This is a genomic window from Prauserella halophila (genome assembly GCF_024171895.1).
GTDB classification, from domain to species: Bacteria; Actinomycetota; Actinomycetes; order Mycobacteriales; family Pseudonocardiaceae; genus Prauserella; species Prauserella halophila.
This window is the reverse complement of sequence record NZ_JAMTCQ010000010.1, coordinates 287,319-401,683: the sequence shown is the minus strand read 5'-3', so window position 1 is coordinate 401,683 and position 114,365 is coordinate 287,319. Positions and strand designations below refer to the sequence as shown.

Annotated in this window: 112 protein-coding genes, 1 tRNA gene and 4 pseudogenes (2 of these 117 cut by a window edge); 50 read left to right on the top strand and 67 right to left on the bottom strand. The window is 69.7% G+C overall.

The genetic code is table 11. The features are described 5' to 3' along the window. From pstS to dusB, 6 genes are all read right to left on the bottom strand, one after another. A protein-coding gene (pstS, locus tag LY41_RS14260; protein WP_253864473.1) for a phosphate ABC transporter substrate-binding protein PstS crosses the window boundary here: on the bottom strand, positions 1-483 show its 5' end (the start). 606 nt of this gene lie to the left of the window's left edge; 483 of the gene's 1,089 nt are visible here — the first part of the coding sequence; the start codon lies at positions 481-483; its stop codon lies off the left edge, out of view. A gap of 249 nt (positions 484-732) precedes the next feature. Then, positions 733-1,395, bottom strand: coding sequence for a phosphate signaling complex protein PhoU (gene phoU, locus LY41_RS14255; protein ID WP_253864472.1), 663 nt, complete (start codon positions 1,393-1,395; stop codon positions 733-735). 246 nt (positions 1,396-1,641) lie between these two features. Continuing rightward, on the bottom strand, positions 1,642-3,570 hold the full coding sequence (locus LY41_RS14250; protein ID WP_308292247.1) for an LCP family protein: 1,929 nt from the start codon (positions 3,568-3,570) through the stop codon (positions 1,642-1,644). 2,187 nt (positions 3,571-5,757) lie between these two features. Further along, on the bottom strand, positions 5,758-6,474 hold the full coding sequence (locus LY41_RS14240) for a GGDEF domain-containing protein (RefSeq protein WP_253864471.1): 717 nt from the start codon (positions 6,472-6,474) through the stop codon (positions 5,758-5,760). Between the two features lie 272 nt (positions 6,475-6,746). Continuing rightward, positions 6,747-7,391, bottom strand: a complete 645-nt coding sequence (locus LY41_RS14235) for a winged helix-turn-helix transcriptional regulator (RefSeq protein ID WP_253864470.1) — start codon at positions 7,389-7,391, stop codon at positions 6,747-6,749. Between the two features lie 115 nt (positions 7,392-7,506). Next, complete coding sequence (gene dusB, locus LY41_RS14230) at positions 7,507-8,646, bottom strand: tRNA dihydrouridine synthase DusB (protein ID WP_253864469.1); 1,140 nt, start codon at positions 8,644-8,646, stop codon at positions 7,507-7,509. A 142-nt stretch (positions 8,647-8,788) separates the two neighbouring features. Between dusB and LY41_RS14225 the strand changes: the two genes are divergently transcribed. Next, entirely contained in the window at positions 8,789-9,733 is a 945-nt protein-coding gene (locus tag LY41_RS14225) for an erythromycin esterase family protein (RefSeq protein WP_253864468.1), read from the top strand. A gap of 297 nt (positions 9,734-10,030) precedes the next feature. Here LY41_RS14225 and LY41_RS14220 read toward each other — a convergent pair whose 3' ends face one another. Next, positions 10,031-10,726, bottom strand: a complete 696-nt coding sequence (locus LY41_RS14220) for a superoxide dismutase family protein (RefSeq protein WP_253864467.1) — start codon at positions 10,724-10,726, stop codon at positions 10,031-10,033. A 189-nt stretch (positions 10,727-10,915) separates the two neighbouring features. Here LY41_RS14220 and LY41_RS14215 point away from each other — a divergent pair, with 189 nt between their 5' ends. Next, positions 10,916-11,812, top strand: coding sequence for a DMT family transporter (locus LY41_RS14215; protein WP_253864603.1), 897 nt, complete (start codon positions 10,916-10,918; stop codon positions 11,810-11,812). A gap of 213 nt (positions 11,813-12,025) precedes the next feature. After that, positions 12,026-12,457, top strand: a pseudogene (locus LY41_RS14210) (DUF6328 family protein); the annotation flags it as partial. 164 nt (positions 12,458-12,621) lie between these two features. Here the strand turns inward: LY41_RS14210 and LY41_RS14205 are convergent. The 3 genes from LY41_RS14205 to LY41_RS14195 form a co-directional block, all read right to left on the bottom strand. After that, positions 12,622-13,641: a hypothetical protein gene (locus tag LY41_RS14205; RefSeq protein ID WP_253864466.1), complete on the bottom strand. Its 1,020-nt coding sequence runs from the start codon at positions 13,639-13,641 to the stop codon at positions 12,622-12,624. Positions 13,642-13,671: 30 nt separating this feature from the next. Continuing rightward, positions 13,672-16,398, bottom strand: a complete 2,727-nt coding sequence (locus LY41_RS14200; protein ID WP_253864465.1) for a helix-turn-helix transcriptional regulator — start codon at positions 16,396-16,398, stop codon at positions 13,672-13,674. 249 nt (positions 16,399-16,647) lie between these two features. Next, on the bottom strand, positions 16,648-17,283 hold the full coding sequence (locus LY41_RS14195; RefSeq protein ID WP_253864464.1) for an NADPH-dependent FMN reductase: 636 nt from the start codon (positions 17,281-17,283) through the stop codon (positions 16,648-16,650). Positions 17,284-17,633: 350 nt separating this feature from the next. On the opposite strand from LY41_RS14195, the gene LY41_RS14190 reads away from it, so the two are divergent. Further along, positions 17,634-17,969 carry a YnfA family protein gene (locus LY41_RS14190; protein ID WP_253864463.1) on the top strand — a complete coding sequence of 112 codons (336 nt, stop codon included), beginning with the start codon at positions 17,634-17,636 and terminating at the stop codon, positions 17,967-17,969. Here the strand turns inward: LY41_RS14190 and LY41_RS14185 are convergent. After that, positions 17,944-18,366 carry a YkvA family protein gene (locus LY41_RS14185; protein WP_253864462.1) on the bottom strand — a complete coding sequence of 141 codons (423 nt, stop codon included), beginning with the start codon at positions 18,364-18,366 and terminating at the stop codon, positions 17,944-17,946. The two genes, LY41_RS14190 and LY41_RS14185, sit on opposite strands and share 26 nt — an antisense overlap. A 71-nt stretch (positions 18,367-18,437) precedes the next feature. On the opposite strand from LY41_RS14185, the gene LY41_RS14180 reads away from it, so the two are divergent. Further along, positions 18,438-18,512, top strand: a tRNA-Lys gene (locus tag LY41_RS14180). A gap of 203 nt (positions 18,513-18,715) precedes the next feature. Here LY41_RS14180 and LY41_RS14175 read toward each other — a convergent pair. The 3 genes from LY41_RS14175 to LY41_RS14165 form a co-directional block, all read right to left on the bottom strand. Beyond that, positions 18,716-19,012: a hypothetical protein gene (locus LY41_RS14175; RefSeq protein ID WP_253864461.1), complete on the bottom strand. Its 297-nt coding sequence runs from the start codon at positions 19,010-19,012 to the stop codon at positions 18,716-18,718. Positions 19,013-19,358: 346 nt separating this feature from the next. After that, entirely contained in the window at positions 19,359-19,649 is a 291-nt protein-coding gene (locus LY41_RS14170) for a hypothetical protein (protein WP_253864460.1), read from the bottom strand. Positions 19,650-19,856: 207 nt separating this feature from the next. Next, positions 19,857-21,482 carry a hypothetical protein gene (locus LY41_RS14165; RefSeq protein ID WP_253864459.1) on the bottom strand — a complete coding sequence of 542 codons (1,626 nt, stop codon included), beginning with the start codon at positions 21,480-21,482 and terminating at the stop codon, positions 19,857-19,859. Positions 21,483-22,856: 1,374 nt separating this feature from the next. On the opposite strand from LY41_RS14165, the gene LY41_RS14160 reads away from it, so the two are divergent. After that, positions 22,857-23,348, top strand: coding sequence for a DinB family protein (locus tag LY41_RS14160; protein ID WP_253864601.1), 492 nt, complete (start codon positions 22,857-22,859; stop codon positions 23,346-23,348). Between the two features lie 233 nt (positions 23,349-23,581). Next, positions 23,582-23,992, top strand: coding sequence for a hypothetical protein (locus LY41_RS14155; RefSeq protein ID WP_253864458.1), 411 nt, complete (start codon positions 23,582-23,584; stop codon positions 23,990-23,992). Positions 23,993-24,000: 8 nt separating this feature from the next. On the opposite strand, the gene LY41_RS14150 is transcribed toward LY41_RS14155, so the two are convergent. Beyond that, a complete protein-coding gene (locus LY41_RS14150; protein ID WP_253864457.1) occupies positions 24,001-24,393 on the bottom strand; it encodes an ArsR/SmtB family transcription factor in 393 nt (130 codons plus the stop codon). Between the two features lie 80 nt (positions 24,394-24,473). Between LY41_RS14150 and LY41_RS14145 the strand changes: the two genes are divergently transcribed. The 6 genes from LY41_RS14145 (at position 24,474) to LY41_RS14120 (ending at position 28,553) form a co-directional block, all read left to right on the top strand. Then, on the top strand, positions 24,474-25,676 hold the full coding sequence (locus LY41_RS14145) for an MFS transporter (protein WP_253864456.1): 1,203 nt from the start codon (positions 24,474-24,476) through the stop codon (positions 25,674-25,676). A 55-nt stretch (positions 25,677-25,731) separates the two neighbouring features. Beyond that, complete coding sequence (locus LY41_RS14140) at positions 25,732-26,367, top strand: DUF998 domain-containing protein (RefSeq protein ID WP_253864455.1); 636 nt, start codon at positions 25,732-25,734, stop codon at positions 26,365-26,367. A 183-nt stretch (positions 26,368-26,550) separates the two neighbouring features. Then, positions 26,551-26,703, top strand: coding sequence for a hypothetical protein (locus LY41_RS14135; protein ID WP_253864454.1), 153 nt, complete (start codon positions 26,551-26,553; stop codon positions 26,701-26,703). A gap of 28 nt (positions 26,704-26,731) precedes the next feature. Continuing rightward, positions 26,732-26,908 (top strand): hypothetical protein, encoded by a 177-nt coding sequence (locus tag LY41_RS14130; protein WP_253864453.1) that lies wholly within the window; start codon positions 26,732-26,734, stop codon positions 26,906-26,908. Continuing rightward, entirely contained in the window at positions 26,902-27,891 is a 990-nt protein-coding gene (locus tag LY41_RS23890; RefSeq protein WP_253864452.1) for a sensor histidine kinase, read from the top strand. Before LY41_RS14130 ends, LY41_RS23890 begins: the two co-directional genes overlap by 7 nt. Next, positions 27,888-28,553: a response regulator transcription factor gene (locus tag LY41_RS14120; protein WP_253864451.1), complete on the top strand. Its 666-nt coding sequence runs from the start codon at positions 27,888-27,890 to the stop codon at positions 28,551-28,553. The genes LY41_RS23890 and LY41_RS14120 overlap by 4 nt, the downstream gene beginning before the upstream one ends. 59 nt (positions 28,554-28,612) lie before the next feature. Here LY41_RS14120 and brnA read toward each other — a convergent pair whose 3' ends face one another. From brnA to LY41_RS14105, 3 genes are all read right to left on the bottom strand, one after another. Further along, on the bottom strand, positions 28,613-28,849 hold the full coding sequence (gene brnA / locus LY41_RS14115; protein ID WP_253864450.1) for a type II toxin-antitoxin system BrnA family antitoxin: 237 nt from the start codon (positions 28,847-28,849) through the stop codon (positions 28,613-28,615). Between the two features lie 171 nt (positions 28,850-29,020). Next, a complete protein-coding gene (locus LY41_RS14110; RefSeq protein ID WP_253864449.1) occupies positions 29,021-29,494 on the bottom strand; it encodes an SRPBCC domain-containing protein in 474 nt (157 codons plus the stop codon). After that, entirely contained in the window at positions 29,491-29,889 is a 399-nt protein-coding gene (locus LY41_RS14105) for an ArsR/SmtB family transcription factor (protein WP_253864448.1), read from the bottom strand. Before LY41_RS14105 ends, LY41_RS14110 begins: the two co-directional genes overlap by 4 nt. 377 nt (positions 29,890-30,266) lie before the next feature. Here LY41_RS14105 and LY41_RS14100 point away from each other — a divergent pair, with 377 nt between their 5' ends. Continuing rightward, entirely contained in the window at positions 30,267-30,887 is a 621-nt protein-coding gene (locus LY41_RS14100) for a heme-binding beta-barrel domain-containing protein (protein WP_253864447.1), read from the top strand. Between the two features lie 277 nt (positions 30,888-31,164). On the opposite strand, the gene LY41_RS14095 is transcribed toward LY41_RS14100, so the two are convergent. After that, a complete protein-coding gene (locus LY41_RS14095) occupies positions 31,165-32,019 on the bottom strand; it encodes an aminodeoxychorismate lyase (RefSeq protein WP_253864446.1) in 855 nt (284 codons plus the stop codon). A gap of 72 nt (positions 32,020-32,091) precedes the next feature. Between LY41_RS14095 and ygfZ the strand changes: the two genes are divergently transcribed. From ygfZ to LY41_RS14080, 3 genes are all read left to right on the top strand, one after another. Beyond that, complete coding sequence (ygfZ, locus tag LY41_RS14090; RefSeq protein ID WP_253864445.1) at positions 32,092-33,234, top strand: CAF17-like 4Fe-4S cluster assembly/insertion protein YgfZ; 1,143 nt, start codon at positions 32,092-32,094, stop codon at positions 33,232-33,234. Between the two features lie 67 nt (positions 33,235-33,301). After that, on the top strand, positions 33,302-33,895 hold the full coding sequence (locus tag LY41_RS14085; protein ID WP_253864444.1) for an RsiG family protein: 594 nt from the start codon (positions 33,302-33,304) through the stop codon (positions 33,893-33,895). After that, complete coding sequence (locus LY41_RS14080) at positions 33,892-34,833, top strand: asparaginase (protein WP_253864443.1); 942 nt, start codon at positions 33,892-33,894, stop codon at positions 34,831-34,833. The genes LY41_RS14085 and LY41_RS14080 overlap by 4 nt, the downstream gene beginning before the upstream one ends. Positions 34,834-34,927: 94 nt before the next feature. Here LY41_RS14080 and LY41_RS14075 read toward each other — a convergent pair whose 3' ends face one another. Further along, positions 34,928-35,815: a DUF8083 family protein gene (locus tag LY41_RS14075; RefSeq protein WP_253864442.1), complete on the bottom strand. Its 888-nt coding sequence runs from the start codon at positions 35,813-35,815 to the stop codon at positions 34,928-34,930. A gap of 209 nt (positions 35,816-36,024) precedes the next feature. Here LY41_RS14075 and LY41_RS14070 point away from each other — a divergent pair, with 209 nt between their 5' ends. Then, positions 36,025-36,210: a DUF3073 domain-containing protein gene (locus LY41_RS14070; RefSeq protein WP_253864441.1), complete on the top strand. Its 186-nt coding sequence runs from the start codon at positions 36,025-36,027 to the stop codon at positions 36,208-36,210. Between the two features lie 85 nt (positions 36,211-36,295). Further along, positions 36,296-37,156, top strand: a complete 861-nt coding sequence (locus tag LY41_RS14065; protein WP_308292246.1) for a 3-hydroxybutyryl-CoA dehydrogenase — start codon at positions 36,296-36,298, stop codon at positions 37,154-37,156. Between the two features lie 107 nt (positions 37,157-37,263). Here LY41_RS14065 and arfB read toward each other — a convergent pair whose 3' ends face one another. From arfB to LY41_RS14035, 6 genes and pseudogenes are all read right to left on the bottom strand, one after another. Further along, positions 37,264-37,689, bottom strand: coding sequence for an alternative ribosome rescue aminoacyl-tRNA hydrolase ArfB (gene arfB, locus LY41_RS14060; protein ID WP_253864599.1), 426 nt, complete (start codon positions 37,687-37,689; stop codon positions 37,264-37,266). 126 nt (positions 37,690-37,815) lie between these two features. Beyond that, a complete protein-coding gene (gene purM, locus LY41_RS14055; protein WP_253864440.1) occupies positions 37,816-38,991 on the bottom strand; it encodes a phosphoribosylformylglycinamidine cyclo-ligase in 1,176 nt (391 codons plus the stop codon). Positions 38,992-39,063: 72 nt separating this feature from the next. Next, entirely contained in the window at positions 39,064-40,602 is a 1,539-nt protein-coding gene (gene purF / locus LY41_RS14050) for an amidophosphoribosyltransferase (protein WP_253864598.1), read from the bottom strand. A 276-nt stretch (positions 40,603-40,878) separates the two neighbouring features. After that, a complete protein-coding gene (locus LY41_RS14045) occupies positions 40,879-41,271 on the bottom strand; it encodes a hypothetical protein (protein WP_253864439.1) in 393 nt (130 codons plus the stop codon). Then, entirely contained in the window at positions 41,255-41,491 is a 237-nt protein-coding gene (locus tag LY41_RS14040) for a DUF397 domain-containing protein (RefSeq protein WP_301297057.1), read from the bottom strand. The genes LY41_RS14045 and LY41_RS14040 overlap by 17 nt, the downstream gene beginning before the upstream one ends. A gap of 362 nt (positions 41,492-41,853) precedes the next feature. Next, positions 41,854-42,674: pseudogene (locus LY41_RS14035) on the bottom strand (helix-turn-helix domain-containing protein). A gap of 366 nt (positions 42,675-43,040) precedes the next feature. Between LY41_RS14035 and LY41_RS14030 the strand changes: the two are divergent. Next, positions 43,041-43,877, top strand: coding sequence for an SAM-dependent methyltransferase (locus LY41_RS14030; protein WP_253864438.1), 837 nt, complete (start codon positions 43,041-43,043; stop codon positions 43,875-43,877). Positions 43,878-43,888: 11 nt separating this feature from the next. Here LY41_RS14030 and LY41_RS14025 read toward each other — a convergent pair whose 3' ends face one another. After that, the gene (locus tag LY41_RS14025; RefSeq protein ID WP_253864437.1) at positions 43,889-44,272 is read right to left on the bottom strand and encodes a sterol carrier family protein; all 384 of its coding nucleotides are present in this window, start codon (positions 44,270-44,272) and stop codon (positions 43,889-43,891) included. Between the two features lie 149 nt (positions 44,273-44,421). Here LY41_RS14025 and LY41_RS14020 point away from each other — a divergent pair, with 149 nt between their 5' ends. The 9 genes from LY41_RS14020 to LY41_RS13980 all read left to right on the top strand — a co-directional run bounded on the left by LY41_RS14020 (position 44,422) and on the right by LY41_RS13980 (position 54,053). Beyond that, on the top strand, positions 44,422-45,039 hold the full coding sequence (locus tag LY41_RS14020) for a type VII secretion system-associated protein (protein ID WP_253864596.1): 618 nt from the start codon (positions 44,422-44,424) through the stop codon (positions 45,037-45,039). Positions 45,040-45,331: 292 nt separating this feature from the next. Continuing rightward, the gene (locus tag LY41_RS14015; protein WP_253864436.1) at positions 45,332-46,204 is read left to right on the top strand and encodes a lysozyme; all 873 of its coding nucleotides are present in this window, start codon (positions 45,332-45,334) and stop codon (positions 46,202-46,204) included. A gap of 118 nt (positions 46,205-46,322) precedes the next feature. Further along, complete coding sequence (locus LY41_RS14010; RefSeq protein ID WP_253864435.1) at positions 46,323-47,345, top strand: hypothetical protein; 1,023 nt, start codon at positions 46,323-46,325, stop codon at positions 47,343-47,345. Between the two features lie 195 nt (positions 47,346-47,540). Then, entirely contained in the window at positions 47,541-48,650 is a 1,110-nt protein-coding gene (locus tag LY41_RS14005; RefSeq protein WP_253864614.1) for a hypothetical protein, read from the top strand. Between the two features lie 826 nt (positions 48,651-49,476). Further along, positions 49,477-49,764, top strand: a complete 288-nt coding sequence (locus LY41_RS14000) for a hypothetical protein (protein WP_253864434.1) — start codon at positions 49,477-49,479, stop codon at positions 49,762-49,764. Positions 49,765-50,000: 236 nt separating this feature from the next. Beyond that, positions 50,001-51,077: a pentapeptide repeat-containing protein gene (locus tag LY41_RS13995; RefSeq protein WP_253864433.1), complete on the top strand. Its 1,077-nt coding sequence runs from the start codon at positions 50,001-50,003 to the stop codon at positions 51,075-51,077. A 159-nt stretch (positions 51,078-51,236) separates the two neighbouring features. Continuing rightward, on the top strand, positions 51,237-52,151 hold the full coding sequence (locus LY41_RS13990) for a hypothetical protein (RefSeq protein ID WP_253864432.1): 915 nt from the start codon (positions 51,237-51,239) through the stop codon (positions 52,149-52,151). A 222-nt stretch (positions 52,152-52,373) separates the two neighbouring features. Continuing rightward, positions 52,374-53,159, top strand: a complete 786-nt coding sequence (locus LY41_RS13985; RefSeq protein ID WP_253864431.1) for a hypothetical protein — start codon at positions 52,374-52,376, stop codon at positions 53,157-53,159. Positions 53,160-53,270: 111 nt separating this feature from the next. Continuing rightward, entirely contained in the window at positions 53,271-54,053 is a 783-nt protein-coding gene (locus LY41_RS13980) for a hypothetical protein (protein ID WP_253864430.1), read from the top strand. Positions 54,054-54,334: 281 nt separating this feature from the next. Here the strand turns inward: LY41_RS13980 and purL are convergent, their stop codons facing one another. Then, positions 54,335-56,626: a phosphoribosylformylglycinamidine synthase subunit PurL gene (gene purL / locus LY41_RS13975; protein ID WP_253864429.1), complete on the bottom strand. Its 2,292-nt coding sequence runs from the start codon at positions 56,624-56,626 to the stop codon at positions 54,335-54,337. A 241-nt stretch (positions 56,627-56,867) separates the two neighbouring features. On the opposite strand from purL, the gene LY41_RS13970 reads away from it, so the two are divergent. Beyond that, a complete protein-coding gene (locus LY41_RS13970; protein WP_253864595.1) occupies positions 56,868-58,535 on the top strand; it encodes an ABC transporter ATP-binding protein in 1,668 nt (555 codons plus the stop codon). Continuing rightward, complete coding sequence (locus tag LY41_RS13965) at positions 58,532-60,286, top strand: ABC transporter ATP-binding protein (RefSeq protein WP_253864428.1); 1,755 nt, start codon at positions 58,532-58,534, stop codon at positions 60,284-60,286. Before LY41_RS13970 ends, LY41_RS13965 begins: the two co-directional genes overlap by 4 nt. 40 nt (positions 60,287-60,326) lie before the next feature. Here the strand turns inward: LY41_RS13965 and purQ are convergent, their stop codons facing one another. The 11 genes from purQ to LY41_RS13915 form a co-directional block, all read right to left on the bottom strand. Continuing rightward, positions 60,327-61,007 (bottom strand): phosphoribosylformylglycinamidine synthase subunit PurQ, encoded by a 681-nt coding sequence (gene purQ / locus LY41_RS13960; RefSeq protein WP_253864427.1) that lies wholly within the window; start codon positions 61,005-61,007, stop codon positions 60,327-60,329. Beyond that, positions 61,004-61,243, bottom strand: coding sequence for a phosphoribosylformylglycinamidine synthase subunit PurS (gene purS, locus LY41_RS13955; protein ID WP_253859577.1), 240 nt, complete (start codon positions 61,241-61,243; stop codon positions 61,004-61,006). The genes purQ and purS overlap by 4 nt, the downstream gene beginning before the upstream one ends. A gap of 286 nt (positions 61,244-61,529) precedes the next feature. Beyond that, complete coding sequence (locus tag LY41_RS13950; protein WP_253864426.1) at positions 61,530-62,249, bottom strand: hypothetical protein; 720 nt, start codon at positions 62,247-62,249, stop codon at positions 61,530-61,532. Between the two features lie 336 nt (positions 62,250-62,585). Then, positions 62,586-64,055, bottom strand: a complete 1,470-nt coding sequence (locus tag LY41_RS13945) for an aldehyde dehydrogenase family protein (RefSeq protein WP_253864425.1) — start codon at positions 64,053-64,055, stop codon at positions 62,586-62,588. A gap of 49 nt (positions 64,056-64,104) precedes the next feature. After that, positions 64,105-64,920: a DUF2334 domain-containing protein gene (locus LY41_RS13940; protein WP_253864424.1), complete on the bottom strand. Its 816-nt coding sequence runs from the start codon at positions 64,918-64,920 to the stop codon at positions 64,105-64,107. A 258-nt stretch (positions 64,921-65,178) separates the two neighbouring features. Then, positions 65,179-66,132, bottom strand: coding sequence for a sulfite exporter TauE/SafE family protein (locus LY41_RS13935; RefSeq protein WP_253864423.1), 954 nt, complete (start codon positions 66,130-66,132; stop codon positions 65,179-65,181). Between the two features lie 63 nt (positions 66,133-66,195). Then, positions 66,196-66,294: a putative leader peptide gene (locus LY41_RS24095; RefSeq protein ID WP_372493271.1), complete on the bottom strand. Its 99-nt coding sequence runs from the start codon at positions 66,292-66,294 to the stop codon at positions 66,196-66,198. 60 nt (positions 66,295-66,354) lie between these two features. Beyond that, positions 66,355-67,782: an adenylosuccinate lyase gene (gene purB / locus LY41_RS13930; protein WP_253864422.1), complete on the bottom strand. Its 1,428-nt coding sequence runs from the start codon at positions 67,780-67,782 to the stop codon at positions 66,355-66,357. A gap of 90 nt (positions 67,783-67,872) precedes the next feature. Next, positions 67,873-68,460: a TetR/AcrR family transcriptional regulator gene (locus LY41_RS13925; RefSeq protein WP_253864421.1), complete on the bottom strand. Its 588-nt coding sequence runs from the start codon at positions 68,458-68,460 to the stop codon at positions 67,873-67,875. 145 nt (positions 68,461-68,605) lie between these two features. Next, positions 68,606-69,319, bottom strand: a complete 714-nt coding sequence (locus tag LY41_RS13920; RefSeq protein ID WP_253864420.1) for a hypothetical protein — start codon at positions 69,317-69,319, stop codon at positions 68,606-68,608. After that, positions 69,312-69,845, bottom strand: a complete 534-nt coding sequence (locus LY41_RS13915; RefSeq protein WP_253864419.1) for a SigE family RNA polymerase sigma factor — start codon at positions 69,843-69,845, stop codon at positions 69,312-69,314. Before LY41_RS13915 ends, LY41_RS13920 begins: the two co-directional genes overlap by 8 nt. Positions 69,846-70,060: 215 nt before the next feature. Here LY41_RS13915 and LY41_RS13910 point away from each other — a divergent pair, with 215 nt between their 5' ends. Continuing rightward, a complete protein-coding gene (locus LY41_RS13910; protein WP_253864594.1) occupies positions 70,061-71,026 on the top strand; it encodes a threonine aldolase family protein in 966 nt (321 codons plus the stop codon). Continuing rightward, positions 71,023-71,604 carry an HAD family hydrolase gene (locus LY41_RS13905; RefSeq protein ID WP_253864418.1) on the top strand — a complete coding sequence of 194 codons (582 nt, stop codon included), beginning with the start codon at positions 71,023-71,025 and terminating at the stop codon, positions 71,602-71,604. Before LY41_RS13910 ends, LY41_RS13905 begins: the two co-directional genes overlap by 4 nt. 41 nt (positions 71,605-71,645) lie before the next feature. Here LY41_RS13905 and LY41_RS13900 read toward each other — a convergent pair whose 3' ends face one another. From LY41_RS13900 to purD, 19 genes and pseudogenes are all read right to left on the bottom strand, one after another. After that, positions 71,646-72,344 (bottom strand): 4a-hydroxytetrahydrobiopterin dehydratase, encoded by a 699-nt coding sequence (locus LY41_RS13900; protein WP_253864417.1) that lies wholly within the window; start codon positions 72,342-72,344, stop codon positions 71,646-71,648. A gap of 55 nt (positions 72,345-72,399) precedes the next feature. Then, positions 72,400-73,110 (bottom strand): ESX secretion-associated protein EspG, encoded by a 711-nt coding sequence (locus tag LY41_RS13895; protein ID WP_253864416.1) that lies wholly within the window; start codon positions 73,108-73,110, stop codon positions 72,400-72,402. A gap of 32 nt (positions 73,111-73,142) precedes the next feature. Further along, positions 73,143-74,585 (bottom strand): hypothetical protein, encoded by a 1,443-nt coding sequence (locus LY41_RS13890; protein WP_253864415.1) that lies wholly within the window; start codon positions 74,583-74,585, stop codon positions 73,143-73,145. A gap of 10 nt (positions 74,586-74,595) precedes the next feature. Beyond that, positions 74,596-75,249 carry a DUF3558 domain-containing protein gene (locus tag LY41_RS13885; RefSeq protein WP_253864593.1) on the bottom strand — a complete coding sequence of 218 codons (654 nt, stop codon included), beginning with the start codon at positions 75,247-75,249 and terminating at the stop codon, positions 74,596-74,598. After that, positions 75,249-75,722: a hypothetical protein gene (locus tag LY41_RS13880; RefSeq protein WP_253864414.1), complete on the bottom strand. Its 474-nt coding sequence runs from the start codon at positions 75,720-75,722 to the stop codon at positions 75,249-75,251. The genes LY41_RS13885 and LY41_RS13880 overlap by 1 nt, the downstream gene beginning before the upstream one ends. A 328-nt stretch (positions 75,723-76,050) precedes the next feature. Continuing rightward, the gene (locus tag LY41_RS13875; RefSeq protein WP_253864413.1) at positions 76,051-76,233 is read right to left on the bottom strand and encodes a hypothetical protein; all 183 of its coding nucleotides are present in this window, start codon (positions 76,231-76,233) and stop codon (positions 76,051-76,053) included. Positions 76,234-76,400: 167 nt separating this feature from the next. Beyond that, a complete protein-coding gene (locus tag LY41_RS13870) occupies positions 76,401-77,579 on the bottom strand; it encodes a pyridoxal phosphate-dependent aminotransferase (protein ID WP_253864412.1) in 1,179 nt (392 codons plus the stop codon). Beyond that, a complete protein-coding gene (locus LY41_RS24090) occupies positions 77,576-77,851 on the bottom strand; it encodes an SAM-dependent methyltransferase (protein ID WP_372493269.1) in 276 nt (91 codons plus the stop codon). Before LY41_RS24090 ends, LY41_RS13870 begins: the two co-directional genes overlap by 4 nt. A 1-nt stretch (position 77,852) precedes the next feature. Next, positions 77,853-78,020: pseudogene (locus tag LY41_RS24085) on the bottom strand (SAM-dependent methyltransferase); the annotation flags it as partial. 165 nt (positions 78,021-78,185) lie between these two features. Beyond that, positions 78,186-78,647 (bottom strand): VOC family protein, encoded by a 462-nt coding sequence (locus tag LY41_RS13865; RefSeq protein ID WP_253864411.1) that lies wholly within the window; start codon positions 78,645-78,647, stop codon positions 78,186-78,188. Between the two features lie 64 nt (positions 78,648-78,711). Continuing rightward, positions 78,712-79,098 carry a helix-turn-helix domain-containing protein gene (locus LY41_RS13860; protein ID WP_253864592.1) on the bottom strand — a complete coding sequence of 129 codons (387 nt, stop codon included), beginning with the start codon at positions 79,096-79,098 and terminating at the stop codon, positions 78,712-78,714. A gap of 420 nt (positions 79,099-79,518) precedes the next feature. Further along, positions 79,519-79,941 carry a hypothetical protein gene (locus tag LY41_RS13855; RefSeq protein ID WP_253864410.1) on the bottom strand — a complete coding sequence of 141 codons (423 nt, stop codon included), beginning with the start codon at positions 79,939-79,941 and terminating at the stop codon, positions 79,519-79,521. A gap of 151 nt (positions 79,942-80,092) precedes the next feature. Next, the gene (locus LY41_RS13850) at positions 80,093-81,274 is read right to left on the bottom strand and encodes a phosphotransferase family protein (RefSeq protein WP_253864409.1); all 1,182 of its coding nucleotides are present in this window, start codon (positions 81,272-81,274) and stop codon (positions 80,093-80,095) included. Between the two features lie 89 nt (positions 81,275-81,363). Next, positions 81,364-82,488: a transglycosylase SLT domain-containing protein gene (locus tag LY41_RS13845; RefSeq protein WP_253864408.1), complete on the bottom strand. Its 1,125-nt coding sequence runs from the start codon at positions 82,486-82,488 to the stop codon at positions 81,364-81,366. Between the two features lies 1 nt (position 82,489). After that, positions 82,490-82,786, bottom strand: coding sequence for a hypothetical protein (locus tag LY41_RS13840; RefSeq protein WP_253864407.1), 297 nt, complete (start codon positions 82,784-82,786; stop codon positions 82,490-82,492). Positions 82,787-82,982: 196 nt separating this feature from the next. Next, a complete protein-coding gene (locus LY41_RS13835; RefSeq protein ID WP_253864406.1) occupies positions 82,983-83,753 on the bottom strand; it encodes an ESX secretion-associated protein EspG in 771 nt (256 codons plus the stop codon). A gap of 7 nt (positions 83,754-83,760) precedes the next feature. Continuing rightward, on the bottom strand, positions 83,761-85,599 hold the full coding sequence (locus tag LY41_RS13830) for a PPE domain-containing protein (RefSeq protein WP_253864405.1): 1,839 nt from the start codon (positions 85,597-85,599) through the stop codon (positions 83,761-83,763). 97 nt (positions 85,600-85,696) lie between these two features. Next, on the bottom strand, positions 85,697-86,230 hold the full coding sequence (locus LY41_RS13825; protein WP_253864404.1) for a PE domain-containing protein: 534 nt from the start codon (positions 86,228-86,230) through the stop codon (positions 85,697-85,699). A gap of 248 nt (positions 86,231-86,478) precedes the next feature. Further along, positions 86,479-87,741 (bottom strand): phosphoribosylamine--glycine ligase, encoded by a 1,263-nt coding sequence (gene purD, locus LY41_RS13820; protein WP_253864403.1) that lies wholly within the window; start codon positions 87,739-87,741, stop codon positions 86,479-86,481. A gap of 143 nt (positions 87,742-87,884) precedes the next feature. On the opposite strand from purD, the gene LY41_RS13815 reads away from it, so the two are divergent. Then, positions 87,885-89,057 carry a glycerophosphodiester phosphodiesterase gene (locus LY41_RS13815; RefSeq protein ID WP_253864402.1) on the top strand — a complete coding sequence of 391 codons (1,173 nt, stop codon included), beginning with the start codon at positions 87,885-87,887 and terminating at the stop codon, positions 89,055-89,057. Positions 89,058-89,144: 87 nt separating this feature from the next. On the opposite strand, the gene LY41_RS13810 is transcribed toward LY41_RS13815, so the two are convergent. Continuing rightward, positions 89,145-90,431 (bottom strand): adenylosuccinate synthase, encoded by a 1,287-nt coding sequence (locus tag LY41_RS13810; RefSeq protein WP_253864401.1) that lies wholly within the window; start codon positions 90,429-90,431, stop codon positions 89,145-89,147. 104 nt (positions 90,432-90,535) lie between these two features. Here LY41_RS13810 and LY41_RS13805 point away from each other — a divergent pair, with 104 nt between their 5' ends. From LY41_RS13805 to LY41_RS13795, 3 genes are all read left to right on the top strand, one after another. Then, complete coding sequence (locus tag LY41_RS13805) at positions 90,536-91,219, top strand: hypothetical protein (protein WP_372493253.1); 684 nt, start codon at positions 90,536-90,538, stop codon at positions 91,217-91,219. Between the two features lie 103 nt (positions 91,220-91,322). Next, positions 91,323-91,982 carry an HNH endonuclease family protein gene (locus LY41_RS13800; protein ID WP_253864400.1) on the top strand — a complete coding sequence of 220 codons (660 nt, stop codon included), beginning with the start codon at positions 91,323-91,325 and terminating at the stop codon, positions 91,980-91,982. Between the two features lie 158 nt (positions 91,983-92,140). After that, positions 92,141-93,436: a lipase family protein gene (locus tag LY41_RS13795; protein ID WP_253864399.1), complete on the top strand. Its 1,296-nt coding sequence runs from the start codon at positions 92,141-92,143 to the stop codon at positions 93,434-93,436. A gap of 104 nt (positions 93,437-93,540) precedes the next feature. Here the strand turns inward: LY41_RS13795 and LY41_RS13790 are convergent, their stop codons facing one another. The 3 genes from LY41_RS13790 to fbaA form a co-directional block, all read right to left on the bottom strand. Further along, a complete protein-coding gene (locus LY41_RS13790; protein ID WP_253864398.1) occupies positions 93,541-93,951 on the bottom strand; it encodes a DUF3151 domain-containing protein in 411 nt (136 codons plus the stop codon). Between the two features lie 126 nt (positions 93,952-94,077). Further along, on the bottom strand, positions 94,078-94,248 hold the full coding sequence (locus tag LY41_RS13785; RefSeq protein ID WP_253864397.1) for a hypothetical protein: 171 nt from the start codon (positions 94,246-94,248) through the stop codon (positions 94,078-94,080). Positions 94,249-94,325: 77 nt separating this feature from the next. Beyond that, a complete protein-coding gene (fbaA, locus tag LY41_RS13780) occupies positions 94,326-95,354 on the bottom strand; it encodes a class II fructose-bisphosphate aldolase (protein WP_253864396.1) in 1,029 nt (342 codons plus the stop codon). A 360-nt stretch (positions 95,355-95,714) separates the two neighbouring features. On the opposite strand from fbaA, the gene LY41_RS13775 reads away from it, so the two are divergent. Next, on the top strand, positions 95,715-97,163 hold the full coding sequence (locus LY41_RS13775) for an MFS transporter (RefSeq protein WP_253864395.1): 1,449 nt from the start codon (positions 95,715-95,717) through the stop codon (positions 97,161-97,163). 111 nt (positions 97,164-97,274) lie between these two features. Here the strand turns inward: LY41_RS13775 and LY41_RS13770 are convergent, their stop codons facing one another. Further along, positions 97,275-98,105, bottom strand: a complete 831-nt coding sequence (locus tag LY41_RS13770) for an LLM class F420-dependent oxidoreductase (protein WP_253864590.1) — start codon at positions 98,103-98,105, stop codon at positions 97,275-97,277. 238 nt (positions 98,106-98,343) lie between these two features. Here LY41_RS13770 and LY41_RS13765 point away from each other — a divergent pair, with 238 nt between their 5' ends. The 4 genes from LY41_RS13765 to LY41_RS13750 all read left to right on the top strand — a co-directional run bounded on the left by LY41_RS13765 (position 98,344) and on the right by LY41_RS13750 (position 102,952). Then, a complete protein-coding gene (locus LY41_RS13765) occupies positions 98,344-99,225 on the top strand; it encodes a short-chain dehydrogenase/reductase (RefSeq protein ID WP_253864589.1) in 882 nt (293 codons plus the stop codon). A 117-nt stretch (positions 99,226-99,342) separates the two neighbouring features. Beyond that, the gene (locus LY41_RS13760; protein ID WP_253864394.1) at positions 99,343-99,909 is read left to right on the top strand and encodes a pyridoxamine 5'-phosphate oxidase family protein; all 567 of its coding nucleotides are present in this window, start codon (positions 99,343-99,345) and stop codon (positions 99,907-99,909) included. 80 nt (positions 99,910-99,989) lie between these two features. Continuing rightward, positions 99,990-101,684 carry a sigma-54-dependent Fis family transcriptional regulator gene (locus LY41_RS13755; protein ID WP_253864393.1) on the top strand — a complete coding sequence of 565 codons (1,695 nt, stop codon included), beginning with the start codon at positions 99,990-99,992 and terminating at the stop codon, positions 101,682-101,684. 155 nt (positions 101,685-101,839) lie between these two features. After that, a complete protein-coding gene (locus tag LY41_RS13750) occupies positions 101,840-102,952 on the top strand; it encodes an NDMA-dependent alcohol dehydrogenase (protein WP_253864392.1) in 1,113 nt (370 codons plus the stop codon). Positions 102,953-103,200: 248 nt separating this feature from the next. Here LY41_RS13750 and LY41_RS13745 read toward each other — a convergent pair whose 3' ends face one another. Next, positions 103,201-103,485, bottom strand: coding sequence for a YciI family protein (locus LY41_RS13745; RefSeq protein ID WP_253864391.1), 285 nt, complete (start codon positions 103,483-103,485; stop codon positions 103,201-103,203). Between the two features lie 490 nt (positions 103,486-103,975). Between LY41_RS13745 and LY41_RS13740 the strand changes: the two genes are divergently transcribed. The 4 genes and pseudogenes from LY41_RS13740 (at position 103,976) to LY41_RS13725 (ending at position 106,699) form a co-directional block, all read left to right on the top strand. Then, positions 103,976-104,515, top strand: a complete 540-nt coding sequence (locus LY41_RS13740) for an RNA polymerase sigma factor (RefSeq protein ID WP_253864588.1) — start codon at positions 103,976-103,978, stop codon at positions 104,513-104,515. A gap of 93 nt (positions 104,516-104,608) precedes the next feature. Continuing rightward, positions 104,609-104,845: pseudogene (locus tag LY41_RS13735) on the top strand (ESX secretion-associated protein EspG); the annotation flags it as partial. 148 nt (positions 104,846-104,993) lie between these two features. Next, positions 104,994-106,163: an N-acetylglucosamine-6-phosphate deacetylase gene (nagA, locus tag LY41_RS13730; protein WP_253864389.1), complete on the top strand. Its 1,170-nt coding sequence runs from the start codon at positions 104,994-104,996 to the stop codon at positions 106,161-106,163. 65 nt (positions 106,164-106,228) lie between these two features. After that, on the top strand, positions 106,229-106,699 hold the full coding sequence (locus LY41_RS13725; protein ID WP_253864388.1) for a hypothetical protein: 471 nt from the start codon (positions 106,229-106,231) through the stop codon (positions 106,697-106,699). Positions 106,700-106,748: 49 nt separating this feature from the next. Here LY41_RS13725 and LY41_RS13720 read toward each other — a convergent pair whose 3' ends face one another. Then, positions 106,749-108,152: an FAD-binding oxidoreductase gene (locus LY41_RS13720; protein WP_253864387.1), complete on the bottom strand. Its 1,404-nt coding sequence runs from the start codon at positions 108,150-108,152 to the stop codon at positions 106,749-106,751. Between the two features lie 218 nt (positions 108,153-108,370). Here LY41_RS13720 and LY41_RS13715 point away from each other — a divergent pair, with 218 nt between their 5' ends. The 3 genes from LY41_RS13715 to LY41_RS13705 all read left to right on the top strand — a co-directional run bounded on the left by LY41_RS13715 (position 108,371) and on the right by LY41_RS13705 (position 110,806). Then, positions 108,371-108,901: a MarR family winged helix-turn-helix transcriptional regulator gene (locus LY41_RS13715; RefSeq protein ID WP_253864386.1), complete on the top strand. Its 531-nt coding sequence runs from the start codon at positions 108,371-108,373 to the stop codon at positions 108,899-108,901. Positions 108,902-109,199: 298 nt separating this feature from the next. Beyond that, positions 109,200-110,021, top strand: coding sequence for a YceI family protein (locus tag LY41_RS13710; protein ID WP_253864385.1), 822 nt, complete (start codon positions 109,200-109,202; stop codon positions 110,019-110,021). Between the two features lie 122 nt (positions 110,022-110,143). Continuing rightward, on the top strand, positions 110,144-110,806 hold the full coding sequence (locus LY41_RS13705) for a DedA family protein (RefSeq protein ID WP_372493250.1): 663 nt from the start codon (positions 110,144-110,146) through the stop codon (positions 110,804-110,806). 93 nt (positions 110,807-110,899) lie between these two features. Here the strand turns inward: LY41_RS13705 and LY41_RS13700 are convergent, their stop codons facing one another. Together LY41_RS13700 and LY41_RS13695 are read right to left on the bottom strand one after the other, a co-directional pair. Beyond that, entirely contained in the window at positions 110,900-112,822 is a 1,923-nt protein-coding gene (locus LY41_RS13700) for an ABC-F family ATP-binding cassette domain-containing protein (protein WP_253864586.1), read from the bottom strand. A gap of 502 nt (positions 112,823-113,324) precedes the next feature. Continuing rightward, positions 113,325-113,960, bottom strand: a complete 636-nt coding sequence (locus tag LY41_RS13695) for a nucleoside/nucleotide kinase family protein (protein WP_253864384.1) — start codon at positions 113,958-113,960, stop codon at positions 113,325-113,327. Between the two features lie 169 nt (positions 113,961-114,129). On the opposite strand from LY41_RS13695, the gene LY41_RS13690 reads away from it, so the two are divergent. Continuing rightward, positions 114,130-114,365, top strand: partial view of a LacI family DNA-binding transcriptional regulator gene (locus LY41_RS13690; RefSeq protein ID WP_253864383.1) — the 5' end (the start) only. The gene runs 799 nt beyond the window's last position; the window shows 236 of its 1,035 coding nt (coding positions 1-236); its start codon is at positions 114,130-114,132; its stop codon lies beyond the right edge, outside the window.

The following is a 114,365-nucleotide window of genomic DNA, read 5'->3' as shown; positions in this document are numbered from 1 at the left end:
CTCGTTGGTGGCCGCGATCTCCGGGTCGTTCCACGTGGTGATCTTCTGGTTGAAGATCTTGGCGATCGTCGCCGGCTTGAGCTTGATGCTGTCGACGCCCTCGACGTTGGTGATCAGCGCGACCGGCGACACGTAGGCGGGCACCTCGACGAAGCCGCCCTCACCGCAACGCTCCTGCGCAGCCGCGACCTCGCCGTCGTCGAGGTAGGCGTCCGAGCCGGCGAAGTCGACGCCGCCGTTGGTGAACTGCTCCCGGCCGCCGCTCGAGCCGACCGGGTCGTAGTTGATGGTGCCCTCGTTGTTGTCGAGGAAGCCGGTACGCCACGCGCTCTGCGCCGCCTCCTGCGAGCTGGCGCCGGCACCGTTGATGGTGGGACCGCCGGACGAGCCTTCCTCGTTGGCGGAGCCGCAGGCGACCAGGCCGAACGCGAGTGCGGCCGTCGTCGGCAGGACGAAGGCGCGGCCCAGGGTGGAACGCTTCACAGTTGACCTCTTCCGGGGTTCTGGTGCGGCAGAACTCCTGCCGCCGCTCGGGGTTTGTGCCGCGTCGAACGCTATGGGCGCGACATGAAGCCGCTTCATGAAGCGAATGAACGGAAGGTGAACGGGACGTGCCACCCCGGCGACGTCACGGCGACATCACCACGGGGTGACCGACTGTTGTCGGCCGCGCATTCCCAGTTCATACGGCATGTGTCCAACGCGTAACCCGAGCGGATGAAGGTCGGTCGATCAGACGTCGCTGGAACTGTGATTTGGCATACGCCCTGTGACAACGAACAGCATCCGGCGCGCCACGGAGACCGCGTGGTCGGCGTAGCGCTCGTAGAACCGGCTCAGCAGTGTGAGGTCCACGGCAGGCGACACACCGTGCTCCCAGTCGCGATCCATGATCACGGCGAACAGGTTGCGGTGGATCTCGTCCACCTCGTCGTCATCGTCCTCAAGGCTCTTGGCGGCTTCCGCGTCGTCACCGCGCACGACCCGCTCGAGCTTGCGAGCCAGGCGCACGTCCACGTCGCCGAGCCGCTCGAACGCGGGCCGCACCTCCGCAGGCAGCACCGGCTGCGGATGCCTGCGGCGGGCAGCCTTCGCGACGTGCAGCGCCAGGTCGCCCATCCGCTCGATGCTCTCCGCCGCGTGCAGTGATGCGACGACGATGCGCAGATCCGTGGCCACCGGCGCCTGGAGCGCGAGCAGGCCGTACGACTTCTCCTCGGCGGTCGACCGTGCGTCGTCCACCTTCACGTCGTCGCTGATGACCTGCTCGGCGAGTTCGAGGTCCTGGTGCAGCAGCGATCGCGTCGCGCGCTCCATCGCTTCACTCACCAGCTGGACCATGTCACCCAGTTGAGAACGGAGATTGTCGAGTTCGAGGTTGTAGGCATCCCGCATACGGCTGACTCTACGGCCCGCAATGGCCCAACGCCGAATCCCGATCTGAACCGTCGGTGAACGCGGACCGACGACTCGGTGAGGTCTGCCGGGCGAGTCGATGCGCCCGTGTTGCGGCTTCCGGAGGTCGTGTTGCGGGTTCCGGAGGTCGTGTTGCGGATTCCGGAGGCCGTGTTGCGGATTCCCGGCCCGGCCGCCACTCCTCGCGGGTGCGCCAACGGGCGACTGCGCGCGAGGGTGATCCGGTCAGGGCGCCGCGACGCCGGCCGGCTGTTCCGCAGTCTGCTGTTCGTCGGACTGGGCCTGCTCACTCGACGACGCGTCACCGTCCGGATCCTCGTCGGACGGTGACTTCTCTCCCGGCAGCGGCGTGTTGTCGATGATCGCGTCGAACAACGCCTGCGAGTCCTGTTCGAGCAGCACCTCGTTACCGCGCTCGTTGGCCTCGCCGACCGTCGGGACGGTCAGGAACTCGACCTTGCCGGAATCGAATCCGCGCATCGACTGCGCCAGCGTCAGCATCTGGTCGACGCCGATGCCCTCGCCGAACGTCGACCGGGTGAACGCCTCGACGAACCGGCTCAGCTTGGCGGTGTCGAACAGGACGTCCCTCGACAGTGTCGCGTCGAGCAGCGACGAGAGGAAGTTCTGTTGCCGCTGCATCCGGCCGTAGTCGGAGAACGTCGGATCGCTGTACACCTTGCGCGCGCGTACGTAGTTCAGCGCCTGCTGGCCCTTGAGCGTCACGTTGCCGGTCTGCGTGACGACCTCGCCGAGCGTCTGGTCCACGATCGGCTCGTCGATCTGCACGTCGACACCGTCGACCGCATCGACCATGCCCTTGAAGCCGTTGAAATCGATGCCGACGAAGTGGTTGATCTTCATCCCGGTGAGCTGCTGGACCACCTTGGTCACGCATTTCGGCCCGCCGACCGCGAACGCCGTGTTGATCTTGACCTGGTCGGCAGCCGGTGTCACCTCGCCGTACTGCCCGGACTTCGAATCCCAGCGCTCGCATTCCGGCCGGGTGATCTCCAGGTCGCGCGGGAACGACACGACGACGGCGCGACGGCGGTTCTCCGGCACGTGCGCCACCATCAGCGTGTCCGACCGCGCGCCACCCACGTCGGCGGTCGTGCCGACGTCATCCTCCTCCTCTGCCCCCTCGCGAGTGTCCGAGCCGAGGATGATGAAGTTCTCGTCGCCGATCTGACCGGGCATGATGTGGGACGAGTTCTCGTCGAGCGCCGCGATCTGGTTGAACTTCGAGTCGAACCAGGTCTTCGCACCCCACGCGGCCCCCGTGGCGAGGAAGACCAGCGCCGCGGCGACGATCGCCAGCGTCTTGCTCGCGAGCCGGGCACGGTCGTTCTTCCGCTTCTTCTTCTCCTGCAGCCGGGTGCGCGCGGCCGCGTCGTCGTCGGGACGGTCGGCATCCGCGGCAGGATCACCAGCGGCGAGGCCGGTTTCTTCCTCGGCGTGGGCGGTGTCTTCCTCGCCGTGGGCGTCGTCGTGCGGGGGCTCCCCTGCTCCCCTGACGGCCGAACCACGCCCGCCGATCGTCGACGTGACGGCCGCCTGCAGTTTCGTGCGCGTGTGCTCGAACCGCGCCGCGAGCCGCTCCTTGCGCGCACGCCGCTCGCCCTCCTCGGCTTCGAGCTCGTCGTGCGCGGCGGAGAACCGGGCCAGCGTGTTGTCGATCTTGCGCTTGTACTGGGTCTGTTCGTCGACCGGCTCCATCTGGTCGGTCATCGACAGCCGGTCTTCGCCCTCCTTGCCGGGAGCGAGCGGTCTGCGCGGCCGCGGCGGCGCCGGAGCGGAACGGCCCGGTTCGGCGGGATCGGGAGACGCGGGCTCGTCGGGTGGAGGTTCGGCGGGTGGGAGTTCGTCGGGTGCGGGCCCGGCGGGCGATGACGTGCCGCGCCCGCCCGGACGGGGCGGCTCCGGCCGGTCACCTGCACGAGCTCCGGCGTCCGGACCCGTGCGGGGACCGGTGTGGGGGCCTTCCGCGACACGGCGGGTTCCGGGGTTCCGGCGTTCGTCGAGGTCACGGCGATCGCCGCGGGCGTCACGGGCGTCACGGGCGTCACGGGGGTCGATGTCGGCTGCGGCGCCACGAGCATCGCGGGCGTCCCGGACACCGGTGGTATCGGCGTCGGGCCCGGTCTCCGGCACGGACGCGACTGCTCCGAACGCGGTCGACGACTCGGGATCGGGCTCAGGCTCAGGGCGCTGTTGGTCAGGGCGCTGTTGAGGACGTGGCGGGGCCGGACGCTGCTCGACGCGGCGTGCTCCGTCGGGGCCGTCGGCCTGCGGGTCCACGGGACGGCCGTTCGGGCGCGGACCGCCCTCGGGGCCGGGTTCGGTGTGGTGACGCGGCCGCGCGGGAGGCGGCGGAGTCGGAGTCGGCCTGCGGGGCGGCTGATCCGACGGCCCGCGCCCGGGGCCTGCGGCACCGGGCGGAGCTGGTGCAGCGCCCGGACCTGGAGCAGCGCCCGGTCCTGCGACACCGGGCGGTTCCGGGGCGACGGACGGACGCGGACCGGTCGACGGACGCGGCGCAGCGGGCGAACCCGGAGCCCCGGACCGGCCGGGAGCAGCGGGTGGGCCAGGCGCAGCCGACCGAGGCGGGGCAGTTGACGGACGCGCGGCAGCGGGCTGACTCTGCGCAGCGGGTTCGCCCGGCGCAACGGGCTGACTCTGCGCAGCGGGTTCGCCCGGCGCAACGGGCCGGCCCGAGACAGCGGGCAGCGCCGAGTCGTCCGGCGCCGACCCGTCCTGCCGTCGACGCACCTCCGGCCGGCCCGCGACATCGGACCGATCCGGGACATCCGGCGACGGAGCGTCGGTGAACGCCGCGCGAGGCCGCCCGGGAGGTGCGGGCGGTCGAGCGTCGCTGACCGGTCGCGGATTCGGACCGGAGTGCTGCGGGGTGCGCTGGCCCGGTGGGATCGGCGCGCGGGGGGCAGCCTGCGAGCCACCTTGCTGCGGACCGTCCGGACGCCCCGGTCCAGGGGAAATTCCCGGATCCCGATTCGGATCACGGGGCTCTCGTTGTTCACGGGGCTGCTGTTGTTCACGGGACTGCTGTTGGGCCCGACCACGAGGCGGAAGCGGCTCCGCGGCATCACCCCACGGTTGCCATACCTCGGGCTCCGGCCCCGGGGTGTGCGGAGGCACGTCACCCGGTCCGGACCGTCGCGGAGGAGTCGGCACCGGTGGTGGCTGCTCCGATGGTGGTGACGACGGCAGCTGCTGCGACGGCCGCTGCTGCGCCCGCGGTGGCGGCGACGGCGGGCGTGGCGGTGGCTCGGGCGGCCGTTCGGGCCGTTCGGGCGGCAGTTCCGCCGGTGCCGGACGTGCCGGCATGGCGCGCGGCGGTCCGGGCGGCGGTTCGGGCGGCGGTTCGGGCGGCGCCGGACGTGCCGACATGTCGTGCGGCGGTTCGGGCGCTCCGTGCGGCGGTTCCGGAGGACCGGACCGGCCGGGAGGCGGGGGCGGCTCGGCGCCACGACGAGGAGGCGCGGACGGCGAAGAAGGACCGGGGCGGGGCTCGGGGTGAGGTTCGGGGTGTGCCTGGGGTGCGCCGCGACGACCCGGTGGCGGCGGCAGCTGCGCCGGTCCGGCCGGTGCATCCGATTCGGTCGGATGGCCGGGACCCGCAGCGGCATTCGGAGCAGGCTGTGGAACCGGCGGCACGGGCGGACCCGGCTTGCGACCGTTTCCGCCGACTCCGCCGTTTCCAGCGGCGCCGTTTCCACCAGCGCCGTTGCCTCCACCGACTCCGCCGTTTCCAGCGATGTCGTTACCTCCACCGACTGCGCCGTTTCGGCCGGTCCTGCCGTTTCCGCCGATCCTGCCGTTTTCGCCAGTTAGGCCGTTTTCGTCGCTTTCACCTACTCGGCCACTTCTGTCATTTCTGCCGGCCGTGCCGGGCTCGACCGCCGGGGCCGCGTCGTGCGGCGACCCGGTTGCCTGTGGGTTGTGCCCGGTCTTGGCCAGCAGTTCGGAAACGCTCGTTCCACCGTCGCCGTCGAGGGAGCGGCGTCGCTTGCGTTCGGAGTCGGCGCGATTACGTTCGGCGCGACGGCGCCATTCCGCGACCTGGTCCGCAGCGGCCTGGGCGTGGCGCGAAGCAGGCGAGCCGTGCTCGTCGGACACGCGCCCACTCCTTCCCAGAACGCCTGGTCACATACCGCATTCGCAGCACGGAAACGACCGTGGCGTGATCGGCTTTCGGACAGTGTGCGCTATCGTACGGACGTCCCTCTTTCGTGACGACACCAAGGCCCGAACTTTTTACGCAGAGTTGCAAATTTGGGTATCGCCGATCACACGGTAGAGAGCAGGGGGAGCACGACCTCACGAATGCCGCCGGGGAGTGCCTCCACTGAGAGTACGCATCACACCACTTTCCGGGCCGTGATCGCAGGCCACCGAGTTGCGACCCCGTCGTTTTGCCTGGTAGAGCAACTCGTCCGCAATACGGAGGCGGATATCGGCATCGCCGTCGGCGGGTGAAACACCAACACTGATCGTGACGGCGAGCCCCTGCCTCACCGTCCGCCACGGGAACTGCTCGACCCGCATCCGCGCGCGCTCGACGATCGCGGCGACCGTCCTCGGCGACGTCTCGGGCACCACCAGCACGAACTCCTCACCGCCGTAGCGCGCGCAGAACCCTCCCTGCGGCAACGACCGCCGGAGGATTCGGGCCACCTGGCGCAGCACCCGATCGCCCACCTCGTGCCCGAAGCGGTCGTTGACGCCCTTGAACTCGTCGAGATCGACCAGCGCCACGGCGACGGGTTCGAGCCACGGCAAGGTGCGGTCGAGGTAGCGGCGGTTGTACACGCCGGTGAGCTCGTCGGTCAGGCTCTCGTATCGCAGCTGTTCGACCTCGCGGCGGTACTGCTCGGGGATGCGCGCCGCGACGGGCAGGCTCTGGGCATGGCCGAGTGCTGAGCGCAGGTGTTCGTAGGCACTGCGCCAGTCGCCCTGCTCCGCGAACGCGTCGGCCAGCGATTCGTGCGCGGCCACCAGCGCTGCGGTGTCGAAGACGGGTTCGGCCGGTGTCACCACGTCACCTCCAACAGCCTCGAACCCCATAAGGGATGTCGACAGGAGAGAGGCGCCGCTTGAGCCATCGGGACTCGGCGAACGTGAAAATCGCTCGACAGGACGAGCCGCGCTGCGAAATCACGCCCCGCCGCCTTCGACCGTGAACCCGACCGGCGTGAACCCGGCCGGCGTGCGCAGAGCAGGCGTCCGCAGAACAGGCGTGGGCACCGCAGCGTGGGTAGGGCCGGAGTGGGTAGGGCCGGAGTGGGCAGGGCAACCTGGGCAGCAGGTCAGATGCGGAACGACCGGGTGAACGCGGTCAGCAGTTCCTTCGGGCCGGTGATCGCGACGATGCCGTCGGCCAGCGCGTCGTCCGGGGTGAGTTCACCGGCGAGCAGTGCGCGGAGCGCCGGTCCGCTGTCGATGACCAGGTCGGCATCGGCCGCCTCGCCGCGTGCCGCGGCCAGTTCACCGCCTGCGACGCGGGCGTGCGCGACGACGTCACCGAGACGAATTTCGTAGGTCGCGTCGCCCTGTGCCTGCGCAACCTCGGGCAGGAACGTCGTCCGCAGCGCCATGACCAGGGAATCCGTCGTGACGATCTCGTCGGGGCCGGGTTCGCCGAGTGCGCGGGCTCCCCAACGGCCCAGGGCGAGTACGACGTCTTCGAGGTCGGCGCCGTACTCGGTGAGGGCGTATACGACGGAACCGTCCGGACGCGGCCGAACCCGGCGTTCGACGATGCCCGCGACCTCGAGTTCTTTCAGTCGCGCCGAGAGCACGTTCGTCGGGATGCGCGGCAGGCCCCGTTTCAGGTCCGTGTAGCGCTTCGGCGAGACGAGCAGGTCGCGGACGATCAGCAGCGTCCAGCGTTCGCCGACCAGTTCGACGGCCCGGACCAGCCCACAGAACTGCCCGTACTGCCGCTTTCCCATGCTGCGAAGTCTACCGCTTCATGCACCCGCCGAACCCCGCTTGCTTTTCCGCAGCGATGCAGCACCCGATTTGCGCCCGAATCTTCCCCTCGCGGCGCGGTCGACTCGGCCTCGCTCAGCCGCCGGAGTGCATCATGTCGGCGCCTTCGGGCACGCACGGGTCGTCGGGATCGTCGAGCCAGCCGTGCGGCAGCGTGACCTTGCCGGGCGAGCCCTGCCGTCCGCGCGGGCCGAGTGCGTCCGCAGGGAACGGTGCGTCGTGTTCCAGTTTGCCGATGAGGTCGTCGAGCTGGTCCAGCGAGGACACCGTCGCGAACGATCGCCGCAGCTCCGAGCCGACAGGGAACCCCATGAAGTACCAGGCCATGTGCTTGCGGATGTCGCGCATGGCCTTGTCGTGACCGTCGTGTTCGATCAGCAGCTCGGTATGCCTGCGGAGTACCCGTGCGACCTCACCGAGGTTCGGCGGCTCCGGTGCGGGCCTGCCTTGGAACGCCGCCTCCAACTCGCCGAACAGCCACGGCCTGCCGAGACACCCGCGTCCGACGACCACACCGTCGCAGCCGGTCTCCTCGACCATCCGCGTGGCGTCGGCGGCGGTGAAGATGTCGCCGTTGCCGAGCACCGGGATACCGGTGACCGCTTCCTTGAGCCGTGCGATGTGCGACCAGTCCGCCTGGCCCGAGTACCGCTGCGCGGCGGTGCGCGCGTGCAGGGACACCGCGACGGCACCCTCGGCCTCGGCGATGCGGCCCGCGTCGAGGTAGGTGTGGTGGTCGTCGTCGATGCCGACGCGGAACTTCACCGTCACCGGCACACCCGCGGGCTCGGCCGCCTCCACCGACGCGCGCACGATGTTGCCGAACAGGTTGCGCTTGTACGGCAGCGCCGACCCGCCGCCCTTGCGCGTCACCTTGGCCACGGGGCAGCCGTAGTTCTGGTCGATGTGATCGGCCAGCCCCTCGCCGACGATGATCTTGACGGCCTCGCGCATCGTCGCCGGGTCGACGCCGTAGAGCTGCATCGAACGCGGGTACTCGCCGGCGGCGAAGGTCATCATGTGCATCGTGCCGGGATGGCGCTCGACGACGGCGCGAGCGGTGATCATCTCGCACACGTACAGCCCGGCGCCGTACTCCTGGCACAGCTTCCGGAACGCGACGTTGGTGATGCCCGCCATCGGAGCGAGCACGACGGGAGGGTCGACCCGGTACTGGCCGACCTGCAGCGCAGGCGTCGTCAGGGTGGCGGTCATGGCTCCATTGTCGCCGGTGACGCACGTCGCAGGTCAACGGGTTGGCGACAAGGCCTGGTGGGAGCGCGCGCACCCCAGCGCACCGCACAACTTCCGCCGACGTCTTGCCCTCTACTTAACTCCAGGTTCTAACGTCGTGATCATGGACGACTCACAGCTGATCCGGGAATGGATCGCCGCCACCGCCAGAACGCTGGACACCGTCGAGCCGTCCGCGTCGCTGACCGACCTGCGACCGTTGAGCACGATCACCGCGGACGCCACCGTGGTCGGGATCGGCACGTCCACCCGGTCGGCGCACGAACCGTCCACCGTCATGCACCGGATCCTGCGGTTTCTGGTGGAGGAGAACGGGTTTCGCTCGGTCCTGCTGGAAGGAGACGAGACGAAGAGCAGCGAGCTCGCCGAGTTCGTCAGCACCGGCCGTGGCGACGCACGCGAGATTCTGGCCGAAGCGCGGTCGTTCTGGCGCACCGAAGAGATCCTCGGCGTGCTCGAGTGGCTGCGGTCGTACAACGAGGCGCACCCGGCCGATCCCGTCCGGCTGGTGGAAGCAACCGAACCGGCGGACACCTCGTGGCAGGACAGTCTCTCCACGATCGAACGCCACCTCGCCGAGAGTGTCATCGAATGGCACGAGCGCACCGGCGACAGAATCGTCTATTGGGGCGGCCTGGCGCACACGGTCGTCGGGCCGCGGCGGCTCGTCACACAGAGCACCAGCGTGGAGCGCCAGCGCAACGCGGGCAGTTACCTCCGAGAGCACTTCGGCGCCGACTACCGGTCGATCGGCGTCACCTTCGGCAACGGCACGATGCCCCACGAAGTGCCCGATCCCCCTGAGGACTACGCCGAGCACACCCTGTCCGCGGCCGGACTCGCGCCGTACGTGCTCGATCTGCACGCGGTGGCACCTGCGCCGGTGCGGGCGTGGCTGTCCACTCCGACGAAAACCCGGCTGATCGGCCCGAGCTACGACCCGGCGAACGACGCCGCATACCACTTGTCCGGACAGTCGCTGGACGAGTGGTTCGACGCCGTCGCGCACATCCCGACCGTGACCCCTCAGCGAACGCTTCTGCACTGAACGCCGGGGTTGGGTTGCCGAGTTGCGACCACACGGAGCGCCGCTCCATTTCCCGCAGGGAAGATCACCGTTTCACGAATTTTCGAGAGAACCGCGCTACGCAATTCTTGTCGTATTCGTTGGGTGACATCAGCAGCCACCGGTCGGCCTCGTCCCCGAGGAACCAAGGGAGGACGTTCCATACCTGAAGACGCAACACGGGGCCCGGAAGGCACAACACGGCCCCCGGAAAAGGCAACACGGGCTCCGGAAAGCGCAACACGCGGTGCCGAACGCAGGACACGCGCCGGGGCCGGGTCAGAAGTCGACGTTGATGCAGGCCAGGCGCGGGCCCGCGGCGCCGGACTCGCCGGGATCGGTCGACGTGTGGTGCTCGTGGATCACCACCGAGGCGGGCCTACGATCGCCGTACGACCAGTCCACATGCGACACGGCAACTCCCGTGCCGTGGGACGTGGTGGTGAAATCGAGCCAGACCTCGTTGTCCGGGTTGGCGTAGTCCGGGTCGGTCGACGGTGGGTTCGGGTCCTGCACGTGCTGGAAGTGCGAGCCCGCGTCGTCCCCGCTCGGGCCGCACGGGTTCTCGTGGACGTGCGCGCCGTAGCGGCGGTCCGGCTGCAGTCCGGAGACGGCCAGTTTCGTGGTGGTGCCGACACCGCCGCTGGACAGCGAGAACACCGATGCGCGCGCACCCGGCGGCACACGGTCGAGGTCGTACGTCGAGGCCGTGGCGCCGTCGACGTACGGGGCGAACGTGCCGTGCGCGAACGCGACCGAGCCGCGCGGCGACGCAGCTCCGGTAGCGGCGGGCCCGGTAGCGGCGGGCCCGGTGGCGGCGGCCCCGGCAGGAGCGGCCCCGGCAGGAGCAGGCCCGGCAGGAGCAGGCCCGGCAGGAGCAGGCCCGATTGCGGTCGGCCCTGCGGCGGCTGCCGTACCGGCGCTCGCGAGGGCGACGGCGGACGTCAGGGCTGCGGCAGCAGAGAATCGTCTCATGGGTCGTCCCTAACCGCTCGCGCGATCAGCCACAAGGCCGTTAACACGGTCGAGCGATCTCACTGCGTGACACGAACGCACCGGTCCGCTGCGGCCGGTCGTAATCTGGCATGCGTGACTACCGCGGACACATCGGCCCCTGGCACGGCGGCCCCCTCGGAACCCCGGGATCGAACGTGGCTCGTCGCGGTGGCGGCGGCACTGTGGGGAACCGACGGGCTGCTCCGGCTGCCGCTCGCGGAGGATCTGCCCTCGGGCACGGTCGTGTTCTGGGAACACCTGATCATCGTCGCGTTGCTGACTCCGTTCGTGCCGCGCGCGGTGCGGGCGCTGGCACGCTGCGGTCCGCGGGTGTGGCTGGCTGTGCTGATCATCGGCGGCGGTTCGTCGGCGCTGGCCACAGCGCTGTTCACGGCGGCGTTCCAGACGGGAGACGCGATCACACCGCTGGTGCTGCAGAAGCTGCAACCGGTGTTCGCGGTGCTGGCCGCGTGGGTCGTACTGGGCGAACGCCTGCGCGGCGGCTACGTGCTGTTCGCCGTACCCGCGGTGGCGGGCGCGTGGCTGCTGGCGTTCGCCGACCCGCTGGACATCGAGTTCAGCGCGTTGCGCGCGGCGCTGCTCGCACTCGGCGCTGCGGCACTGTGGGCGGCAGGCACCGTGCTGGGCCGCCTGGTGTCGACCAGCCTGTCCTCACGCGACGTGACGACCCTGCGCTTCACCGTGGGACTTCCCGTCGCCGCGATTATCGTGGCCGCCCAGGGGAACCCGTACACGGTGGGCTGGGACAACGCCGTGGGACTCGGGCTGCTCGCGCTGATTCCGGGACTGTTCGCGCTGAGCCTGTACTACCTGGGCCTGCGCGCGACTCCCGCCGCACGCGCGACCCTGGCCGAACTCGCCTATCCGGCGACGGCCGTCGTCATCGGCGTATCCTTTTTGGACGAAACAATGACGGCGACGCAGTGGGCCGGTCTCGTCGTCGTGGTCGTCGCCGTGACGGCGCTGGGCTGGCACGAACGCACGGCGAAGCGGCGGCCCGTGGTGGTGCCGCCCGAACCCGCGATGACAGGCGGCCGGGAGTAGGGACCCGCGGTGAGTGACTCGGGAGCGGAAGCGCGCGGCGGCGAATCCGGCGCCGACCACCCCGGTGCGCAGCGCCAACCTGCTGCGCAACGCCAACCTGCGGCGCAGCGACAACCTGCTGCGCAGCGCGACCCTGCGGCGGAACGCGACGCCGGCGCGGGACAAGACGGCACGGAGGAGTACGACCCCGACCCGGGCCGGGAACCCGGTCCCGAGCCGCACCACCAGCGGTTGACCCGCAACGTGAACGAGCTGCTGGGTGAGCTCCGCGTGGCGCAGGCCGGGGTGCAGATCCTGTTCGGTTTCCTGCTCGCGGTGGCGTTCACGGCACAGTTCCGCGACGCGAGCGGGTTCGAGAAGACGCTGCACCTGGTGACGGTGCTGTTCACGGCCGCGGCCACGGCGCTGCTCACCGCGCCGGCCGCCTGGCACCGCATGCTGTTCCGCACCGGGCGCAGGCAGGCCATCCTGCGCGTCGGCAACCGGCTGGTCATCGCGGGGCTGGTGTGCCTGGCCGTCGCGGTGACGCTCACCGTCGGGCTGATCGCCAAGGTGATCTACGGTCCGGTGCTGATGGGTGTGGCGCTCGCGCTGGTGGGCGGCCTGTTCTCGACCCTGTGGTTCTACATCCCCACGAGGCTGTGAGCGCCCCGAGACTGTGCCCCGCGTGAGCGTGCCCATGAGGGGCGGTGCCGGGCCGGCGGGAGCGAGGGGCGGTGGTCGGGCCGGCGGGAGCGAGGAGCCCCGCGAAGGGAACTTCTGGGGCGCTCAACGCCCCGAAGGTGCCCTTGGGGGCACCAACGGGACGGTCAGTCCTCGTCGGTGAGGTAGGGGTGCAGGCCCGCAGTGTCGTTGTACCGCGGGTCCGGGCGGAACCAGGTGATGATGTCGGTGTCGAAGGCGTCGAGGTCGGAGACGTCGTAGAGCTCCTCGTGCGCACCGTCGGCGAACGCGTGATCGTCGAAGTGGCCGAAGATCTCGGAGGCGCGTTCCTCCGGCATGGCGTCGGCGAGCTCGAGTTCCAGTTCGGCCCGCGACTTGACGACGTGCAGCGCGAGCGCCTCGGCCGGGCACAGCGGGGCCGTCCACTCCTCCTGCATCAGGCGGTAGCCGAGGATCGCGGTCGTCACGAGCAGCTGTTTGGCGAACAGCGCGGTGTACTGGTCGGCGTACTGCTGGGGCAGTTCGTCGATGACCCACAGCGCCTCGACGTCGACGGCGGTGCCGTCCTCGTCCTCGAGCAGCTGGATGTCACCGAACAGCTCGTCGGTCACCATTTCGACGCCGTGCATCACCGCGCCCGCCACGTAGCGGGCCTCCGCCTCGGTGACGTCGCCGCCCTCGGTGAACCCGAACGCGTCGAGTCCGAACGCACGCAGGAACCCGGACGCGTCGAGCAGCCGCTGCCTGCGTTCGGTCAGGTCGAGCCGGTCGGCGGGGTCGATCTCGATGACGTCGTCCTCGGCCTGGTCCGTCGACGCGGCGAGGGCACTCTCGAGCTGGTCGTCCGTGACCGTGACGGCGCAGTGCTTGACCTGCCAGCCGCGGAGCAGTTCGGTCTCCTCGAGGATCTGCTCCAGCACGGCGCGCGTGGCGTCCTCGGCGAACACGAGCGCGGGCGCGTCGAGCAGCCAGCTGACGTTCGCTCCGCCGGGGTGGGCGTGCACGGTGTGTTCGACGGGCGTGATCTCGACACCGTCCGGCCCCTCGATCCCGGCCAGACGGGACAGCCGCGTGTCGAGCAGCGCCACCACGCCGACCTGCTGGAGCGGGTCCAGGTCAGGGGCGTCTTCCGGGCCGGTGAGCTCTGCCGACAGTTGGTACTCCACGGCGTGCAGTGTGGCACGGCGAACGACGGCTCAAGCCATCAGCTCCAGTTTCGCGAGCTCGCCCCTGCCGGAGACGCCGAGCTTCGGATACGCCTTGTACAGGTGGTAGCCGACGGTGCGCGGGCTGAGGTACAGGTGGTTGCCGATGTCGCGGTTGCTGAGGCCGTCTGCTGCCAACTGCACGATGCGCAGTTCCTGGGGTGTGAGGCCGTCGAGGTCGAGGGCCGTGTCGCGACCGGGACGGCTGTCCCGGCCCTCGCCCGCGGCGCGCAGCTCGGTGCGGGCACGGTCGGCCCACGGCTGGGCGCCGAGCCGGTCGAACACCGTCAGCGCGGCGCGCAGGTGAGGCCGCGCCTTGGCCGGGTTGCGGTCCCGGCGGAGCCATTCGCCGTGCGCGAGCTCGGTGCGGGCTCGTTGCCACGGCCCCGCGTGGTCGGACATCCCGAGCGCGGTCGGAAGCAGATCCGATTCGCCCAGCAGGCCGCGACTGCGGAGCGCGACGGCACGCAGCTGTGGGCGGTCCACGGCGTTCACCCAGGTCACGTAGTCCGCAAGCGCTTGCTCCGCGAAGTCGCGATCCTCGCACCGGCCGGTGCGCGCGGCTGCCTCGACCAGGTCCGGCACCGCCGTCAGCCCGGCGAGCCCCGGCCGGTGCGAGGCCGTCAACCGGTCGACCGCCGTCTCGGCGCGGCCCTCACCGAGGTCCAGCAGAGCGAGCGCGTGTGCGGCGGTGGCCGACTCGGAGTCGGCGGCGAACGCGGCCGTGGCGTCCGCGTGACCCCGCACGGCGGCGACAACGGCCAGGACGCCCGACGACACCGCCGTACCGCGCCGCTGGCCGATGCGGGTCGCGACCTCCAGGCCCTCGCCTGCCGACCTCGCCGCGGCGTCGAGCTCGCCGAGCTGCAGCTCCGCCTGCGCGAGCACGCCCAGCGCAGCGGGCAACGCCCCGGTGGCGGCCTGCCTCCTGGCCTGGCGCACGGTGTCCGTTGCCCTGGAGTACGCACCGTCGGCGTCGCCGAGCAGCAGCGACCACGACGACCGCTGCACCTCCGAGCGCAGGGTCAGTGCGATGTCGGTGCAGGCAGCCAGCTCGGCGCAGTCGACCGTGACGAGCTCGCGCACCGCCGCGACCGCCTCCGCGACGTCGGAACCCGCGGCGGTCGCGAGGGCACGCACCCGCTCGGCACCGGGAAGCCCCAGCTCATCGGCCGTGGCCGCGGATTCGACCGCACGAGCCGGATCGTCGCCCCGCCACGCCGCGCCGACCGCCATGAACAGCAGCTTGGACGCAGGCTCCGGGGCATCGCCCGCGATCCGCCGGGCGGTGGTGACGAGCAGGTGATGCGCCTCGGCGGTGCGGCCGTCGTCCTCGGCAAGCGTCGCGCGCACGATCGCCGCCCACGTCGCGTCCACCGGTTCCGGCAGCAACGCCGCAGCCTGTTCGGCCAGGTCACGCGCACGTTCGGGCTGACCCGCATCGGCTGCGGCGCGGGCGGCCGACGTCAGCCGAAGGCCTTCGTCCCTGGCCAGCGGACTGAGGTGAGCGGCACGTTCGTAGGCATCGGCGACTGCCGCCAAGCCGCCGCGGACACTCGCGCGGTCGATGCCGGCTTCGAGCGCGGCGGCGACCGACTCGTCCGGCGTGGTGGTGGCGGCGGCGAGATGGCGGGCGCGGCGGTCGGCGTCGGTGTCCTGGCTCAGCACCTCGGCCAGTGCGCGGTGGGCTTCGAGCCGCCGGGCCAGCGTGGCGGCGCGGTACACCGACGCGCCGACGAGCGGATGCCGGAACCCGAAGCAGCCCTCGGTGAACATCACGAGCTCGGCGTCCTCGGCCACGCGGAGATCGTCGATCGACGCACCGAGTGTGCCCGCCGCGGCGAGGATCGTGCCGATGTCGCACGTACCGTCGGCGGCCGCGACCAGGAGCACGGTCCGGGTTGCCTGCGGCAGCTCCGCGACGAAACCCGCGAACGGATCGCCGTGGCTGTCGCGTTCGGACGAACCGAGTTCGAGCAGCGCCAACGGGTTACCGTCCGCATCGGCGACGACGCGGTCACGCCGGTGACGCGGCAGCTCCGTCGAGGCGAGGATCCGCCGCGCCGACTCCTCGTCCACACCGGACAGTCGCAGCTCGGGCAGGCCGGGTGTGGGTGTCACCGGCGCGTGCGGTTCGCGAACCGCCAGCAGCACGCCGATCCGCTGTCCGGCGAGCCTGCGCGCGGCGAACGACAGGGCGTCGACCGACGCGGTGTCGAGCCAATGCGCATCGTCGGTCAGCACCAGCACGGGCCCGCTCCGCGCGAGGGTTCCCAGCAGCTCCAACAGCGCCACGCCCGCGGCGAACCGGTCGAGGGTGCCGTCCCCCGCCAGCACCCGGCGCAACACTCCGGCATGCGGTTCGGCCAGCTCGTCGACGCGCCCGGCCACCGGGTGCAGCAACAGGTGCAGACCCGCGAACGGGATCCCCGCCTCGGCCTCGACTCCCGCGCCGCGGAGCACCAGCAGGTCATCCGCACCGGCCGGCCCGGCGGCGGCCGCCGGAGCCGCACCCCCGGTCGTGGTGCCGCCGGTCGTGGTGCTGCCGGTCGTGTCCGTGTCGGCGGCGTCGGCCGCGAACGCGAGCAGCGCCGACTTGCCGATCCCCGCCTCGCCCCGCAGCACCAGGGCCTGTCCGGCCCCGCTGCGCATCTCGGCGACGAACGTCGTGATGCGGGCGAGTTCGTCGGCACGGCCGTGGATCCCTGCAAAACTCATGGTCACGACTCTGCAACTTCGAGTTAGGTCGAAGTCAACCGGCAGTGATCCCACCGGCGCCGCCCACTCCGGGAACGTCACCATGGCCGGTGTGGGCGACGTTCCCGGGTGGGCCGGACGAGCGGAGCAGGTCGAGTTGGGCAGCACGGACGACGTGAGCAGAACGAGGCGAGCGGAGTGGCCGGGTGAGCAGAGTGGCCGGGTGAGCGCTGCCGGCCGACTGGGCCGAACCACGTCAGCACGCAGTGGTCAGCTGCCGTACGGGTGCTGCGCCCGGGCATCGTGCAGTGCCCTGCCCCACCACAGCAGCTGGTCGAGCATGCCCTTGGCCGCCTGGCCCGCCGACTCCGCGTCGTGCGGGAGGCCGTCGTCGCCGAAGCGGTCCGGGTAGTTGTAGAAGCTGACGGTGTCGCGGACGGTCATGGCGTGCAGCTCGGCGAATACGCCGCGCAGGTGCTCGACGGCGCGCAGGCCACCGCTCATGCCGCCGTAGGTGACGAAGCCGACGGGCTTGGTGAGCCACTCCGCGTGGAAGTGGTCGATGGCGGCCTTGAGCGGCGCCGGGTAGCTGTGGTTGTACTCGGGCGTGACGACGACGAACGCGTCGGCGGCGGCCAGACGCCCGCCGAGTGCGTCGGTGTCGGCGGATCCGTCGAGCGAATCCGGCAGGTCCATCCCCGCCAGGTCGATGACGTCGACGTCGAACCCGTGATGCTTGCGCACCTCGTCGGCGAACCAGGCGGCAGGCACCGGTGCGAACCGGCCGGTGCGGGCGCTGCCGATGATCACGGCGAGCCGCAACGGGTCGCCGGCGCGCCGGTCGTTGCCCGCGGCCGCGGTGTTGTCGTCGGTTGCGGTCGTGGCCGTGGCGTTGTCGCTGGTCATGATGGTTCCTCCCGGATCGATCGGTGCGTGTGTCGATTGCCGTGAACGCTACGAACGCCGGGCACGACGCGGCATCAGTCGACCGACCGGTCCGCCGACCTGCCACCCCGCGTGTCCTGCGCCCAGTACGCCGTGTTGCGGATTCCGGGGGCCGTGTTGCGCCTTCCAGAGACCGTGTTGCGGATTCCCGGGCCGTGTTGTGGGTTCCAGGCCCGTCCTGCGCCCACCGCACGACTGGTCCCCACGCGTGTTCTGCACTCGGCCCCGGTGCGACGCCGGCTGCCTGCCGTGCCGTGTCGCGCCCCGTTCGTTCGCCCTCGACCGGCCGCAGGTCCGTACCGTGCTCTGCCATGACGGTCCTACGTTCGGTGCTGTTGTTCGGGTTGGCTGCGCTCGCGGAGATCGGCGGGGCGTGGCTGGTGTGGCAGGGCGTGCGCGAACACCGTGGGCTGCTGTGGGTCGCGGCGGGTGTGCTCGCGCTGGGTGCGTACGGGTTCGTGGCGACGTTGCAGCCGGACGCGCATTTCGGCCGGATCCTGGCTGCCTACGGCGGTGTGTTCGTGGCGGGTTCGCTGGCGTGGGGCATGATCGTCGACAAGTTCCAGCCGGACCGCTGGGACTACATCGGCGCTGCGCTGTGCCTGGTGGGGGTGGCCGTGATCATGTACGCCCCGCGTCCGGCGTGAGGCAGGCGACCCGCTGGAGCGTGGCGAACCCGTCGTCGCTGCCCGGCCAGTGGCGGCGCGCGGCGTCGATCCCCGCTCGGCGTACGACGGACCGCAGCACGGCGGTGACGACGATCGCGTCGTCGGCGTATCCCAGTACGGGCACGAAGTCCGGCACGAGGTCGACCGGCGAGGCGAGGTAAACGAGCAGCAGCCACAGCCGCACGCGGACGCCGCGAGGCAGGTCGCGGTCGGCGGCCAGCCTGCGCACGAGGCGCAGCACATCCGGCAGCAGCCGCAGCGCCTCGCGCAGCAGCCCGCCGCGCGGCCGCACGATCACCAGCACGACGACGAGCGCCACCCAGGCGACCGCGAGGGCCACGCCGACACCGATCAGGGCTTCCCAATACCAGGCCACGCGGGCAGCGTAGGCGAGGGCCGGACCGCTTCCAGGGCCGCCGAATGCGGCCGCTAAGCTGAGCCGCGGCAGGGCCGTTAGCTCAATGGCAGAGCAGTGGACTTTTAATCCTCGGGTTCTGGGTTCGAGTCCCAGGCGGCCCACCACTTCCCACCAGGTCACAGCGTCAGCCAGACGAGTCCGGATCATCCGGTGCCCCTTTACTGCTCCCCATTCGAGCCGCCCAACGCATCGAGCACTTCGGCAGGCCTACGGGACACAGCCATGCGACCGACATAGGTATCAGTCGTCTGGGAGAATCGCCAGTGGCCCAGGAGGTCGCTTGCTTCTCGGGCGGGCAGCGCGTCGGTTACCAGAGTCGCGACGGTGTTCCGGAAGGTCCGGGGCGTGAACCAGGTACCGATGTCGTGGCGGTCGCGGAATGCTCGCCGGTCACGCCGCATGTGTTGGTCTCGCGTAGTCCGCCGAGGGCGTCGGGGAACACCCAGCCGACCACATCCTCGGGCGCCTGCCCTCGATCTTCAACGACCCGCGATCGGCGATCAAGAAGCGTGCTCACGAGCCAGGTTGCCAGTGGCACGGCACGCTGGGCTGTCTCGGTCTTGCCGTCGTTGACGCCCTTGCCGTGTGCCTTGCTGCGAACCATGTTGCCGACCGTGTAGGCAAGTTGAGCGTCAAAGTCGATGTGCTCCCAGCGGATCGCCAGGACCCCACCAGTGCGGCAGCATCCGCGTACCGTCCAGCCGACAGCAGCGCGTGGCACACCGACCGGCGCAGCGAGGTCAACACGACCGGCTCACGGGCGTGTTCCGCCAGGTCATAGCCACGTTGTGCCGCTACGCACGCCAGATCGGTCTCACCGAGCTTGGTCAGCAACGCCGTACTGGCCTAGTACGCCAGTGCCAACAACCGCTGGCAGCGCACCTTGTCCGCACCTTCGTACTGGTCTACCGCGTGTACCAGGTCCTCGACGAGCCCAGGGAGCGATGCCGTCATGAAACCGAAGCGCGAGCCTTGGTAGGCATCCCACACGACGCTACCCCGTTCCACCAGGTCATCCGGCGAATGCGGCTCATGCGCGGGCCCCGAGTCGGAATGAGCTGCCGATAGGTCAACAACGCGTTGCGCAGCGCAGGCACGGTCCGCCGACCGGTGTCGGGCGACCACTCGACAATCGACGACTCCGCCAGCAGCTCAGTCAACGACAGATCCAGCTCGACGGCGATCGAGTTGATGACCGACAGCCGATCGAGCTGGATCCGATTGTTCTCGACCTTGTTCAACCAGTCCTCAGTACGCCCCACCAGCTCAGCCAGCACCCGCTACGAGAGCCCCCGACGACGCCGATACCACGAGATGCGCTCGCCGATCGTTAGCTCTGCGGTTGCGCCCTTCATAAGTCCATTTTCGCATACGATCACGAGACCCAGCTCGAAAAATCCTTCCAATGCGTCCACACGGTTCCTGGTATAGGCCCGAACTTGCTTCGACTATCGCACTGGATCCGCGCCACTCTCGACGGAATAGCTGAAATCTCCCTTGATCAAATAACTGTTCGAAAGTCGGATGAATCGAGGTGACTCGCTCACACCCCTTGACTGGGTTACTTCTACCGTCGTGACTGGTTCTGCGGAACCAGCAGGTTCTGCACTTTCTCGCGTAAGTATAAGTGTAACAACAGCGACCAGGAGTGAAGCAAACGCAATAAGTAGAGCAATACGACCAATCTTAAAGGTGTCGATAGATGCTCCGAGCGATGCAACGGTAGATAAAATACTCCTGTAACTTTGATCCGCCTGCACGATCTGCTCAAGCTGATCAACTTGATTTGCACGTAGCTCGTTGTTCATATCAATCGGCGTGAATCTCGGCCGCTCGTGTTCCTCATAGGCAGCGACTAACCATGGTGCTAGGTCCAACACAAAGCAGACATCTTCAGACCTACGGCGCTCATTATTCCACAATTTAGTAACGTCTTGAGCAACACTGCTCGTGTCCAAACTCAGGGTGAGAAAGCTTGTGCGCAGACGCCGAACGTCACGAGCTTTAAAATCGCCATGCCTAGCGCGTGCAGTATCACGCAATATTGAGTACTGCTTCTCGGTTACCTCAATAAAATCAGAAATTGACAATAAAACGAAAAATTCAGCTATGCGCTGATCAACAGCATGCCCAATGGCTCGTGTATCACTCGAACCATAGAACCGTAGATCGTGTGATTCAACAAGAACGCTGCGATTTCCCCACAATGTCCACGTTCTAGTGCTCAATGTGGGACATAAACTTGTCTCTACTCGCGACAACCGAATGTTAGGTAACTCCGGCGAGGTACGGTATCTAGTATCTTCAGTTAAGCCGATTGCGCGTAGCGCGTCCATAAAGACTCGCTCACCACGTTCGCCTCGTACGGGGTCATGCTGCTCTAAAAGTAGCATATCAATCAATGGATGGGGCTCGTTGTTCCTAGTGAAGAATCCTGGGCATCTACGGTTAATCCACTGTCGCGCCGCATCGTGTAGCGCCCGTCGAGACTCTTGGGTTGCGCGATACCCAGAGAATAAGCGGTCTTCGGCCTTTGGAAGCTTTCCTCTACGGCGGATTAGCTGCGGCTCATGCATCTGATGCCAAACCTCATCAACCGAGTAAGAAGCTTCTGGCGTTATTTGAAAATGTGCTACAACTGCTGTGAGTCCTGCGCCTACTTGAATCGCGGTCAATTCTATTCCGCTAAACGGCCACGGAAGTTTCTCAGTCGACCCGGCTGGATAGGTGAACGGTGCCGCAGGATCGGAGATGCTGACTAGACGCCACCATGATTGCCCGTTACTATCGCGCGTTCTCTTAAGCTGGTCTTGCTTATCTTGGCCATACTCGAAACTGAGTCGTTGACTATCCCATGAATTACGAGAGATCGACTGGGCAAGAGTTTTAAACTCGCTAGGCGGAAACAACTCGATAGTCCAGAGGTCCGGGATAGTCACATGTTCGTCTTGAGGGACGGACAGATTTCTCATTTCGTCATTTTTACTCCAAGCTTTATTGACGTCGTGCGTGTAAAACTGAAGCAGGTAGTTAATTCCATAAAGACACCTTCTCAGTAAAGCATCGGGTAGCATTCGCCTACGCCAGGATCGTCGAAGCCAAAACAAAACGTTGTATGGACGGTCGTACCAACGGTGACCGTAGCCGATTTCAGGAGCTTTACTGTGCGCCTCACGTACATATGAAAATAGGGACGACTTGTCATCGTCGGCTTGACCTTCATGAGTGGTCCCAGAGGGTTGCGAGTCGGCCGGTTGAGACACAGATGAGTCTTGGCCACCCGACGACTCGGCTTCGCTGCTGGAACCGTTAGAATCACTAGCCAATAGCACACCTCGCCAATTCCGTGGTGCGACATAGGCAGTCGCATGCTGCCGGGAAAGCTTACCAGTGGGCCTGGATATGGTGACACAAATGCAGGTCCCGAGCGCTACTGATTGATGAGAGATGTTAACGGGAAGCCGGGGCTATGAAGCACCGCGCCCCAAAGCAGCATGGCGCACGCTACACCACCGGAGTAGGACATCTCGGGCAACCGCAGTCGAAGTGAATCTTCTGTACGTCTTCAAGCCACCCTATCGGGCAGATCGCCCTGGCCGATAGGCGCGCAGCTACCCGGTCGGCCAGGGCCTAGGCAGCCGCGCCAACACGCCGTCGGCCACGCGCGCGACCAACGATAGGCACGCCTGAAACGCCAGCAGTGCTCACTGCGTTCTGGTGCTCGAGGAAGGCCCTGGATTGTACGGTCGCTGCCCCAGATACAAGGCCAAGCCACTACACGGTCGCGCCCGCCGGGCGCGAGCCTTGCATCAGGGGACCCGCGCTCCCTGCGGGCAGGAGTCGGCGGGCAGGTCCAGCCTGCCCGCAATGCCACAGGGCCTCCCTCGAGCACCAGCAGAGCTGCCCCTTTACTGCCCTTAATCAACGACAACGGGCCCGTGTTACTCAAGAAGGATGCAAGCTACCGAAGCGCCAAAATCCAACTGTGCCAACACATTCCGGTGTATCCGGAATCGTCGCGAACTCCGGATCGTATAGCCTCGGGTTCTGGGTTCGAGTCCCAGGCGGCCCACCACTTCCCACCAGGTCAGCGGGGCTCCGTTCGAGAGCGCCCCGGCCTCACCTGCAGGCGGCTGTCTGGTCGCGTTACTCGGCGTACCTTCGAATGTCACGACAGCAGCCGCGTTCCCAGCCTCACGTCCGGCATCGGCATCGCGTCATCGACCGCGACTCGACCGGAGCATTCCCCGTCGACCCGCTGCCCGCGCATCACGACGGTGCTTGCACCGCCGCTTTCGACGTCGCCGGCTCTTCCACGTCCCGGGATGAGACGTCCGTGCTCGGACACCCGACCAGGCGAGCCCGACCGAAACCTCTTGACCGACACGGTCGACCCACAGCCGAACCCCACGGATTCGTCGTCCACGCAAGACAACGGAGTGAAACCCATGAGCCCTGAGCGAATCACCAGTGGCGCCGAGCGCACGCTGATCGAGAACATGCTCGATCGCAACCGAGAATCCTTGATCGAAACAGCACGGGGACTCTCCGAAACCGAGGCCCGTCGGCAACTCGTACCGTCACTGACCACACCGATCTCCTTGATCAAACATGCCGCTGCCGCCGAACGCATCTGGTTCCAGCGGTTCTGGGCGGGACTAGAGGAGTCCGAGTGCGACGGATACTCGAAACGGGACGAGGGCACCTTCACCGTCGCAGATAACGAGCCGCTGGCCGAGGTGATCGCCGAGTTCGAACGCGCGAGCCGGCGATCTCGTGCGATCTCCGACGAATTCCACTTCGACGACACGAAACACAATCCGAGGGAGGGAACGGTCAGCATGCGGTGGACGCTCCTCGCGATGATCGAGGAATTCGCCAGGCACGCCGGGCACGGCGATATCCTTCGCGAACAGATCGACCAGCACAGTTCGCGATAACCTCAGCCGCCAAAACCGCTCGACCTCGCGCAAGGCTGCCGACGAACGTGTTTTGCTCGTACCCGCCGCGGCTCGACGCGGCCAACGGAACTGCGCCGGCGATCAGGGCCCGCCCAGCGAGCATCGCCTATGCCGCTCCACCGGCCGACGGTTTCTTCATTACTTCGGCGTGCCTAGCTTTTCCCTTGGTACCGCGCACGTCGTGCTCGTCACCGGTGTACCACGCAGCCGTCGTGGTCCGGCCACGAAAAGAACGACCCCCGCATTCCGACGACGCGGGCCGGGACACGGGGGCCGTCGCGCCCGGCCCGCCGATGGCCGACCCTGCCGAGGTCGGTGCGGAGCCGACCGGCCCCGCACCGTCGGCCCTGCCCGATCCGGACGACTCCGAAAGCTCCGGCGACCGGCCACGGGCACGTCACGTCGAGCGGACGCCGGGCGGGACCGTGGTCGCCGCCTGTGCCCGGAACGGGCAGGCCTCACTGCTGTCGTGGAGCCCCGCGCAGGGATTCCGGGCCGACGACATCGACGACGGGCCGGACGACGAGGCGGAGCTGACCTTCGAATCGGACGAACGGGACGTCGACGTCACCGTGGAGTGCCGGGACCGGAAGCCGCACGCCACGATCGACGCCGACAACTAGGCCCCGGGTCAGGACGTCCCCGGCGCCTCGGGCCTGTGCGCAGGTGACGAAGGGTTCGATTCCCCGTCCCCGGCCGTCGACGCGATCAGGTCGAGCAGGCCGGGGAATCGATCGTTCAGGTCCTCGGTTCGCAGTCGGCTGCGGCGCTCCAGTCCGTACTGCCGTTGGTGGATCACGCCGGCCTCGCGGAGGGCCTTGAAGTGGTGCGTGAGGCTGGATTTGGGCCGGTCGAAGCCGAACCAGCCGCACGGGTGGTCGAACTCGTCCGACTCCAGCAGGAGCTTGCGCGCCACGGTCATCCGGAGCGGGTCGGCGAGCGCACCCATCACCGCCTCCAGGCGCAGTTCCTCGATCGACGGCTCCGGCAGGAGCGGTGGCCTCTCGGTCGCAGTGTCGCCCATGCACCCATCATAGCAAGTTGTACGAATATCTTCGTACTGCTACGTTCCAGTACGAAAATTCTCGTACATGGAGGTTGGGCGTGACAGTGGTGAGCGAACCCGCGACTCGTGCCGGGTCGGGGTGGCAGTTGGCCAGAGCGGCATGGGCGGTGGCGGCGGTGTTCGCCCTGTCCAATTCGCCGACCCCGCTGTACGTGTATTGGCAGCAAGAGCTCGGCTACTCCTCGGGAACGCTGACGGTGGTGTTCGCCGCCTACATCGCAGGCCTGGTGATGACACTGCTGGTGGCGGGGCGGGCGTCGGATCGATACGGCCGCAAGCGGGTCGTCGTTCCGGGGATCGTGATTGCGCTGATCTCGGCTGCGTTGTTCATGACAGCCGGCAGCGTCGTGACGCTGATCGTGGCGAGGTTCTCGGTCGGCGTTGCCGTCGGCATCGTGGTCTCGGCCGGTATGGCCGCGGTTGTCGACCTCGGCGGGACGAACCGACGACACCTGACGTCGATGCTCGCGTCCATCGCGATGGTGTTCGGCTCCGGTCTCGGCCCACTGCTCGGCGGACTCGTCTACGAGCTGACACCGGAGCCCGTCGGTTGGGTGTTCACCGTCAACATCGCGCTGCTGGTCGTCGCGCTCATCGGTTACGTCGGCCTGCCGCTGGAACGCCCGGCCGGTCGTGCCCGCGGGCCCGTGTGGCCCCGGCTGCCACGTGTTCCGAGCCGCAACCGGAAACACATCTCGAGCGGTGCGGCCGTCTTCGCTCCCGGGCTGACGGCGACGTCGTTCGTGCTGTCGCTGGGGCCGTCGCTGCTGGTTCTCGCCGTCGGGAACACGTCACCCCTGTTGGCCGGGGGCGCCGCGTGCGTGATGTTCCTCGCCGCGACCGGATCGCAGCTCGTCCTCACTCGGCTCGCCGTGCCTCGCCTCTTCGCGCTCGGGAGCAGCAGCACGGTCCTGGCGATGGTCGCCGTCGTGGCCACGCTCCACACCGAGAGCCCCGTCGTGTTCGTTGCGGCGGCGCTCCTGTCGGGCTGCGGACAAGGACTCGGTCAGCTGGGCGGTCTCCGGCTCATCGCCCAGCACGTCGACGACGACCGCCGCGCCGAGGGCAACGCCGCGCTGAACATCAGCGCCTACCTTCCCGCCGCCGTTCTCACCGTCGTCACCGGCTATGCGGTCAGCGGGTGGGGCATCCAGCCGGCGGTCACAACGCTCGCAGTCGCGCTGGCGGCGCTGGGGTTGATCCTCGGCACGGCCGCCTACCGGGCCAACGCCGCCGACTGACATGACCCGGATCGGAGTGACAACATCGGCCTGGCGATCGGTATACGGGTGCGGCGTGTCCGCCTTGGCCGTCGGCGCGGCCCTGCTGGTCGGGCTACACCTCGTCCCGCCGACCAGTGAGATCGATCCGCTGCGGCGCACCATCAGCGAATACGCCCTCGGGCCACATAAGTGGATCTTCGACCTGTCGGTGCTGCTGACGGCTGCCGGTTCCGGAGTCACGTTCGCCGGAATCGCACGGCGCGGCGCCCATCGCGCAGCGGTGGTGCTCGGTGCACTGTGGACAGTCAGTCTGCTGATCATCGTTGTGTTCCCGAAGATCGACTGGTCGGCGGGACCGACCGTCGGTGGCCGGATCCACTTCTACGCGAGCGTGGTCGCCTTCGTGTCCCTGCCCTTCGCCGTCCTTCTCTGCGCACGGGTGGTCTTCCCCGGCTCGGCGGCCCGGCGGCGCTTGGCACGCGGGCTCGCCGTCACGTCGTTGTGCTGGTTCGCGGTGGTACTGGGCACCGTGGGGATCACCAGCGCAAACGAGGCGTCGTGGTGGCAGGTGCTTCCGGTGGGCCTGATCGAGCGGCTGATCGTCGGTAGCGCCCACGCCGCACATGCCGTGCTACTGGTGGGTCTCGCACGGGATCAGCGCGACAACCGGGCTCCCGCCCGGCATCCGGGGACGATCAACGGCAACTGACGTCGCGTGCGTACGTCGAAACACGTACGCGGTGAGCGCGTCGTGACGGATGCCCCGTCGAACGGCTCCGGCCTAGCGTTTCCGGAGTCACCGTCCGTTCGTGCCGATGAGGAGGAACACCATGGGGATCACGCGACACGCACCGCGGCCGGAACACGGCCGGAGTGCTGCCGGGGTCCTGCCATGACCGCCGGCCTCCGCGCACGGGTCGGCCTCGCACCGCTCACCGTCGTCGGCCTGGCGATGCTGGGCGCACCGCGGGCGATCGCGCACGACCTCGGACCTGTCGCCGCAGTGCTGAACGGGTTGCTCGTGTTCGTACCACTCGCCGTGTAGGTGGCGTTCGTCCTTCCCGTCCCCGCTGTTGACGCTGTCGGCCGTCGGAGCCGTCTACGGCATCGTGCTCGGCGTCGTGCACCAGGCGCTGTGGCACGTGGCCCACGACGAACCTCCCGAGCTCGGCGGCAACCTCGCCGGCGCGCTGTCACCGGCCGTCGAAGCCGCCGTGCTCCGCTCCGCCGCCTGCCGGTCACGGTGCTGATCGTCACCGCCGTCGCGCTGCTCGGCTACTACATGCTCTCCTATCCGCCCATCGGATTGGCCGTTCCCGTCGCCGCGGCGCCCTACTCCGCCGCCGAATGCGGCCGGCTCTACTGGGCGTGCGGCACGGCGCTGACGCTGCTCACGGTGTCCACAGTGGTGCGGATCGGACAGGGAGACAACCTGTCGTACGTGCTCGGCCTCGAAACGCCCACCTCGGCGACCCTGATGCTCGCCGTGATCGCGCTCGGCGACAGTGTGCGATCCCGCAGGGGATGGCGGGCCGAATTGGACAGACAAGCCGCAGCGGCCGCCCTGGAACAGGAAGTCGAGGCGACCCGCCGGGTCGAGCAGGAACGGATGCGAATCGCGCGCGATCTGCACGATCTGCTGGCACACACCGTGTCGGTGATCTCGCTGCACACCGACGTCGCCAGGGAGACGCTCCACGACGAGCCCGCCACCGCGGAGCGGTCACTCGCCGCGGCGCGCACGGCCTGCCGGGACGCCGGCCGGGAACTGCGCGCGACGGTCGACGCGCTCCGCACCCCGGACGCCGACGCCGAGGACCGCGATCCGGGGAGCGCCGACGCACGTCCCGGGCTGGACCGGCTCGGCGAACTCGTCGACACCGCCACCGCAGGGGGATTGCACGTCGAGGTCCGCACGACCGGCACCCCGCGCGCGCTGCCGGTCGTGTCGGACGTGACGGCCTATCGTGTCGTGCAGGAGGCGTTGAGCAACGTGCTGCGGCACGCCGGCGCCACCACGGCGACCGTGGACGTGGATTACGGCGAGGACGCGGTGACGATGCGGGTGAGCGACGACGGCCGGGGCACAGTTGCCACGGACCCCGCCGGCGGTTGGGGCATCACCGGCATGCGCGAACGCCTGACACTGCTCGGCGGCACGCTGCGGATACGGACCCGGCCGGGAGAGGGCTTCGATGTGACAGCGCGCATACCCGCGCGGGGCGACTCGTGATCCGGGTCGTGCTCGTCGACGATCAGCACCTGATCCGCGCGGGGCTGCGAACCCTGCTCGAACGGGCGGCCGACATCGACGTGGCAGGCGAGGCCGACGACGCGGACACCGGCGTCGCGCTCGTCGCCGCCGAGCAGCCGGACGTGGTGCTGATGGACATCCGCATGCCCGGCACCGACGGGCTGGACGCCACGCGGCGCATCGTCGACGACCCGCAGCTGCGCGCCGTGCAGGTCGTCGTGCTCACCACGTTCGACACCGACGAGAACATTCTGCAGGCGATCCGCGCCGGTGCGGCGGGATTCCTGCTCAAGGACACGACCCCGGACGAGTTGCGCGAGGCGGTGCGGATCGTCGCCCGCGGCGACGCGCTGCTGTCGCCGTCGGTGACCCGGCGGGTCATGCGGGCCGCGGCCGAGAAGCCGGTTCCGGTCGCGTCCGATCGGCTGGAGGTGCTCACCGAGCGGGAACGCGAAGTGCTGGCCGAGGTCGGCGCGGGCCGTTCCAACGGGGAGATCGCCGAGCGCCTGTTCATGAGCCCGGCCACCGCGCGCACGCATGTCGGGAGGCTGCTGACCAAACTCGACGCCCGCGACCGCTCACAACTCGTCGCGCTGGCCTACGAAACCGGCCTCGTCGCACCGGGCCGCCGCGACGACTGACTGCCCGCCACCGTCAGCCGTCCACGATCAGCTTGACGACGTCGTCGACGCCCCGGTGGTCATGCCGCGTGGTGCCCCGGATGCTCCAGCCGGTCCGCTATCCAGACCTTGATGACCGACTGCCGAGTCACACCCAACCGCTTGGCCTCGCTGTCCAACGATTCGATCATCCACGTCGGGAAATCGACGTTGACCCGCCGCTGCTCGACGTTCGGACGCTTGACCCTGGACAGGTCGAGGTCACCGGTCACGTCCTCGCCACGGCCGAAACGCTCGTCGAACTCCTCGGCCTTCATAGAGCGTGACCTCCTCGCTACGCGCTCGGCGGACCGAAATGATCCTCGTTCGGCCACCTCGGTACGTCACGACCGCCGACCATGCTTTCCGCCGATCATGCCGATGACGAGCCACCGAGGCTCATCGGTTGTACGAGCAGGCACACGCCCGCGGCGATCACCCGGCAGACCTCATCCCGCGGCGCGCTCGGCGAAGCGGGTGAGCTGGTCGGCGACGGTGCCCCAGCCGGTGTCGGCACTCAGTTCGACGTGGCGGGCGAGCCCTTCGGGATCGCGGTGGCGAACCACGATCCGGTAGTCGGTGCCGTCGGGGTGATCCCGCATCGTGATCTCGGCGACGAGCGTGACGGGTTCGGGATCGGCAGGCCGCCACGCGCTGTCGACGGCGTTCGTGAACACGATGCGCTCGAACTCGTCGACCGCGAGGAAACAGGCGTCCAGGTGCGGCGAGAACGTGGTGCCGTCCTCACTCATGCGCGTCACGAACGCGCCACCGGGGCGCACGTCGAGCCGGTCGACCCGGCAGTGCATCGGCTCCGGGATCCACCACTGCGCCAGGTTGTCCGGGTCGGTCCACGCCTGCCACACGGCTTTCCGCGGCGCCCGGATGATGCGGTCGACGGTGAAGTCGAGTTCGGGATTCATGACTCGTTCCTCTCGTCGGCGGTGCCGTGACCGCCGGTATCGGGATTAGCGGTGACGAAGCGTTCGAGCCGGTCGGTGCGCTCTTCCCAGAGCCGCCGCTGCTGCGCGAGCCAGTCGTCGACGACGCCGAGCCGCTCCCGGTCGAGTTCGCAGGTGCGCACCCGCCCGTCCTTACGGGTCCTGATCAGACCGCTGCGCTCGAGCATCCGCACGTGTTTCAGGAAGGAAGGGAGCGTCATCGCGGCTTCTGCCGCCAGATCGCCGACGCCGGCAGGACCGGCACCGAGCCGGTGAATCACCGAACGCCGCGTGGGGTCGGCCAGCGCCAGGAAAACGTCGTCGAGCTCGGGTTCGGCCGGGACCGGACCCACCGCAGGCGTCGAAAGCTTTGCCATATGGCTAAGTATTGCCGCACAAAACAGTTAACGCAAGGGTTAAGTGTTTCGCGGGGGCGGCCGAGCGCGAGCCGACGTCACCCCTGGTGAACGCGACGAGGGAGCCGACCCGAACCGGTGACCGTGCTCACGAGGTGGCACCGGGACTCGGGCGAACCGGGGAGTGGGCGCTATCCTTCCGCGCGTGGAGATTCTGTTTACGACGCTGCTGATCCTGGCCATCATCGCTTCGATGTGGTTCGCGGGCTACGTCGTCTACCGGCTGTACGCCGGTAACTGAGCCGACGCGGCTCCGCAGCGACAACGCGCGAGATCAGCGACAGCACCCGAGAGCACCCGGTCAGCATCCGTCACCAACGCTGAGTAAGGCTTACCCGATGTCGAGCGGCGACGAGGCCATCGAGGCCGCAGCGCAACGCGCTGAAAAAACGGCACACCGCAACATCCCGCAGCTGGACGATCTGCCGATCACCGGCGACACGGCCAACCTGCGAGAGGGCGCCGACCTCAACGACGCGTGCCTGGCGCTGCTGCCGCTGATCGGTGTGTGGCGCGGCGAGGGCGAGGTCAACTACCCGACGATGGACGAGCCCGCGCGCGTCGCGCAGCAGCTCACCATCGCCCACGACGGACGTCCGTTCCTGTACCACGAGGCGCGGTCGTGGCTGCTCGACGCGGACGGCAACATCATCCGGTCCGCCGCACGCGAGACCGGGTTCTGGCGTCCGCAGGCCGACGACACGATCGAGCTCGTGCTGTCGCACTCGTCCGGCGTCATCGAACTCTTCTACGGCCAGACCCGCGGGCAGTCGGCGTGGCAGCTCGCCACCGACGCCGTGGTGCGGTCGCAGACAGCCAAGGAGGTCACGGCCGCCGAACGGCTGTACGGGATCATGCCCGACGGCAGCGGCAACCTCGGCTACGTCGAGGAACGCGCCATGATGGGGCATCCGATGACCCCGCACGTCTCCCTCGTCCTCGAGCGCGTCGTCGGCTGAGTTCCGTCCACCCCACTCCGCTCACCCCTCCGAACGACCCCCGTTCAGCCGAACCTCTGCACCTTCCTGGATGCCCCGAAGGGCACCTTGGGGGCACTGAGCGCCCCGAATCTTCCCATCGCACCGTCGACGTCCGGCAGAGGAGCGAGGGGAAGAATAGGGGCGTTGAACGCCCCGAAGGTGCCCTTGGGGGCGTTCTTCCGCCGACCTCCGGCCCACTCAGCGTGGTCGCTCCTCGCCCACCTGCGCCTTGTTGTTACGCAGGTGGGCGAGGAGGTCACTCGTACTGCGCGTCGTAGGCGGCCGCCAGTTCGGCGTGGATCGACACCGCGGGATCGTCGGCCAACCGGACGTCGTCGAGCGTGTGCACCCGCGTCAGCTTTCGCACCGACGACGCGAGCATCAGAGCGTCACCCGACCCGAGCTCCTCGGTCTTGAGCTGCGCCACCTCGGTCTTCCAGCCCGCCCGTTCGGCCGCACGGAACACGTCGCCCTGGGTCGTACCCGGGAGAATGCCGTTCGCCGGCGGCGGCGTGTACAGCGTGCCGCCGCGCGCGAGCACGACGTTCGACGTCGGGCCTTCGAGCACGTAGCCCTCGGTGCTGGTGAAGATCACGTCCTCGGCACCACGGCGCCGCGCCTCCCGCTGCGCCGCCATGTTCACCGAGTACGACAACGTCTTCGCACCCAGCAACAGCCACGGCGCACGCTCCATCAGGTCCACCTCGAACCCGCGGTTCAGCGTCGCCACGCCGATGCCGTCGCGCCGCGCCTTCCTCGTCGACTCCGCGATGTCCGTGCCGTACGCGAACGCCGTCGGCTTCTCGTCCGGGTCACCATCGATCCCGCGGGTCAGGACGATCTTCAGTGCGAGCTCCACCTCCCGCGGCCAGTTGTCGATGACCAGGCCGATCACGCGCTCCCACGCCTCGCGGTCCGGCGGAGCCATGTCCATTTTCGCCGCCGACCGCGCGAACCGGTCCAGGTGCGCGTCCAGCTCCCGCGGCACTCCGTTCGTGACGAGGATCGTTTCGAAGATGCCGTCACCGCGCATCAGGCCGAGGTCGTCGATGCGAATGTGGGCCTGGTCGGGGTCGGCGAAGGTTCCGTCGAGGAAAGCGAGGACGCGCATGGTTTCACCGTACCCAGCGGTCCGGGTGGCGCTACCCACCATCGGAGCGGCTCGGCGACATACGATCGCCGTATGACCTATTCCTCGCCCCTGTCCGGACTGCCGGGCGCCGTCGCCGCACCAGACGACCACCCCGAAGCGGGCGTGCCGTGGCACTGGGGTGATCCGTTCGCCGAACAGCGCACGGCCACGCGCGGGGTGGCTGTCGTCGACCGGTCGCACCGGCACGTGATCACCGTCGGCGGACCGGAACGCCTGTCGTGGCTGCACCTGGTCCTGTCGCAGCACGTCACCGAACTGCCCGCCGACACCGGCACCGAGGCCCTCGTCCTCGACGCCCACGGCCACATCGACGCGCACACCGTTCTCGGCTACACCGGCGACGTCGTCCACCTCGACACCGACCCGGATTCGCACGCCACGAGCGCCATGCCGAACGGCGGCAAGCAAACACTGATCGACTACCTGCAGGCCATGAAGTTCTGGTCCGACGTCGACATCCGCGACGCGACCGACAACTACGCCCTGCTGACACTCCTCGGGCCGGACGCGGACCAGGCGCTCACCGCCCTCGGCGGCGACGCACCTCTGGAACTGCCCACCGAGCCGTACGCGATCGCCGCACTGCCCGGCGGCGGGTTCGCACGCCGCATGCCGTGGCCGGGGCCGCACGCCATCGACCTGCTCGTCCCGCGCGCCGATCTGGTCGACATCTGGAAGCGCCTGACCGACGCGGGTGCGCGCCCCGCAGGCTCGTGGGCGTTCGACGCGCTGCGCGTGGAGTCGCAGCGGCCGCGCGTCGGCGTCGACACCGACGACCGCACCATCCCGCACGAGGTCGGCTGGATCGGCTCGGCCGCCCACGTCGCGAAGGGCTGCTACCGCGGGCAGGAGACGGTCGCGAAGGTGTTCAACGTCGGCAGGCCGCCTCGCAACATGCTGCTGCTGCACCTGGACGGATCGATGGAGGTCTACCCCGAGGCGGGCGACCCCGTGCTGCGCGGCGAGCGCACGGTCGGCCGTGTCGGCAGCGTCGCCCAGCACCACGAGCTCGGCCCGATCGCGTTGGCCCTGGTCAAACGATCCACTCCGGTGGATGCCGAACTCCTCACCGGCTCCGGCGACGAGACTCCCCAGGCCGCGATCGACCCGGACTCGGTGCCCGACGAGGGCGCCGCGCCGGGGCGCGAGGCCGTCGCGCGACTGCGGGGCTGACATGATCTCCGCTCCCGGAGGTGTCCGGCCTCTGGCCCAGATCGACGACGTAGAGCAGGATGAATCCGTGATCGAAGTCCGGCCCGGCGGGCGACGTCGGATCGACCGCGTCCTAGCACCCGGTTACGCGAGCGAGCCGGAGGCACTGTCGCTGTCGACGCTGCGGGAGCGGCGGGACGAGGCCGCCCAGGAGGAGACCGACCTCTCCTACCTGCGCAGACTGCTGCACGCCCGCATCGACATCGTCAAGGCCGAGCAGCTGCGGCGCAGTTCCGACACCCCCGGCGACGAGGACGTCGTCGCCCAGCTCACCGCGATCCTGTCCGACAACGCCCTCGGGCCCGCGACCGGTTCGGGCAGGCACCAGACGCTCGAACCGACGCGTGCGGGCGAGTACCGTCGCGCCGCCGAAGCGCTGGTCGGCGACGCGAACCTGTCGGACGTCGTGTCCCTGGGCGACGATCGCCTCACCGAGACGCTCGAGTCGTACCGGCAGCAGGAGGAATCGGTGTCACAACGCAGGCGGGAAGTGCAGGCGGTCGTCGACACGTTCAACGCCGAGATCGCCGGCCGGTACGCACACGGCACGGCCTCGGTCGACGAGCTGCTCGACTCCCAGCGCTCCGCGACCGGCTCCACCGACGAGGGCGGCCGGGCATGACCGCGCTCGTCGAAGTGGTGCGCTCGGGGTTCGTCGAGAGCGTGCACCACGGCAGCCTCGTCGTGACCGCACCGGACGGCACGGTGCGTGCGGCCGTCGGCGACGCCGACGAACCGATGTACCCGCGGTCGTCGAACAAGCCACTGCAGGCACTCGGCATGCTGCACGCCGGGCTGGACGTCTCCGACGACGACCTGGCGCTGGTGTGCGCGTCCCACAACGGCGAGCCCGAACACGCCGAGCGGACGCTGACGCTGCTGGCGAAGGCCGGACTCGGCGAGGACGACCTGCAGTGCCCACCCGACACGCCTCGCGGCCGGCCCGCCGCCGAACGTCGCCGGGCCTCGATGAACTGCTCCGGCAAGCACGCGGGGATGCTGTCGGCGTGCGTCTCGGCGGGCTGGCCGACGGGGACCTACACCGACCCGGAGCACCCGCTGCAGACCACGATCGCGGAGACGGTGGCGGAGCTGACGGGCGAGCCGATCGCGTGGACCGGCGTCGACGGGTGCGGAGCGCCGCTGCTGGCGTACTCGCTGACCGGCCTGGCACGCGCGTTCGGACGCCTGGTGACGGCGGATTCCGGCAACCCGCGACGGGTGGCCGACGCGATGCGGGCGCATCCGTGGCTGGTCGCGGGCACCGGCCGGGAGGACACGGTGCTGATGGAGGCCGTGCCGGGGCTGCTGATGAAGGGCGGCGCGGAGGGCGTGCACGCCTTCGCACTGGCCGACGGCACCGCCGTGGCCCTGAAGGTGTCCGACGGCAGTGCGCGCGCCCGCGAACCGATCCTCGTCGAGGCGCTGCGACTACTCGACGAGACACCGTCCGGCGAGGCAGTCGAACGCATGGCCGTCGGTGCGGGCGTGGTCACGGGCGCGAACCGGGACGTCGGCTCACTCCGCGTGACTACCGCGTTGACGGACGCGCTGCACTGATCACTGCGCCAGTGCCCCGAAGGGCACCTTGGGGGCGCTCAACGCCCCGAAGGTGCCCTTCGGGGCATCTTCGGGGCACGACCGGTCGTCACTCTCAGTTGAAGCGTTCGCGGGCGGCGAGTTCGCCCCAGTAGTCACGCAGCGTCTGGAAGATCTCGCCGACCTCGTCGACGTCACCGTTGCGGAGCGCCTCGAGCAGCATGTGCACCTCGTCGGCGGACGTGTCCGACTCGAGAGTCAGGTCGTCGACGAGCTGCACCAGCCCGCCGTAGTCGAGTTCGACCGCCGAGGCCGGGTGGAAGTTCGCCAGCCACCGATGCGTCTCACTGAGGATCTGCACCGGCCCCGCGTCCTCGCCGAGCGCATTGCCCACCAGCTCCTCGGCCTCGCCGACCCGGCGCAGCGCGTCCGTCATCGGCGCGCGCCACGACAGTTCACGCTTCGGGTCACCTCGACCGGAGCCGAGCTCCAGCCGGAACTGCCGCGGATCGACGAGCGAGAACCACGGCAACGGGACGGTCCAGGTCGTCGACAGCACGTGCATCGACGTCCCGTAGAGGTCACGCAACGCGGAGTTGGCCCGCGACTTGATGCGGTCCTCCGGTGCGCCCAGCGCGTCGACGACGGCACCCCGCAACGCGGGATGCGCCTCGCCGAGGAAGCCGACCAGCGCGGCCGCCGACCGCGGGCGGATCTCCAGCGGGCACACGAGCGGGCCGGGCCCGACCTCGGCGCTCCCCTCGGTCGGCACGTCCTCGGCATCGAGCACCAGCACGTCGGGCAGCGAGGACGACTGCTTGGGCAACATCCGCGGCGTCTCACCGGTCTGTGACCTCAGCCACATGACCATCTCACGCTCGCCCGCGTCGGGCCGGGTCAGCGCGGCCTCTTCGACCGCACGGGACAGCCGCTCGTCCGGCGGCTCGCCGAAGGCAACGAGCGGTTCGTAAACCCGCAGATAGGCGACGAATGGTCGGAGCACCCCGGAATCCTGGCACGTCGCCGAGCCGGTGCGAGCATCGGCTGGCCGGTTCTCACGTGATCTTCGTAAGTGTCGCGTCACGCACACCGCGCCACGTCGCGTCCGGGCCGGGGGACACGGTACGGTGTCCCCTAGGAAATAGTTGTCGAGACGACGCGGGGCCGCCGTTTTCCCCCGGCCGCCCCGCCCCTGCGCAAGGGGGTCGAGCCATGGGGCGCGGCCGAGCTAAGGCCAAGCAGACGAAGGTGGCCCGGGAGCTCAAGTACAGCGTTCCCACCACGGATCTCGAAGCACTTCAACGAGAGCTGTCGAGCAACTCGGACCAGAACGGCCACGAGGACGAGGATCGGTACGAAGACCCGTACGACGACGGGTACGACGACTACCGTCGATGACGCACGCGAAATGCGGGGGTGGCACCGAGCGATCGGTGACCACCCCCGCATTCCGCGTGCCCAATGAAACCTCAAGGGAGAGAACGTGCCGAAAATCCAGCGGATCGGTGTTGTCGGTGCGGGCCTGATGGGCTCGGGTATCGCCGAAGTACACGCGAGGGCAGGGCTGGACGTCGTGGTGAACGAGGTCAGCCAGTCGGCGCTGGACGCCGGGAAGGCCAAGATCGAGAAGTCGCTGCAGCGCGCGGCGAAGGCGGGCAAGATCGCCGACGCCGACGTCGACGCGACGCTCGGGCGGCTGACGTTCACCACGGACATCGAGGCGTTCGCCGACCGCGATTTCGTCGTCGAGGCCATCCTCGAGCAGGAGCAGGCCAAGACGGAACTGTTCGGCAGGATCGACGAGGTCGTGACGAACGAGAGCGCGATCCTGGCCTCGAACACGTCCTCCATCCCGATCATGAAGCTGGGCATGGCGACCCAGCGACCCGAGCACGTCGTCGGCGTGCATTTCTTCAACCCGGTGCCGGTGCTGCCGCTCGTGGAGCTCGTGGCGTCGGTGCGCACGAGCGACGACGTCGTGGCACGCGCGGAAGAGCACGTCACGGGCACGCTCGGCAAGACCGCGATCCACTGCCAGGACCGCGCGGGCTTCATCGTCAACGCCCTGCTGGTGCCGTACCTGCTGTCGGCGATCCGGATGTACGAGGCCGGATTCGCCTCGGCCGAGGACATCGACGAGGGCATGGAGAAGGGCACCGCACACCCGATGGGGCCGCTGCGGCTGTCGGACATGGTCGGCCTCGACACGATCAAGGCCATCGCGGACTCGATGTACGACGAGTACAAGGAGCCCACCTACGCGGCTCCGCCGCTGCTCATGCGCATGGTCGACGCCGGCCTCCACGGCAAGAAGTCCGGCCGCGGCTTCTACGACTACAGCTGATCCACCCCGGACCCGTGTTGCGGGTTCCAGAAGCCGTGTTGCGGGTTCCAGAGGAACCCGCAACACCGGCGACCATGTGGCGCCGACGACGCGGGATGCGGTCCGGGTCAGTCGTCGTGGCGGGCGCGGCGGTTGCGTTTGACGTCCGAGCGCCGCTTCTTCGCAGCGATGCGACGTTCCTGCGAACCCCGCGTCGGTTTCGTCGGCTTGCGCTTCTTCGGCGGCGGTGCGGCGGCCTCGCGCAGCACGTTCGCCAACCGCTCGCGGGCCGCCTCACGGTTGCGGAGCTGCTCGCGATGCTCCGCGGCCACGACCGTCAGCACCCCGCCGACGAGCCGCCGATCCAATCGCGTCAGCACCTGTGACCGCAACGACTCCGGTACCGCGGCCGATCGCGCCACGTCGAACGACAGCTCGACGCGCGACGACGTCGTGTTCACGCCCTGACCACCCGGGCCGGAAGCGCGCGAGAACCGCTCCGACAGTTCCCTCTCGGGGACGGCGAAGCGGGACGTCACGCGCAGTTCGTTCACATCAGCCACGATGACCCGTTCGGCCGGAGCGTGTCGAGCGAATTCGGCGGCGGTGATCGGCGGATGACCAGCGGGCGCCGGGCCGGAGCGGGAACCGCGGTCGGGGCCGGGCGGGAGCCGGGGTACTCAGAATCGCGGGTGGTCGCCCGACAACACGGCACGCGGACCGTCGGCGGCGTCACCGTCGGCCCGTTTGACTTCGCCGAGCACCCATGCGGGCACGTGCCGCGCCGTGAGTACCGCCAGCGCACGGTCGACGTCCTCGGCCGCGACGACCGCGACCATGCCGACGCCCATGTTGAATGTCTTCTCCATCTCGACCCGCTCGATGCGGCCACGCTGCTGAATCACCGCGAACACGGGTGCAGGCGTCCACGAACCGCGGTCGAGGTGGGCGACAAGTCCCTGCGGCAACACACGTTCGAGGTTCGCCTCGAGACCACCGCCGGTGATGTGCGAGAACGTGCGAACCCCCGCCTCGGCGACGAGCGCGAGGCAGTCCTTGGCATAGATGCGCGTCGGTTCGAGCAGCTCCTCACCGAGCGTGCGGCCGAGCTCCTCCACGTGCCCGTCCAACGGCAGTCGTGCGACGTCGAGCAGCACATGCCGAGCCAGCGAGTAACCGTTCGAATGCAAGCCGGAGGAACCCATGGCGATGACGACGTCACCGGGGCGCACCCGGTCGGGGCCGAGCACGTCGGCCGCCTCGACGGCGCCGATGCCCGTCGCGGAGATGTCGTACTCGTGTTCGGCCATCATGCCGGGGTGCTCCGCGGTCTCACCACCCAGAAGCGCACAGCCCGCCTGGACGCAGCCCTCGGAGATGCCCTCGACGAGCGCGGCGATCCGCTCGGGCACGACCTTGCCGACTGCGATGTAGTCCTGCAGGAACAACGGCTCCGCGCCGGTCACGACAAGGTCGTCGACAACCATCGCGACCAGGTCGATGCCGACGGTGTCGTGCTTGTCGAGCGCCTGTGCGACCGCGATCTTCGTGCCGACACCGTCGGTCGACGAGGCCAGCAGCGGTTCCTTCCAGCGGTCGAGCTTCAGTGAGAACAGGCCGGCGAACCCGCCGACCCCACCGATGACCTCCGGGCGCGTCGCGCGCGCAGCGTGCGGCTTCAGCAGTTCGACGGCGTCGTCGCCCGCGTCGATGTCGACACCCGCCGCGGCATACGTGGCACCGGCATCCTCTGCGCCGGCGTCGTCGGCACCGCGTTTCTCGGCACCGGGTTTTTCGACACCGGGTTTCTCGACACCGCGGTCGGCAACGACCGGCTCCTGGCCAGACTCGCTCATCGGAACGCGGACTCCTCACTCGGCATTACTGCGGCACGCGGTGTGCCCCAAGGTGCCCTTCGGGGCGACAACCTACGGACGCCCGACGGCGTCCTCGGCACCGTACCCCGCTCCGGTGACGGGCAGTTCCTCAGCTGCACCGCCGAGGTTCTCGAGCATGTGCTTGCCGATGAGCTCCTCGTCCGGCAGCGCCACGGGGTACTCGCCGTCGAAGCACGCCGCACACACCCGGTTACGTGGCTGTTCGGCCGCCGCGACGAGCGAGTCCACGGACGCGTACCCGAGGGAATCCGCACCGATGGCACGGCGGATCCCGTCGAGATCGGCGCCGTTGGCGACCAGCTCGGCACGCGAGGCGAAATCGATACCGTAGAAGCACGGCCAGCGCACCGGCGGCGACGCGATCCGCACGTGGACCTCGAGCGCGCCGGATTCGCGCAACATCCGCACCAGCGCACGCTGAGTGTTGCCGCGCACGATCGAATCGTCGACGACGACGAGCCGCTTGCCGCGGATCACCTCACGCAGCGGGTTCAGCTTCAACCGGATGCCGAGCTGGCGGATCGTCTGCGACGGCTGGATGAACGTGCGCCCGACGTAGCTGTTCTTGACCAGGCCCTGGCCGTAGGGGATTCCGGCCGCCTGCGCGTAGCCGATCGCGGCGGGCGTACCGGATTCGGGCACGGGGATGACCAGGTCCGCGTCGGCGGGGTACTCGTCGGCGAGCCTGCGTCCGATGTCGACCCGCGTGGCGTGGACGCTGCGGCCGGAGATCGACGTGTCGGGCCGCGCCAGATAGACGTACTCGAAGATGCAGCCCTTCGGCTCCGGGCTGGCGAACCGCGTGGAGCGGATGCCGTCGGCGTCGATCGCGATCAGCTCACCGGGTTCGACCTCGCGGACGAACGATGCGCCGACGATGTCGAGCGCGGCGGTTTCGCTCGCGGCGACCCAGCCGCGTTCGAGGCGGCCGAGAACCAGCGGGCGGAAACCCTGTGCGTCGCGCGCCGCGTACAAAGTCGACTCGTCGGAGAATGTGAGGCAGAACGCGCCGCGCAGCGTCGGCAGGAGCTCGGCGGCCGCGGCCTCGACACCCTTGTCGGCGGCGGTCGCGGCGAGCAGCCCGCAGATCAGGTCCGAGTCGGTGGTGGCGCCGTTGTTGCCGACGAAGCCGAGTTCGCGGGCGCGCTCGTGCAGCTCGTGGGTGTTGACGAGATTGCCGTTGTGGCCGAGCGCGATGCCGGTGCCGGCGCCGGTGGTGCGGAACGTCGGCTGGGCGTTCTCCCAGCTGCCGCCGCCGGTCGTGGAGTAACGGCAGTGCCCGACGGCGACGTGTCCCTGCAGCGACGACAGCGACTTCTCGTCGAACACCTGACTGACCAGGCCGAGGTCCTTGAACACGACGACGCGGCGCCCGTCGCCCGTGGAAATGCCCGCGGCCTCCTGGCCACGGTGCTGCAACGCGTACAGCCCGTAGTACGCCAGTTTCGCGACCTCCTCGCCCGGTGCCCAGACTCCGAAGACGCCGCATTCCTCCCGGGGATCGGCTTCGGGTTCGAAAGCCGGGTCCGTGACCGACTCCGCCGACGGTTCGTGGTGGTCACCGGGCAGGTTGTCGTACCTGTCGTTGTGCACCGAGGGACTCCCCTGAGAACGAGAACGGGCCGCCTCCAGTCTAGTCCGTGGAGGCGGCCCGTTCGGGGTGAGATGGCGCTCAGACCGGGCGTCACAGCGACGAGGGGGGAGGTGCACTGCGCCGCCGCGGTCTGAGCACCGACCTGGGGACACGGCGGAAAACCGGCCGTGTCGAGCCGCGGGGCCGACTGCACCCATACTCGGGCCCGCGTTCAGGTTGGCTTGTCGTATCGAGTTGTCGGTCCGGTCGAGTCAGGCCGTGGCCTGCAGCCACTTCGCGCGGCCGGATCCGTTCGGCACCCAGCAACCCCTGCCCGTCCGGAGCGACGACGCCGGTTCGGCGCACTCGTCGTCCGGCAGCTCCAGCAGTTCGTCGACGACGCTTTCCATGTCGCCGCTGCGCTGCCACAGCACCTGCTTGGGTTCGAGGACGTCCGGCTCATCGTACGGCATCCGGGTCGCGGTGACGTCGTCCTCGGCGTCGAGCCGGACCACGTCCACCACCTTCTCGTGCATCCGGACCCCGACGACGGTCACGAGCTCACCGTCGGCGTCACGGGGGTGCACGAAGCGGTAGCCGCTGGCGATGAGCCTGCCGAGCGTCGCCTCGACCTCGCTGGGAGCGAGTTCAGGCGAGCATGTCATCGAACTCGCCGTCCTTCACGCCTGCCACGAAAGCATCGATCTCCGCGCGGGTGTAGACGAGAGCCGGACCCTGAGGATCGCGGGAGTTCCGCATGGCGATGTCGCCACCGGAGAGCGGCGCCACTTCGACGCAGTTTCCCATCGCGCCGCTGTACCGGCTCTTGCGCCACTGCGCGCCGGTGAGTAGCTCCGAGGAAATACCGTTCTCGATCAGCTGCATGATCCTCACCTTCCCGACTTTCAACCTCTGGAGGATGCATCTGCACGTGCATTGACGTGTGCACCGAAGCTAGCACGCGTTAGTGCTCGTGTGAATGCACGTGCAGAAGCTCATGATGCTATTCACACCGAAGCAACTCAACGGAGAAACCGCAGGTCAGCGGCTCACACCGAAAATCGAGAGCTGTCCCGGCTCGACGAACGGAGGCGTGGCTGCGACGAGCGGTGGATCTTCGTCGGCGAGCGGGTAGGCACCGTGCGGGACGCCGGCTCGAACTTCCCCCGGCACGACGAAGGATCACACAGCGTGCTTGCAGCACACGTGCTGTTACGAAACCTCCGGTCGACGCCGGCGGCCGGGGTTCAGGAGTCGGCGCGCGCCTTGGCCAACAGCTGCCGGGAGCGGTCCGGCGTCTCGGCGTCGACGGCAAGGCGGTCGAGAGCACGGCCGATGAGCTCGACGTCGTCGGACCGGTCGAGGTAAACGCCTGCCGCGATGTGCTCGACGTAGCCGATGTTCGGCAACTCCGGCTCGGAGAACCGCAGCAGCGTGAACGCACCCTCCGCGGCATAACCACTGCGCTCGTACGGCACCACCTGCACGGTGATGTGCGGCATCTCGGTCAACTCGAGCACCTGCTCGAGCTGCGCGCGGTGGACATCGTGGCCGCCGATCGGCCGATGCAGCACCGACTCTCGACCACGGCCCACAGCTTCGGGGCATCCGGCCGGAACAGCAGCCGCTGCCTGCGCATCCGTACCCGAACCCGCGCGTCTGCCGCCTCGGAGGCGTGCTCCGGCAGACCGTGGGTCATGATCGCTCTCGCGTACTCCTGTGTCTGGAGCAGACCGGGGAAGAACTGCAGCTCGTAGGTCTGGATCCGCGCCGCGGCCTCTTCGAGACCGACGAAGTCGTCGAACCAGCGGGGCATGTAGTCGTTGAACTTCTGCCACCATCCCGGCTGCGCGGACTGATCCACGAGCTCCAAGAAGGCCGATCGCTGTGTCTCGTCACGGACGCCGTAGAGCGTGAGCAGGTCCTCGACGTCGCGTCCCTTGAACTTGACGCGGCCCAGCTCGAGCCGGCTGATCTTCGACTCGGACGCGCGGATCTCGTAGCCGGCATCGGCACGGGAATAGCCTGCGGCCTCCCGCAGCCTGCGCAGCTGCGAACCGAGGATCATGCGCCGTGCGGTCGGGCCCTTGTCGTCGGACGCATCCGGCACGCCCGCCGCGGGGCGCGCCGACGGGACCGACTGGGCTGCCGGGGGAGTATCGGGTGCGGACGGCCCGGGCGGCCACGAAGCCTCTGAACCGGGTGTCATATCGACCGTTCCGTCCCCTTCATCCACAAGTCAGTAACCCACACGTGCCTGTCGTCAGCTGGAACGATCATCGTAACGCAGCAGAATCAGGCGGACATTCAACGTAGGCGCCCCCGGCCGGGCTATCAAGTCCGGTAGCCGAGCCGGTGGTGTTTACTCTCACACGTTGGTCCGACTACCCTGTGTGCGCTCCACATCCCCAGGCGAAGGCGAGGTTTCCCTCACGTGTCCACCGGACCTGTCCCACAGACCGAGCGCGAACCCGTAGGGGTGGATCCCAACCGGGCGAGCATCGCACGTGTCTACGACGCCTTCCTCGGCGGTAAGGACAACTACGAGATCGACCGCAAGGTCCGCAACGGAGTCCTCACCGAGGCGCCGTACGCCGAACACCTCGCGATCGAGAACCGCGACTTCCTGATCCGCTCGGTGCGATTCATCGCGCAGCAGACCGGCATCACCCAGTTCCTCGACTGCGGATCCGGCCTGCCCACCGCGGAGAACACGCACCAGGTCGTCCAGCGCGTCAGGCCCGACGCCGAGGTCGTCTACGTCGACAACGACCCCGTCGTCCTCGCCCACGGCCGCGCGCTGCTGGAGGAGAACGACCAGACCTCGCTGATGGGCAGCGACATCTTCGACCCCGACGACGTGCTCGACAACGAGATCGTGCGCGCTCGCCTGGACCTCACGCAGCCGATCGCGCTGCTGCAGATCGGCACCCTGCACCACTACGAGGGTCCGGCCGAGGCGCCTGCCGAACTCATGCAGCGCTACTACGACCGCCTGGCGTCCGGCTCGTACGTCGCGATCAGCCACTTCCTCGACCCCGAGAACGAGCACACGCCGATGGCGCGGCGGGCCGAGGACAAGTTCCGCCACAGCCCGATGGGGTCGGGCACGTTCCGCACCCTGGACGAGATCCGCGCCCTGTTCGGCGACCTCGAACTGGTCGAGCCCGGCGTCATCCGGCTCGCCGACTGGTGGCAGGACGGCCCGCGGCTGGCGCCCCTCAACGAGGCGCAGCACTGCATCGCGGGAGGCGTCGCCCGCAAGCCGTGACGGAAAGCCGGTCAGACGGCCACGATGGGGAGCCAGTGGGAGACGTCGGCGCGGGCGCCGGACGCGGCGACCAGGCCACCGTCGACCGCGTCCGTCCACTGCCGCCTGCCCGTGGCGAGTTCGAGCCAGGTGCGGGGATCGGTCTCGACCACGTTCGGCGGCGTACCGCGCGTGTGCTTCGGCCCGTCGACGCACTGGACGACACCGAGCGGCGGAACGCGCACCTCGACGCTGTTGCCCGGAGCGACCGCCGCGAGGGTGCGCAGGCTCAGCCGAACGGCGGCAGCGAGCTGCGCTCGCGTCGGCTCGGCGGGATCGGTTCCGTCCAGCCAGGCGGTCACGGTCCGGACGGCTTCTCGTAACTCTTCGGGGTCGACCGAGCGCGATGCGGGCATGTGTCCACACTAGAGTGGGCGCGGCAGGCGCGGACACTTCCGCCGCAGGCGACAGGGAGACGCTGTTGCGGGCGGAACGACTGCGGCGGCAGTGCGGCCGAGAGGCCGACGTCAGTGCAGGCGGCGTGGCAGTGAACGTGGAGAGCTACATGGAGCAGCGGGACGACGCGAACCGGCTGGTACCGGGTGAGCCCCAGCACCGGCCTGGCCACAATCCCAAGATCACCAAGGAGATGCGGGCCAACGCGCGCGCGAACCCGAACAGCTGGTTGTACGTGATCGATGAGGCCTTCGACCCGGCGGGCCGGGTTCCCTCCTGGGCGGTCGTCGGCGCTTACCCGGTGAACAACGAAGGCGAGATCGTGGAGGATTTCCACCCCAACGACCGGTACCGGCCGTCCCCGAAGGCGCTCGGCTACCCGGAACCCGCTTCCGATCTGGAGCGGCTGCTGCAACTGGTGCACACCGACCACCACCCGGCGGAGGACCTGCCGCCGATGGTCCTGGACGCGACACTGTTCGTCTACGCCCTCTCGCCGGTGCAGCGCACCGTGATCGGGTTCCACAACGCCGACGGGCGCATCCTGGTGCCTGCCTACACGCAGAAGTCGCTGGTTCCCGCCGAGTGGCCGCACGCGCGCGCGGTCCTCGGCCGCGACATCGTCGATCTGCTGGGCGATCACCCGCTGGCCGTCAACCCGCACGATCTCGTCACTGCCGTGATCCCGGCACACCATCTGCGGCACTCACTCGCACAGGAGCAGTAACGCCCACCCGGCCTCTTGTACCCGAGGTGGAAAACGGGAAACCGGCGTCACTCGAACGAATCAGAACGAGTGTCTTTTCCTCGCCACAACATCACCCGAACGGCGCCCACTCGCACTGCGAGTGGGCGTTTTTCGTGCTCCGGCGCAATTCCAGATGTGTATCACCCACCCGTAGTGGAATTTTCACGCCAACTAGTGACAAAGTTCGCGGCCCCCTATAACAATCAACGACCGAACGGCTACCTGCAGCAGGTCGTTCACCGCGAGGGCACATTGTGAAGGGATACGTCGCATGTCCACTGCACGAAGAATCCGGCGGCGGATACGTGCCGCCGTCGTGGCCGGTTCCGTCAGTGCACTCCTGCTCGGTGCGCTGACCACAACAGCGAACGCAACGCAGCCGAACTCCGAAACGGATGCATTCGAGATCGGCAATCACGCAATGGGTTCGCAGATCGCAAAGGTGGAAGGGGACGACTCGTCGCCGTCGACCGCGGCCGCGATGCGACCGCAGGGCGTCGGTGCCGACGGTATGAAGGCACAGGCCACTGTGGCCGGCATCGACGTCGCCAGCCACCAGAGCAACGTCGACTGGGACTACTGGTGGGGCCAGGGCAAGCGGTTCGCCTACGTCAAGGCCACGGAGGCGACCAGCTACACGAACCCGTACTTCGCCCAGCAGTACATCGGCTCGTACGACATCGGCATGATCCGCGGTGCGTACCACTTCGCGGTGCCGAACTCGTCCTCCGGGCGGGCACAGGCGAACTACTTCGTGGACAACGGCGGGGGCTGGTCCGGCGACGGCAAGACGCTGCCCGGTGCGCTGGACATGGAGTACAACCCGTACGGCAGCGATCCGTGCTACGGCATGAACCAGGCGCAGATGGGCTCGTGGATCCGCGACTTCCACGACACGTACCGCTCACGGACCGGCCGCTCGCCCGTGATCTACACGTCGACGAGCTGGTGGAACAAGTGCGTCGGCTGGGCACAGACGTTCGGCGACACCGTTCCGCTCTGGGTCGCGCGGTACTCCGACTCGGTCGGCCGGCTGCCCAACGGCTGGGGATACCACACGTTCTGGCAGTACACATCCAGTCCGCTCGACCAGAACTCGTTCAACGGCACCTACGACAGACTGCAGGCGCTCGCGAACGGCTGATCGACTCCACTGCGGCAGGCCCGGCGTCGGCGTGGTGCACACCACCCGCGCCGGGCCTGCTCGCGTGCCGGGCCGGCTGTGCGAAACTCACCGTTCACGACACCTGGGGGAGAGAATCGTGACGTACCCACCACAGCCCGGACCGCCTTCCGGCCCGCAGGGCGGCTGGCAGGGCCCGCCCGGCGGATTCCCGCAACAGGGCGGGTTTCCGGGCGGCCCCGGCAGGTATCCGAGCGGCGGGCCGCAGCGGAAGACCGGCCTGATCGTCGGCCTCTCACTGGGCGGCGTCGCGGTGCTGTTCGGCGTGTTCGCGATCCTCGCCTGGGTCGCGCCGGGTTTCCTGCTCAGCGGCGACGACTCCGGTGGATCCGGCAAGACCGGCGGCTCCGGCAAGGCCGCGGCCGACGAGGGCGGCTCGAGCGAACGGGCCGAAGCCGATGTCGCTGCCTACCCCACCGCCGACGCGCTGGCCACGGCCCTGGTTCAGGCCGTCAACCGCGGTGACAGCGACGCGCTGGTCGCGGCGTTCTGCGATGGCCACAAGGACGACGTCGAGGAAGACGCCGACGAGATGTTGGCCAAGAAGTCGTCCATCACCGTCCGCAAGGTGGAGAGGCTCGACGAGACCGGTGGCATGGTCGAATACGACGGCGTCACCAGCGGCGGCAACGAATTCAGTGGCATCATCGGCTTCCGGCAACAGGACGGCACCGAGATGTTCTGTGCGGACAGCTTCAGCAAGCCGTTGATCCTCGGCGAGGAGACGTCGTCGGCACCTGCTCCGTCCAGCGAGGTCGAGACTCCGGAGCCGACCGACGAGAACTACGGCCGGACAACCGGCATCACCGACATTCGCACGCTGGGGCAGAAGTTCGTCTCGGCCGTCAACTCGGGCGATACGGCGACAGCCACGAGCCTCGGCTGTCCTGGCCCCGTGAACACGGGCGAATCGATGATCGAAAACGGCAAGCGGCTCCGCATCACGTCCGTCGACGACGATGCGAAGGAGCCCTCGGCGGAACTCATCGTGACCCACTCCGACGGTGACCGCAGTGAGTACCGCATCGAAACGGTTCGGGACCCCACGGCCGGGGACCTGTGTATCGACGGGCTCATCCTGTACATCCCGGACGAGGGCTGACGAGAAGACGGAGACGTCCGTGCTCATGCGGCGAGTCCGTGCTCATGCAGTGACGCCGGCAACCGGCACCGGCAACGGCCTGCACGCGACCGCCGCGAGGGTGCGCGCTCTCACCTGCCGGGATCCTCGGAAGTTCCCGCCACCTGCGGTGCAGTCGTGCGAGACTGCTACGGCTACGGCGCGAAGGGGAGAGCGATGACATATCCACCGCAGCCCGGCCAGGGCGGTCAACAGGGCGGCTGGGAGCAGCAGGGCTACGGCCAGCAGGGCCAGGGATACCCGGGACAGGGCTACCCCGGCCAGCAGGGCTACCCCGGACAACAGGGATATCCGGGTCAGCAGGACCCAAGTCAGCAGGGCTGGTACGGCCAGCAGGACCCGAGCCAGCAGGGTTGGTACGGCCAGCAGGGCTATCCGGGTTACGACCCCACCGGCGGCCAGTACGGCATGCAGGCCGGCGGCCCCGGCGGCGGGCCGCCCAAGAAGAAGACCGGCCTCATCGTCGGCATCGCCCTCGGCTCCGTCGTCATCGTGTTCGGCGTCTTCGCCGTCCTCGCCTGGATCGCGCCCGGTTTCCTCCTCGACGACGAGGACGACAGTGGCTCCGGCGGTTCCGGAGCCCAGGCCCTCGCCGAAAGGATCATGCAGGGCTTCAGCGATCAGGACAGCCAGGCCCTGCAACAGCTCACGTGCTCCGACGCCGACCCCGTCGTCGACGCCGTCATCGGAGTCGCAGGCTCCGTGCAGAGCGCCGAACTCGGCGACGTCCAGGAAAACGGCAACACCGCAACCGCCACCGGCACAGTCAGTGCAGCGGGTAGGGACATGGACGTCAGCGCGACCCTGAAGAAGAACGGCGAAACCTGGTGCTGGCAAGGACTCGACCGGCCCGGTACGACTCCGGGCGACATGGGGCAGGGCGAGGTCGGTCCCAGCACCGAGATGGCGGAGCCGACGGCGGCCGAGGACTACCCGGAACCGGGCGGTGACGGCGGCAGCGAGGAGTGGCGCGGCAACGCCGAGAAATTCATCAGTGCCGTCAACTCCGGCGACAAGCAGACCGCGAAGTCCCTGGTGTGCTCAGACTCCACGGACAGCAATGTCGAAGATCTCATCAACGGCCCGACGCAGATCCAGTTGGTTGAGTCGCTATCGAGCACCGAACGGATGGCCTCCGCGAAGATCTCGGGAACCGTCGGCGACAAGGAGCTCGACGACGGCTCGCAGCTCACGTTCTACAACTTCGAGGAGAACGAACCCTGGTGCGTCAACTGGGCGTGGGTCATCCAATCGTACGGCGGGTGAGCCGAGGCAGCCGGGCAATGGGGTGCGGTTCCCGCTGCCCGGCCGTGCTGCACCCTTCTCTCTGAACCACGGGGCTCTCTGACCCACGGGCGTCGGGCGGCGTGACCCGGGTGCCGGCGCCCCTTCCCGTCGACGCGGGTTCACCGGAGGCGCGGCGGCGCCATGGCACAATCCTGCGGTCGAGCACACGAGGGGGCGAGCGATGCCGTACAACACCGGGGCGTACCCGGCCGGTTCGTACGGGTACGGAACCGGGCCGCACGGATCCGGATACGGGCACGGGCACGGGCACGGGCACGGGCAGCAGCCGTACGGTGCGGCTCCTGGCCACGGCACTGCGAATCAACAGTCGCCGAACCGACCGGCTGCGAACCAACAGGCGGCGGGCCGGCCCGGACCACCACCGCCTGCCGGTGCACAGCAAGGCGGCCAACAGCAGGGCGGACCACAGCGCGGACCACGGGGCAGGCAATGGCCGCGCAGGCCGCGACAGCAGGGCGGACCACAGGCCGGACAACGGCCGCCGGATCCGCCACAGGGCCCGTCGAAGGGCCCATCGCCTGGCGAACCGCCTGCACCCGGGAAACGGCGAGGTGGACCGAATCAGGGCGGAGCGCCGCCGGAGCGGCACCGCCACGGCCCGGAAGCGTTCGCCCCGCCACGACGCAGCCCCCGCCCCACGCGGCTCGCCGCGATCGCCGGTGGCGGAGTAGTCCTGCTCGTCGGACTGTTCGCGTTCACGGCGTGGGTCGCGCCCGGCTTCCTCACCGGAGGCGCTGCGGGCGCCGCATCCGGTGAAAACGCCCGCGCCGTCGCGCAGCGGATCATGAGCGGATTCGCCAACCAGGACAAGGCCGCGCTGCAGGAACTGACCTGTGAGGACGCGGAACGTCCCGTGACGACGGCGATCCGGCAGGCGCATGAGACCACCGGAGCACGTCTCACGGGCAGACTCGCCGTGCGCGACGGCTCCGCCACGGCATCGGGACGGCTCACGATGCGCGGCGACCACATCGACGTCGAGGCCGGTCTCGAATCCCGCGGCGGATCGTGGTGCTGGCAATCGCTCACCGTACCCGGGCTCGAGCTGGGCAGCCTGCGCCCGACGGGCTGACCCGGCAGCTGCACCACGCAGCCGGACCGTCACGACCACCGGCCACACGGACGTCCCGACTCACGCTTGCCCCTTGTCGACCCCGCCATTGTCGACATGGCGATTCGACCCGTGACGCTCGGGGCCGGATCGCTGCCGACTGCCGACTGCCGACTGCCGACTGCCGACTGCCGACTGCCGAGGCGATGTTGCGATCACGGTCCACGGCCGATGGTGATCGACTACCGTCGCGAGCCGTGAAACGCCTCCGATCCCCGGGTTCCCGGCAGCGGTCCTCGATCGCGCTGGCGGCCACGCTCGTACTGGCCGTCGCAGCGGTGGTGACCATCGGCGCCTGGCTGGTCGCCGACCCCGGCACACCGCGCAGCGATGCGCTGCGCACGGCAGGCATTGCGGGTGGCGCGATCATCGCGCTGTACGCATTATGGCTCAACGACCGGAGACGCCGCGTCGAGGAAGCGCGGCACGCGCTGGAGGGCGACCGGGTCTCGGACGAACGGTTCGCGCGGTCGGTCGAGCTGCTCGGTCACGACGCCGATCAGGTGCGGGTCGGCGCCATGCACGCGCTCGCGGGGCTGGCGAAGGCACGGCCGGACTACACGCAAACGGTCCTCGACGTGCTGTGCGCCTACCTCCGCAGGCCGTACTCCCATCCCCGGTGGTCCGACACCGGTAATCTCACGGCCGAAGAACACGAGGAGGCCGAGCGTGAACTCCAGGTTCGCCTGACCGCGCAACGTCTCGTGTACGCACTACTATCCACATCGGACGATCCGGACGGAATCGACTACGATCTCGACCTCACCGGCGCCGCCGTCGAATACCTCGATCTCTCGCACCGACGCATGGGCACGGTCGTGCTGCGGTACGTCTATCTGCACAGCGATTCGAATCTCAGCCGATGCGTGTTCACCGGACCGGTCTGGTTCTCCAACGGCCGCACCGGCACGGGACGGCTGCAGGGACGATTCCGTTGCGACGACACGGTGTTCGAACAGCCCGCGGCGTTCCGTGACGCGACGTTCGACTCGCTCGCGTCGTTCCGCCGCACCCGATTCGCCGACGACTGTTCCTTCTCCGGCGCCGCGTTCAACGGAACCGCCCGGTTCACCGACGCGACGTTCGGCGAACTGGATCTGCGCCGCGCGCGATTCGCCGGCGACATCGACCTCCGCTGGCGCGAAGCAGCCGCCGTGTCGGTCGAGGACACCGAAGCCGACCCGGCCCGCAGCATCGAGCTCCCGGACGGCTGGCGCGTCACGCCGGTAAGCAGCGGCGCCCACCTCACCCCGCCGGCCACGGGAACGGACTGAGGCGCCGCCGACAGTGTGCACCCACGACAAGCGAGGTCCACACCACACCCGGAAGCGATCCGCACATGCCACACCTCGAGGAGACCCCGGCATGGCAAAGTGGTTTCCGGACAATTGTGATGATGTTGCGAAATCTGGGGACATCCACGGAGGGGACTCATGACATATCCGCCACAGCCCGGCCAGCCGGGCGGCCAACCGGATCCGTACGGCCAGCAGCCGGGGCAACCCGGTGGGCAGGGCCAGCCCGGTCAGCCGTACGGCCAGCCGGGTCCCTACGGCCAGCAGCCGGGGCCCGGGCAGCCGGGTGGACCGATGGGGCAGCCACCGTCCGGCGGGTTCCCGCAACAGGGCATGCCCCAGGGCGGCTACCCCCAGCAGGGCATGCCCCAGGGCGGCTATCAGCAGCACGGATATCCCCAGCAGGGATATCCGCAGCAGGGCGGGCCGTACGGCCAGCCGCCGAAGAAGAAGACCGGCCTCATCGTCGGCCTGTCGCTCGGCGGTGTCGCGGCCCTCGCGGCGTTCTTCATCACCGGCTTCGCCGCACCGGGCTTCTTTCTTTCCGACAGCCCTCGGGACGTGGCCGAGGTGTACGCCCAGGCCGCTAATTCCGAGGATCTGGACGCCTTGAAAGAAGTCGTCTGTCCGTCATCCGAACTGAGCGAGGCCATCAACAAGGTCGACCCTTCCGACGGTAACGACGAGTACACCTCCGAGCTCGCGGTCACCGGCCACGGCACCGAATCAGGTGATGAAGCCAGGGTCCCGGCGAGGAGTGAAACCACGTTCCAAGGCAATACCACCACGTCCGAGGGGCACTTCGTCCTGAAGGACGAGGACGGCTGGTGCGTGAACGGCCTCGAACGCACGGGCAGTCCCGCCGGCAGCGCCGAGGCGCCGACCGGCGAACCCGCGTATCCCACCGCTGGATACGACGAGGGTTACCCGACGGGCGGCTACGGGGACTACGGAGAAAACGATTCGTACCCGACCGGCGGTTACGGCGATTATGGCGAGTACGACTCGTACCCGAGCGAGGACTACGGCTACGACGACGATTACGGCTACTGAGCCACCCCACGGACACTGCTTCCGGCGAACCAGTGCGGCCGACGACCCGGCCGGTGACGGCGCGCCCCGCGGACACGCGGAGCGCGCCGTCCTCGTTAGCGCGGACCGTGGGCAACAGTCGCGAGGCCGTCGGCCGCGCTGCTGTGGGACAGTGGCTGACGATCAAGGTCACCCAGTCGAGGGGCGCACGGGGCGCATCGCGTGACCAGAAGAGGGGGCTTCGTGACCTACCCACCCCAGCCGGGCCCGCCCGGTCCGTACGGCCAGCAACCGGGACCCTACGGCCACCCCGGTGGACCGCAGCACGGCGGATACCCGCAGTCCGGTGGATACCCGCAGTCCGGTGGATTTCCGCAGCAGGGCATGCCCCAACAGGGCGGATACCCGCCACCCGGCCAACCACCCGGCTTCCCACAGGGCCCGAACGGGTACGGCGAACCACCGAAGAACAAGACCGGCCTGATCGTCGGAGTCTCCGCCGCAGCCGTCATCCTGATCGGCGCGCTCGTGGTCACCGGATTCTGGGTGCCCGGCTTCTTCGTGGGTGACGACACCGAGGCGACCGCAAGCAGCAGCGAGGACGCGGAAGGCAGTGGCGGCACCGGCGATAGCGGTGACGCCGGCTCCGGTAGCAGTGACGGCGGGTTCGGCGGCAGTGACGGCGGCTCCGGTGGCAGCGACGGCGGAACGGGCGGCGCGCAGAGCGCCGCGACGGAGTACGCCGCCGCACTGTCCGACCTCGATGTGGCTCGCATGCGGCAGATCGTCTGCGCTGAAAACACCGACGTCGCACCGGAGAGTGACACTCCCGACGGTCTCCAGTTCCAAGCATCGGTCAGCGGAGTCGAGCAGATGTCGCCGGACAGGGCCTTGGCCAGGCTGGACATGAAGATCGAAGACGGCCAGAGGTCGGGCAACCTGCAGCTCGACGTCTCGCTCGAAAACCAGGACACCTGGTGCGTCGCCGATGTCCAGCCGTCCGGCAGCGGATCGCAGTCCGATTTCTGACGCGGCCCGGTTCCACTCCGGCGGTGCCGACGCACGGCACGACTCCCACCTGGTTTCGGCAGCGACGTAACCTGCGAGCAGGCCACGTCGGCACACGAGGAGCGGACCGCGATGACCTACCCGCCGCAGCCGGGGCAGCCGGGGCAGCCGGGGCAGCCCGGACCGTACGAGCAGCAACCGGGCGCCCCGCAGGGGCCGCCGTACCCCGGCGGCTACCCGCAGTCGGGCGGATTCCCGCAGCAGGGCGGTCAGCCTCCACAGCACGGCCGATACGGACAGCACGACCCGTACGGATATTACGGGCAATACGGACAACAGCACCCAGGACCCGATGCGCCCGGCCCGGCCGGCAGCTCCGGTGAGCCGCCGAGGAAGAAGACCGGGCTGATCGCGGCGATCTCGGCAGGAGCCGTCGCGTTCGTGGTGGCCTTCCTGATCACCGCGTTCTGGGCGCCGGGTTTCCTCACCGGAGACGACGGCGACGCCGAGCAGACCGCGTCCGGCGGGGACGGCAACGGACAGCAGAACGCACCTGTCGAGTCGAGCGCGCCCACGAGCCCGACGGAGATCCCCAGCAGCCCGGGCGGCGAGTCCGGAAGCAGCAACGATGGCAGCAGTCCGGATGCCGTCGCGGCGACGGCCGTCGAAGCATTGAACAACCGGGACGTCGAGCTGGCCAACGAGATCGGATGCAGCCCACGGGCCGATCCGGAGAGCGACGATTCCGGCGCGCAACTCAAGTACGAGGTCACCGGCGAGGCCAGGGTGGACGGCAACCGGGCGCGCGTTCCCATACAGGCCACCGGCGAGGCACCCGGAGAGGGCCGGCAGGTGAGGACCGGCCACATCATGCTCCAGAACCAGGGCGGCTGGTGCGTCGCGAGCGTGCAGTAACGGGGCACAGCCACCGAGGCGACCGGATGCGACCTCCCGGCAGGAACGAACCCGGCAACGGCACCGGGCGCAGCCCGGGGACGGTCACGCGCACGGACGTCCCGGCGTTGCCACCACGGCGAGGAGTCCGTTCCGGTCAAGGTGACCCCGACGGACTCGCAGCAGAGCGGGGAAAGCACCACCAGTCACCTCGTCCTGAAGGACAACGACGGCTGGTGCGCCGACGCCATCGAGTGAGGCGCACTCGCACCCCGGCTCGACGCCCCGCTCAGGCGAACCGCTCAGGCGAACAGTGCCGGCAGCGTTCCTTCCCAGGCCTCGCGCAGTTCGCCGAGCCCGAAGGTGGCCACGTCCTGGATCTCCAACTGATCCGAATGCTCGTCGGCCACACCGCATTTGCGCCACGGCAGACCGCGGGCACTGCACATCTCGGTGAACCGCAGCTCCTCGGTCCGCGGCACGGCAACCAGCATGCGGCCCGCGGACTCGGAGAACAACTGGACGAACGGGTCGGCGTCGGGGTCGAGCAGCACGCGCGCACCGCACTGGCCGACCAGCGCCATCTCGACGATCGCCTGCGCGAGACCGCCGTCCGACAGGTCGTGCGCGGCCGAGACCATGCCGTCGCGCGAACCCGCGACGAGGATCTCCGCCAGCAGGCGCTCACGTGCCAGGTCGACCTCCGGCGGCAGTCCGCCCAGGTGGCCGTGCACGACGTGGGCCCACGTCGAACCGCCGAACTCGTCGCGCGTATCACCGAGCAGCAGCAGCGATTCGCCCGGCTCGTTACCGATGCCGGTGGGGATGCGCCGCCGCACGTCGTCGATGACTCCGAGCACGCCGACCACCGGCGTCGGCAGGATCGCCGTGTCGCCGGTCTGGTTGTAGAAGCTGACGTTGCCGCCCGTGACGGGAACGCCCAGCTCGGCGCAGCCGTCGGCCAGCCCGTGCACGGCGCGTTCGAACTGCCACATCACGCCGGGGTCCTCGGGGGAGCCGAAGTTGAGGCAGTTCGTCACGGCAAGCGGCTGTGCACCGCCGGCGGCGACATTCCGGTACGCCTCGGCCAGCGCCAGCCGCGCACCTCGGTACGGGTCGAGGTAGACGTACCGGCTGTTGCAGTCGGTCGCCACCGAGACGCCCCGTGACGTCGACTCGTCGACCCGGATCATGCCCGAGTCCGCGGGCTGGGCGAGGACGGTGTTGCCGCGCACGTAGCGATCGTACTGCTGGGTCACCCATTCCCGCGAGGCGAGATCCGGCGAGGAAATCAGTCGCAGCAGCGTTTCCCGAAGCTCATCCGGAGTGGACGGACGCGCCAGTGAGTCCGGAGTGGACGACTGGATCCCGTCCTGCGAATCCGGCCGTGCGTAGGGACGGTCGTAGACCGGGCCCTGGTGGGCTACGGTCCGCGGCGGCACGTCGACGACCGTTTCGCCGTGCGATCCGATCACGAGATTCTCGCCGTCGGTGACCTCGCCGATCTCCGTGGCGATGACGTCCCATTTGCGGCAGATCTCCATGAAAGCGTCCACATCGGACGGTGCGACCACGGCGCACATCCGTTCCTGCGACTCGCTCGACAGGATCTCCGCGGCCGTCATTCCCGTGGCACGCAACGGAACCCGGTCGAGGTCGATGTACATACCGCCGTCACCGGCCGCCGCGAGCTCCGACGTGGCACACGACAGGCCCGCGCCGCCGAGGTCCTGGATGCCGACGACGACGTCCTTGGCGAACAGTTCGAGGCAGCACTCGATGAGCACCTTCTCGGTGAACGGGTCGCCGACCTGCACGCTCGGCAACTTCTTGCGGCCGCCCGCGCTCTCGTCGCCGTCGAACGTCGCGCTCGCCAGCACGGACACGCCGCCGATACCGTCGAGCCCCGTGCGCGCACCGAACAGGATGATCTTGTTGCCCGCGCCGGAGGCGTGCGCCAGGTGCAGGTCCTCGGCCCGCATCGAACCGACACACATCGCGTTGACCAGCGGGTTTCCCGCGTACGTCTCGTCGAACACGACCTCGCCGCCGACGTTCGGCAGGCCGAGACAGTTGCCGTAACCGGCGACCCCCGCGACCACGCCCGGCAGCACGCGGCGCGTGTCCTCGGCATCGGCGGGCCCGAACCGCAGCGGATCGGCCACGGCGAGCGGGCGCGCACCCATTGCGAGGATGTCGCGCACGATGCCGCCGACACCCGTGGCCGCACCCTGATACGGCTCCACATAGGACGGATGGTTGTGGCTCTCGACCTTGAACGTCACGGCCCAGCCGTCGCCGACGTCGACGACGCCCGCGTTCTCGCCGATGCCCGCGAGCATCTTCTCGCGCATCTCGGCGGTCGTGGTGTCGCCGAAGTAACCGAGGTGCCGCTTCGACGATTTGTACGAGCAGTGCTCGCTCCACATCACCGAGTACATGGCCAGCTCGGCCTCGGTGGGCCTGCGGCCGAGAATCTCGCGGATGCGCTGGTACTCGTCGTCGGCAAGGCCCAGCTCGGCGTACGGCTGCGCGGCGTCGGGCGTCTCCGCGGCATGGGCGGTGGTGTCGATCAGCGTCGTGTCAGTGGCCACGGCCCCAGGGTACGTGGACGTGCGACACACCGGCGGCCCGGTCCGGTCCTGCCGACCGGAGCCGGGCCGATCATCGGCGCAGGTCAGGGTCGCCGCCGGCGATACGCGCCGCGACCTCGAAGCGGGCCGCAACGCGGACGCGGACACGATCGTCGGCGCCTGGTGCGCTCCGTCGATCGGCCGGCTCCTCCACGGAAACCCGCTCGCCATCGGCGCAGGTCATTTCGTAACGTGGTGCCACGTGCTCACCAAGCCGTATCCCGCTCCCGACGTGACACTCCCGCAGCGGCCGACCCCGCTGCATTTCCTGCTGGCCGTGCTCGGTTCGCGGCCTTGGCTCGCGCTGTCCGCGGCCGTACTCGGCGCGGTGTGGCTCGTGCCGGGTGCGTTCCTGCCGCTCGTGGTCGGCGACGCGATCGACCGCGGCATCGCGGGCGCCGACACCGGCGAGCTCGTCGGCAGGATCACGCTGATCGTCGGCATCGGCGTGGGCCAGGCGGTGTTCGGGGGAGCACTAATGTTCGCCGTCGTTGGCATGTGGCTGCACGGCGCGTCGACGACGCAGCGGCTCGTGGCGACGCACGTCGCACGGCTCGGTGGTTCCCTGCGGGCGCAGGTCAGCTCGGGCGAGGTGCTGGCGATCTCCTCGTCGGACCTGAGTCGCATCGGCAACGTGTTCGAGGTGTCGGGGCGGCTGCTGGGCTCGATCGTGGCGTTCCTCGCCGTGGGCGTCGCGCTGCTGAGTTACTCACCACTGCTGGCTGGGGTGGCGCTCGTCGGCGTGCCGCTGGCTGTGGCCGGGATCGGTCCGCTCGTCGCGCCGATCCAGCGTAAGGTCGACGCGCAGCGACAGCGGCGGTCGGCGATGAGCGCAGTCGCTGCGGACGTGGTGTCCGGGCTGCGGATCCTGCGCGGCGTCGGCGGCGAACGGCAGTTCGGCGAGCGGTTCCGCGCCGCGAGCGGTCATGTGCGCGACACGGGGATGGGCGTGGCACGGGCGCAGTCGTGGCTCGCGGCCGCAGAGGTGGTGCTGCCCGGTCTCGTCACCGTGGCGATCACCTGGCTGGGCGCGCGGCTCGCGCTGGCAGGCGACATCACGGTGGGCGAGCTCGTCGCGTTCTACGGTGCCTCGGCGTTCCTCGCGATCCCGGTGACGACCGCGACCATGGCCACCGGCGACCTGGCATCGGCGCTCGTGTCGGCGGCAAGGGTGTGCAGGCTGCTGTCCCTGCGCAGGCGACTTCCCGAGCCCGAGAACCCCGCCACACTGCCGGGCGGCCCGCTCGACGCGGGTGATCCCACGACCGGACTGACGGCGGCTGCGGGAGAGCTCACCGTCGTCGACGCGGGCGAGCACGCGGAAGCGATCGCCGAGCGGCTGAGCAGATTCACCGGCGACGGCGAGCCCGCGCTGCTGTCCGGCGTTCCGACCGACCGAGTAGGACTCCCCGAGCTCCGCGAACGCGTCGTCCACGCCCACAACCAGGACGTCTGGTTCTCCGGAATCCTCGCCGACGAACTCGACGCGGCTCGCCGGCGTGGTGGCGATGTCGACAAAGCACTCTGGGCGGCCGACGCCGACGACATCCTGGCCGGCCTTCCGGACGGGATCAGGGAGTACATCGGCGAACGCGGACGCGAGGTGTCGGGTGGTCAGCGTCAGCGACTGAGCCTCGCGCGCGCCCTCGTGACCGACGCCGACGTGCTGGTGCTCGACGAACCCACCTCGGCGGTCGACGCCCACACCGAGGCCCGCATCACCGAACGCGTCGCGGCTCTACGACGGGGAAGAACGACGATCGTGTTCGCCCAGAGCGCGCTCTGGGCCGTGGTGGCCGACCACGTCGTGACCGCCGGCGACCTGACGCTCGGCGATGCGGAGACGGCCACGGAGGTGTCGAACCGATGATCGCGGGCACACTGCCGCTGGCGTCCCGTGCCGCGACGCGGACCTGGCTGCGCGGAACGCTGCGGCAGCACCGCAGGGCGCTGCTGGTCGCGGCGGCACTGTTCACCGTCGCGACGGTGGCGGGGATCGCGGGGCCGCAGATCCTCGGCACGCTCGTCGACCACGTCACCGGAGGCGGCGGCGCCGGGGAGATCGACGTCCTCGCGCTCGTGTTCGTCGCGGCACTCGTCGTGCAGGCGGCCCTCAGCAAGGTGGCCCACGCACGCATCGGCATGCTCGGCGAACGCATCATCGCCGGGGCACGCGAAGGCCTCATCGGCCAGGCGCTGCGATTGCCGCTGAGCGACATCGAGGCGGCGGGCACGGGCGACCTGCTCAGCAGGGCGACCTCCGACGTCGACCGGATCGACCACGCCGTCCGCAACGCGGTGCCGACGATCACGACGTCGGCACTGACGCTGTCGATCACGACCGTCGCGATGATCGTGACGTCGCCGCTGCTTGCGCTCGGACTGCTCGTCGCCGCCGCGGTGGTGTACTTCCCGACCCGCTGGTATCTGCGGCGGGCGCCCGACGTCATCGCAGGCATGCTCCGGTCGTGGGCGGTGCTGCACTCGACGACCCACGAAACGGCGGAGGGCGCGCGTACCACCGAGGCGTTCGGGCTGACCGGCCACCGCGAACGCACCGGTGAGGACAGCCTGCAGACCGCGATCCGGGGCGAACGACGGCTGCGGCTGCTGCAGACCCGCTGGACGCCGTTCCTCGAGCTGTCGCACACGTTGCCGATCGCGGCGACGCTGATTCTCGGCGGCTGGGCCTACACGCAGGGACTGGTCGAGCTGGGCACGATCGCCACGATGGTGCTGTACATCCAGGCGCTCGCCTCGCCGATGGACGAGCTGCTGTGGTGGTTCGAGGACATGGCGGTGGCCGGAACGGCCCTGCGCAGGGTGCTCGGTGTGCAGGGCCCCGACGACGAGCGCACCGCAGCCGCGCCCAGCGGCAGGGACATCGACCTCCGCGACGTGCACTTCAGCTACACCGCGGGCAAGGAGGTGCTCCGCGGGATCGACCTGCGGGTGCCGCGCGGGCAGCAGCTGGCGATCGTCGGACCGTCGGGAGCGGGGAAATCGACGCTCGCCAGGCTGCTCGCGGGGATCTCGGCGCCGACGCGCGGTTCGGTGACGATCGGGGGTTCCGAGGTGTCGGGGCTCGCCGACGACGTACTCCGCGGGGAGGTGCTGTTGCTGACACAGGAACAGCACGTCTTCGCGGGCACGCTACGGGAGAATCTGACACTGCCCGGCGACGGCTCGTGGACCGACGAGCGGCTGTGGGATGCGCTGCGCGCCGCGGGCGGCGACCGTTGGGCGTCGGCGCTGCCCGACGGTCTGGACACCACCCTCGGAACGGGCGCCCACGCGGTGCCCGCGGCCGTGGCACAGCAACTCGCGCTCGCACGGGTGGTGCTCGCGGATCCGCACACGCTCGTGCTGGACGAGGCCACGTCGCTGCTCGACACGTCGTCGGCGAGGGATCTCGAACGCACCCTCGCCCGGGTTCTGGAGGGGCGCACCGTGATCGCGATCGCGCACCGGCTGCACACCGCGGCCGCCGCCGACCGCGTCGCCGTCGTCGAGGACGGGCACATCAGCGAACTGGGCAGTCACGCCGAGCTGCTCGGCGCCGACGGACCCTACGCGCGGCTGGTTCGAACCGCCTCCGCTCAAGAGGCCGGGGCGACCTGACGCGGTGATGTGATGCGGCGATTCTCCCCGGTACGGCTGGTCAGGCCGCGACGCCCAGCGCGTCGAGCGCGGAGTAGAACATGCCGAGGCCGTCGTCGGACGGGCCGGTGAGCGCGTCGATGGCGTGCTCCGGGTGCGGCATCAGTCCGACGATCCGGCCGGTCTCGTTCGCGATACCCGCGATGTCGCCCAGCGACCCGTTGGGGTTCTCACCGACGTACCGGAACACCACTCGGCCGTCGCCGTCGAGGCGCTCCAACGTGGCGTCGTCGGCCATGTAGCCGCCTTCGCCGGACTTCAGCGGGATCAGCACCTCTGCGCCGGAGTCGTAACGCGTGCTCCACGCCGTCGTGTTGTTCTCGACGCGCAGCCACTGGTCGCGGCACACGAAGTGCAGCTTGTCGTTGCGCACCAACGCGCCCGGAAGCAGGCCCGCCTCGCAGAGGATCTGGAAGCCGTTGCAGATGCCCAGCACCGGCATGCCCGTGCCCGCAGCGTCGATCACCGACGTCATCACGGGCGCGAACCGGGCGATCGCACCGCAGCGCAGGTAGTCGCCGTAAGAGAACCCGCCGGGCACGACGACCGCGTCGACACCGTGGAGGTCGGCGTCGGCATGCCACAGCGGGACGGCCTCGGCGCCGGAGCGCTGCACCGCGCGGACGGCGTCGACGTCGTCGAGGGTGCCCGGGAATGTGATGACGCCGATACGAGCGGTCACTGCTCCACCCGCCGGATCGTCCAGTCCTCGATCACGGGGTTGGCGAGGAAGCCTTCGGCGATCTTCGCGAGCGTGTCGTCGTCGACCGAGTCGTCGACTTCCAGCTCGAAATGCTTACCCTGACGAACTTCGGCCACTCCGTCGAACCCGAGCCGCGGAAGGGCGCCGGCGACGGCCTGCCCCTGCGGGTCGAGGATCTCGGGCTTGGGCATGACGTCGACGACTACTCGGGCCACGACAGGCTGCTCCTTGCGTTTCGAAAGCGCTGCGTTGGAAGAACGTTTCCGCAGGTCGGATGGCCCGGTCAGCGTAACCCAGTGACGGCCGGAGCCGACCTTCGGGGCCGAGAGACCCCCGACGCCCCTCGGCCCCGAGCCGGTCGGCACCGGCTTCTACGTCGGGAGACGTGTGCGTATTGCGTCGGTTGCGCCGAACCTGCCGGAATCACCGGTTCGGAGGACGACGACCGTCGTCCGGTGACTGAGAGCTACCGATTCGCTGCGGTCAGCGAGTGAATCCGGGTTACGGGCCGTAGCCGGGCGGGACGGAGCCGGGCGGGACGGAGCCGGGCGGCGGGTAACCGGGCGGTCCGTAGCCCGGCGGGCCCATCGACGGTCCCTGCGGCTGTTTCGGCTTGCCCCCGCGCATCGCACGGCCGGTCGCGGGCAACACGGCCATGATCGACCCGCCCAGCAGCACCAGCGCAACGATGGCGGGGAAGATCGAGAACTCGGCGGGGAGATCGAAGCCGACGGTCGTTCCGTCGATCGTGGCCTCGTACCCGATCGCCAGGTATTTGATCAGTGCGAACACGTAGTACGCGAAGCCGAGCAAGCCCAGCCCCGCAGCGACCCACCGGGCGAACCCGATGCGGGCGAACAGCAGCACGACGAACAGCAGCAGCGTCGACGGGTACGAATAGGTGACCGCGATGATGGCGTCGGCGTTGTCGTTCGGCATCCCCAGGAAGGCGAAGCCGGTCATCGTAAACCGCATGTACGCGGCGAATTCGCTTTCCGGCAGGTCGATCGACATCGTTGCCGAGAGGTAGAGGATCGCGATCGCGAGCAGGAACGCGATCGCCGTGACGTAGGCCATCGCCGTGCTCGGCTTGCGCGGGGCGAACCCCGCCTGCGGGTGTCCGTACCCCGGGCCGCCCGGGTGCCCGTACGGGCCGGGCCGGCCGAACTGGCCGGGGCCGCCCGGCTGCTGCGGATATCCGCCCGGATACGGCTGGTTCATGCGCCGTCCCCTCGCTGTGCCTGCCGCTCGGTACTGTGCCTGCCGCTCGGTACTGTGCCTACTGTATGGCGCCGGTGCCTGCCGCTCGTAGCCGCGACCCGGGACTTCTTAACACACCACGTGCCCGAACCGCGTCCTTCCCGGACGTTGCGGTTCGCCGAAGCACGAGGCGCAGGCGAGGACGAGCCGGCTACCGAAGCCGCACGAAAGCCCCACCGCGAACCGGACAGGCGCGGCCGCGGCGAACGGGGACGGCCGGCCACGCCGGAACCACGGCGAACGCACACCGGAGCAACGGCAACCGGCGGCGCCGGCCGATCGGGAGCGTCCGGAGTCTCAGCCCTTGCCGTGCAGCTTCGCGATGAGCTTGCCGACGAGCGCCTCGGTCTTCTTCGACCGCGCGAACGACGTCAGCGCGATCGGGGCGGTGAACCGCTGCCGGGCGATCGCCTTCGGCCGGGCGAACTCCCGGAGCCCCTCGGGGCCGTGGATGCGCCCGAAGCCGGAATCGCCGCTGCCGCCGAACGGGAGCGAGGCGATGCCCGCGAACGACAGCGGCGCGTTGATCGCCGTCTGCCCGGTGCGCAACCGCCGCGCCAGCTCCATGCCACGCGACTTGGAGAACACCGTCGAGCCGAGTCCGTACACCGAATCGTTGGCCTTCTCGACGGCCTCGTCCATGGTCGCGACCTTGGCGATGGTCACGGTCGGGCCGAACGTCTCCTCGCGAACCGCCGAGCAGTCCTCGGGCACGTCGACGAGCACGGTCGGCTTGACGTACCGGTCGCCCACGGCGTCCGCGCCGCCGACCACCGCCTTGCCGCCCGCGGCCAGGGCGTCCTCGATGTGCCTGCGCACGATGTCCAGTTGCGACGGCATCGTCATCGGGCCGTACTGCTCACCGGCATCGATGTCCTCGGCCTTGGCGACGACCTTCGCGACGAACTCGTCGTGGACGCGCTCGTGGACGTACACGCGCTCGACGCCCGCGCACGTCTGCCCGGCGTTGGAGAACGCGCCCCACACGGTGGCGTCGGCGGCGGCGTCGAGGTCGGCATCGGCGTCGACGAGCAGCGGGTCCTTGCCGCCGGCCTCGATGACGACGGGTGTCAGCGTTTCGGCCGCCGATGCCATGACTTTCTTGCCCGTGGCGGCCGATCCGGTGAACGCGATCTTGTCGGCGCCGGCCTTCGTCAGCGCCGCGCCGGTCTCGCCGAGGCCCGTCACGAGCTGCAGCACCGGATGTTCCGGCACCGCTTCGGCGAACGAATCGGCCAGCCACTTGCCGACCCCGGGCGTGAATTCGGACGGCTTGAAGACCACGGCGTTGCCCGCGGCGAGCGCGTAGCTGATCGAGCCGAGCGGGGTGTAGACCGGGTAGTTCCACGGTCCGATGACGCCGACGACACCGAGCGGCTGGTGTTCGACGCTGGCGGCCTGGTTCGCCAGCAGCAGGCCGGGCGCGCGGCGCTGCGGGCCGAGGACCTTGCGGGCGTGCTTGCCCGCCCACGCCAGGTGCTCGATGGCGAGGACGAGTTCGAGCTGCGCGTCGCCCGCGGGCTTGCCGGTCTCTTCGGAGATGACCTCGACGAGCTCCGGCATGCGATTGGCGAGCGCGGCGCGCCACGTGGCCAGGCGTTCGGCGCGGCCCGCGAATCCGAGGGAGTCCCACCAGGCGGCGGCCTCGCGCGCCTTCGCCACGGCGGACTCGACCTGTTCGGCGGTATGCACCGGATACGCACCGACGGTCTCGCCGGTGGCCGGGTTGAACGACTCGAACGTCTCGCCAGTGAGCACAGTGGTCATGCCCCGAGGATACGGCCCCGTCAGTTTTGCTGGCAATGTGCCAACGACGTCACGGTGCTGCCGCGGGCCGAGCAGACGCCGTGGCGACGACCCCGGTGGGCGACTCGCGCACCCCGGACGTCGTCGCTCCCAGCGCGGCGTAGGTCCGCGGCCGGGCACCGGCCTCGACGGCCGCGTCGACCGCATCCAGCACGGCCCGTCTGCCGCCGGCCGTCACGATGTCGGAGGCGTCCACAGCCAGCCGCACGAGCCCACCTCGCCGCACCGCCCGCATCACCGCTGCGATGCCTCCCGAGTCGCCGGCAGGCATCGCCACGGAACGAGCCGCCCACGACGGCAGCCTCGCCGCACCGCGGCGCACCGCCGCGGCAGGCGTGCCGAGCCGTTCCCCTGCCCGTTCACGCCCGCCCCGTTCGCCGACACCGACCCGGTGCACGCGCCCGCGCACGGTCACGCCGCGCCGCAGGTCACGCACCCCGGCGTCGTCCGCGCACACCGCGAACCCGTGCCGGCGCAACGCCTCGCGGCCTTCGGGGGTGATCCGCCAGCGTGGCGGGGCGAACACGTCGGTGCGCAGGCCTTCGGCGTCGAGCGCCGCCGTGGCGGCGATGAGCCGCAGGCCCGCCTCGTGCCCGCGCAGCGAGGCGAACTCGGCGGGTACGCGACGGTCGTAGCCGTGCAGCGCCACCGCGTCACCCCGGGCCACGCGCAGTCGCACCCATTCGGTCGCGCGCCGCGAGCCACCCGGCGTGTGCAGGAGCGACAGCGGCACCCCACGCGTATCGAGATCATCGGCGAGGGCGGCGCAGCCGTCCAGCGTGCGCGCGCCCGGCCCGGACAGGGAGACCAGCAACGAGGTATCCACGACTCCCACGAAACCGGTCGCGGATTACCGGGCGAGGGCCCGCGAGTGAGCCTGCGATGAAGCGCCACCGACGAACGCCGGATCCCGTCGTTCCGACGGGTGACGAGCGCGCCCCGCGTCGCCGCGGCGGCCGTTCGCAGCCCCGGTCACGGACCGCCGCTCACGAGCCGTCCGTCACAGGCCCTCTGTCACAGGCCCTCTGTCACAGGCCCTCTGTCACAAGCCACCGGTCACCAGCCGCCGGTCACGGACCGCCGATCACGAGCGGTCGGTGGCGGGCTGGTCCTGGGCACGGTGGGTGGCGCGCTCGTCGTCGGAGTCGCTCATGTCCTCGCCCGCGAGAGCGTTGATGCGCTTCTCCTCCCGCATCGAGCGGATCGACGTCACCAGCGCGACCACGATCAACACGGCCAGCCCGATGTAGCAGACCACGATCGCGGCGTACGGCAGTCCGAGGTTGCTCAGCAGCATCCACGCGTTCGCCAGGATGATGAGGCCACCCGCGGCGGTGCCGAGCACCCGCGGCGGCATGTGATGTGCCAGCCAGGCACCGATCGGCGCGGCGACCACACCGCCGATCAGCAGGCCCAGCACCACCAGCCAGTTCATGCCCTCGTTCTTGAGTGCGATCAGGAACGCCAGGCAGGCCGCGACGGTCACGACGAACTCGGCCGCACTGACCGAGCCGACGACCTTCCGCGGTTCGAGCCGTCCCGACGACAGCAGCGTCGTGGTGGCAACCGGACCCCAGCCGCCACCGCCGCTCGCGTCGACGAACCCGGCCACGAACCCGAGCGGGGCCAGGAACTTCGCGCCGGGGCGTTTGTCGGTGATGAGCTTGCCGAGCTTCAGGAACGCGAACCGCACCAGTACGTACATGCCGAGCAGGAACAGGAACGCGCTGATCCACGCACCTGCGACGTCGGTCGACATCGCGACCAGCGCGAACGCACCGATCGCCGCCCCGATCGCACCGGGCACGGCGAGGATGCTCACCGTGCGCCAGTCGATGTTGCGGAACTTCCAGTGCGACACACCCGAGGCCAGCGACGTGCCGACCTGGGCGAAGTGTGCCGACGCCGACGCGATCGCCGGGGCCGTGCCCGCGGCGATCAGCACCGTCGTGGACGTCATGCCGTAGCCCATGCCGAGCGTGCCGGACACGAGTTGTGCCAGGAACCCGGCGATCCCGAAGAACAGGAGCGCTTGCATGCCGACCTCAGACGTGACTGTTGACGGGCGCGGAACGGCCCGGGGATGGGACAGGGACTGGCGTCAGCGGTGACGGCACAGCGCGGAGCTCACCCGGAGCAGGTCGATGTGCCTGCGCTGCACCAACGGCCGTAACGACCCAGGAGGAATGCACGCGCACACGAAACTGCCCACAAACTCGATCGTTGCAGAAGGTCACGATCGGGTCTACCCGCTCCCACATCACAGGATGGGCGCCGGCTCGTACTCGGCGGCCTCTGGGAATCGCTTCACGACGTCCGCCACGCGCGTGGCGACAGCTTCGACCTGCGACGACGCCGTTCCGGTGAACGACAGCCGTTCGGCGAGAAGGGCGTCGAGACTCGCCCGGTCGAGGGGTAGGCGCTCGTCGGCGGCGAGCCGGTCGAGCAGGTCGTTATCGGCCTGGCCCTCACGCATCGCCAGCGCCACCGCGACGGCGTTCTCCTTGATGGCCTCGTGCGCCACCTCCCGGCCGACCCCGCCGCGCACCGCGGCCATCAGCACCTTGGTGGTGGCCAGGAACGGCAGGTAGCGGTTCAGCTCACGGTCGACCACCGCGGGGAACACGCCGAACTCGCGCAGCACCGTCAGCAGCGTCTCCAGCAGCCCGTCGAGCGCGAAGAACGCGTCCGGCAACGCGACGCGGCGCACCACGGAGTCGGACACGTCGCCCTCGTTCCACTGGTCGCCCGCCAGCTCACCGACCATCGACAGGTGCCCGCGCAGCACGACGGCCAGGCCGTTCACGCGCTCGCACGAGCGGGTGTTCATCTTGTGCGGCATCGCCGACGAGCCGACCTGCCCCGGCTGGAATCCCTCGGTGACCAGCTCGTTGCCCGCCATCAGCCGGATCGTCCTGGCCAGGCTCGACGGCGGTGCGGCGAGCTGCGTCAATGCGGAGACGACGTCGAAGTCCAGCGACCGGGGATACACCTGGCCGACGCTGTCGAGGACGTGGTCGAACCCGAGGTGACCTGCGACGCGCTGCTCGAGGTCGGCCAGCTTGTCGGCGTCGCCCAGCAGGTCGAGCATGTCCTGCGCCGTGCCGACCGGCCCCTTGATGCCCCGCAGCGGGTAACGCGCGACGAGGTCGTCGAGCCGGTCGAACGCGACGAGGAGCTCGTCGGCGGCCGTGGCGAAGCGTTTGCCCAGCGTCGTGGCCTGCGCCGCGACGTTGTGCGACCGGCCGGCCATGACCAGTTCGGAGTGCTCGGACGCCAGCTCCGCCAGGCGGGCGAGGACGGCGACCGTACGGCTGCGCAGCAGTTCGAGGGACCGGCGGACCTGCAGCTGCTCGACGTTCTCGGTCAGGTCACGCGAGGTCATGCCCTTGTGGACGTGTTCGTGCCCGGCGAGGGCGTTGAACTCCTCGATGCGCGCCTTGACGTCGTGGCGCGTGACGCGTTCCCGTTCGGCGATCGAGTCGAGGTCGACGTCCGGCAGCACCCGTTCGTAGTCGGCGATCACGCCGTCGGGTACGTCGACGCCCAGCTGCGCCTGGGCCTTGAGGACGGCGAGCCAGAGTTCGCGCTCGAGCCGGACCTTCTGCTGCGGGGACCACAGTGCGACGAGTTCGCCGGAGGCATAGCGGCCTGCGAGTACGTTCGGGATGGCGGGCTTGTCGGTCACCCCGCCAGGCTAGCCGGAGTTCCGGATCACAAGCCCATCACGGTCCCGACGAACGTTGTCCCCGGCTCGCGTAGTGGTGCAGGTGGTGGATCACTCGGTGCCGGGGGCGAGCGTGCCGCGGAGCATGCGGGCCGCGGCGCCGCGGGGGTCCGGGTCGACGGCGATGAGCGCGTTGACCACGGCACCGTCGACCACCGCGATGATCCGTTCGATGCGGCGTTCGTCGGCGTCCAGACCGGACTTGACGAGGATCTCGGCCAGCAGTTCGCGCAGCTCACCGGAGAGGGTGCGCATCAACGGCCGCAGGTAGGGGCGGCGGCCGGTGCCGACGAGGCGTTCGTAGCGCAGCAGCACCGCCTCGTACGCCGGGTCCTCGCCGAGCAGCTGGTCGAGCACGAGTCCGACGACGGTGTCCACGCCCCGGTCGGCGGTCGGCAGGCCGGCGAGGCGGGCGCGCCCCGCGGCGAGTTCCGTGCGTCCGTGCTGTTCGGTCGCGGCGGAGACGAGTTCGTCGAGCGAGTCGAAGTAGTACGTGGTCGAGGCGAGCGGCAGACCCGCACGTTCGGCCACGGCGCGGTGGCGGATGGCGTCGAACCCGCCCTCCGACAGCAGCTCGGCTGCGGCCTCCACCAGGGCGTTACGGCGGCGTTCACCCTTCGGCGTGCTCGCGGACGTCATAGCGCGCAAGTGTGCCAGTCGGCAGGCACCCGAACAGGACGTATCCGCCAGGACTCCGGCGAACGGTGTGGTCCGGGTCGGAATCCGGCGAGGGAGCCGCCGCCGAACGGAATCGGCAGGCCGGGACCGAGCGGCCCGCGTGTGGTTACAGGTCGCCCGCGATGCGCTCGGCCAGCCGGTCGACGTCGGGACCGCCGGTTCCGGTATGCGTCAACGACTCGTTCAGCAGCAGCAACGTCGCGCCACTGGCCGTGCGCTGCTCGGCGAGCTCACCGTCCGGCGTGTCGCCGGGCAGTTGCAGCTGCCTGCCGTCCGGCACGAGGACGGCCGTCAGCGCGGAGCCGTCGATGCGGAACGACGCCGACGTCGTGCCCTCGGGGCAGATGCGTCCCGGTGAGGCGTCCGAGGCGGCGACCGGGAGCTCGCCAGCGAGGGCGGTGGCGAGCTCCCGGTCGACCTGATCGCACCCGTGGGCACGATCCCCGTCCGTCGAGCCGTCCTGCTTCGGCTCGGCGGACGGGAGTCCCTGGATTCCCGGTTCACTGCTCTGCTGACGCGGCCGGTCGTCCTCGGGTTGCGCGATGCGCGGCTGTGTCCCTCCTGTGGTGGACCGGTCGGCTCCGGCGGACCGCTCGGATCCGGCGACCACGGTATTCCCGTCATCGCCGCCGAGTAGCGAACCCGCGACGACGCCACCGCCGCCGAGGAGGACGACGGCGGCAGCCGCACCGCCCACGATCGCGCGCCTGCGGACCGTGACCCGGTGCGCGGCCTCGGCGACGTCGGCCTCGTCGAACGACGACGGCGGCGGCTGCCCGGGCACGGAACGGAACAGCTCGCCCAGTTCCCGTTCATCCATGCGCCTCCACCTCCGTACCGAGCGCCTTGCGCAGCGCAGCCAGCCCGCGGGCGGTCTGGCTCTTGACGTTGCCCTCGCTGCAACCGAGGACGCCCGCCACGCTGCTGACGTCCAGACCGTCGAAGTACCGCAGGACGAGCACGGCTCGCTGCCTCGACGGCACCTGCCGCAACCCGGCCAGCAGGTCCTCGCGCGTGGCCACCCGGTCGCCCAGCTGGTCGGGCGCGGCCGACGATCCGGGCGCCGACGGTTCCGGCAGGTCCGAACCACCCTCGGTCTGCCGTTCCCGCCGCCACGGCCGCCGTGACTCGTCGATCGCGGCTCGCACCAGCGTCTTGCGGACGTAGGCGTCGAGGGCTTCCCGGTCACGGACCTTGTGCCAGCGCCGGTGCAGCGCCACGAACGCGGTCTGTGCCAGGTCGTCGGCCCGGTGCCAGTCGCCGCAGAGCATGTACGCGGTTCTGCGCACGGAGTCTCGCTTCGCGGCGAAGTACGCCGCGAACTCCTGCTCGTCGCGGGGGTCCACGCGGTAGGTCTCCGGTCGCTTCCTCAGTTGTTCGTGCCTCGGTAGACGGCACCTGTCTCCTACACGGTTGCACGCCTGCGCCACATTTTTGGTCACGAATCGGTGAGCCCTGCTTCGAACTCCCCGGCGACGTGTGATGTGATCGAAACGTGACCTCCGGATCCCCAGTCCCGATCGACTTCCGTTCGGACACGATCACCGCGCCCGACGACGCCATGCGCACGGCCATGGCGGACGCCGAGGTCGGTGACAACGTCATCGACTCCGATCCCACGATCGCGAGCCTCGAGCAGCGCGCCGCGGACATGCTGGGCATGGAGGCCGCACTGTGGACGCCGAGCGGGACCATGGCGAACCTCATCGCGCTGTCGCTGCACCTGGAGCGCGGCGATCGCTTCCTCGCACCGCGCGGCGCGCACGTGCTCACCAACGAGCTCGGCTCGGCCGCGTGGTTCGCGGGCGGCATGCCCGATCCGGTCGACCACGATGCGGGCCCCGGCAGGCCGACCCCTGCGACGGTGCGCGCGGCGGCGGGTCCGCCGAACGGCCCGTACTACGCGTTGCGCACGACCCTGCTGTCGTTGGAGAACACGCACAACGCCTCGGGCGGTGCGGTCACCCCGCCCGAGGAGCACGCGCAGCTGGTCGCGACCGCGCGCGACTGTGGTCTGAACGTCCATCTCGACGGAGCCCGGCTGTGGAACGCGGCCGCGGCGCTGGACCTGCCGCCCGCAGCGCTGACGGTCGGCGTGGACTCGGTGTCGGCCTGCCTGTCGAAGGGGCTCGGCGCGCCTGCCGGTTCGGTCGTCGCGGGTGACGCCGAGTTCGTGGAACGGGCGCGGCGGATACGGCAGATGCTCGGCGGGGGCGTCCGGCAGGGCGGCGTGCTGGCGGCTCCCGGGCTGCTGGCGCTCGATCGGGTCGACGACCTCGCGCACGACCATGCGAACGCGCGCGCCCTGGCCGCAGGGCTGGCCGGGCTGGGCTGGGACGTCGAGGAGCCGCAGACGAACATTCTGCTCGCCACGGTGCCGGACGTGGCGCTCGCGCTCGAGCGCCTGCGCGGTCTGGGAATCCTGGCGCTGCCGATGGCGGGCAGGGTGCGATTCGTCCTGCACCGCGATGTGAGTGACGACGACGTCGAGGAAGCGCTGCGGCGCATCGAGGAGGAACGCGGGTGACCGGCTGGGTGGTGTTCGACTACGGCGAGGTGCTGTGTCGCAGGACGACGGCTCTGCCAGAGCTGGCCGGCAGACTCGACGTGCCGCCCGCGACGTTCGAACCCGCCTACTGGGCCCACCGCGATCCGTACGACCGCGGCGCCGACGACGTCGCGTACTGGCAGGCCGTCGCCGACACCGTCGACACGGAGGTCGACGAGCGGGCCGTACGCGAGCTGACCGAGATCGACGCGCGCGGCTGGTCGCAGCTCGACCCGGACGCGGCACTGCTCGTGGAAACGCTGGCAGACTCGGGAACACGGCTGGCGTTGCTGTCGAATGCACCCGCGTCGTTCGCGCGGCACGCCGAGAAGCAGCCGTGGACGCGGCATTTCGAGCACCTGCTGTTCTCCGGCGACCTGGGCACGGCGAAGCCGGACGCGGAGATCTACCGGTTGCTGGTGCAGCGGCTGGGCTGCCCGCCCGGTGACTGCCTGTTCTTCGACGACCGCAGGGCCAATGTGGACGCCGCTCGCACGGCGGGGCTGCGCGCGGAACTCTGGCCGGGCGCGGCAACCGCCAAAACGCTGCTGCTGTAGGAGCGGCACTGCCGGTGGCGGGTTCGCGGTTCAGTCGCGGTTCAGTCGCGGCCCAGTTCGGTGCAGATGCAGGCCTTGTTGCCGTCCGGATCGGACAGTACGACGAACGCCGGGGCGTGGCTGTCGTCGACCACGCGTCCGCCCGCATCGATCGCCGCGGCCACGCGCCGGTCGGCGTCGGAGGGTGGAACGGTGACGTCGACGTGGAAGCGCTGCCGGTCCGGTGCCGTCGAGTCGGTTCGCTGGAACCACAGCTTGTCGAGCCCCAGCGGTAGCAGCTCCGCGTCCGGGGTCGCGACAGCGCTACCGGTGACCTCCCCACCGGTGACCTCCCGGCTGGTGACCTCGCCGCCTGCGGCTCGGCCCGCGAGGACGGCCGCCCAGAAGCCGCGCACCGTGTCGGACCCGGGGGTGTCCAGAGCCAGTTCCAGCACCTGTGCCCGTTCCGGGCGTGGCGTCAGGCCGTGCTCGGCCGCGAGCGCGCTGATCCGTTCGGCCAGCCGGACGTCCCGTTCGGTGACGCCGCCCGCATCGCGACTGCGCAACGCGAACTGGACGTGTCCGGCGCGCAGGTCGACGTCCGGGTGGTGGCCGGTCTCGCCGGCGAGCCGCCCGATCGCCGCGACGAACGCGGCTCCCTCCGCGAACGATTCCGCCTCGAACCGTGACCGCAGCGCCCCCAACAGCAGGTGCCAATCGGCGAGGTCGATCTCGCCGACTCCGAGTGTGGTCTGTTTCATCCGGCGACCATAAGCGCGGCCCCCGACAATCCCGACCCCCGTGGACCGCGGCCGGTCACAGGGATTGCCAGGTCGCGGTGAGGGTCTTGGTCAGGTTGGCCGGGGTTCCGGGCAGGCAGTGCAGGTTGTCCTGCCCGTCGGCGAACGTCAGCACCCGGCCCTGGCCGCGGATGTCGATCACCGAGAACGGTTTGCTCCTGCGGTGACGTCCCTCCGAGTTCCCGGCGACGTACACCTGATGCACCGCCTCACGCGGCGCCTTCAGGTGTTTCTCCAGCTCCTTCTCCTGGGTCAGCCGCGAGGCGAACATGTCGTGGTTCCGGTCGCGCTGGTCGAACGCGGCACGACTGGTGTGGAGTTCACGCGTGGTGGCGGGCGGGCGTTCGGGCAGATCGGTGACGAAGTCCTCCACGAGGCGGCGCTCGTCGGACGGGACGATGCCCACCGTCTCGCCTTTCACCTGCATGGCAACGGCCTCGCCGCCCGCCGTCATCACGGCCACCTTCCGGTCCTGACCAGCGTCAACGCAGCTGCTCCAGCAGTAGATCTCCCGGTCGGGCGAGGCGATGACGCGCAGCGCAACGCGGAAGTCCCGCGTCAGCGTGTCGCCCTGAGCCAGGCCCTGCTCCGCGAGGGCGCGGAAACATTCGCGGGTGAACTCCTCGCGCCCCGCCAACGGGACGTACATGTCGTTGGCGCTCAACAGCGGATGCGCCTCGCCGAGGCGTTCGAGTTCCCACAGGTGCAGCAATACGGTCCGAGGCACCGCGATCGGACGCGTCAACACGGCCACGGCGATTACTCGCCGATCGTCGGGGGAGTGACGACGTTGCCCGTCGTCGGATCGCGGAGCACCTCGCCGTCGTCGCCGAACGAGAACGCCTCGTCGGTCGGCATGACGTACTGCCGCTGGTGCTCCTCCTCGTCACCGCCCTGGCCACCACGGCCAGCGCCGCCCATGCCGCCCATCGGCATCCCGCCACGGCCACCGGATCCGGCCGCGCCTCCGGAAGTCGCACCACCGCCGGTTGCCCCGCCACTGCCCGTCGGGCCGAACGGCGCGGCGCCCGTGGCCCTGCCTGCACCCGCGGCACCACCGCCTGCCGCGCCACCTGCGGCTCCACCCGCGGCGCCGCCTGCCGCGCCGCCTGCGGCTCCGCCTGCCGCGCCGCCGGAATAGCCGCCGCCGGGCACGGAATACCGGCCACCGGTCGCGGGCGCGCCTCCGGAGCCACCGGAACCTCCGGGGCCGAAGCCGCCCGTGGAACCGACCGGCCCGAAACCGGGTGCGCTGGACGAACCGCCGGGACCGAAGCCGGTACTCGGGTTGTACCCGGGAGGCGAATAGTTCGGAGCCGACGCCGCAGGACGTTGGAACTCGGGAGGGGTGTATCCGGAGGTGGACGTCGTATCGTCCGGCGTGGGATTCGGCCCGGTCGGCGCCGGATAATTCGACGTGGGCTGGTTCGGTGCCGGCCCGTTCGGTGTCGGACCGGGCTGTGTCGGACCAGGCTGTGGCGGGCCGGTGCGGGGAACCGAGTCGGCCGTCGGCCTGGGACCGGTCTGAACCGGATCACCGGAGCGCGAGGACCCCGGCTCGTTGATCGAGACGACGTCGCCGCCCGCGTCCTCCACCGAGGAGGACTTGTCCCGCTCGAGCGAACCGATCCCGCCCTCGACACCGTCGAGCTTGCCGAAATCGGACTTCAGCGACTGCTGCGAACCCTGGATCGACCCCTCGTATCCCTGGTAGATCTGCGCCGCCTGGGACACCTGGCTCTTGTACTGGTTGACCTGGTCCTCGGTGTCTGTGTCCCACGGGGTCACGACGTCCCAGGCACCGCGATCGGGTGGCTGGTCGGGAAGCGACGGCAGCTGCTGCTTGACGTTGTCGAACGAGGACGCGTTCGACGTGTAGTGCTCGGAGTTGGCCTGATACACCGTTCCGGCGTTCGCGGTGACCTTCGCTCCCATGCGCAGCCGGTCCGCGGCGGCATCCGCACCCTCACCCGTCCAGGAGCTCTCGAGCACCTGCAGCATCTTCATGCTCGACTCGCTGACCTGCCGGTGACCGCCGTCCACTCCCTGAGCCGTGGTCGCCGCCTCCTGCCACGGGCCGCCGCTGCCGGCATGTACCCGGCGCACCAGCTCCGGCAGCGGGACCGCACCCGATTTCTCGAAAGCGCCGCCGAAAATCATCAAATCCGCCATGTACTCGGCCATCCCGTCAAACAGGCCCATCACTGCCCCCTCAAGCCTTCTTCTTCAGGTTCTCCACCACGGTCTCAGCGGTTCTCTCCGCAGCCACGCACGGATCTTTGCCGTCCTGCTCGGCCTCGTAGCTTGAGCTACCCGTGACCGTCATCGAGTACTCGTCAGCCAGCCCGACCGCAACAGTGCAGATCGTGTCATCGGGCCCCTTTTTGAACTGCAAGGCAGGGAACCCGCCGATCGGATCAATCTCACGGAACACGGGCATCTGCGGTTTCGTGTTGGCGTACTGCGCGCTCAATCCTTCGCGGGTCACAGTGCTGAACCCGACCGTAAAACCCGCTCCCGTATCACGGTTCGACCAACTACAGCCAGGACCCGTAGCGTTCTGGTCCTGTCGCTCACCGTCCGACGCTCCCTCACCGAGAGCTGCCTCGACCTGCTCAAGTGTCAGCGCGTCACACGGATCACCGGACAACACCGACTCCGGCAACGGGTTCGACACCGCGGGAGCGCCGCTGTGCGGCAGGTCCTGCCCGGGACCCGACGCGGCCGACGACGGCGAACCCGACACGGTCGACGGCGACTCGGCCACCGACGACGGCATCGGCTCGGCCTCGCCGGCCGAGCCTCCCGAACACCCGGCAACCAGCAGCACCGAACCCGCCGCCACAGCTCCGGCCAGGCGCTTCATCACCAGTACCCTCCACCGGAGTCGCCCTCACCGCCGGACTTGGTGACGTCCTTACCGGCCTGCTCGTCCGACTCCTCGTACATGCCGATGGCCTTCCCCAGCGCACGAGCGAAGTCGCGGTAGAACTTGACCTCGGCGTCGACATGCTCCGCGCCGCGGCGGAAGATCTCATTACCGGCCTTCGTGAAGGACTGACTCGCCGGGTCGTCAGCCGGTGCCTTGGTTTCGACCAACCGTCGCGCATTCCACGCCTGATCCTGCAATTCATGCACGATGGCGTTCGCCCGTTCGTAGAGGCCGCGGGCGGTGTCGGCGTCGAACTCGAAGCCACCACCCGAGCCAGGATTCGACTCCTTGCCGTCGATGACGAAGTTCATACCGGCCCACACGTTGCCGGCGATCTCGCCGACACGGCCGGCAATCTCTCCCGCACCCTCGACCATCGAGTCGAGCACGTTGCCGTCCTCGGACATGGGTCATCGCCCCCTCGTTCTCAACGCACCTCAACGACCGGACAGCCTAACAGCGAAGGAGGCCACACGGGGACGATCTCGGCGAAACCGACGCGAGCGAGGAGCACAGCCGCACCGGCCGCCACGAGACCGAAACGAGGGCGCGCCCCGACTGCTTCGGGGCGCGCCCTGTCGTCTTCGCCGACACCACCGGCTGCGCAGTAGCCCGCCGTGTCGAAACCCCGCCGCCTCGAAAACCCCGTCGCCTCAAAACCCCGCCGTGTCGACGCGGCTGCGCGAGGCGGCAGATCACCGACCGGCCCGGCCGCCACGCGGCGGGCCCGCGCGGTTACGAGCCGATCTTCTTCTTGTCGTCACCCTTGAGCGCGCCGTAGGCGGCTGCGCCGAGGAAGCCCGCGCCTGCGATCACGGCGATCCAGAACACCGCCTTGACGAGGAAGCCGACCAGCGAACCGATCACCATGAATGCGGCCCACGCCAGAATCAGGCCGCCGACGATCTTCCAGAACATTGCGCTTCCTCCACACTCGTGTGCTGCCGTGTATGTCCAGGTTGGCACGCCGCGCACCCGAAAGTCCCGGCACCTGGGCAACGCTCAGGGAAAACTCCGGGTTCCCCCGGTCCGGTCAGGCCGCCGCGGCCACGGCCCTGCCGACCGTGGCCGGTGCGACTCGCGAGTCAGTTCCGGAGCCAGGTCCCCATGCGCTCCACGGCCGTGGCGATGTCGCTGCGCGCGCCCGCGAACGACAGTCGCACGAACGACCCGCCTGCGACCGGGTCGAAGTCCACGCCCGGTGTGATCGCCACCCCGGTGTCGTCGAGCAGCTTGCGGCACCACGACAGCGAATCATCGGTGTGCTCGGAGACGTCGACGTAGGCGTAGAAGGCGCCGTCGATCGGTGCGATGCGGGTCAGGCCGATGTCGCGCAGCCCGTCGAGGAGCAGGTCGCGGTTGGCGCGGTAGTGGTCCACGTGGCCGTCCAGCTCGGCGCAGGACTCCGGCGACAGCGCCGCGACCGCCGCGTGCTGCGACAACGCGGGCGGGCAGATGTTGAAGTTGCCGGTCAGCACGTCGACGCTGCGGTGCAGCGCCTGCGGCGCGAGCATCCACCCGAGCCGCCAGCCCGTCATCGCGAAGTACTTCGAGAACGACCCGAGCACCAGTGCCTCACGGGACGTCTGCCACGCGCACGCGACGTCGCGCTCGTAGGAAATGCCGTGGTAGATCTCGTCGCTGATCAGCCGCACACCCCGCGCGGTGCACCACTCGGTCAGCGTCGCCAGCTCGCCGGGCGCCACGATCGTGCCCGTCGGGTTGCTCGGGCTCGCCACGACGAGGCCCTTGATGTCGCCGAGCCCGTCGAGGATCTCCGGCGTCGGCTGGAACCGCGTGCTCTCGTCCGTGGCGAACTCGACGACCTCGCAGCCCAGCGCGTTCAGCAGGTTGCGGTACGCCGGATAGCCGGGACGGGCCATCGCCACCCGGTCGCCCACCTCGAACGCGGCGAGGAACGCCAACAGGAACCCGCCCGAGGAGCCGGTGGTGACGATGACGTCCGCCGGGTCGACGTCGAGGCCGTAGGCGCGGTCGTAGTGTCCGGCGATCGCCTCGCGCAGCGGCGGGATGCCCAGCTGCGGCGTGTACCCGAGGTCGCTGCCCCGCAACGCCTGCTGCGCCGCCGCCAATACCGGCTCCGGCGCACCCGCCGTCGGCTGGCCCGCGCACAGGAACACCACGTCACCGCGCTCGGCCTGCCGTGCCTTGGCCGCCGACAGCACGTCCATCACGTAGAACGGCGGCACATCGGCGCGCTGCGCGGCCGGCGGGAACGGGGAAGTCGCGGATTCCGTCGTCATGTCCAGCAGGGTAAGGGCGCGGGCGCGTCGAGGGGCGAGGGTGGGAGTGACGGCTTGCGGCCGATGCCGCCGATCATGAGGCGGCGGGCGGGGTCGAGGTGCTCCGGCGGGCCGTCCGGCCACCAGTGGACGAGCGTCTCGAAGCCGGGTTCGATGAGTTCGAGGCCGTCGAAGTAGGTGACGATCTCCTCGCGCGTGCGGAATCGGCCGGTGCCATCGGGCTGTGCAGAAACGCCTGCTCCAACCGGTGGCGACCGCGGCGGCTTCGGGATCCTCGTCGCCGGGGTTGAAGAAGTGGGACAGCACGACGTACGACCCCGGCGGCAGCGCGTCGACGTAGGTGCGCATCAGCGTCGCGGGGTCGCGATCGTCGGCGACGTGGGGCAGCGTGCCGACCTGCTGCAGCGCCATCGGCCGGTCCCACTCCAGCACACCGGCCACGGCAGGTCGATAACCGTCGGCAGGGCCGGCTCCGACGCGGGGTTCCGTCCGGGAGTGGAAGTCACCGTCCGGGAGTGGAAGTCACTGTGCGGCTCCGGGCTGCGCGGTCTCTCCGGGCTGCGCGCGCTCGGGGGACCGCGCGCAGCCTATCGGACACCGCCGGGCTCAGAAGCCACACTGCATACGTTCGACGTCCTCGTCGGTGATCTCCACCGGCCCCTCGGGCGGCTCCGTGATGCGGATGTGGTTGCCGAACGGGTCCCGCAGCGCGCAGTCGATGCCGTACGGCTGCTCGACCGGCTCCTGCGTGAACTCGACGCCCTTCTCCCGCAGCTCCTCGTACGTCTTGCGGCAGTCGTCGGTGTTGAGGATCGCCGCCACGCCGAGCGCACCCTTCGTGACCAGGTCGCGGATCTGCGCCGCCACCTCCTCGCTGTGCTGCGGCGGCCCCGGAACCTCCAGCAGCAGGTGACTGTCCGGCGCGGCGGGCAGATGCACCGTGAGCCAGCGCATGAACCCCAGGTCGACGTCGTCGGTGACCTCGAATCCGAGCGTGCCGCAGTAGAAGTCGAGGGCTTCGTCCTGATCGAGGACCATGACCGAGGTGATTCCGATTCGTGTGAACATGCCCGTAACGTTACGACCGCACCCGCCGGTGGCGCTTATCCGAAACTGCTCTCGTGAACCGGCCTCACGCCGGGCGTGACCACGTCTTGACGAAGCACACCGGAACGGGCAGCGGCGTCGCCGCCGCACGGTACTCGGCGGGCGAGACCCCCACGACCGAACGGAACGTGCGGCTGAACGTGCCCAGACTGTCGAACCCGATCTCCTCGGCGACCCCCGTGACGGTGGCCGACGGCGACCGCAGCAGCGCCATCGCACGTTCGATCCGCCTGCGCTGCAGATACCGGTGCGGCGTCTCGCCGAACGTCGCGCGGAACGAGCGCGTGAAGTGGCTCGGCGACATCAGCGCGATGCGAGCGAGCGTGGGCACGTCGAGCGGCTTCGCGTAATCGCGGTCGATCGCGTCGCGTGCGCGCAGCAACCGGCGGTTCTGGTCCTCGCGCGGGCTCATCGTGGCCACGCCGTCCAGAATAGCCCGCGTCGGGCCCGCTCGCGCGGGCTTCGGCGGTACCCGGCCGTGACACCGCCGCACAGACACCGCCACACGGTGGGTCTCGCTCCAGCGACACCGCGAGGGCAGCGGCAGCCATCAGCAGCACTCCGACGACGCCGAACAGCACCGCCGTGCTGCCGAGCAGGCCGACGCTCCACCACGTCGGCGCCGACGCCGGCCGAGACACCCAGAAGGATCCATCACATCTGCACGGTTGCACGGATCCATCCGATATAGACTGTCCACTGAGGATAGTTCCCGAGTCACACGCCGCAGCGCGAGGAGTTCCCCGGGTGTTCCCGGCCGGCAATCGTTGGCCGGCTTCCCTTCAGCTCAGGGAATCACACTCGAAAGGTTCCGTTACGGCGAACGTCCGGATCACTCCGGCGAGCCGGTTCCCGCATAGCCGGCGTCATCGGCAGCGTCGGCGTCGTCATCACCGTCGGCGGCATCGGCGGGAGAGTTCGCCGTGTCGGCGTGGTCCCTGTCGTTCGCCGAATCACTGTCGCTCGGGGAATCACTGTCGTTCGGGGAATCACTGTCGTTCGCGTCGTCCTTGCCGTTGGGGGAGTCGGCCGAGTCGCTGTCGTTCGGGGAGTTGGCGGAGTTCGCCGTGTCCGCATCGTCGGGCGAGTCGGCCGAATCGGCCTGACCGCTGTCCTGAACGGACGACTGCGCCTGTGAAGCGGACTTCGGGTCGTTCACGTCGTCGGCCATGGCGGTGCCGCCGACGGCGATCGCACCGCCGATGCCGACCGCAGCAGCGGCGACGACGAACCAGGGACGCTTGTTGCTTGCCATGATGTGACTTCCTTCCATCGGGGTTGCTCGGGACGGGTTTCTCGTACCTGCACGCGTCGGATCCGCGCGAGGGTTCCGGGAGCCGCCACATTTCCCTCGGTCCGGAGCTCTCGAACTCCGGACCGGCGGGACATGCGGCAGCGGTGAGGACTCAGCCGGCGAGCGGATCGCCGGTGCGGCACCAGGTCCGGGCAAGCTCGAGCCTGCGTTCCAGGACAGCGGGCCAGTCGCGGCCGCCGGTACGGTGCGCACCCGGCGCCAGCGACAACACCACGGCCGCGGCGTGCGACCGCAGCGTCGCCGGGTCCCAGTGCCGGTCGAACTCGCGCAGGCACCGCGCCGTGAACCGGTCGATCACCGGCGCGCGCTCGGGTTTGACCTGCGCCAGCACGGAGAGATGGCCCAGCAGGCAGGCCGGATCGTCGTGCGGGTCGCCGGAGCCGGCTGTGTCGATGTCGAGCAGCCCGGCCGGCGAACCGCCGGAGACGAGCAGCTGCGTCTCGTAGAAGTCGCCGTGGACGGGCACCCGCGCTGCGCCGGTCGGCACGTCGACGGCCCCGGCGATCGCGTGCGCCGTCCCGGCTGCGCCGGGGTGCACGCGGGCGACGACGTCGGCGTAATGCCCGGCCTGGTCGGCCCAGCTCCGCCTGCGCGCGTGCCCGGCGAACGCCTGCGGCAGACCACGGAGGGTGGCCACGATTTCGGCGGGGTCGATGCGTTCGAGCTCCATCGTGTTGCCGCCGAGCAGCAGCTCCCGCAACGGCGTGCCCCCGATCCCGGCGAGCACGAGCAGGCCGCTGCCGGTCCAGCCGAGGCTCTCGGCGACGAGGCCGCCCTCGGCCGCGCGGTGCAGCCGGTGCAGCTCCTCGACCTTCTCGGGACGCAGCACCTTGACGAACGCCGTCGTCCGGGCGGTCCGGGCCTCGATCACGGCGCGGCGCAGCGGCCGGTACGAACGGACCTTCAGCCGCAGCTCGTCGGCGGGCAGGCCCAACCCGCTGAGCAGGTCACTCATCCGGCCGGGGTCCACGGCGGCAGCCAGGCCCGGCAGCGCCGGATCGTGCGGGAACCGCCACACGCCGAGTTCGCGGTCCCCGTCGGACATCCGCAGCGCATCGCGCGCCTTCGCGGACGTGCTGGCGCAGTACGTGTCGGTGGCGCGGGAGCCGTCGGCGCGCGTCACGTCGACCCGTGCCGCCACGGTCGTCGACGCTCGCTGGACGTCGCGGTGCGTGATGCGGCTGGCGACGGCGGTGTCACCGTCCGCCCCGGCGACGGCGGCCCACAACTCGCGGAGCTCCGCCTCGTCCGGTTGCCACTGCTCTTCGCTCATGACGTCAACAATGCCGACGGCCCGTGAAACCCGCCTGAGCCGACCATGAAAGACCTTTCATGTCCTTGCCCGGAACGGATCACCGAGGATCAGTACGGCTGGTAGCCGCCGCCGGAAGCGATGGACTCAAGGCCCGGGTGCTGTTCGAGGCTGCCGTAGCGGTCGAACGTGTAGCTGACACCGGCGATGATGTTGTCCACCGGGTCCCAGATGTCGCCGTGGCCGGGCAGCGCGTGGGAGTCGAACGTCGGGTCGATGCACTGCATCAGGCCCTTCGACGGCGTGCCCTTCGCTGCGTTCGAGTCCCAGTCGTTGATGGCGCGCGGATCGCCGCCGGACTCGTGCTCGATGATCGTCCAGATCTGATCGATGTTCTCCTCGGTGACGGGGATGCCGTTCTCCTGGAGGACCTTGATGGCTTCCTTGATCCACTGCTCGACGTTCCCCGGCGGAGGGCCCGCGGGCGGACCACCACTCGACCCGAGGCCGCCACCGCCACCGCCGCCGACGGCCGTCTCGGCACCACCACCGCCGCCGCTGCCGCCACCGCCGACGCTCGGCGCGCTGCCGGGGTTGCTGATGCCACCCGTGTCGGCCATCTGCGACTGGACCTGCCCCGGCTTCGTCACCTGCGAGTAGCCGCCCGACCCGCCGATCTCCTGCTTCATCAGCCGCTGGGCCTTCTTGATCGCCTGGTTGGCCTGTGCCAGCAGGCCCTTGATCTGCTCGGCCGCCTGGGACGCCGTCTGCCGGTTCTGCTCCCGCGCCTGCTCCCGGATCGACTCCGGGTCCGGGCCGTCACCGTCGCCGCCGGAGGCCGACTGCACCTGCTGCTCGGCCTCCTTGTTGCGGTTGTCGATCTCCTTCTTGGCCTTGGCCTTGGTCTCGTTGATCGAGCTCTTCAAATCCGAGAGCTTCTGCTGCAGGGTGTTCAGCTCGCCGGCGGCCTCGTCGAGCTTGTCCTTGACGCGATCGCCCGCCGAGACGACCTTCTCGACGTAGGAGAAGAAAGCCTCCGCAGCAGGACCGTTCCAGACACCGCCCTCCGACAACGGCGAGGCCGCATTCTTCAGATCCGCAGAATGGTCGCCCGTATTGCCCGACGCAGTTTTGAACTCCTGCGCCACGCTCTGAATCTTGCCCGGATCGACCTTGTCGACCTTCGCGGCCCGGGATTCGACCTGATCCCAGTTCTCCGGCATCCCCAGTGACATGTCAGGCCTCGCCTCGCATGGTCAAGTTGCTCGCCGCCTGCTCGTCCGCCTCCGTCATCGCGGCGATCGCGTTGCGCAGCGCTCCGCTGGCCTCGGCCATGTGCTGCTGCGCCGCGTCGAATTCCGCCTGCATCCCCGAGGTGAACGAACCGAGCGCAGAGTCCACCCGTTCCGGATCGTCGGTGTCCTCGTCCTCGACCTCACCGAACGGACTCTCCCCCTCGACGCCGCGAAGTTTGGCCTTGTCCTCGACGATCCGGTCGGCGATCCCATCGACCTTCCCTGCCGTGCTCCGCATGGATTCTGCGTCGTAAACCGGCACGGTGGTCATCCCCCTTCACGAAAACGGTCCACTCCTCGCCGGTACGACGCATGCGCCCACTCCGGCGGTTCCGCTCCACTCTATCGCCCGCGCCGGCGGCGAAAGCGCGAACTGCGGCTACCCGTTTTCGTCGCATGTTCGGACCGGTCCGGCCCTCCTCGACGAATTCGGCTCACGTCTCGTCGAGCAGTTCCCACACGCGCTGCGCGAGAAGTGTGTTGTCCGCGGGCGCGACGGTCGCCCACTGCCTGCCGTCGCTGCCCGGAGCGACCTGCAGCAGATACCGGCCCTTGTCACTGTCGAAGAACGACACGACCCGGGGCGCGCGGCGAACACTGCCGTCCCGCGCGTACACCTGGGCGCCGAACTGCCCCCGGACGGTCTGCCCCGCGAGCATCGCCGCGACCTCCTGCGCCTCACTCAGTGCGATCCCGCGGTCGGCGAGCACGCCCACGAGCGTCCGCGCATCACCGCCTGCCTCCCGGTCGGCGGCGACCAGCACGTCGTGCGGCAGGGTCGCCGACCAGCCGATGCCCGCGGCCGTTCCACCGGACACCGACACCGCCGACTCCGGCAACGACGAGTCACGCGCCGGGATCAGCCACACCTCGTCGCCGTCCAGGACGCCCATCAGCGCCTGACTGCCCGTGCTCACCGCGAGCCCCGAGATCTGCCGGTCGGTCCAGACCCACATGTCGATGGCGACCGCGGGACGCACGAACAGGTTCAGCAGGTCCACCAGATCGCTCGTGGCCTGGCGGCCCTTGGCGAGCCTGCGCTGGGCCAGTGAGTCCCACGCCTGTTCGATCAGGTCGGATCGCTCGTGCTGCGTCACGCCCGCACTTGGCACGTCCAATGCGGGGTGCCGGCGCGGCAACCGTTCGGCCTCCCAGAGCACGTCGAACTCGAGCGTGGACAGCACCACGTTCCGGCCGGTGGTCACGGATGACTCACCGCTGTTCCGCGTTCGGGTCGCCGATCGTGCCGGGCGAGACCATGCGCTGGTCGGCGAACAGGTCGTTGTCGTCGACGCCGTACCGGCGCACGTGCGCGTCGTCCTCGTCGCCTTCCTGCGGCGCGGCCTTCTGCATCATGCCGCGCCGGTCCTGCTCGGACTTCGGCGTCTGGTTCTGCTGCGCCCGGGACTGCTCCTCGGGCAGGTCACCGATCTGCGACTGATGCGGTGAACGCGGCACGCCGCCCCGGCCGCCGCTGCGTTCGCTGTCACCGGCGAGCGCACCCGCGATGCCGCCTGCGGCCACCGCACCGGTGGCGCCACCGACGTCGTTCACGCCGAACCCGGAGGACTTCGGCGATGCCGTCGTACCGCCCGTCGGGACCGCCGTACCGCCTGCCACCGGTGCGACGCCGAACGACTTGCCCTTCTGCAGTTCCGCGTCGCCGGAGGCGGGCGCACCCGCCTTGCCGCCGACCATTCCCGGAGGCGGCACCGTCGCACCACCGCCGGGTGCGGGGCTGCCGGTGGCGGGCCCGCCGGGCGCGGGCGTCACGGACGAGCCGCCACCCGCCGACGGCAGCTTGCCCGCACCGGACTGGCCACCCGGCTGGCCCGGCGTCGCAGGCGCACCCTGACCGCCCTGACCGCCCGGAACGGCCGGAGTGCCGGGCGGAGTACCGGGTGTTGCCGGTTTCCCGACTGCGCCGGGCGTGCCCCCGGCGGTGGGAGCGGCCGGGTTCGCAGGCGCCGCACCCGTCGGACCGCCCGGCTGCGCAGCACCGCCGGGATACTGGGAGGCGGGATATTGGGAGCCGGAGTACTGGGAGGCGGAGTACTGGGAGGCGGGGTACTGGGAGGCGGGGTACTGGGAGCCGGAGTACTGGGGAGCTTGCGAACCCGACCCCGGGCGCGGCACGTTCACGTAGCCGTGGCCACCGTTCGGCGACGCCGACACCGGTGCGGCCGTGGCGGGCGTGGTCGACGACGGCGCCGTACTCGGCGTCTGCGTGGCCGAACCGGCCGCGGGCGGCGGAGCGAGCGGGGCGTTGTGGTTCACGGGCTGCTGGGCCGGCTGTGGAGTGTGGTGGACCGGACCGGGCGCCACCGGTGCGTCGACCGGACGGGCCGCGGGGGGAGTCACGCCCGACGATTCGGTGCGGTCGTCGGCGGGAGCGCTCGCGGGCACCTCGGTCACGTCCGGCGGCTTCGGCGGACCACCCGCGTCGACCTCGGTCGGCACTTCCGCGGTCACGGCTGCCGACATCGGCGCCGGGGCGCTCAGCTGCGGCAGCTCCGACAGGTTCGCGCCGGACTCGCTCGCGTACCCGTTGAGCGCCTCCAGCGCCTGTGCGCGCGCCTCCTGCCCCTGGGCGACGCGCCGGGCGTTGTCGGTCTCGAAGCCGAGAAGGCTGCCGAGCGAGTCCATGACGCCGTAACCGCCCGTGTCCTGCCGCAGCGACGCGGCGTCGGGAAGTCTGTGCACCGTGCGGTTGAATGCCTCACCCTGGGCGAAGATCTTCTTCGCGCACGCCTCGACCGTGGATTGGGCCTCCTCGGAGAAGTCGGCCTGGCCGGTCAGCCACCGGAACGCCTGGTCGCTGGCGTCGCCGTGCCACTCGACGCCGAGCTTGCCCAGCTCGGTGCGCAACGTCCGCTCGGTCTCGTGCAGCGCCTTGCCGACCGACTTCAGCGCGCTCACGGCCTCACCGATACCGCCCGTGCCCGCTCCGCTGCGGAACACCTCGACCTCACGAGCCAGCATCTCGTCGGTGTAGCCGTCGAACCGGTGGTTGCGGATCTCGTTCGCACGCTGCGAGACATCCATCGCCATGTCGATTTCCCTCTACTTCCGCTTCGACCGCACGGTCGAGAAAACCTGGACAGCGCTGACAGTCCGGAGCAGTCGCACCCGGCGGGCGGGACCGCGACTAGCCGGGAAGACCGTGTGCGCCGAGGGCACCGGCCTTCTCCTCGTCGGACTCGGCGTACGTTTCGCCCGCTTTGCGCAGCTGGGTGGCCAGGGCCCGCAGGTCCTCGACGTAAGTGCGCGCGTGCGCAGCGTACGAATCCTCGGGGCCGCTGACGACGTCGTTCCACGCCTCGATCGCGTTCCGCGACACGATGTCCTCGGCGGGCGCCGGGATCTGCAGCGCACCGAGGTGCTCCGAGAGCTTCTTCTCGAGCGCGTCGGCCTGCGCCTCGAGGACCCGCGCCGCGTCGGCCACCTTGTCCGGCGAGACGTCGATGTCACCCGCGGACGGCACCGAGGGGACCAGCCCACCACCGGGCGTGGCCTCCGCACCGCCGAACAGCCCACCCGGGTCGAGGGAGCCGGCGGCGAAGGCGCCGTCGGCCGCGTTGCCGGAACCCACAGCGTTGCCGGAACCCACAGCGTTGCCGGAACCTGCGGACCCCTCGCCCGCTGGACCGTCGGAACGCGACTCGCTCACCTCTGACGGCATGCGCACCCCCTGTAACGGCCGGTAGTCATCCGGTGTTATCGGCAGGCTACCAACTCGAATGTGACAGTGACCTGAACTCGGACGACCCGAACTTGGCCGACCTCAACTTGGACGAGCGCACCCGGGCGACGGTTCCCTCCGATCGTCGGGTTCTCCGCCGCGGGCGTACCGGCGGGCCGTCGCCGGCGAACAGGTCGCCGCTCGGCACACCACCGGCGAACCGAGCGCGCGAGGCGGCAACCGCCGGTTCAGCGTTCCGGAACCGACACCTCGCCGCGGGCAGCCCGCGAGGCGATGTCCGTGCGGTGGTGTGCACCGGCGAGGCTCACCCGGCCCACGCGCTCGTACGCCTCGGCGCGGGCCGCCTCGAGGTCCGCGCCGGTGCCGACCACCGACAGGACGCGGCCACCGCTGGAAACGACCGCGCCGTCGTCACGCCTGCGCGTGCCCGCGTGGAGCACGCCCTCGGCCTCCCCGCCGGTGATCACATCGCCGACGAGCGGCTTACCGGGGTAGCCGTCGGCGGCGACGACGACCGTCACCGCCGAGTCATCGGCCCATTCGAGCGGCGGCTGCTCGGCGAGCGTGCCGGTCGCGGTGGCGTGGAGCAGACCGGCGACCGGGGTGCGCAACAGCGCCAGCACGGCCTGGGTCTCGGGGTCGCCGAAGCGGCAGTTGAACTCGATGACCTGCGGACCGTCGCTCGTGAGCGCCAGCCCCGCGTACAGCAGCCCGGTGAACGCCGAATCGCGATCGGCCATCTCGTCGACGACGGGCTGGATGATCCGCTCGACGATGTCGTCGGCGAAACCCTCCGGAACCCACGACAGCGGGGTGTAGGCACCCATGCCACCGGTGTTCGGGCCGGAGTCGCCGTCGCCGACGCGCTTGAAGTCCTGCGCGGGCAACAGCGGCACCACGGTGCGCCCGTCGACCAGGCAGAACAGCGAGGCCTCCGGGCCGTCGAGGAACGATTCGAGCACCACGGGGTGGCCGCCGTCGAGCAACATCAGGGCGTGCTTGCGCGCCTGCTCGACGTCGGTCGTGACGACGACGCCCTTGCCCGCGGCGAGGCCGTCGTCCTTGACGACCCAGGTCGGGCCGAACCGGCCGAGCGCGGCGTCGAGGTGCGCCGGGTTGTCGACGACCTCGCTGTGGGCGGTCGGCACTCCGGCTGCGGTCATGACCTCCTTCGCGAACGCCTTCGAGCCCTCGATCCGCGCCGCGGCCGCCGAGGGGCCGAAGCAGGCGATGCCCGCCCTGCGGACCGCGTCGGCGGCACCGACCACGAGCGGCACCTCGGGGCCGATCACCACGAGGTCGGCCCGCCACTGTTGGGCGAGTGCCGCGATGGCGGACGGGTCGGTGAGGTCGACACCGAGCGGTTCGGCGATGGTCGCCGTGCCGGCATTGCCGGGCGCGCAAGCGATCGCCGTCACCGCCGGGTCGTGGGACGCGGCGAGTACGAGGGCATGCTCGCGGGCTCCGGAGCCGATAACCAGGAAGCGCACGATTCCTCAGCGTAGACATGCCCATATCCGCTCGTTCATCGGCATGTACCTCGGCGGCTGCCACGCTGTCGCCAGCTGGTCGCACGCGACCGCGAACGTAGGCGAACGTCCCCCACCGGCTCGAGAGAGGCTGACGACGACTCATGGCATTTGTCTCCCGATTCCGTAAGCGTCTCGGAGTGGCGGCGCTGGGCGCGCTGGCGGTGCTGGCCACCACCGGCGCCGTGCCCGCAGGCGCCCAATCCGGCGCGTCACCCTCCGGCGCGCCATCGTCTGATGCAACGTCACCGTCCGGCGCGGCCCAGGGCCACGGCGGCCCGCACGCCGACGAGCGGATCGTCGTCGGCCACCGTGGCGCGTCCGGCTACCGGCCCGAGCACACGCTGGCCTCGTACGAACTGGCCGCGCGCATGGGTGCCGACTACATCGAGCCCGACCTCGTCACGACCTCGGACGGCGTGCTGGTCGCACGGCACGAGCCGGAGATCGGCGGGACCACCGACGTGGCAGACCGGCCCGAGTTCGCCGACCGCAAGACGACGAAGCTCGTCGACGGCGACCCGGTGACCGGCTGGTTCGCCGAGGACTTCACCCTCGCCGAACTCAAGACGTTGCGGGCGAAGGAGCGGCTGCCGGAGATCCGGCCGAACAACACGATCTACGACGGCCGGTTCGAGATCCCGACGCTGCAGGAGGTCATCGACCTTTCGGAGCGGCTGAGCCGGGAACTGCACCGGCCGGTCGGCATCTACCCCGAGACCAAGCACCCGACGTACTTCCAGGAGCAGGGCCTCGCACTGGAGCCGGAGCTGGTGGAAGCGCTGAACCGCAACCACCTCAACCGCCCCAACGCGAAGGTGCAGGTGCAGTCGTTCGAGGTGGGCAATCTCAAGGAGCTGAACGAGCAGGTGCGCGTGCCGCTGGTGCAGCTGACCTCGACCTCCGGTGCGCCGTACGACTTCGTGAAATCCGGTGACCCGCGCACGTACGAAGACATGACCACGCCGGAAGGGCTCCGCGAAATCGCCACGTACGCCGACGGGCTCGGGCCGTCGATCGGGCAGATCGTCCCGCTGGATTCCGACGGCAACACCACCGAGCCGACGTCGCTCGTCGACGACTCCCACGCCGCCGGGCTGAGTATCGTGCCGTGGACGTTCCGCGCCGAGAACGAGTTCCTGCCCGCCGACTACGACTCGTCCGACGACGCGGCGGAGTGGGGCGACGCACTCGGCTGGGCGAAGGCGGTCTGGGCGACCGGTGTCGACGGCATGTTCGCCGACCACCCGGACATCGTCATCGAAGCGGCCGAGTAACGCGCTCCCGCCGTAGCCGTGCGGCTGCCCCGAAGGGCACCTTCGGGGCAGCCGCACGTACCGCAGGACCCGGCGACGGCTCCCCGCTCAGGCGATCCGGTGCCGTTCGATCGTTTCCTCACGACCGGGGCCGACGCCGATCGCCGAGATGCGCGTGCCCATCAGCTCCTCGAGCCGCTCGACGTAGGCCTGCGCGTTCTTCGGCAGGTCCTCGAAGGTGCGGCACTCGCTGATGTCCTCCCACCAGCCCGGCAGCTCCTCGTACACCGGTTTCGCGTGGTGCACGTCGGTCTGAGTCATCGGCATGTCCTCGGTGCGCTGCCCGTCGACCTCGTAGGCCACGCACACCGGCACGCGCTCCAGCCCGGACAGCACGTCGAGCTTGGTGAGGAAGTAATCGGTGATGCCGTTGACGCGCGCGGCGTAGCGGCCGATCACCGCGTCGAACCAGCCCGTACGCCGCGACCGGCCCGTCGTCACACCGAACTCGGCACCGGACTTGCGCAGGTTCTCGCCCGCCTCGTCGCTCAGCTCCGTCGGGAACGGACCCGAACCGACCCGCGTCGTGTACGCCTTGAGGATGCCGAGCACGGTGGTGATCCGCCCCGGCCCGATGCCCGAACCGGCGCTGGCTCCACCGGACGTCGGGCTGGACGACGTCACGTACGGGTAGGTGCCGTGGTCGACGTCCAGCAGCGTGCCCTGCGAGCCCTCGAGCAGCACGGTCTCGTCGCGTTCGAGCGCCTTGTTCAGTTCGAGGCGCGTGTCGGCGATGCGGTGCTGGAACCGCTCGGCCTGCTCGAGGACGGTGTCGGTGACCTCGGCGGCGTCGAGCCCCTTGCGGTTGTAGACCTTGACCAGCACCTGGTTCTTGAACTCCAGGGCGGCCTCGACCTTCTGCCGCAGGATCTTCTCGTCGAGCAGATCCTGCACACGAACGCCCACGCGCGCGACCTTGTCCTGGTAGCACGGCCCGATACCGCGGCCGGTGGTGCCGATCTTGCGGCTGCCCAGGTAGCGCTCGGTGACCTTGTCGATCGCCACGTGGTACGGCATGATCAAGTGCGCGTCGGCGGAGAGCAGCAGCCTGCCCGTGTCGATGTCACGCGCCTCGAGGCCTTCGAGCTCCTCGAGCAGGACGCCCGGATCGACGACCACACCGTTGCCGATGACGTTCGTGACACCGGGCGTGAGGATGCCCGACGGAATGAGGTGCAGTGCGAAGTCCTGCCCGTCGGGCATCACCACGGTGTGACCCGCGTTGTTGCCACCCTGGTAGCGCACCACCCAGTCCACCTTGTCGCCGAGCAGGTCGGTGGCCTTGCCCTTGCCTTCGTCGCCCCATTGGGCACCGATGAGCACGATGGCCGGCATGTGAAACTCCAAGGTGTGAGGTGGCTGTGGACGCTGCTGACACTGGCTGCCAGTCGCGGTGGCTGTCGAAATGCCGGTACACGAGCCTAACCGAGGGGGTTTCCGTGCGGAGACTGGTGCTGCACTGCGGAAGCGCTGAGCTGGGCGAACGCCTACCGGAGGGGGTCGGCGAGGCGGAGCTGCCCGCGCGTCCCGGCAAGGCGGACGTCGACCCGCTGCTGGAGCCGGGCGGGCAGCGGCTCGTGGTCGTGGGCGACGACGCCGACCTGTCCGCGGTGGCGCTCCGGCTGCTGCGCCGCGGCCGGCTCGACGACACCGCCGTCGGGTACGTGCCGACCGACCGGTCGTCGCGGGTGGCAGGCCTGTGGGGGGTGCCGACCGACCGTGGAAGAGCGTTCGACGTCGCACTGTCGGGCGAGCCACGAGGGGTACCGCTCGTCCGGGACGACGCGGGCGGCCTGCTGCTGGGACACGGCGTCGTGCAGCGGCCACGCGGCGTCGGCTACTGCGACGACACGGAGGCACTGCGCGGCGAGGCCGCACTGCTCGAGGTGCGGCCCGATCCGGCCGCGGGCAGCGACACGGCGTCCGGCGGGCTGCGCGTCACCATCACGTGGGGAAAGCTGCTGAAGCGGCGGCGGACGTTCGCGGGCAGGGCGTTCCAATTGGGCGGCGCCGACGTCGTGCCCGAATCCGACGGCGTGCCGTACCCGCGGACCATGTCGCGGTGGACCTGGTACCGGCACACCCACGACTTCCGTCTGGTCCTTCCCCCGACCTCGGCCTGAATCCGTCCAGGGTTCACGCGATCGTCACCTCTCTCGGAGACATTCGGAAAGTCCTTCACATTGCTGGACGACCTCACGTTCCCCGCTGAGAGGTGTGTCTGCCGTGACTCTTCCTCGCAAGTTCCGCTATTCCGCACTCGCACTCGGCGCCGCCGCAGCCTTGGCCATCGGCATCGCCGCCACGGGCGGGACCACGGACGTCTCCGCCGCGCCCACCCCGCCCGGTATCCCGGACCCGTACGACGCCGAGTGGAAACTCACCCAGCTGACCGTGGCCGAGGACGGTTCCATGGACGGCTACGACCGCGACCTGTTCCCGCACTGGAGCAGCCACGAAGACAACTGCAACACCCGTGAGCTGGTGCTCGAACGTGACGGCGACGGCGTCGAGACGGGCAACGACTGCTACCCGACCGACGGCGACTGGCACAGCGAGTACGACGGCGAGACGTCGAGCGATCCGTCCGAGTTCCACATCGACCACGTGGTGCCGCTCGGCAACGCCTGGGTGTCCGGCGCCGCGGAGTGGACGACCGACGAGCGTGAGGCGTTCGCCAACGACCTGTCCGCACCGCAGCTCATCGCCGTGTCGGGTGGCTCCAACCTGTCGAAGAGCGACGACGACCCGGCGGAGTGGCAGCCGTCGGTCGAGGAGTACCACTGCACGTACGCCTCGATGTGGATCGCCGTCAAGTACAAGTACGAGCTGACGGTCGACGAGGCCGAACACGGCGCCCTCGAGGACATGCTCGCCACCTGCTGACGCCCCCACCGGTGGCGCCCCGAAGGGCACCTTGGGGGCGCGTTCGCTGGTCCGTACGAGTGAGTTGTCTACTGGCGAGTAGCGATTCCTTGATCTCGCCTCTCCCCGCGGCTAGAACCTGTTTTGACAACGTCGTCACATCCCAGCTGGGGAGCCTCATGCGATCAACCCGCAGGAGACGCATCACCACGTCCCTCGCCACCATCGCCGTGTCCGCCACCGCCGCGTCGCTGCTCGCCGCCCCGGCCGCGGCAGCACCGGCCACCGCATCGCAGGCCACCGCATCATCTGCCACAGCGTCATCACCGGTCACGGCCGCAAGTGACGAGTTCTACACTCCGCCGTCGCCGCTCCCGGAGGGCGAGTCCGGGGACGTCATCCGGCACGAGGAGACCGCGTTCTTCCTCGATCCGCTCAAACTGGCCCGAGCCCCCGCCGACGCGCAACGCGTCATGTACCGCAGCACCGACACCCACGGCGACGCCAACGCCGTCACGGGCACCGTGCTCACCCCGCACCGGGACTGGAACGGCCCCGGCGAGCGGCCGGTCGTCGGCTACTCCGCAGGCACACAGGGCATGGGCGACCGCTGCGCACCGTCGAAGGCCATGGCCGCAGGCATGGAGTACGAGGGCGCCTTCATCGCGGGCCTGCTCGCGAAGGGCTACGCCGTCGCGATCACCGACTACGAGGGTCTCGGCACGCCCGGCGTCCACACGTACGTCAACCGCAAGGCCACCGCACACGCCGCACTCGACGTGGTCCGCGCCGCGCAGCAGCTGCCGGAGGCAGGCCTGCCTTCGGACGGGCCCGTGTTGACAGCGGGTTATTCACAGGGCGGCGGCGCATCGGCCGCGGCGGCCGAACTGCAGCCGTCCTACGCGCCGGACGTCGACCTCATCGGTTCGTTCGCGGGCGCCCCGCCCTCGGACCTGTCGGCAGTGGCCGATCGCCTGGACGGACACTACGCGTCGGCGTTCCTGCTGTTCGCGGTCGCGAGCATGCACGAGGCGTACCCGGATCTGGGCATCGAGGACATCCTCAACGAGAAGGGCCACGAGGTACGCACGAAGATCGAGGAACGGTGCACCGCCGACGGGCTGGTCGGACACGCGTTCACCCGCACCTCCGAGCTGACGGTCGACGGCAGGCCCATCGGCGATTACCTCGCCGAGGAGCCGTTCCGCAGCGCCGTCGAGGAGCAGCGCATCGGCACGCTGAAGCCGGAGGCGCCCGTGTACGTGGCTCACAGCCGGCTCGACGACATCGTCCCGTACGACCAGGGCCGCGACATGGCGCGTTCCTGGTGTGAGCAGGATGCGACGGTGCAGTTCGACACGCTGGCCATCCCGACGCACGTCGGTGGCTACGTGGGCGCCTACCCGAAGGCCTACGCCTGGTTCGACCAGCGTGTCCGCGGCGAGACCGCGCCGACGAACTGCGGCGGCTTCTGACCGCGGGCTGCTACGACGAAACGGGCCGCCGGGGAGATCTCCCCGGCGGCCCGTTTCGTGTCGGCGAACGTCCGCAACGCCGCGCGAGACGGCGCCGAGGCAGGTCAGGCGATTCCGGTGGCCTCGGCGGACGCGGGGTCCGAGTCGACGAGCAGCTGCTTGCACCGCTCGTACTCGTCGGCCTCGCCGATACGGCCCGAGGCCTTGGCGAGCGCGGCGACGCAGCGGAGGAAACCCTGGTTCGGGCGATGCGTCCACGGCACCGGGCCGAAGCCCTTCCACCCGGAACGGCGCAGCTGATCGAGGCCGCGGTGATAGCCGGTGCGGGCGTAGGCGTAGGCGTCGACGACCTCGTTCTCACCGAGCGCGCGCTCGGCCAGAGCGGCCCAGGCCTCGCTGAAGTCGGGATGCTCGGCGGCGACCTCGCTCGGCTCGGTGCCCGCGTCCAGCGCGGCTTCGGCGTCGGGGCGCTCCGGGAGCGTGGTGGGTTCCGGTTCGAGCAGGTTGTGCGTCATGCCGCCATTGAACCACCGAGCGCGCGGCCACGGAGCGGCGCAGGGGGTGGGCGTAGGGGTGGTGCCGGGGGTGGCGCGGCCGGCTGGGGACCGGCGGACGCGGCTGCCCTCAGCAGCAGTACCGACTCAGAGCAGCAGCGTCAGCGAGGACGCGACCGCCATCAGCACGAGACAGCCGACCAGGACGATCGCGACGAGACGTTTCGACATCACGCCGCCACTGTGCCCGACCACGAACCGTGCCCACCGCCCTCCCCCGAACGTGAATTCCCCCAAGGGCACCTTGGAGGCGCTCAACGCCCCCAAGGTGCCCTTGGGGGCGCCTTGGGGGCGTTGGAGAAGCCTTGGGGAGTTGGGCGCAAGCCCGGTGTTCGTCAGAGCTTCTTGCCTGCCGACTTCAGGGCTTCGGCGGACTCGACGACGCGCTGGGCCATGGCGCCCTCGGCGACCTTGAGGTAGCTGCGCGGGTCGTAGGTCTTCTTGTTGCCGACCTCGCCGTCGATCTTGAGTACGCCGTCGTAGTTCTTGAAGAAGTGGTCGGCGATGGAGCGCGAGAACGCGTACTGCGTGTCCGTGTCGACGTTCATCTTCACGACGCCGTACGACAACGCCTCGTGGATCTCCTCGAGCAGCGAACCGGAACCGCCGTGGAACACGAGCTCGAACGGCTTCGATCCTGCGGGCAGGCCCAGCTTCTCGGCGGCGACGGCCTGGCCGCGCTGGAGCACGTCGGGGCGCAGTTGCACGGCACCCGGCTTGTACGAACCGTGGACGTTGCCGAAGGTCGCCGCCAGCAGGTACCGGCCCTTCTCGCCTGCGCCGAGCGCGTCGATGGTCTTGGTGAAGTCGCCTTCGGCGGTGTACAGCTTCTCGTTGATCTCGTTGGCGACGCCGTCCTCCTCGCCGCCGACGACGCCGATCTCGACCTCGAGAATGATCTTCGCTGCGGCCGATGCGTCGAGCAGCTCGGACGCGATCGACAGGTTCTCGTCGAGGTCGATGGCCGAACCGTCCCACATGTGCGACTGGAACAGCGGGTTCTCGCCGCGCTTCACGCGCTCGGCGGAGATGTCGATCAGCGGGCGGACGAAGCCGTCCAGCTTGTCCTTCGGGCAGTGGTCGGTGTGCAGCGCGACGTTGACGTCGTACTTCTCGGCGACCACGTGCGCGAACTCGGCCAGCGCCTTCGAGCCGGTGACCATGTCCTTCACCTTCTGGCCCGACGCGAACTCGGCGCCACCGGTGGAGAACTGGATGATCCCGTCACTCTCGGCCTCCGCGAACCCGCGGATCGCAGCATTGACGGTCTCCGACGAGGTCACGTTGATCGCCGGATATGCGAACTCGCCCTGCTTGGCACGGTCCAGCATCTCGGCGTAGACCTCAGGCGTGGCGATGGGCATCGTTGTCCTCCTCGGGGCGGCATGGCATGCGACTGTGTCGTCAGCCGCATTCCCGGTCGTCTTCCGGTTGACTCGTGCTCACCGACGGCACCGTCACGGGTTCGGCGCCGGGCTCTGCAGACCGGATCCTACGAGCCACAGCCTGGCATCACCCGACGACCCGGCAAAGCCCGGTATCGCCCCGACGCAGCCCTTCCACAACCCCGATCCGGGCTCCGGTCGCCGGACCGACCGCGGAAACCGCCGACACACCGCCCGGCGCGGCCACCGAACGGGGATTCGTCGGTGGCCGTTCTCATAGCGCGGATCAGCCCCGCGATCGATTAATATTGCATACCGCAAGCAATCGATGGGCGGATCATGGCGTCACGGATCATGGCGTCACGGATCAGGGGATCCGACTCGGCGACCGCAGCCGGCCCGCACCCGACATCACCGGCAGACCCGGACACGGACACGGCCGGCAGCTCCGCAGGTACCTGCAGCACGGGCAGCGCCGGCAGCGCGCCGACCGACGCGGACGCGAAGCCTGCGACGGCCCGGACCGCCTCCGCCGGGGAAGCGGCCGAAGCTGCGGCCCCTGCCGGCTCTTCGGCCCCTGCCGAGTCCCGCGCGCCGATCTGGTCCCGCGACCTCGCACTCGTCTGGGTCGTCAACTTCTGTCTCGCACTGGCCTTCTACGGCCTCATCACGATCATGGCGGTCTACGCCGTCACGCGGTTCGGGGTGTCCGATTCGACCGGCGGACTCGCGGCGAGCATCTTCGTCGTCGGCGCCACGATCGCACGGCTGTTCGCGGGCGGGCTCGTCGACCGGTTCGGCCGACGCCGCGTGCTGTGGGCGGGGCTGGCGGCATGCGCCCTGGTCGCGGCGCTGTACCTCGCGGCGAGCTCGCTGCCACTGCTGCTCGCGGTCCGCGCCACGCACGGCGTGCTGTTCGCCGTCACGAGCACGGCCGCGATGACGCTCGCCCAGGCACGCATCCCGTCGTCCCGGCGTAGCGAAGGCACCGGCTACTTCGCGTTGAGTATCACGCTCTCGACCGCGATCGGCCCGTTCATGAGCCTCGAGATCGTCGACGGCAGCGGCTACGACACGCTGTTCTGGTCGATCTTCGCCACGCACGCGGCAGCCTGCCTGCTGGCGCTGCTGATCACCGCGAAGGACGAGCCACCGGCACCGGAACCCGCCCGGCAGCGCACCGCGCGCGGCGTGCTGACGTCGATGGTGCATCCCGCGGTTCTGCCGATCGGACTGTTCATGCTGGTGATCGGCTGCGTCTACTCCACCATCGTCACGTATCTGAACTCCTACACCGAGCAGGAGGGGCTCGAGCAGGGAGCGAGCCTGTTCTTCGTCGCCTACGCGACGGTGATGTTCGCCAGCCGGTTCGTCATGGGCAGACTCCAGGACCGGCGCGGCGACAACGTCGTCGTCTACTCGGCGATCGTGGTGTTCGCGGGCGCACTGTTGCTGCTCGGCACCGCCTCGGCCGACTGGATGATCGTGGCCACGGGCGCGCTCACCGGATTCGGCTTCGGCACCCTCAACCCCGCCTGCCAGGCGGCGGCCGTGTCGCGGGTGCCGCAGGAGCAGTTCGGCGTCGCGATCTCGACGTTCTTCCTGATGCTCGACGCGGGCGTCGGCCTCGGACCCGTCGTGCTCGGCCTGTTCGCAGCGGCCTCGGGCTATGCGGCGATGTTCCTCGTACTCGCGGGCATGATGCTGCTCAGTGCACTGCTGTATCTCGCCGTTCACGGCCGCAGGCCCGACGCCCGGCACGGCCGCGCCGCGGCAACGCACGCGTAGGCGCCCGTTCCCGGTGAGCTCGCAGGCCCGCGGGCGCCCGTGCGACCGGCAGCGGGAGCGGCTCGGGGTCTCGACCGAGCCGCTCCCCGCCGTCGACGTGCGCCGCAGTCCTTACCGCAGGTGCTCGGCCAGGGCCCGGTAGACGGGCAGTGGGTCGGCGTCGGGAGGCAGTGTCTGGATGCTGACGTGATCCGCGCCGGCCTCGATGTGCTTCTTGACGCCCGCCGCGACGGTGTCCGCGTCTCCGTGCAGGCCGAGTCGGTCGATCAGCGCGTCGCTGCCGCCGTCGTCGATGTCCGATTCGGACCAGCCGAGACGCTTGAGGCTGTTCCGGTAGTTGACGAGGCCGAGGTACGGATTGTTGATCGGTGGGCGCGCGGTGGCCCGCGCACGTTCGGCGTCGGTGTCGAGTACGACCTTCTGCTCCGGTGCCAGCAGCACGCCCCGGCCGAGCTGCTGGCGCGCGTCGCGGGTGTGCTCGGGCGTGGTCAGGTAGGGGTGCGCGCCGAGGGCACGTTGCGCCGACAGTTGCAGCACCTTCGGCCCCAGCGCCGCGAGCGCCCTGCCCTCGACCGGAACGCCGGCCTCGTCGAGCTGGTCGAGGTAGGAGACGATCTTGTCGTACGGCTTCTGGTACTCCTGCTGCGCCTCGGGATGGCCGACGCCGACACCGAGCAGGAACCGGTCCGGGTGTTTGGCGGCGATCCGCAGGTAGGACGCGCCGACCGTCGGAGCGTCGTCGGTCCACATGTTGACGATGCCGGTCGCGATCGTGATCGACGACGTCGCGTCGAGCAGCTTCTCGATGTGCGCGAGGTCGCCCGGTGGGTTGCCGCCCAGCCAGATCGTGCCGTAGCCGAGCTTCTCGATCTCGACCGCGAGCTCCTCGTCGACGCCGTTCCACCAGCGCCAGATTCCGTACTTGCCCAGATTCACCGCCATGTCCGTGGCAACGCCCCGCACCCGGTCGGATGTTCCTCCACATTCCCGCCATCGCTGATATCACTGAACCGGACGTTGTCCACCGAACCTCGAGACGACCCCGACGAGCTGCGCACGACCGGCGCCACGGGTTTCCCTACCAAGCAGTAGCCTACTGTGAGTAAGTTGCGGTACGGTCGGGACGACGAGCACCGAGGAGGCAGCAGTGACGTTCCTGTCCGGCGGAAATGGCGACAGCCTGAAGAACGTGAAAGACAAGGTCGTGCTGATCACAGGCGCGGCACGCGGCATCGGCGCAGGCTTGGCCGAACGTCTGGCCTCCGACGGCGCCAAGGTCGCGCTCGTCGGGCTGGAAGCCGACGAGCAGACCAGGGTCGCCGAGCGCATCGGCCCGAACGCGCGTTCCTGGGAAGCCGACGTGACCAGCTGGGACGCGCTGGAGCGGGCGACGGCCGGGATCGTCGAGCACTTCGGCGGGATCGACATCGTCATCGCCAACGCAGGCATCGCCACCACGGGCTTCGCCCGCTCGATCGACCGCGACGCCTACGAAAAGGTCTTGGAGGTCGACCTGCTCGGCGTGTGGCGCACGTTCCGCGTCACGATGCCGCACGTCATCGACCGCAAGGGCTATCTGCTCGCCATCTCGTCGTTCGCTGCGGTCGCGCACGCGCCCGGCCTGTCGAACTACGCGGCGGCCAAGGCGGGTGTCGAGGCGTTCTGCAACAGCCTGCGCGCGGAGCTGCAGCATCTCGGCGTGAAGGTCGGCGTGGCGCACCCGACGTGGATCAAGACCGACCTCGTCGACAGCGCCGACTCGCATCCCGTGTTCGGCAAGCTCCGCACCGGCATGCCCGGCCTGATGGGGAAGACCTACCCGCTCGACCTGGCGCTCGACCAGCTCACCGAGGGTGTCCGCAAGCGGGCGCGGGTCATCCACGTGCCCAAGTGGGTCGGGGTGATGAAGCTCTTCCGTGCGATCGTCCCGCCGCTCATCGAGTTCGGTGCGCGGTTCCGGGGTGTGGCGAAGGCCGACGAGGCGGCGCTCGAGGACATCGCCAAGCGCGGCTCCCGCGAGTCCGCACTCAACGGCCACGGTGGCCGAGCCGCCGTCGAGTAACGCGCCGCAGTTGCCCGGCCGGCCACACGGAGCGTCGCCGGTCGAGCGGCTGTGGGCGCAACCAGGGTGACCCGGGAGCGCCACCGGTCAGGCCTACCCGACGACAGGAGGACAACGTTGTCCCGCCGCGATCAGATCCGCATGTCCGACGACGAGGTGCGCGCGTACTTCGCCGAGCAGCGCGTCATCGACGTCGCCACGATGAGCCCGAACGGCAGGCCACACCTGGCGCCGCTGTGGTACTTCCCGCGAAACGGCGATTCCCCGGCCGATGCCGGTTCCCCTGCCGATGCCGGTTCCCCTGCCGATGCCGGTTCCCCTGCCGATGCCGGTTCCCTTGCCGATGCCGGAGTGCCCGCACTGGCGACCTGGACGTATCGCAAGTCGCAGAAGATCGCGAACCTGCAGCGGCTGCCGCAGGCGACAGTGCTGATCGAGTCCGGCGAAACGTACGAGCAGCTCCGCGGCGTGTCGATGGAGTGCGATGTGGCATTCGTCGAGGACACGGCCGAAACCGAGCGGATCGGCACGACTCTCGCGATGCGCTATGCGGGGCTGGAGGGCGATCCGCCCGATGAGCTCAGGGCGGGCATTTCGCAGCAGGCACCGAAACGCGTCGGCCTGATCTTCACGCCCACGAAGCTCGTCAGCTGGGACCACACGAAGCTCGGCGGCACGTACTGACCGATCGGGCGGTTCCCCGGCCCGCACTGTTGCTGGCACCATGACGTATATCACTCGTCGACGAGTGCCGGGAGCTCACCGTGAAGCTGCGCGCCGAAATCGCCCAATCCTGGCGACGTGCCGAACTGGCCGGATTGAAACCCGACAGTCCGACCGACCGCATCGCGGGCGCCGACGTTGCCGACATCGACACCCGCAGTCGCCTGCTGCGCGCCGCCGACCCGGTGCTCGACGAGATCTCGCGGCATCTGCGCGACGCCCGGTTGTTGGTGCTGCTCGCCGACCGCGACTGCCGCATCGTCGCGCGCCGCTACGGCGACAAATCGCTCGAACGCGCGCTCGACGCCGTCAGCGCGGTGCCCGGCTGCCGCTTCTCCGAGGAGGTCAGCGGCACGAATTCGCTGGCCACGCCGTACGAGGTGCGCCGCGGCATGGCCGTCCACGGCGACGAGCACTTCCTCGATGTGCTCAAACCGTTCACCTGTTATGGCCATCCGATCACCAATCCGGCGACCGGCAGGCTCGAGGGTGTTCTCGACATCACGGGCCTGGTCGAGGATGCGAATCCGCTGTTGGCTCCGTTCCTGCTGCAGGCCGTGACCGACATCGAACGGCGGCTGCTCGACGGGTCGAATCTGGCCCAGCAACGGTTGCTGGCGGCGTTCCAGGCGGCGCAGCACCGATCGTCGGCGGTGCTCGCGCTCGGCGAGGACGTCGTACTGGCCAACAGTGCGGCGGTGGATCTCGTCGATCCCGCCGACCACCCGATGTTGCGCGAGCTGTCCCGCACGCGGCGCGGTGTGCGGCGGGTGCAGCTGTCGTCGGGCACCGAGGTCGAGGTGCGGATGGAGGCGGTGTCGGTCAACGCGGGGATGCTGTTCGAGCTGGCGCCGCTGCGGCCGGCGTACTCGGCCGCGACCCGAAGGCGATCGGCGCAGAGCGTGGTGCCCGCCGACGTCGAGGACCGCCTCCGCCGCAGCGCAGCCGCCCGGCGCCGGGTGCTGATCACGGGTGAACCCGGCACCGGTCGCGGCTCGGCGACAACAGTGCTGGCCGGGCCGGACCCGATCGCGCGCGCCGACGCGGGCGAGCTCACGCTGCTCGGCGAGTCCGAGTGGACCGCACGGCTCGAACGGCTTGCGGCGACCCACCAGGGCCTCGTCGTGGTGCGGGACGTCCACCTGCTGCCGCCACCGGCCGTGAGCAGACTGGCCCGGCTGCTCGACAAGACATCCGCGTGGTTCGCGTTCACCGCACGTACGGGCGCTGCAGCGCACGGCACCGGCTCGCCGACCGGGGACAGCGGGGTGGACAGCAGAGTGGGCGGCGGGGTGGACGCCGAACTGCTCGCGCGGGTGCACCGGAGGGCCGAGCTGCCACCGTTGCGGGCGCGCCGCGGTGACATTCCGACGTTGGCCAGGGCGATGCTGGCAGGTGTGCGTCCCGACGGCACTCCGCGGCTGACGGCCGGTGCCCTCGAGCTGCTCAGTGCGCAGCCGTGGCCGGGGAACCTGCGAGAGCTGGAGACGGTGCTGACCGACGTCACCGAGGGACGATCCGCGGGCGACATCACGGCGCGCGATCTGGCCCCGCTGTGTCCGGTGACGACCACCGCGCCGGCGCTGTCGGGTTGGCAGCGGGCCGAGTACGAGGCGATCACCCGCGCGCTCGCCGCCGTCGGAGGGAACAAGGTCCGGGCCGCGCGCGACCTGGGCATCAGCCGTTCCACGCTGTACAACCGCATCCGCACCCTCCACATCACCACCACCCGGTGAGCACCACCAGCCGCTGAGCCCGGCCTCCGTGTGTCACCGCGTGTCGCCGTGGCACGCGGCGCGTGTGCAAAAGCTGCACACCCACGCGGCGCGGAAGCGGCCAACAATCGCGATGACCGGAGTTGCAACGACGCAATGCGGAATGAGGAGTCATCGTGAAAACGAAGGCAGCGGTTCTGTTCGACGCGGGTAAGCCGTTCGAGATCATGGAACTCGACCTGGACGGCCCCGGCCCCGGCGAAGTGCTGATCAAATACACGTCTGCGGGGCTGTGCCACTCCGACCTGCACCTGATCGACAACGACCTGGTGCCGCGGTTTCCGATCGTCGGCGGCCACGAGGGCGCGGGCGTCATCGAGGAGGTCGGCGCCGGCGTCACGAAGGTCGAACCCGGCGACCACGTCGTGTGCAGCTTCATCCCCAACTGCGGCACCTGCCGTTACTGCTCGACGGGCAGGCAGAACCTGTGTGACATGGGCGCCACGATCCTCGAAGGACACCTGCCGGACGGCAGTTTCCGATTCCACGGCAGCGGCGGCGACATCGGCGCCATGTGCATGCTCGGCACGTTCTCGGAACGCGCGACGATCTCGCAGCACTCGGTGGTGAAGGTGGACGACTGGCTGCCGCTGGAGACGGCCGTGCTGGTCGGTTGCGGCGTGCCCACCGGCTGGGCGACGGCCAACTACAGCGGCGGCGTGCGCGCGGGCGACACCGCGGTGGTCTACGGCGTCGGCGGCATCGGCATCAACGCCGTGCAGGGTGCGGCCCACGCCGGTGCGGCCAATGTGATCGCAGTCGACCCGTTGGCGTTCAAGCGCGAATCGGCGTTGAAACTCGGCGCGACGCACGCCTTCGCGACCGCGGAGGAAGCCGCCGAAAAGGTCACCGAGCTCACGTGGGGACAGATGGCCGACCAGGCGCTGATCTGCGTCGGCACGGTGGAGGAATCCGTCGTCAGCTCGGCATTCGACGTCGTCGGCAAGGGCGGCACGGTCGTCATCACCGGCCTGGCGAACCCGGAGAAGCTGACCGTGAACGTCTCGGGCGGTGTGATGACGCTGTTCGAGAAGACGGTCAAGGGAACGCTGTTCGGATCGGCCAACCCGCAGTACGACATCGTGCGGCTGCTGCGCCTCTACGACCAGGGGCACCTCAAGCTCGACGAGCTCGTCACGACGAAGTACACGCTGGAGCAGGTCAACGAGGGCTACCAGGACCTGCGGGACGGTAAGAACATCCGCGGCGTCATCGTCCACGACACGTGACAAGCCGGGCGTGGGCGCTCCCGATCACGTGGGCGCCCACGCCTGTTCCATCCGACGACCGTGGGTGTTGCGCGACGACGCCCACGGTCGCTTTCGTGTCCGTGGCGTGGGCGTGTCCGTGTGCGCATCCGTAGGCGTGTCCGTGCCCTGGGCCGCGGCCGCCGGGTGGGTGCCGATGCGAGGGGAAGATTCGGGGCGATGGGTGCCCCGAAGGTGCCCTTCGGGGCACCGGATGTTGCCCGTGTGGGTTACTCCGATGACGGCAGCCAGGCTCCGAGGACGGGTTTCCACTCGTGGATCGTGCGTTCCGCCAGCGCGCCTTCGAGGTGGTACGGATCGGCGTCCAGCAGCGCTTGGAGTTCGTCCCGGTCGGCCGCCTGCATGACGATCATGCCTCCGACGTTGCCGTCCAGCGGGCCCGCCAACGCCACCACACCGCGTTCGGAGAGATCGGCGAGATACTCCCGGTGCCGCGACCGCACGTCCACGTACTTGTCGCCGTCGTACCGCGTCTGAACCACATACCAAGTCATCCCCCGAAGATACGGCCGCGCGGAGCGCGTCGATGAGGGGTGGCGGCCGGGCGAAGGGCCGGCCCCGCCGCGCGGAGCGCGTCCGGCCGGTGGCGGTGGCGGGAGGCGCCTGGGAAACCACGGTTCCCGGGGCCGCCCGGCGTCGTCGTCATCACCTTGGCGGGAATCCTGGGTTCGGCACCGGTCGACCCGATACGCTGATCACGCGGTGAGGTCCCCGGCACCGAAGGACGGTTCGATGAGCAATGCCGAGCGCGGCGCGGTCGGCGGTACAGCCGACGGCGGCACCGCCGGTCACGGCGATGCCGCCAGTCACGGCAGCACGGCCGGCACTGGCGGCGTGTCCGGTGCAGGCGGCGCGGGCGGTGCAGGCGGCGCGGGCGGTGCTGCCGGTGCAGGCGGCGCGTCCGGCGAGGGCGGCGCGTCCGGCGAGGGCGGCGCGTCCGGCGAGGGCGGCGCGTCCAACGCCGTTGAGCAGACGCTCCGGCACCTGCGCACGCTCGACGCGCCCGTCGAGGAGACCGACGACGCACCGTCACAGAGCCCGCTGACACTCGAGGACCTCTACCGCCAGCACCGCATGCGCCTCGTCCGGCTGGCGATCCTGCTGGTGGACGAGCCCGCGACGGCCGAGGACGTCGTGCAGGAGGCGTTCACCGGTCTGCACCGCAACTGGGCGACGCTGCGCGATGCGGCGGCCGCGCTCGGATATCTGCGCGCGGCGGTCGTCAACGGCTCACGCAGTGTGCTGCGCAGGCGTAAGACGGCGCGGGAGTACGTGCCGCCGCATGCGGTCAACGCGCGGTCGGCCGAGAGCCTGGCGATGCTGTCGACCGAGCACCAGGCAGTGGTGAAGGCGTTGTCGAAACTGCCGCCGCGGCAGCGCGAGGTGCTGGTGCTGCGCTACTACGGCGGCCTGTCGGAAGCGGAGATCTCCGAGGCCACGGGCATCTCGAAGGGAACGGTCAAGTCCACCGCGAGTCGCGCCCTCGAAGCGTTGCAGCGCACCGTGCCCGATTCGAAACGCTGAGCGGCGTTTCCCGCACGCCGAGTCCGCCACGCCGGACCCGCAACGGGCGGCCCCTGAACCCGGCACTGCGCACCGAGGAACCCCGTCCGGCAGAGCCCCGAGAAGCAGCTCGACAACCTGCTTGCGGCACCGCGTTCGGCGGTGCACACGGTGTATGCGGGCGGCACATCCGGCTCCGCACACGTGCGCAGCAAACCGTTCACCGTCGTCGACATCCGGAACCAGGGACGTGTCGTCGCGTTCACCGACGGCGCAGGCGACATCCACTGCCTGCCGGGAACGCCCAGTCACCTCGCGCAGACGTTCCTCGCGACCTGGCAGTCGATGTAGCCCGCCCCGGCACCCGTCGCCGCTGCCGTTTTCGCCCGCAACGGGTGATTCCGGTTCGGATCCGGCGCGCGGGGGAACGCTCACACCACGAACACATCACGCGTGCGTACCTGGCCCTCGGCTGGTCTGGACCAATAAGATGCCTTCCGTGAGCACCCCCGACGACCACACGTCCGAACCTCCGGACCTCGTCCTCGCCGGCGGCGGGGTCGTCCTGCCCGGCGGGGTGGCCGAGGCGGGCTGGGTCGCGATCACGGGGGAGCGCATCACCGCGACGGGGACGGGACCGGCGCCCGCCGCGCGCGAGCACGTCGACGTCGGCGGTTGCCTCGTCGTCCCCGGCTTCGTCGACATGCACTGCCACGGTGGCGGGGGCGCGTCGTTCTCGACGACCGACCCCGCCGAGGCAGCCCGTGCGGTGGCCGCACATCGTCGTCACGGCACGACGACGATGCTCGCGAGCCTGGTCAGCGAACCGGTTCCCACGCTGACGAACCAGGTCGCGGCGCTCGCCGAACTGGTCGACGGCGACCTGCTGGCCGGGGTGCACCTCGAAGGGCCGTTCCTCGCCGAGGCCCGCTGCGGGGCACACGATCCGGCCGTGCTGAGCGAACCCGATGACCACGCCGTGTCGGCACTACTCGCAGCGGGCCCGGTGCGCATGGTCACGATCGCCCCCGAACTGACCGGTGGCGTCGAGGCCGTGCGGCAGGTCGCCGAGCAGGGAGTGATCGCCGCGATCGGCCACACCGACGCCCGCTCCCCACAGCTGCGCGCCGCCGTCGACGCGGGAGCCACCGTCGCGACGCACCTGTTCAACGCGATGCGCCCGCTGCACCACCGCGAACCCGGCGCCGTGGGCACGCTGCTCGACGACGACCGCGTGACCGTCGAGCTGATCTGCGATCTCATCCACGTGCACCCCGACGTCGTGCGCCTCGCCACCCGCCACGCGGGGCCGGCCCGGACGGCGCTGATCACCGACGCCATGTCCGCGACCGGCGCCCCCGACGGCGACTACACCCTCGGCGCACTCGACGTCGAAGTGCGCGACGGCATCGCGAGGGTGCCGGGTTCCGGAGCGCTGGCCGGCAGCACACTCACCATGGACGCCGCGTTCCGCAACGCCGTCACCGCGGTCGGCATGAGCGTCACCGACGCCGTCCACGCGACCGCCACGCGACCGGCCCGGCTACTGGGACTCGACCACGAGGTCGGCAGCCTCACCGCCGGCCTGCGCGCCGATCTGGTGGTGCTCGACAAGGACCTGCGGACACAACACGTGATGCATTCAGGACAGTGGGTCACCGCTGAGTGACACGTGTGCAACCCGTTCGTGCGCCGACTGACCGGCCACGGCCGACGGCATTACGCTGGGCATCGATGAGCGACGACCCCGAGCGCCTGCTGGCCGAGGCGTTGCGGGCGCAGGCTCGCAACGCACCTCCCGCTGGGCACCCGGCACCGCAGCACGCCGGACCGGACCCGCAGCACGCCAGTGTTGACCCGCGGCACGCCGGCCCCGATCCGGAACCCAGCGGTCCGGCACCCGTCGTCGAGACCCCGGGCGGTTACGGCCTGTTGTCCGGCGCGGGCGAAGGTTCCCTCGAACGCGAACGTGCCGCGCTCGACGCCCAGGCCGCGCCGTCGGCGCCCTCGGCGCCCTCGACGCCGACCGCCGAGCCCGCACTCGACTCGGCTACGGAACCCGCCGTCACGCGGACGAGCGGGCACGGTCGCCACCAACGCACCGACTCCGCAGGCAGGTCGGTGTCGCTGCCGTGGATCGTGCTCCTCGCCGCGGTCCTCGGCCTGGCCTGTGGCTGCGTCATCGGCCTGCTCACGATCACCTGAAGCCGAGCCTCTGCCACCTGCGCCGCCACGCAAAACACCGGCTGTTTCATCACTCGAACATCGAGCCGGGGTTGAAGAGGTTGTGGGGGTCGAGTGACCGGCGGATGTCGCGGTGCACGCGCAGGCCGACGGGGCCGAGTTCGCGGGCCAGCAGGTCCTGTTTGAACTTGCCGATGCCGTGCTCGCCGCTGACGGTGCCGCCGAGCGACAGGCCGAGTTCGCAGATCGCGTCGAACGCTCCTCGCGCGCGGTCGAACTCGTCGTCGCGGTCGTAGATCACGGTGGGGTGCATGTTGCCGTCGCCCGCGTGCCCGTTGACAACGATGCGCAGGCCGACGTCCTCGGCGATCCGGGCGCAGCCGTCGATCAGGTCGGCGATGCGGGTCCGCGGGACGCACACGTCGTCGATCATGTGCTGAGCGCCCATGCTCTCGATCGCCGGGTGCACCGAACGCCTGGCCTGCATCAGCATGCTGCCCTCGGCGAGGTCGGTGGTGGAGTGCACCAGCGCGGCACCCGCTTCGGAGCACACGCGTTCCAGCACGGCCAGTTCCCGCGAGGCCGCCTCGCCGCCGGCGTCCGACTGGCACAGCAGGAGCGTGCCGCCGCCGTCGCCACTGCCGAGGTCCGTACCGAGGTACCGCTCGACGGTACGCACGGTCGTGGCGTCCATGATCTCCATCAGCGACGGCACGAGACCCTCGCCGACGATCCTGGTCACGGCCGCACCCGCGTCGGCGGTGTCGGGGAACGACGCGACCAGCGTGCCCGGCACCTGCGGCAGTGGGCGCAGCGCCAGCGTGGCGCGAGTGATCACGCCGAGCGTGCCCTCGCTGCCGACGAACAGTTTCGTCAGGTCGTAGCCCGCGACTCCCTTGACGGTGCGCCTGCCCGTCTGCAGCAGCGATCCGTCGGCGAGCACGACGTCGAGCCCCAGCACCGAATCGGTCGTCACGCCGTACTTCACGCAGCACAGGCCGCCCGCGTTCGTGGCGAGATTGCCGCCGAGGGTGCAGAAGTCGTAGCTGGCGGGGTCGGGCGGGTAGAACAGGTCGTGGGCGGTGGCCGCCTCACGCAGGTCGGCGTTGATGACACCGGGTTCGACGACCGCGACCCGGTTGGCCGCGTCGACCTCCACGATCCGGTTCATGCGCGTGAGCACCAGCACAACGCAGCCGTCGAGCGCGTTGGCGCCGCCGCACAACCCGCTGCCTGCGCCGCGCGGGACGACTGGCACTCCCGCGTCCGCGCACGCGCGCACGACCGCCTGCACCTCCTCGGTCGACGACGGGAGCGCGACGGCGAGCGGGGTGCCGGACGGCGCCAACGGCAGCCGGTCGCGTGAGTAGTTCGCCATGACGTCGGGGTCGGTGAGCACCCCTGACGAACCGAGCCGTGCGGTGAGCAGATCCACGAGGCCGGCGGCGGTGCCGGCCGGGAAGGTACCGACCATGGTCTGCACCGTAATCCGCGCTCACCCGACCCGGTACGGACGTGTGGTCCTTCACAACAACCGATCGCCGTACCAGTCTGTCTCACACCCCCGACCGAGCTAAGATAGTTGTAACTGTCAAATAAGCTGGCGGACGTTCACCGGACCCTGCCCCCGATCGGCTCCGGACGGCGACCGCCCGATGTGACAGCACGAGCACCGCGGCGAAGGACCACCCCATGACAGTTCCCTCCCAGGACGACCTCGACGTCGCGGATGCACTCGGCGGCCAGCTGGTGCGGTTCTACCGGGCGATGGCGAAAACGAAGTCCTACCTGTCCAAGACCGGCCCGGACGGTATCGAGCGTGCTGCCTACGCGATCCTGTTCTACCTGGTCGGCAACGGCCCGCAGCGCACGTCGGCGCTCGCCGACGCCCTGCATTCGGACATCTCCACCGTCAGCAGGCAGAGCAGCACGCTCGTGCAGCACGGGCTGGTGGAACGCACCGCCGACCCCGAGGACGGCCGGGCCACCCTGCTCGTACCCACCGACGAGGGCCTGCGCGTGTTCGAGGAGAACCGCAAACTGCGGGCACAGTGGATCGCGTCGATGCTGCAGGAGTGGCCGCGCGACGACCGGGTCGCCGTCGCCTCGCTGCTCGACCGGCTCAACGCGGAGATCGAGCAGTTCCACGAGGGCATGATCGAATCCGCCTCGAACGACGGCGGAGACGGGGACGGGAACGGCGCGCACGGGAAGTCGGCGTGAACGCCGGCAGCGGCCACCTGCGCCACCCCGGTAGTAGCGGCGGTAGCCGATGCGGCAGCAGCCTCGGTCGCAGCGGCAGTGGCAGCGGTCCGGGATGCACGACCGTTACTCCGGGGCGCCATGATCAGCGCTAGCATCACCCGAACGGACGCCAGCTACTCACTCAGCGAAGTCGGCTCGCGGCGGCACGGTTACCCATCCGTGGCCGAGGAGGTCCGCGCGACCGGAGGCGAGGCTCTCCACGACGTCCGACCGGGGGACGAGCACGTGCCACGCGACTGAAGGGAACCCACCACTGATGCCGGGACTGTCCGCCACCGTCCGCACGACCGACGGCTGGGGAATCGAGCACGCCGTCCTCACCGTCACCGACCTCGGCGGGCGGCAGGCCGCACACGCCGCGGCCGACGCCCAGGGCGTCGTGAGCACCGACCTGCTGCAGCCCGGCGTCTACACCGCAGTCGTCACTGCCGCAGGCCACCTGCCCATCGCACGCACCGCCCAGGTCGGCAGCACCGGCGGCGCCGAGCTCGGCGAACTCGTCCTCGAACCGGAGGAGGGCGCCATCGAGCTGCCGCCCACCGGGCCGTGGGTGATCGACCCGGTGCACTCCTCGGTGCAGTTCGCCGCGCGCCACCTCGGCATCTCCAGTGTCAGGGGCCGGTTCGGCGAGATCCAGGGACAGGTGCAGGTCGCCAGGCCGGTCGAGCAGTCCCTCGTGCGCGCCCAGATCACGGCCGGTTCCATCGACACCGGCATCAAGATGCGCGACGACCACCTGCGCTCGGCCGATTTCCTCGAGGTCGACGAGTTCCCGACGATCGACTTCGTCAGCACCGGTCTCGTCCAGCGCGGTTCGGCCGACTGGACGATGGAGGGTGAGCTGACCCTGCACGGCGAACGCAAACCGGTGACGTTCGAGATGACCTACGGCGGCTACGGACCGGACCCGTGGGGCGGCACGCGCGCGGCCTTCCACGCCGAGACGCAACTGCGGCGCGAGGACTTCGCGATCAACTACAACGCCATGGTGCGCGCGGGCGTCGCGGCGGTCGGAACGACGGTGAAGGTCGAGATCGACATCCAGCTCGTCCAGGGCGAACAGCTCCCGGAGATGTGATCGTTCCCGCCGTCGGCACGGCCGCGACGACGGCGGAGCCGGACGGCCGGGTGAGGTCCGCCTGCCACTGATTTCGGTACTTGCGAGTGATCCGCCGGCGCGGCCACGTACGCTGGGGCGCTGTGAGTGGTGCGTACGCGATGGGTACCGGGTTCGGGCTGGATTGGCTCGCGACGGTCGGACCGGTGCTGCTCTGGGTCGTCGTACTCGGTTTTGTGTTCATCGAGTGCGCGCTGATCCTAGGACTGTTCCTGCCCGGCGACTCCCTGCTGTTCATCGCAGGTCTCATCCTGGCGCAGGAGAGTGCCGGTGATGTCCAGGTGTGGGCGCTGGCGCTGTCGGGGCTGCTGGCGGCGATCGTGGGCAACCGGGTCGGCTACTTCGTCGGCGACCGCACCGGCACGCGGTTCATCTCCCACCGCGACGGGAAGGTCCTCAACCAGCGCAACCTGGACCGGGCCCACGAATTCCTCGAGCGCTGGGGATTCCTCGCCATCGTCGCCGCACGGTGGATTCCGTACGTCCGGACGCTGGCGCCCATGCTGGCAGGCGTCGCCCGGATGAACATGCGGCGGTTCATGGTCTCCACGACGGTCGGCGCGATCATCTGGGTGCCGACGCTGGTGCTCATCGGCTTCTACGGCGCGGGCCTGATCGCGCACATGCCGTGGCTGACCGAGGGGCTGATCTGGGTCAGCGTCGGATTCTTCGTCATCAGCACCACCTACGGCGTGATCCGCTACCGCAAGGAAACCCGCAAACCCGTGGCGGAAGACCCCGCCTGACCGGGCGACCCCGACCGGACCATCAGCCGTGTGCCCCGAAGGGCACCTTGGGGGCACTCAACGCCCCGAAGGTGCCCTTGGGGGCATCAACGGCTACAGCTCCCGCAACGCTCCGTGGCGGAGTTCGAGGCGACGGGTCGGCCGGAGGGATGACAGGAAGCGCTCGTCGTGACTGACGACGACCAGCGCTCCCTCGTACGACCGCAGCGCGCTCTCGAGCTGACCGACGCTGACGAGGTCGAGATTGTTCGTCGGCTCGTCCAGGAGCAGCAGCTGTGGTGCAGGCTCGGCGAACAGCGTGCACACCAGACTCGCCCGCAACAGCTCCCCTCCCGAGAGTGACCGCACCGGCCGCTGTGCCCCGTCGCCCCGGAACAGGAACCGCGCGAGCAGGTTCATCCGGTCGACCGGTGACATCGACGGCGCGAACGCCGCCAGGTTCTCCGCCACCGACCTGTCGCCGTCGAGCACGTCGAGCCGCTGCGTCATATACGCCACCCGGCCGTCCGCCCGCCGCACAGTCCCGCCGCCCGAGTCGCCGCCGCCCGGCTCACCACCGCCATCAGGGTCACCGCCGCCCGGTTCGAGGTCCCCGCTGATCACCCGCAGCAGTGTCGATTTACCGGAACCGTTCGGCCCGGTCAGCGCGATCCGCTCCGGCCCGCGGATCGCCAGGTCCAGCCCGAGCGCGCGGACACCCGAACCGCCCGAGTCCGCCCCACCTGCGTCCAGCGCCGCAGCCTCGCCTGTGACCGCCTCGCCAGCGGCCGCCTCGCCTGTAACCGCCTCGCCAGCGGCCGGCGCCACCCCCTCGCCGCCGGACTCGGAGCGGCAGTCGCCACCGGAGTGGCGGCCGGACTCGGCGCCGCCGGATCCGGCGCCGGAGTCGCGGGCGCCGGAGTCGCGGGCGCCGGTGTCGGAGTCGCCGCGCCCGGCGTCGAACAGGTCCCGGACCCGGATACCTTCGCCGTGGAAAACCGTCCGCCCGGCGGGTACCCGCGTCTGCGGCAGGTCGACCACGATCGCGTCGTCGTCGCGCAACGTTCGCTGCGCGTCGTCGAGATGCGCACGGGCCTGCGCGAGGCGGGCGCCGTGCACGTCGTCGGACTTCGCAGCCGATGTCTGCGCCTTGCGTTCGAGTTCCCCGGCGACGATCTTCGGCAATCCCGCGCCGGCAGCCTTCCGCGAACCGGTACTCGCCCGGCGGTCAGCCCGCTCCCGGGCCTGCTGCTTCTCCCGCTTCTCTCGCTTGACCTGCTGTTTCGCGGTGCGAATCCGCTGCTCGGCCGCCTGCCGTTCCGCCTCGATCGTCTCCTCGTACGCGGTGAACCCACCGCCGAAGAACCGGACCTCGCTGTGGTCGAGTTCGGCGATGCGATCCATCCGGTCGAGCAGCGCGCGGTCGTGGCTGACCACGAGCAGGCAGCCCGACCAGTCGTCGAGCACGTCGTGGAGCGTGCGTCGGGCCTCGGCGTCGAGGTTGTTCGTGGGCTCGTCGAGCAGCAGTACGTCGGGTTCGGCGAGGAGCTCCGCGGCGAGCCCGATCGCCACGATCTGTCCGCCCGAGAGCGTTCGCAACGGCCGCATCAGCTCTACGCCGGTGAGCCCGATCCGGTCGAGCTGTGCCCTCGAGCGCTGCTCGACGTCCCAGTCGTTGCCGATCACCGTGAAGTGGTGCTCGTCGACGTCACCGGCCTCGACGGCGGTGATCGCCTCGAGCACCGGCGCGACACCCAGCACGTCGGCCACCGTCAGCTCCCCGCGCTGCGGCAACGTCTGCGGCAGGTGACCGAGCACGCCGTCGACGGTGATCGTGCCCGAACGCGGGCGGTGCGTCCCCGCGATGAGCGCGAGCAGGGTGCTCTTGCCCGCCCCGTTCGGCGCGACGAGACCGGTACGACCGGGCCCGACGGTCAGCGACAGGTCCTCGAACAGGGGCGTGTCGTCCGGCCACGCGAACGACAGATGGGAGCAGACGATGGACGGGGACGACCCCGGCGTGGGCGACCCCGGCACGGACGACGCAGCGGCGAACGGCGAGCCGGAAGCAGGATGGGACACGGCTGATACCTCGGGAGTCGGGCGACGCGGACACAGGTCGACGGCCACCGGAAGAGGTGGCGACTCCGCGGATCGGCACCGGCTGGGATCAGCCGAACACTTCCCGCTCGGATACGGGTCAAGCGGTCATCGCGATCAACACGGAGCTGTCAGGCGTCACCGAGCACGTCGTGTACTCCCAAGAACGGCAGTAGGCCGCCCCCGAGGCTACTCGGCCTCCGCTGCCCGAGCGAAGCCTTTTTCGCCCGGCAGCATTCTCACCCGGCAGCGTCTTCACCCGACAGCGTCTTCACCCGGCAGCGTTGCCGCCCGCAAGCTGCAATCCACGTGTGGACAATCCTGTGGATAACTCACACTTGTCCCCAGGCTTGTGGACAACCCCGACGGCTCCGGAAACCCCGCGCGCACGCCGGGCGACTGCCGGACACTGCCGAACCCACGCCCGCGAAACCGGAGGTCACACCGCGAAGGTCGGCAGCTCCATGTCCTTGACGACGAGGTCGGCGCGAGCGGCGGTCGGCGTGACGAGGTCGGCGTTGCGCTGGTCCGATCCCCACGCGCGCTGCTGCGCCTCGACGAGCGACCGGCCGTACTTACGGTGGCGCGACACGAGCCGTTCGATCCGCACGTCCTCGGCCGGCTGCATGAACCACGCCTCGTCGAGCAGCGGCCGCAGCTGCGCCCACGGTTCGGTCTCGAGCAACAGGTAGTTGCCCTCGGTGATCACGAGCGGCACGTCCTCGGGCACGGCGACGGCGCCCGCGATCGGCTCTTCGATCTCCCTGCGGAACTCCGGGGCGTACACGCGCTCGTCACCCGCGGCCAGCCTGCGCACCAGGTGGACGTACCCGGGACCGTCGAACGTGTCCGGGGCGCCCTTGCGGTCGGCGTTGCCCAGCCGGGCGAGCTCCACCTGCGCGAGGTGGAAACCGTCCATGCCGACCACCTTCGCCCGGTTACCGAGCGCACCGGCCAGCTGCCACGCCATCGTCGTCTTGCCGGACGCCGGGGCTCCCGCGATGCCCAGCACACGCCTGCCGCCGGATGCGGCGAGCGCCTCGGCGCGCGCCAGCAGATCATCAAACGTCGTCATCTCGCTCCCATCATGACCCGTGCGCCGCGCCCCGGCTCGCCGACCCCGTGTCGTCCGGCCCACCGCCGCACCGGGTGTCGGCCACGATCGACGGTAGGCAGCGGTATGGTGCCGCGCAATCGAGCACGCAAACGCTTGCCGCCCCGTCGGGAAGGAGTCCGTCGTCCCCGTGCCGAAGAGACCGAGCCGGCCGACCCAACGCGACATCGCCGACCTGGCGGGCGTGTCGATCACTACCGTGTCACACGTCGTGAACGACACGAGAACCGTGGCACCCGCGACCCGCGAGGCCGTGCTCGCCGCGGTCGAGCAGACCGGCTACACGGGGGACGTCATCGCCCGGTCACTGGTCACGGGCGGGACGCAGACGATCGGGCTGGCGGTGCCGCTCAGCGGCAGCCCCCA

Excerpts from the sequence above, each read along its gene's own strand:
- phoU (WP_253864472.1), bottom strand. The coding sequence starts at position 1,395 with ATGCGGGATGCCTACAACCTCGAACTCGACAATCTCCGTTCTCAACTG.
- LY41_RS14235 (WP_253864470.1), bottom strand. The coding sequence starts at position 7,391 with ATGGGAAAGCGGCAGTACGGGCAGTTCTGTGGGCTGGTCCGGGCCGTC.
- dusB (WP_253864469.1), bottom strand. The coding sequence starts at position 8,646 with ATGACCGCCACCCTGACGACGCCTGCGCTGCAGGTCGGCCAGTACCGG.
- LY41_RS14225 (WP_253864468.1), top strand. The coding sequence starts at position 8,789 with ATGGACGACTCACAGCTGATCCGGGAATGGATCGCCGCCACCGCCAGA.
- LY41_RS14220 (WP_253864467.1), bottom strand. The coding sequence starts at position 10,726 with ATGAGACGATTCTCTGCTGCCGCAGCCCTGACGTCCGCCGTCGCCCTC.
- LY41_RS14200 (WP_253864465.1), bottom strand. The coding sequence starts at position 16,398 with ATGAGTTTTGCAGGGATCCACGGCCGTGCCGACGAACTCGCCCGCATC.
- LY41_RS14195 (WP_253864464.1), bottom strand. The coding sequence starts at position 17,283 with ATGACCAGCGACAACGCCACGGCCACGACCGCAACCGACGACAACACC.
- LY41_RS14190 (WP_253864463.1), top strand. The coding sequence starts at position 17,634 with ATGACGGTCCTACGTTCGGTGCTGTTGTTCGGGTTGGCTGCGCTCGCG.
- LY41_RS14175 (WP_253864461.1), bottom strand. The coding sequence starts at position 19,012 with ATGGTTCGCAGCAAGGCACACGGCAAGGGCGTCAACGACGGCAAGACC.
- LY41_RS14165 (WP_253864459.1), bottom strand. The coding sequence starts at position 21,482 with ATGCTACCCGATGCTTTACTGAGAAGGTGTCTTTATGGAATTAACTAC.
- LY41_RS14160 (WP_253864601.1), top strand. The coding sequence starts at position 22,857 with ATGAGCCCTGAGCGAATCACCAGTGGCGCCGAGCGCACGCTGATCGAG.
- LY41_RS14150 (WP_253864457.1), bottom strand. The coding sequence starts at position 24,393 with ATGGGCGACACTGCGACCGAGAGGCCACCGCTCCTGCCGGAGCCGTCG.
- LY41_RS14135 (WP_253864454.1), top strand. The coding sequence starts at position 26,551 with ATGACCGCCGGCCTCCGCGCACGGGTCGGCCTCGCACCGCTCACCGTC.
- brnA (WP_253864450.1), bottom strand. The coding sequence starts at position 28,849 with ATGAAGGCCGAGGAGTTCGACGAGCGTTTCGGCCGTGGCGAGGACGTG.
- LY41_RS14110 (WP_253864449.1), bottom strand. The coding sequence starts at position 29,494 with ATGAATCCCGAACTCGACTTCACCGTCGACCGCATCATCCGGGCGCCG.
- LY41_RS14105 (WP_253864448.1), bottom strand. The coding sequence starts at position 29,889 with ATGGCAAAGCTTTCGACGCCTGCGGTGGGTCCGGTCCCGGCCGAACCC.
- LY41_RS14100 (WP_253864447.1), top strand. The coding sequence starts at position 30,267 with ATGTCGAGCGGCGACGAGGCCATCGAGGCCGCAGCGCAACGCGCTGAA.
- LY41_RS14095 (WP_253864446.1), bottom strand. The coding sequence starts at position 32,019 with ATGCGCGTCCTCGCTTTCCTCGACGGAACCTTCGCCGACCCCGACCAG.
- ygfZ (WP_253864445.1), top strand. The coding sequence starts at position 32,092 with ATGACCTATTCCTCGCCCCTGTCCGGACTGCCGGGCGCCGTCGCCGCA.
- LY41_RS14080 (WP_253864443.1), top strand. The coding sequence starts at position 33,892 with ATGACCGCGCTCGTCGAAGTGGTGCGCTCGGGGTTCGTCGAGAGCGTG.
- LY41_RS14070 (WP_253864441.1), top strand. The coding sequence starts at position 36,025 with ATGGGGCGCGGCCGAGCTAAGGCCAAGCAGACGAAGGTGGCCCGGGAG.
- purM (WP_253864440.1), bottom strand. The coding sequence starts at position 38,991 with ATGAGCGAGTCTGGCCAGGAGCCGGTCGTTGCCGACCGCGGTGTCGAG.
- LY41_RS14045 (WP_253864439.1), bottom strand. The coding sequence starts at position 41,271 with ATGACATGCTCGCCTGAACTCGCTCCCAGCGAGGTCGAGGCGACGCTC.
- LY41_RS14040 (WP_301297057.1), bottom strand. The coding sequence starts at position 41,491 with ATGCAGCTGATCGAGAACGGTATTTCCTCGGAGCTACTCACCGGCGCG.
- LY41_RS14025 (WP_253864437.1), bottom strand. The coding sequence starts at position 44,272 with ATGCCCGCATCGCGCTCGGTCGACCCCGAAGAGTTACGAGAAGCCGTC.
- LY41_RS14020 (WP_253864596.1), top strand. The coding sequence starts at position 44,422 with ATGGAGCAGCGGGACGACGCGAACCGGCTGGTACCGGGTGAGCCCCAG.
- LY41_RS14015 (WP_253864436.1), top strand. The coding sequence starts at position 45,332 with ATGTCCACTGCACGAAGAATCCGGCGGCGGATACGTGCCGCCGTCGTG.
- LY41_RS14005 (WP_253864614.1), top strand. The coding sequence starts at position 47,541 with ATGACATATCCACCGCAGCCCGGCCAGGGCGGTCAACAGGGCGGCTGG.
- LY41_RS14000 (WP_253864434.1), top strand. The coding sequence starts at position 49,477 with ATGAGCGGATTCGCCAACCAGGACAAGGCCGCGCTGCAGGAACTGACC.
- LY41_RS13990 (WP_253864432.1), top strand. The coding sequence starts at position 51,237 with ATGACATATCCGCCACAGCCCGGCCAGCCGGGCGGCCAACCGGATCCG.
- LY41_RS13980 (WP_253864430.1), top strand. The coding sequence starts at position 53,271 with ATGACCTACCCGCCGCAGCCGGGGCAGCCGGGGCAGCCGGGGCAGCCC.
- LY41_RS13965 (WP_253864428.1), top strand. The coding sequence starts at position 58,532 with ATGATCGCGGGCACACTGCCGCTGGCGTCCCGTGCCGCGACGCGGACC.
- LY41_RS13950 (WP_253864426.1), bottom strand. The coding sequence starts at position 62,249 with ATGAACCAGCCGTATCCGGGCGGATATCCGCAGCAGCCGGGCGGCCCC.
- LY41_RS13945 (WP_253864425.1), bottom strand. The coding sequence starts at position 64,055 with ATGACCACTGTGCTCACTGGCGAGACGTTCGAGTCGTTCAACCCGGCC.
- LY41_RS13935 (WP_253864423.1), bottom strand. The coding sequence starts at position 66,132 with ATGCAAGCGCTCCTGTTCTTCGGGATCGCCGGGTTCCTGGCACAACTC.
- LY41_RS13925 (WP_253864421.1), bottom strand. The coding sequence starts at position 68,460 with ATGACGTCCGCGAGCACGCCGAAGGGTGAACGCCGCCGTAACGCCCTG.
- LY41_RS13920 (WP_253864420.1), bottom strand. The coding sequence starts at position 69,319 with ATGGATGAACGGGAACTGGGCGAGCTGTTCCGTTCCGTGCCCGGGCAG.
- LY41_RS13910 (WP_253864594.1), top strand. The coding sequence starts at position 70,061 with ATGCGCACGGCCATGGCGGACGCCGAGGTCGGTGACAACGTCATCGAC.
- LY41_RS13900 (WP_253864417.1), bottom strand. The coding sequence starts at position 72,344 with ATGAAACAGACCACACTCGGAGTCGGCGAGATCGACCTCGCCGATTGG.
- LY41_RS13890 (WP_253864415.1), bottom strand. The coding sequence starts at position 74,585 with ATGGGCCTGTTTGACGGGATGGCCGAGTACATGGCGGATTTGATGATT.
- LY41_RS13885 (WP_253864593.1), bottom strand. The coding sequence starts at position 75,249 with ATGAAGCGCCTGGCCGGAGCTGTGGCGGCGGGTTCGGTGCTGCTGGTT.
- LY41_RS13880 (WP_253864414.1), bottom strand. The coding sequence starts at position 75,722 with ATGTCCGAGGACGGCAACGTGCTCGACTCGATGGTCGAGGGTGCGGGA.
- LY41_RS13875 (WP_253864413.1), bottom strand. The coding sequence starts at position 76,233 with ATGTTCTGGAAGATCGTCGGCGGCCTGATTCTGGCGTGGGCCGCATTC.
- LY41_RS13870 (WP_253864412.1), bottom strand. The coding sequence starts at position 77,579 with ATGACGACGGAATCCGCGACTTCCCCGTTCCCGCCGGCCGCGCAGCGC.
- LY41_RS13865 (WP_253864411.1), bottom strand. The coding sequence starts at position 78,647 with ATGTTCACACGAATCGGAATCACCTCGGTCATGGTCCTCGATCAGGAC.
- LY41_RS13860 (WP_253864592.1), bottom strand. The coding sequence starts at position 79,098 with ATGAGCCCGCGCGAGGACCAGAACCGCCGGTTGCTGCGCGCACGCGAC.
- LY41_RS13855 (WP_253864410.1), bottom strand. The coding sequence starts at position 79,941 with ATGGCAAGCAACAAGCGTCCCTGGTTCGTCGTCGCCGCTGCTGCGGTC.
- LY41_RS13850 (WP_253864409.1), bottom strand. The coding sequence starts at position 81,274 with ATGAGCGAAGAGCAGTGGCAACCGGACGAGGCGGAGCTCCGCGAGTTG.
- LY41_RS13845 (WP_253864408.1), bottom strand. The coding sequence starts at position 82,488 with ATGTCACTGGGGATGCCGGAGAACTGGGATCAGGTCGAATCCCGGGCC.
- LY41_RS13840 (WP_253864407.1), bottom strand. The coding sequence starts at position 82,786 with ATGCGGAGCACGGCAGGGAAGGTCGATGGGATCGCCGACCGGATCGTC.
- LY41_RS13830 (WP_253864405.1), bottom strand. The coding sequence starts at position 85,599 with ATGGCGATGGATGTCTCGCAGCGTGCGAACGAGATCCGCAACCACCGG.
- LY41_RS13825 (WP_253864404.1), bottom strand. The coding sequence starts at position 86,230 with ATGCCGTCAGAGGTGAGCGAGTCGCGTTCCGACGGTCCAGCGGGCGAG.
- LY41_RS13815 (WP_253864402.1), top strand. The coding sequence starts at position 87,885 with ATGGCATTTGTCTCCCGATTCCGTAAGCGTCTCGGAGTGGCGGCGCTG.
- LY41_RS13810 (WP_253864401.1), bottom strand. The coding sequence starts at position 90,431 with ATGCCGGCCATCGTGCTCATCGGTGCCCAATGGGGCGACGAAGGCAAG.
- LY41_RS13795 (WP_253864399.1), top strand. The coding sequence starts at position 92,141 with ATGCGATCAACCCGCAGGAGACGCATCACCACGTCCCTCGCCACCATC.
- LY41_RS13790 (WP_253864398.1), bottom strand. The coding sequence starts at position 93,951 with ATGACGCACAACCTGCTCGAACCGGAACCCACCACGCTCCCGGAGCGC.
- fbaA (WP_253864396.1), bottom strand. The coding sequence starts at position 95,354 with ATGCCCATCGCCACGCCTGAGGTCTACGCCGAGATGCTGGACCGTGCC.
- LY41_RS13775 (WP_253864395.1), top strand. The coding sequence starts at position 95,715 with ATGGCGTCACGGATCATGGCGTCACGGATCAGGGGATCCGACTCGGCG.
- LY41_RS13770 (WP_253864590.1), bottom strand. The coding sequence starts at position 98,105 with ATGGCGGTGAATCTGGGCAAGTACGGAATCTGGCGCTGGTGGAACGGC.
- LY41_RS13745 (WP_253864391.1), bottom strand. The coding sequence starts at position 103,485 with ATGACTTGGTATGTGGTTCAGACGCGGTACGACGGCGACAAGTACGTG.
- LY41_RS13725 (WP_253864388.1), top strand. The coding sequence starts at position 106,229 with ATGAGCGACGACCCCGAGCGCCTGCTGGCCGAGGCGTTGCGGGCGCAG.
- LY41_RS13720 (WP_253864387.1), bottom strand. The coding sequence starts at position 108,152 with ATGGTCGGTACCTTCCCGGCCGGCACCGCCGCCGGCCTCGTGGATCTG.
- LY41_RS13715 (WP_253864386.1), top strand. The coding sequence starts at position 108,371 with ATGACAGTTCCCTCCCAGGACGACCTCGACGTCGCGGATGCACTCGGC.
- LY41_RS13710 (WP_253864385.1), top strand. The coding sequence starts at position 109,200 with ATGCCGGGACTGTCCGCCACCGTCCGCACGACCGACGGCTGGGGAATC.
- LY41_RS13695 (WP_253864384.1), bottom strand. The coding sequence starts at position 113,960 with ATGACGACGTTTGATGATCTGCTGGCGCGCGCCGAGGCGCTCGCCGCA.